Here is a 115,343-nt window from a genome sequence, read left to right on the forward strand (position 1 = left end):
GACCTGGTTATCGATGGCTCAGTTCGCGGCAAAATCGCGAAGCTGGCCGAAGCATTGAAATCTTGAGTTTGAAGGGGCAGCAGAGCTATGCAGCAACTCAATCCTTCCGAAATAAGTGAAATCATCAAGGGACGTATCGAGAAACTCGACGTCTCTTCCCAAGCCCGTAACGAAGGCACTGTCGTCAGCGTGTCTGACGGTATCGTGCGCATTCACGGTCTCGCCGACGTCATGTACGGCGAAATGATCGAGTTCCCGGGCGGCGTCTACGGTATGGCACTGAACCTGGAGCAAGACTCCGTTGGTGCCGTTGTGCTGGGTGCTTATACCACCCTCGCCGAAGGCATGAGCGCCAAGTGCACTGGCCGCATCCTGGAAGTTCCGGTTGGTCCGGAATTGCTGGGCCGCGTTGTCGACGCACTGGGCAACCCGATCGATGGCAAAGGCCCGATCAACGCTCAAGCCACCGACGCAGTCGAGAAAGTCGCACCTGGCGTGATCTGGCGTAAGTCGGTCGACCAGCCGGTGCAGACCGGTTACAAGTCGGTCGATGCCATGATCCCGGTAGGCCGTGGCCAGCGTGAGCTGATCATCGGTGACCGTCAGATCGGTAAGACTGCTCTGGCAGTCGACGCCATCATCAACCAGAAGAAGAGCGGCATCTTCTGCGTTTACGTAGCCATCGGTCAGAAGCAATCGACCATCGCCAACGTGGTTCGCAAACTGGAAGAGTCCGGCGCCCTGGCCAACACCATCGTGGTGGCTGCTTCGGCTTCCGAATCCGCTGCGCTGCAGTTCCTGGCTCCTTACGCCGGCTGCACCATGGGCGAATACTTCCGTGACCGCGGTGAAGATGCCCTGATCGTATACGACGACCTCTCCAAGCAGGCCGTTGCTTACCGTCAGATCTCCCTGCTGCTACGCCGTCCGCCAGGCCGTGAAGCCTACCCGGGCGACGTGTTCTATCTCCACAGCCGTCTGCTGGAGCGTGCATCGCGCGTTTCCGAAGAGTATGTCGAGAAGTTCACCAATGGCGCCGTGACTGGCAAGACCGGTTCCCTGACCGCTCTGCCGATCATCGAAACCCAGGCTGGCGACGTTTCCGCGTTCGTTCCGACCAACGTGATTTCGATCACCGACGGTCAGATCTTCCTGGAATCGGCCATGTTCAACTCGGGTATCCGTCCGGCCGTCAACGCCGGTATTTCGGTATCCCGTGTGGGTGGTGCTGCACAGACCAAGATCATCAAGAAGCTCTCCGGTGGTATCCGTACCGCTCTGGCTCAGTACCGTGAACTGGCGGCATTCGCCCAGTTCGCTTCTGACCTGGACGAAGCCACCCGCAAGCAGCTTGAGCATGGTCAGCGCGTTACCGAGCTGATGAAGCAGAAGCAATACGCTCCGATGTCCATCGCGGACATGGCGCTGTCGCTGTATGCCGCAGAGCGTGGTTTCCTGACCGACATCGAAGTCGCCAAGATCATCAGCTTCGAGCAGGCTCTGATCGCCTTCTTCAACCGTGATCACGCCGACTTGATGGCGAAGATCAACGAGAAGGGTGACTTCAATGACGACATCGATGGCCAGCTGAAAGCCGGTATCGAGAAGTTCAAAGCCACCCAAACCTGGTAAGCCGCAGCGGGCGCCCAACGGCGCCCGCCTGCTAACCCGATAGGTGTGAAATGGCAGGCGCAAAAGAGATTCGCAGCAAGATTGCGAGCATCAAAAGCACGCAGAAGATCACCAGCGCCATGGAAAAGGTGGCGGTCAGCAAGATGCGCAAGGCACAACAGCGCATGGCAGCTAGCCGTCCCTACGCGGAGCGTATCCGCCAGGTAATTGGTCATTTGGCCAACGCCAACCCGGAATACCGTCATCCCTTCATGATCGAGCGCGAAGTAAAGCGTGTCGGTTACGTGGTGGTGAGTTCGGACCGTGGTCTGTGCGGTGGCTTGAATACCAACCTGTTCAAGGCCCTGGTCAAGGACATGTCGGCAAACCGCGAGCGCGGCGTGGAGATCGATCTCTGCGTGGTTGGTAGCAAGGGTGCGGCATTCTTCCGCAACTTTGGTGGCAACGTCGTCGCTGCGATCAGCCACCTCGGCGAAGAGCCGTCGATCAATGATCTGATCGGCAGCGTCAAGGTGATGCTCGATGCTTACCTGGAAGGGCGCATCGACCGTTTGTCCGTGGTTTCCAACAAGTTCATCAATACCATGACCCAGAAGCCGACCGTGGAGCAGTTGATTCCACTGGTGGCCGATTCGGATCAGGAGCTGAAGCACCACTGGGATTACCTGTACGAACCCGACGCCAAGCAGTTGCTTGACGGGCTGATGGTCCGCTACGTGGAGTCGCAGGTGTACCAGGCAGTGGTCGAGAACAACGCAGCCGAACAGGCCGCGCGGATGATTGCGATGAAGAATGCCACCGACAACGCTGGCGATATCATCAAAGACCTGCAGTTGGTTTACAACAAGGCACGTCAGGCAGCGATCACCCAGGAAATTTCGGAAATCGTCGGCGGCGCTGCCGCGGTTTAACGGTTCAACTGTCTAGAACGGTTGGACAAGTCAGAGGAATCAAAGATGAGTAGCGGACGTATCGTTCAAATCATCGGCGCCGTCATCGACGTGGAATTCCCGCGTGACAAGGTGCCGAGTGTTTATGAAGCGCTGAAAGTAGTCGGCGCCGAAACCACTCTGGAAGTTCAGCAGCAGCTGGGCGACGGCGTGGTGCGTACCATTGCGATGGGTTCGACCGAAGGCCTGAAACGTGGCCTGGACGTCGACAGCACTGGCGCAGGCATCCAGGTACCGGTCGGGGTGAAAACCCTGGGCCGCATCATGGACGTACTGGGCAACCCGATCGACGAAGCTGGCCCGATTGGCGAAGAAGAGCGTTGGGGCATTCACCGTCCTGCGCCGACCTACGCCGAGCAAGCTGGCTCCAACGAGCTGCTGGAAACCGGCATCAAGGTTATCGACCTGGTTTGCCCGTTCGCCAAGGGCGGTAAAGTAGGTCTGTTCGGTGGTGCCGGTGTCGGCAAGACCGTGAACATGATGGAACTGATCCGTAACATCGCCATCGAGCACAGCGGTTATTCCGTGTTCGCCGGTGTGGGTGAGCGTACTCGTGAGGGTAACGACTTCTACCACGAGATGAAGGACTCCAACGTTCTCGACAAGGTAGCCCTAGTCTACGGTCAGATGAACGAGCCACCAGGCAACCGTCTGCGCGTAGCACTGACCGGCCTGACCATGGCCGAGAAGTTCCGTGACGAAGGCCGTGATGTTCTGTTCTTCGTGGACAACATCTACCGCTACACCCTGGCCGGTACCGAAGTATCCGCACTGCTCGGCCGTATGCCGTCCGCAGTGGGTTATCAGCCGACCCTGGCCGAAGAAATGGGCGTTCTGCAAGAGCGCATCACGTCGACCAAGACCGGTTCGATCACCTCGATCCAGGCCGTATACGTACCTGCGGACGACCTGACCGACCCGAGCCCGGCGACCACCTTCGCCCACTTGGATGCCACCGTCGTACTGTCCCGTGACATCGCTTCCTTGGGTATCTACCCAGCGGTCGATCCACTCGACTCGACTTCGCGCCAGCTGGATCCGAACGTGATCGGCCAGGAGCACTACGACACCGCTCGCGGCGTTCAGTACGTGCTGCAGCGTTACAAAGAGCTGAAGGACATCATCGCGATCCTCGGCATGGACGAACTGTCGGAAGAAGACAAGCAGCTGGTATCTCGTGCTCGTAAGATCCAGCGCTTCCTGTCCCAGCCGTTCTTCGTGGCCGAAGTCTTCACCGGTTCGCCAGGCAAGTACGTTTCCCTGAAGGACACCATCGCTGGTTTCAGCGGCATCCTCAAAGGTGATTACGATCACCTGCCGGAGCAGGCGTTCTACATGGTCGGCGGCATCGAAGAAGCCATCGAGAAAGCGAAAAAACTGTAATCACCCGTGCGCCTGGCAACGGGCGCTTACGTGAGGCTAGATATGGCTATGACAGTCCATTGCGACATCGTCAGCGCAGAAGGCGAGATCTTCTCCGGTCTGGTCGAAATGGTGATCGCCCACGGCAACCTGGGTGATCTGGGGATTTCCCCGGGCCACGCACCGCTGATCACCGACCTTAAGCCGGGCCCGATTCGTCTGGTCAAGCAGGGTGGCGAAACCGAGGTGTTCTACATCTCGGGTGGCTTCCTCGAAGTGCAGCCGAGCATGGTCAAGGTACTTGCCGATACCGTGCAACGTGCTGCCGACCTGGACGAAGCCTCTGCTCAGGAAGCCGTCAAGGCTGCCGAGAAAGCGTTGAGCGAGCAGGGTGCCGAGTTCGACTACGGTTCTGCCGCTACGCGTCTGGCCGAGGCCGCAGCCCAGCTGCGCACCGTCCAGCAACTGCGCAAGAAGTTCGGCGGTAGCTGATACCTGCGGGCTTCATCGTTGCTTGGTAAAAGGGTAGCCTTGGCTACCCTTTTGCTTTTCTGCCGTTTTCATTTCGCTGCCGACCCGTGCTGCTGCGATTGCCAAGGAACCGCTCCCCATGTCCCTCGATATCGTCATTCTCGCCGCCGGCCAAGGCACCCGCATGCGTTCCGCTCTGCCCAAGGTGCTGCACCCGGTGGCCGACAAGCCAATGCTCGGTCACGTCGTCGACACCGCCCGCAGCCTGCAGCCACAGAGCATTCAGGTGGTGATCGGGCATGGCGCCGAGAAGGTCCGCGAGCGGTTGGCGGCAGACGACCTGAATTTCGTCATCCAGGCCGAGCAGCTCGGCACCGGCCACGCGGTGGCTCAGGCGCTGCCGCAGCTCAGTGCCGAAACCGTACTGATTCTCTACGGTGACGTGCCGCTGATCGAGACTGCGACCCTGCAGCGCCTGCTGGCTCTGGTTCATGACGACCAGTTGGGTCTGCTCACCGTCGAGCTGGCCGATCCGACCGGTTACGGGCGCATCGTGCGGGATGATCAGGGGGTGGTGCAGGCCATCGTCGAGCACAAGGATGCCAGCGAAGCGCAGCGGCAGATCCGCGAGGGCAATACCGGCATTCTCGCCGTGCCGGGCAAGCGTCTGGCCGATTGGCTGGGGCGGCTGTCGAACAGCAATGCCCAGGGCGAGTACTACCTGACCGACGTGATCGCCATGGCAGTGGCCGACGGCCTGGTGGTGGCCACCGAACGTGCAGCCGATGAAATGGAAGTGCTGGGTGCCAACGACCGCATCCAGCTGTCGCAGCTGGAGTGTCATTACCAGCAGCGCAACGCCCGCCGGCTTATGGCGCAGGGCGTCACCCTGCGTGACCCGCATCGTTTCGATGTGCGCGGTGATGTCACCGTGGGCCGTGATGTGACCATCGACATCAACGTGATCCTCGAAGGGCGGGTGATCATCGAAGACGATGTACAGATTGGCCCCAACTGCGTAATCAAGGACAGCACCCTTCGCAAGGGCGCCATCGTCAAGGCCAACAGCCACCTGGAAGGTGCCGAAGTCGGCGAGGGTGCGGATTGCGGCCCGTTCGCCCGTCTGCGTCCCGGCAGCGTGCTGGGTGCCAAGGCCCATGTGGGTAACTTCGTGGAGCTGAAGAATGCGGTGCTGGGCGAGGGCGTGAAGGCGGGTCACCTGACGTACCTGGGTGACACTGTCATCGGCGCGCGCACCAACATTGGCGCTGGCACCATCACCGTCAACTACGACGGTGCCAACAAGCACCAGACGGTGATCGGTGAGGATGTATTTATCGGCTCTAACAACTCGCTGATAGCACCTGTTGATATCGGTGCGGGTTCCAACACGGCTGCGGGCTCGACCATTACCAATGACGTGCCACCTAAAAACCTGGCCGTTGCCCGTGGCCGCCAGCGCAATATCGAAGGCTGGCAGCGCCCAGTCAAGAAGTAGGAGCCTGCGTTGAGCGGAGCGATACCCAGGAAATGGCCGCTGTGGATGAGGTTGTGGATAACCTCTGTATAGGTGCCTCGCGTAATCGCGCTACCTAGGAGTCAATGCATGTTCGGTGTAACGGATTACAGTGCTTTCGTGGCGGCCTTCATCGTTCTGCTGGCGATTCCCGGCCCTGGGAACCTGGCGCTTATCTTATCCACAGGCAAGGGCGGGATTCGCGGCGGTCTGGCATCGACGCTGGGCATCATCCTCGGCGATCAGGTTCTGATGTGGCTGGCTGTGGCCGGTGTGGCTGCTTTGCTCAAGGCTTATCCCGCTGCCTTCCATCTGGTGCAGTGGCTGGGCGCGGCTTATCTGATCTGGCTGGGCGCGCGGATGGTGCTGGCCAAGCCAGGCGCTGCGCCAACCCTGGATATAAAACCGCGCCAGTACCTGCGGCAGACCTTGCTGATTACTCTGTTCAATCCCAAGGCCATCGTCTTCTACATGGCCTTCTTTCCGCTGTTCATCGACCCGCAGCGCCATCAGGGCATGCTCACCTTCGGCTTTTTGGCCGTGACCATTGCGGTGCTGACCTTTCTTTACGGGCTGATAGTGGTGCTCTGCAGCCATTTGCTGGCAGAGCGCATGCGCGCCAACCCTCGCATTGGCAGAGGCCTCGAAAAGCTGGCCGGGCTGTTTCTGATCGGTTTTGGGGTCAAGCTGACCCTCAATTGAAAAGCTGGAGAAGTCCTGGAAAGCTGGAGTTGTGGATAACTTTATTGGCGAATTTGCTTGCCCGGTAACTTGACTCCAAAGCTTCGTTAGGTTTTGATTCGATCCATTATCTTTCGAATCGAAACTTAAGCATGTCGAAGCGCAACACACCGCAGCGCCGCCACACCATTCTTGCCTTGCTTGCCGAGCAGGGTGAGGTGAGCGTGGACGCGTTGGCCAAGCGCTTCGCGACTTCCGAAGTGACCATCCGCAAGGATCTCGCTGCTCTGGAAACCAATGGCCTGTTGCTACGCCGCTATGGCGGTGCGGTGCCGTTGCCCCAGGAACTGATCGTCGAGAGCAGTCAGCCGATTTCCCGCTACAAGCAGGCCATCGCCCGTGCCGGCGTGGCGCGGATTCGCGAGCATGCGCGGATCATCATCGACAGCGGCACCACCACGGCGGCGATGATTCCCGAACTGGGTCACAAGTCTGGCCTGGTAGTGATGACCAATTCGCTGAGCGTGGCCAACGCCTTGAGCGACATCGAGCACGAGCCGGTGCTGCTGATGACCGGCGGAACCTGGGATCCGCACTCGGACTCCTTTCAGGGGCAGGTCGCCGAGCAGGTGCTGCGCTCCTATGATTTCGATCAGCTGTTCATCGGCGCCGACGGCATCGACCTGCAGCGCGGTACTACTACCTTCAATGAATTGCTGGGCCTTTCACGGGTGATGGCCGAGGTGGCCCGTGAAGTGATCGTGATGGTCGAGAGCGACAAGATCGGCCGCCGCATCCCCAATCTCGAGCTGCCCTGGAGCAGCGTGCACACCCTGATTACCGATGAGCGCCTCGCTGATGAGGCGCGTGAACAACTCTTGGCCCGCGGGATCCAGTTGATCTGCGCGGTAGCTGACGCTTCCTGAGGAGAACGCTATGTGTGGCATCGTAGGCGGCATTGCCGAACGTAACATCACCGCTGTGCTGGTCGAGGGCCTCAAGCGCCTCGAGTACCGTGGCTACGACAGCGCCGGTGTGGCGCTGGTCGATGATCTAGGTGCATTGCAGCGTCGTCGTCGCGTCGGCAAGGTCAGCGAACTGGAAAGCGCGCTGAGCAGCGAGCCGCTGCCGGGTCGCCTGGGGATCGCCCACACCCGTTGGGCCACCCATGGCGTGCCGACCGAGAACAATGCTCACCCACACTTCTCCGGTGATCAGCTGGCCGTGGTGCACAACGGCATCATCGAAAACCACGGCCCGCTGCGCGAGCGCCTGCAGAGCCTGGGTTATACCTTCAGTTCCGATACCGATACCGAAGTCATCGTGCACCTGCTCGATCACACCCTGAAAACGCAGAGCGACCTCGCTGACGCTCTGAAGGCGGTGGTCAAGCAGCTCCAGGGTGCTTACGGTCTGGCCGTGATCAGCGCCGCTTGCCCTGATCGTCTGCTCGCCGCCCGCAGTGGCAGCCCGCTGGTGGTAGGTTTGGGCCTGGGTGAGAATTTCCTCGCCTCCGACCAGCTCGCCCTGCGTCAGGTCACTGACCGTTTCATGTACCTGGAAGAAGGCGATATCGCAGAGATCCAGCGCGACAGCGTGCAGGTCTGGGATACCAACGGTAATGTCGTTCAGCGGGAAGTGGTGCAGTACCACGAAGGCGCCGATGCGGCCGACAAGGGTGCGTTCCGCCACTTCATGCTCAAGGAAATCCACGAACAGCCCACCGTCGTGCAGCGTACGCTGGAAGGCCGCCTAGGCAGCGATCATGTACTGGTGCAGGCTTTCGGCCCTCAGGCTGCCGAGCTGTTCGCCAAGGTGCGCAACGTGCAGATCGTCGCCTGCGGCACCAGCTACCACGCCGGCATGGTTGCCCGTTACTGGCTCGAAGGGCTGGCAGGCATTCCCTGCCAGGTCGAAGTGGCCAGCGAGTTCCGCTATCGCCGCGTAGCTGTGCAGCCGGACACCCTGTTCGTCAGCATCTCTCAGTCCGGCGAGACGGCCGACACTCTGGCCGCCCTGCGCAACGCCAAGGCCGACGGCGGCTACCTGGCCAGCCTGGCCATCTGCAACGTCGGAATCAGCTCGTTGGTGCGTGAGTCCGACCTGACCCTGCTGACCCACGCCGGCCCCGAGATCGGTGTCGCTTCGACCAAGGCTTTCACCACTCAACTGGTCGGCCTGATGCTCCTGACCCTGGCTCTCGGCCAGGTCAAAGGTACCCTGGAAGCCGGTGTGGCTGCCGAACTCGTCGAAGAGCTGCGTCGCCTGCCGGCCCGCCTGGACGAAGCGCTGGCCATGGACAAGATCATCGAGAAGGTTTCCGAGCTGTTCGCCGAGAAGCATCACACCCTGTTCCTGGGCCGCGGCGCTCAGTACCCGGTGGCGATGGAAGGTGCGCTCAAACTCAAGGAGATCTCCTATATCCACGCCGAAGCCTATCCGGCCGGTGAACTGAAACACGGCCCGCTGGCCCTGGTGGATGCGGATATGCCGGTGGTGACCGTCGCGCCGAACAACGAGCTGCTCGACAAGCTCAAGTCCAACCTGCAGGTGGTACGCGCCCGTGGTGGCGAGCTGCTGGTGTTCGCCGATGAGCAGGCCGGCATGAGCAATGGCGAAGGCACCCACGTGGTGAACATGCCGCACATCCACGATGCCCTGGCGCCGATCCTCTACACCCTGCCGTTGCAGCTGCTGTCCTACCACGTGGCCGTGCTGCGCGGCACCGACGTCGACCAGCCGCGCAACCTCGCAAAATCGGTAACGGTTGAGTAACGGAAAATGTGCAGGCATATCGCGTAGCCTTGCAGATCTTTTTAGCTGGATCGGTCGTTAAGGAGTCGAGCATTGAGTCACAAGAGCAAAGCGATTCTCTGGGCCAGCATGGGGTTAAGCCTGTTGCTGTTGGTAGTCACGCTTCGTTTGTTCTCTGTCTGGGCGACGACGCTTCCGCTGGATGTGCCGGTACGGCTCGACCAGGACAGTACCCTGGAGTTTCCGGTCAAGGTTCGAACCCTCGAGTTCGATACCCTGGCTGTGGTGTTTTCTACCGGTGAGCTGCCGCTGTATACGGTGCGCAAGCTGTCTGGCGGACCGATCTGGGAAAATGAGCAGTGGGTCGAGTACCCACCAGCGCCGATGACGGTGTCCTGGAAGCTGCTGACTCCGGCAGGTGAGCGGGTGTCCGAAGGGCAGGGAGACGTAGGGCAAGAGTTAACTAGCTATGGCAGTGACGAGATTACTCGTGCCGTAGCGCGCATTCCCATGGAGCCTGGGGACTATCGCCTTCAGGTGAACGTGCTGACACCCGATGCACGCTTTGCTGAAGTAGCCACGCGGCTGGTGGTGGTGGCGCAAGGCAAGGGGCAAACCTGGCAATCGGGCGTTGCCTGGTGGGGCGCGATAATCTCGGGCGTGCTGCTGATTCCGCTGATGGTCATCTGTGGATTGTTGACCCTGCATCACTACACGCGCTGGCGTTACGGAGCACCTGCGGCGGATTGACTGGTGAGCCAGCAGCTTTCAGCGGAAGGGATGAGCGCGAGCCCTGGAAGCGTATGCGTGGTGCCAGCCCGAAATGCCAAAGGGGCTCCGATACAACGAGTGCTCCGCAATGGAGCACTCATTTGTGAATGTCAGCTGACAGTAAGTGATGTTCCTCAGGACGCAGCGTCAACACGCGTACACCATCACCGGTAACCGCTACGGTGTGTTCGAACTGCGCCGACAGCTGGCCATCACGGGTTACGACGGTCCAGCCATCGCGTTCGGTACGCACCCCAGGCTGGCCTTGGTTGATCATCGGTTCGATGGTGAAAACCATGCCTTCGCGCAGGGTCAGGCCGGTTTTTGCTTTGCCCCAGTGCAGCACCTCCGGCGGCTCGTGCATTTCCTTGCCGATGCCATGGCCGCAATACTCGCGAACCACCGAATAGCCATGGGCACGGGCGTGTCTTTCGATGGCGTGACCGATATCGCCCAGGCGGCCGCCCGGGCGCACGGCTTGGATGCCTTTCCACATTGCTTCATAGGTAACTGCGGCAAGCTGCCGGGCCTGTGGAGAAACCTCGCCGATCAGGTAGGTTTTGCTGGAGTCGGCGATGTAGCCGTTCTTCTCCAGGGTGATATCGAAGTTCACCAGGTCACCGCTTTGTAGAGTCTCGCCGGCACTGGGTACGCCGTGACACACCACCTCGTTGCGTGAGGCGTTCAGCGCATAGGCATAACCGTACTGCCCCTTGCTGGCAGGGCGGGCCTGGAGCTGCTGGACGATAAAGTTATCCACAAGGTCGTTGACCTGCAGGGTCGACATGCCCAGCAGACTGAGGCTATCCAAATGGCTGAATACGGATGCCAGCAGCCTGCCGGATTCCGCCATGAGGGCGATCTCTTCCGGCTTCTTGATCATACCGCTGCTTCCACATGGCGCGGGGGCACTACACCGGCAGCGCGCATCTCTGCGGCGATCACTTCGTTGAAACTCAGCGTCGGGTTCATCTCGCACAGCATGCCGATGCGGATCCAGAAGCCGGCCTGGGCGTTGATCGAGCGGCACGACACGCTGCTCGCCTTACGAATCTGGTCGTGCAGCTCATCTTCGATATTGACGATGCCCATGGGTGCTCCCGATATACGAAACGTATATGGATCATATATCAGCGCTCGAATCTCTGCCATTGCCGTGCTACCGGACGGATCGCGCGCTGGGCCGTATTTCCTGACTCTACCCGTCGGCTGATCTACGTCAGTGGTTGTAATAAGAACGATTCGCGAATAATGTGCGCGGTCGCCAGCATATCCACGCTGTTGTTTGCGCTTGTCGGCCTCGGAGGGCGTCCATGTCGCTACCTGAAACGGATTCCATCGTTCCGCTCGATGTTCTCTACGGCACGCACCACGGCTGGCTAAGTGGCTGGCTGCGGCGTTCGCTCGGCTGTTCGCAGCAGGCGGCGGATCTGGCTCAGGACACCTTCGTGCGGCTGCTGACGCGTGGCAAGCCGATCAGTGATCGCGCCCCGCGCGCCTTGCTGGTTCGTATCGCCCGTGGCCTGGTGATCGACCATTGGCGACGTGATGCGCTGGAGCGTGCCTACCTCGACGCATTGGCACATTTGCCCGAAGCCAGTCACCCGTCGCCGGAAGTACGCCACGAAGCACTAGAGTGCCTGGAGCGAATCGCCGCCTTGCTCGACGGCCTCAAGTCCGCCATACGTGAGGCCTTCCTGCTCTATCAGCTCAGCGGCCTGACCCATCAACAGATTGCCGAGCAACTGGGCATTTCCAGCCGTACCGTCGAGCGGCACGTGGCAAGCGCTTTGTTGCACTGTTACCGCGGCTGCTTCGAGGCAGCGTTGTGAGCGTAGCCGCCGAGCGTTTACCTGAGGCCATCGTATGCGCGGCCATCGAATGGCAGATGCGTCTGCGCGATCACGCTGGTGGCGAGGTGCATGAGCAACTGCAGGAATGGTTGGGGCGCGATGCGCGTCATCGACTGGCTTGGCAGCGCCTGCAGCAGATGGGTGGGCTGTTCCAGGCAAGCCAGCTGCCGGATGCCGCGCACACCATCCCCTTATTGCGCCGTGCCGAAGCCGACCTGGGCCGGCGACGCACGCTGAAGTTACTTGGTTTCGGCCTGGTGGCGGGCGGTGCCACGCTGTTGGTGACGCAGACCTCGCCCATCTGGCGGGCCGACTTCGCCACTGCGACGGGTGAGCGTCGGCGCATCAGCCTGGGCGCGGCTGCCGAGGTGGTGCTCAACACCGGCAGCGCTCTGGACGTAGAGGGGCAGGAGTTGATCCTGCGCGCTGGCGAGGCGCTGGTGGAGGGCGCGGACTGGCAAGCCCGCTGCCGTTTCGCCACCTGCCAGGGCCGCGATGCCAGCGTGCTGCTGCGCGAGCGTGACGATTACAGCGAGATTCGGGTGCAGCGCGGCGAAGTGCTGGTGTCCACCGCAACCGGCCAGTTGCGGCTGCGGGGCGGCGAGGGAGTCGGTGTTTCTGCGACCGGCACGACCACCCTCGGTCAAGGGCCTATCGACCCCTTTGCCTGGGCACGCGGTCTGCTGGTGGTCAGAGACATTCGCCTGGCCGACTTCCTGGGCGAAGCGGGGCGCTATCGAAAGGGGTGGCTGGGCTGCGATGCCGCCGTGGCCGATCTACATCTTTCCGGAGTTTTCCGCCTGGACGAGCCGGAAGTGATGTTGCGCAACATCACCCACCTGCTGCCGGTGAGGATCGTCGAGCGTACGCGCTGGTGGGTACGGGTGATGCCGGTGGCCTGAGGCCGACCGCGAGTGGCTGTTTGAAGGCGTAAGCGGACGGTGGATGCAGAGCTTTCTTTTTGTAGGAGGGGCTTTAGCCGCGAGCTCTTTGCTCTTCAATAGAGCTCGCGGCTAAAGCCCCTCCCACGAGATCGCGACCGTCCGCTTCCGACTTACAACCATAAATGAAACCCCGATTTTTAAATCGAATGTCGGACTTTTCCGGTTCGTCCGGTTAGAGGGAATCACTCTCTCAATGGATACCGTCATGCGTTCTGCCAGCCCCCTGCCGTTTCAGCCTCAGCCTCGTACATTGTCGGGTGCCATCTGCCTGGCGCTGGCCTTGCTCGGCGGCACGGCGAGCCTCACGGTGCAGGCTGCCTTGCCAGTTGCCGCTGCCGTCGCGCCGAGCATTGCGGCCGGGCCGCTGGAGCAGGCGTTGAGTGCGTTTGCCGAGCGCGCGGGCATCACCCTGTCGTATTCCCCTGATGTGGTTCGCGGTTTGAGTAGCCCGGGCCTTTCCGGTGGCGGCTCGCTGGAGGAAGGGCTGGCGACGCTACTCAGCGGCAGCGGCCTAGTGGCCCGCAAGACCACATCGGGTTACGTGGTTCTGCCAGGCAAGGCCGAAGCCAGTGTGCAGCTCGACGCCACCAGCATCCAGGCAGCGGCAACACAGAGTGCCTTCGAACCGGCGGGTGGTTATTTCGCCAACAACGCCAGCAGTGCGACCAAGAGCGACCGGCCGATCCTGGAAACCGCCCAGAGCATCAGCGTAGTGACGGCCGAGCAGATCGCCGATCGCAAGGTCAACCGGGTCGAGGATGCGGTCGCCTATACGGCGGGCGTGCGAGTTGGCGGCTCGGGCCTGGATCCGCGGTTCGACACCATCAACGTTCGTGGTTTCGAGACCACCCAGTCCGCGGATTTTCTGGATGGTCTGCGTCAGGCTGGCAGTGGTTGGTTAGCCTTGCCTTCTATCGAGGCCTACAGCCTGGAGCGCATCGAGGTGCTCAAAGGCCCGGCATCCGTGCTTTACGGACAGATAAGCCCCGGTGGTATGGTCAATCGGGTGAGCAAGCGGCCGAGCCTGTTGGCGAAAAACCAGGTCGAGGTGCAGGCCGGCAGCTACAACCACCGGCAGGGCCAGTTCGACATCGGCGGCAAGCTGGATGAAGAGGGCGACGTGCTGTTCCGCACTGTGGGCGTCTATCGTGATGCCGAGTATTCCATCGAGCAGATGGACAACAACACGCGCCTGCTGGCACCTTCGCTGAGCTGGCAGATCGACCCGGATACCAGCCTGACGCTGCTGGCCCAGTATCAGGAACGGCAGACGGCTGCGTCGCCGATGCTCTATCAGGATGGTGGCCGTCTTACCAACATCTGGCAGGGCGACGAGTATTTCGACAAGCTCGAGCAGCGCAAGTGGTCGATCGGCTACGAGTTCGAGCACGCTTTCAACGAGACCTTCAGCCTGCAGCAGAACCTGCGTTACGGTCAGTTGGATACCACCAACCAGTATCTGGATGTTGGGCCGGTTAGCGTCGACAACATTCTTCCTCGCAGCACCGCAGGTAGCTACGAGGATATGTCCACGTTATCCACAGATACTCGCCTGGTGAGCCGTTTCGCCACCGGCAATCTGCAGCACACCGTGGTTAGCGGGGTGGACTACGCCTGGCTCGACACGGCCCTGGTGTATGCCACGGGTGCTGCTCCGTCGCTTGATCTCGATGCGCCTGACTACCATCAGCCGATCTCTGACCCGGACAACATTCTGGTTGATAGGGACGGCCTTGAGCACCGTGCAGGCATGTACCTGCAGGATCAGATCGAGCTCGATCGCTGGCGCCTGTCCGCTGGGCTACGTCGTGACTGGGTGCATGCGCGCTCCAATGGCGACCAGTTCGGCGTAGACGTCAACAGCAAGACCAGCAATTCGGCTACTACCGGATCGCTAGGTGCGCTCTATCTGTTCGACAACGGCCTTGCCCCTTACGCCAGCTATGCGACCTCGTTCCTGCCGCAGAGTGGTTCCGACTCCGTTGGCAAACTGTTCGAGCCGAGCGAGGGCGAACAGTACGAGATTGGCCTCAAGTATCAGCCGCCGGGCAGCAGCACCCTGCTCACGGCCTCGTTGTACCACCTGACACAAACCAACGTGGTGACGCGGGATCCGGCAAACAGCAGCTTCCAGGTTCAGACTGGCGAGCAGGTTTCTCGCGGTCTGGAACTGGAAGCGGTCTCAGACCTGAGCGATAACCTGAGAATGACCTCGAGCTACAGCTTCAACGACGCCGAAGTCACCAAGGACAGTGACTATCAGGGCAAGGCGCCGAAGAACGTGCCGCGTCACATGGCATCACTCTGGCTGGATTACCGTCTGCCGTTCGGACTCGGCGTGTCGGGCGGTGCGCGTTATACCGGCAGCACCTACGGCAACGGCGACAACACCCTGAAGAACGAGGCCTACACCTTGATCGATGCCGGTGTGCACTACGACTTCGGCGGCGGCCTGGACGGTGTGCGCCTCGCTCTGAATGCCCGCAACCTCACTGATAAGCGCTATATCAATTGCCAGGACAGCAATTGCTACCGCGGCGAAGCGCGCAGCGTGGTCACCAGCCTGAGCTACAACTGGTGATCGCAGCAGGCTGGTGGCGTGCGTTGCTGAGCGCGGTTCTGCTGTGCAGCCTGGCGGTCGCCCAGGCCGAGCCGGTGGCGCTGGACGGTACCGAGCAATGGACGATGAAAAGCGCCCAAGGGCGCGAGTACCGCATCATGATCAGCCTGCCGGAGGGCGACGTGCCCCACACCGGCGGCTACCCGGTGATTTACCTGCTCGACGGCAATGCCTACTTTCCGGCCTTCCATGCCGCCAAGCGTGCCCAGGAGCGGCTGCGTGGTTCGATTCTGGTGGCCATCGGTTACCCGAGCGACACGCCCCTGGACTTCGAGCGCCGCGCGTTCGACCTGTCGCCGCCGCAACCCGCCGAGCGCAATACACCGGCGCAGGGTGGGCAGGATCTGTTCCTCGACTTCATCGAGAAACGCCTGATGCCCAGGGTCGCCGAGCGCTTCAAGGTCGATCAGGATCAGCGCAGCCTGGTCGGCCATTCCTTTGGCGGGATGTTTGGCATCTATACGCTGTTCACCCGGCCCGCGTTGTTCCAGCACGTGGTAGCGATCAGCCCGAGTCTGTGGTGGCGTGATCGCTACCTGCTGGAGCATGAGCAGGCTTTCTTCAGACGAGCCCACGCTGGTCAGCTGGATCTTATCCACAGCAGCCTGACGCTGTTGATAGGTGATCGTGAGGCGCCTCAGGGGATTCAGGATGCCCGCGCCCTGCAGCAGCGCCTGCAAGGTCTGTCGCAGTACGGGCTGCGTAGCGATTTCCATGTAGAGGCAGGCGAGGATCACACGTCGATAGTGTTTCGGGTGGCTTCGCGGGTGCTGGATGAGTTGATCAGCACGCGGCGCTATTGAGCCATGTGGTCTCGATAGCTTTGCGAATATAGATCGAAAACTATACAAAGCTTTGAAAGTCCCGTTATATATGGGCTACAGAATCTTATCCACAGATAGTTAAAGAGCTTGTTCAGAGTAGATGTGTATAACTGCTCCGAGCTGGTCAGATTCTGTACAGATATCTGAACGCCATAGTATGTGCGGCCTTTGGCCGAGAGCTACCAGGTTATCCACAGATTAAGTCACGGTAATTGTGAACATCGCTCTGCCTGTCGATAACTTCGCCGTGGCCAGACACGCGCTGCAACCACTCGTCATCCAATCGTCATGTTAGTGACATAGCGTCCCTGCGCATCAGGAAGAAAGCAGGAGCACCGTGATGCATGACGATCAATTGACTGACCTTGAACGTTTGACCCTTTCCCGACGCCGTTTCATCGGCGCAGGCGCGCTGACTGGCGCCGCATTGTTTCTCGGTGGTGGTCTGCTAGGCCGTAGCGTGTTGGCCGACTCGATCAGTGCAACGGTCGGCAGCCCGCTGCTCGGCTTCAACAACATTGCTGCGTCCGCGGCCGATACCATCACCTTGCCGCCCGGTTATTCGTTCAGCACATTGATCAGTTGGGGCCAGCCGCTGCATGCCAGTGGCCCGGCGTTCAAGGGCGATGGCAGCAACACTGCAGCCGAACAGCTGCAGCAGTTCGGTGACAACACCGATGGCATGAGTTTCTTTCCCTGGCCGGGCGACGCGGATCGCGCGTTGATGGCCATCAACAATGAATACGTGAATTACCGCTACCTGCTGGCTCACGGCGGTTTGCCGAAATCCACCGAGGACGTGCGCAAGGCGCAGAATGCCGAGGGCGTGACGGTGATCGAAGTGCGTCGCGGTGCCAGTGGCTGGGCGTTCGTTCAGGGCTCGCCTTACAACCGCCGGGTGCATGGCAACCTGCCGATGGACGTCAGCGGCCCGGCACGTGGCCACGAGCTGCTCAAGACCGCCGCCGACCCGGCTGGCATCGAGGTTCTCGGTACCTTCCAGAACTGTTCCAGCGGCCAGACCCCCTGGGGCACCTACCTGACCTGTGAAGAGAACTTCAGCGACTGCTTCGGCAGCAGCGATGCAGGCCTGCAGTTCACTGCCGATCAGAAGCGCTTCAGCGTGCTGCATGCCAGCGCGGAAAACGAATGGCACCACTTCGATCCGCGTTTCGATGTGGCGAAGACGCCCAACGAGTTGAACCGCCATGGCTGGATCGTCGAAATCGATCCGTTCGACCCGCAAGCCAAACCGATCAAGCGCACGGCCCTTGGCCGTTTCAAGCATGAGAACGCTGCCCTGACCACCACCCGCGATGGTCGCGTGGTGGTCTACATGGGCGACGATGAGCGCGGTGAGTTCATCTACAAATTCATCACCCGTGATCGCCTCGATCGCGGCAATGCCAAGGCCAATCGTCATCTGCTCGACCATGGCACGCTGTATGTGGCGCGTTTCGACGAAGGTAACGGCAATGCCGATCATCCCAAAGGTCGTGGCCGCTGGATCGAGCTGACGGCGGGCAAGAACGGCCTAAGCGCCGAGAAGGGCTTCGCCAGCCAGGCCGACGTGGTGATTCGTGCACGTCAGGCGGGTACTCAGGTCGGCGCCACGCGGATGGATCGCCCGGAGTGGATCACCGTCAGCCCGCAGGACGGCCAGGTCTACTGCACCCTGACCAACAACAGCAAGCGTGGCGAGGAGGGTCAGCCGGTCGGCGGACCGAACCCGCGAGCCAACAACCTTTACGGGCAGATCCTGCGCTGGCGCGAGCACGGTGACGATGCGGCCGCGGCGGATTTCGAATGGGATCTGTTCGTGGTCGCCGGCAACCCCGTTGTGCATGCCGGCACGGCTCAGGCTGGTAGCCATGCGATCAATGCCGACAACATGTTCAATAGCCCGGATGGTATCGGCTTTGACGGCGGCGGTCGCCTGTGGATCCAGACTGACGGCAAGTACAGCAACAAGGGTGACTACTCCGGCATGGGCAACAACCAGATGCTTTGTGCCGACCCCAAAACCGGCGAGATCCGCCGTTTCATGGTTGGCCCGGTGGGCTGCGAGGTGACAGGGCTGGCCTTTTCGCCGGACTACAAAACCATGTTCGTGGGCATTCAGCATCCCGGTGAAGAGGGCGGCTCGACCTTCCCGGATCATCGCCCCGGTGTCTATCCACGCTCCTCGGTGATGGTCATCAGCCGTGACGATGGCGGCGTGATCGGCGCCTGACGTTGTTTAGAGGGTCACCGTCGTGGCGCCGCGTATCACCACATTTCCGCCTTCCTCCGGGAGGCTGGGAATACTGATACCGAGCAACCTCAGGGTAGGCACGATGGCCCTCTGATCGCTGGCGCCCTCGTGGTTGTAGAGGCGTTGCAGGCACACGTGCAGCACGTAGCGTGGTGCGCTGGGATCGCGGGCATCGAGGGCGATATTGCCATAGGAGGGGTGGCCATTCTGGCCGGGCAGGCTGGTCCAGCTGAAACCGGCGGCATCCTGCTCCGGTGGTGGGCAGTTGCCACCCAGCCAGCTGTCCGGCAGCCAGCTGCGTTCCACCACACGGGTGACTTCCCGGCTGAGCAACTGGGTGTAGGCGGCGTTGCCGGGGTCGACCTGCAGGGTGGCGCGGGCGGCATCGGCGCTGACCTGCTTGAAGGTCAGCATCAGCAGCATGGGAATGCTGTAGGCGATGATCCCGTAGACCACCACGAAAAACACGCCGAACAGCATGGCGAATTCGATGGCCACGGCGCCTTGCTGGGTTTTTCGTTTGCTGCGTTTCACATCACACCTCACTGAACCAGGCGCGGGATGCCGCAGCTGATGCTGTGGACTTTGATTTCGCTTTTGCCGAGTTCCAGGCCAAGGCTGGTTAGCAGACTGCTGACCGCGCTGCCCACGGAGTTGAGCAGTGGTTTTATCAGATCGAGCACAGGATTCAGGATGGTGAGTAGCAAGGGCTGGGAGTTACTGCTCAGGCCGAGCGCGGTGGCGAGGCCCGTCAGGACGCTGTTCAGGAGCCCTCCCTGAGCTTTTGTCTGCAAAGAGATAATCAGTTCATCGCGACAGCGAGTCTTGTTGGTGGCGCAGTTGATAAGACTCAATTTACTGTGCCACTCATCGGGCATCGTCGTATCCAGTAAAAGCAGCACGGGTCTGGGCCAGCTAAGCCCATCCGCTTTCATGGCCGCTCGAATGGCATCCTTGCTGCTGTAAGCCGCGAGGTATTTATCCGCGATCTGAGCAGCCTGGGCGGCGGTAAAGCCTGGAGAGCCGTCCGACCCCTTTGGCACCCCGAGCCCTATCATTCTGGTGACCTGTGAAAGCAGGTTGGCGATCGAGTCGCCAATCTTCAACTGATTGACTTGGGTTATATCGGACTCGTCCACGGCTAGCGTCACCTCATCTCGAACAGGATTGGTGCCGGTGCCAATCAGTGGCACTGCAGCCTTGCCCTTGATCAGGTCGGTGTTCAGCAGCCTGAGAATGCTGGCGTCCTCTAGGTTTGATTCGGTGCAACTGGCGCGGGTCGACCATAGCGTGCCGCTGGGCATATTGCCGATACAGATATTGCCGACCGTGGACTCGACTTCGATGGTCGCCTCCGGCTCTGCCAGAGAGCAGTTGATATCCGTCACTTCGCCCCTGGCACTCACCAAGTCGAGGATGATAGGTAGCTTGATCGAGGTGCCCAATATATTGAGCAGCGAGCTCGCTAGAGGAACACCCGTGCTGTCGATATTGATGTGCACGCGAGTCTGTGCGTTGAATGCTGTCGTTCCTAGAGGGCCGATACCGATGGCCGGGGGTTCTACTACGCCAAGCTCCACCTTCACCAGCCCGAGAAGATTCAGTTGATCCACCAGCAAACCGCGCCCCTGAACGGCAGTCATCAGGCCTGTGGATAACACGTCACCAAGCGCGAGTTTGGCATCCAATGCTGACCCGACGGCCCGGCCCGGCCCGGTGACGAGCTTCAACAGTCCGGGACGTTCATCGGTCGCCAGCAGATTGACCGTGGCGTCCTTCAACGTAGAGTTGGCCAGCTCGCTACCAAGCGCTCTGATATCAGCAGCCAACGCCTCGTTATGAGTCACCAGCTTTGCAGATACATCGATCAGCTTTTGAATGCCGACCGCATTGACTTTGGTACCCACTAATTCTGCCAATCCCTCTGGCGTAAGCGCTTTTAATTGATTGATGCCAACCTCCACCCCAAGCGCTTTTAGTAATTCGCCCGGTGTCACCTGAGCATTCGCAAGGCCTTCGGAGTCGAGTAGCGTCAGGCTGCTTATGTCTGCCCCGGCGGCTTTCAGTAGCCTTGGCAGCGCTCCGTTGGCATTGAGGTCGAGCAATTGGGCGCCGACGCTGAATACCGTCAGCGGATCGCTGTCTTTCTCGGCCACCGCTACGGCTTGCAGGTTCACGGTGGAGTTGCCGGGAAGGCCGAACAGACCACCGGTACGGACGATGATGCTGGCAGGCACCTGGCTGCTGGTGACGACCCTGACGGCTCTGCCACCGGCATCGATTGTCGGTACCCGCAGGCCGTCGATGATCGCGATGCTCGCGCAGGACGATGTCAGCCCATCTACAAAGCCGTAGGACGCGGCGTTTTCGAGGGCATAGAGATGGGCCTTGGCGGTATCGAGAGCGCAGTTACCCGACTCAAGCCGGGAGATGGATTCCAGGGCTGCGGTATCGGCGAGCTTCTGTAGCTTGCGCTGTTCCAGATACAGGCGGCCGCTATCCACCACCAGGGCGAGAAACAGGATAGCCATGACCAGGGTCGCGGCGCTGAGGATGCTGAAAGCACCACGCTGGCGCTGCAGATCGGATCGAATGCGCCTCATGCTCAGCTCCCCGACCCTGCGTTGTACAAGCGGATGGTCGCTTCGCCGCGTATCTCGCTGGGCAGCTGTGGAACCTTCCAGCCGAAGATGGAGAACGGCGGCATGATGCTTTCAGGGTTGCCGTGGCGTACGCACACGCTCCACACAGTGCCGGTTTTCAGGAAGCCGTCGTAGCCGTTGCAGGTTTGCGTCCAGGCCTCCGGCAGCCAGGAATTACGCATTGTCTGCAACACCCGCTGCTGATGTAGGGCGAGTTGTTCCGGCGTGGGCGCGCGGGTATCGGGCGAGTGGATGGCATCTCGCAAGGCTTCGGTGGCCAACTCCTGGTAGGTGGCGCCAAGCAGGAAAGGAATGCTGTAACCCACCAGGCCGTAGAAAATCAGAAAGAAAATGATGAAGGCGATGGAAAACTCGACGGCGACGGCACCGCGCTGCTTGTGAGCCGAAGGTATTTCTGAAGAGTGAGGCACTTCCCTGATCCTCGCGCCGTTGCAGTCGCTCAATGCGGCGGACATACAGCGGGTATAACCCGAGCTGCTGGTTCCGCTGGGCACAGGTCACCTGTACATGAAGTCGGCGGGGAGATGATGCCGATGACACACAGAGGGCTTGCCAGTAGATATGTAATAGCAAGCAGATATGCACGGCGCCATAGCACTTTGTGACTAACACCAAGCACCCTCACCCGCCGTGCGAATGTTGGCCAGGCCCTCAGTAAAGCTGCGCTTTTAGCAGCGGCCTGAGCAGGTAGTTGAGCACCGTGCGCTTGCCGCTGAGGATATCTACCTCGGCCACCATGCCCGGAATTATCGGCAGGATTTCATCGCGACGCTTGAGCTGGCTGCCGTCGGTCTTGATCAGCACTTCGTAGTAGAACTCTTTGCCCTGTGCCGTTTCCTCGGCAATGGTGTCGGCGCTGATTTGTTCAAGGGTGCCGTTCAGGTAGCCGTAGATGCTGTAGTCATAGGCGGTGATCTTCACCTTGGTGGGCATGCCGGGCACCAGGAAGGCCACGTCGCGGGGTTTGATCCGCGCTTCGATTAGCAATCGATCCTCCACGGGGATCACTTCCATGATCGGCTCGCCAGGCTGGATCACCCCACCTCGGGTGTTGATCAGCACGGTGTTCACCCGGCCGCGCACCGGTGAAAGGATCTCGGTACGGCGTAGTTGATCTTCCCGCTGTTGGACGATGGGCTCCAGGGCACTGAGTTCGGCCTTCTTGCTCTGCCGCTCGGTGTAAGCATCCTGAAAGTAGCTGCTGCGCAGCTCGGTGAGTTTGCCGTTGAGCGTGGCGATCTCCTGGCTCAGCTTGAGCGCTTCCATCTGGCTCACGGCACGTTTGGCCACCAGCGGCTCGACCAGGTTCAGCTGCTGCTGCGAGAGGCGTATCTGCCGGTTGATGGCGCTGACGCCATCCTGCAGTTTGTCGCGCCGCGACTTGAACAGTTCCTGCTCGGAGCGGGCCAGGGGGCTCGCGGGGTCGATATCCTCGGGGAACGCGATGCGATCCTTGCCCAGCACTTCGGCATCCAGGCGTGCGATGGTGGCACGCATGGCCGCCGACTGATTGGCCGACTCCTGGAACGAGGTACGAAAGCGCGTTTCGTCCAGCCGCACCAACGGTTGCCCGACTTCCACCAGATCGCCTTCGCCGACCAGCAGGCGATCGAGAATGCCGCCCTCCAGGCTCTGGATCTTCTGAATACGGGTGAACGGCACCACGCGGCCATCGCCGCGCGTTACTTCATCGAGCTCGGCCCAGGTAGCCCACGCGATGGCCAGCAATACGGTAGCCAGAATCGTCCACAGCAGGGGCCGGAACAGCGGGTGGGTGGCACTCAGCAACGGGTCTTCGAGCTGTCGGCGCAGGCGATCATTGGATGGCATGGTTGCCTCCTCGGTTTTCCGCTGGCGCGTTCACCACGTTGTCCTGCACCACCTGATCCAGAGCGCCATCCATGATCACTCGGCCCTGACGCATCACCACCGCGCGCTCCACCAGCGAGAGCATGACCTTCTTGTGGGTGACCAGAATCAGGGTACGTCCGGTTATCCACTGCTGCAGGTACTCGACCACCTGCTTTTCGCTGGTCTGGTCGAACGAGGATGTCGGTTCGTCGAGCAGTACGATGGGCGGATCCTGCACCAGCACGCGCACCAGCCCGACCGCCTGACGCTGGCCGCCGGACAGGCTGGCATTGCCCTGGATGGGCATGTCCAACCCCAGCGGGTGGCTGCGCACCCAGGCGCCCAGGCCGACGCCGTCGAGGGCTTCGAACAGCTCCTCGTCACTGACCGCGGCACCCTCCAGATTGAGGTTGTCGCGCAGCGTGCCGTAGAACAGGGCGATGTCTTGAGGCAGGTAACCGATATGCCGGCGGCGATCCGCGGGGTCGATCTGAGTCAGGCTGATGTCGTCGACCATCACCCGCCCGGAGCTCGGATCGAGCAGCCCGGCAAGCAGGCGCAACAGGGTGGATTTGCCGGCACCATTGCCGCCCAGCAGGGCGATGCGCTCACCGGCGCGAATGCTCAGGGCGTTGACGTCGACGATAGGCGGGGCGTCATCATGGCTGAGGCGCAGCTGCTCGAGTCGATAATCGCCTGCCAGGTTTTCCTTGCGTACGAAGCGCTGGCCGGCGGGCCGTTCCACCGGTCCGGTCATCAGTTGGTCGAGGCCTTCGAGGGCGACCTTGGTGTGCTGCCAGCGGCCGAGAATGCCGGCGATCTGTGACAGCGGCGCAATGGTTCGCGCGGAAAGAATCGAGCAGGCCACCAGAGCACCCATGCTCAGGTAGCCATCGCTGATGCGGTACACGCCGAACACCACCACGCCGACATAGCAGAGCTGTTGCACTGTGCTCACCCCGTAGCTAAGCGCCGAGGTCAGGCTCTGGGTCTTCATTGCGCTGCCGGCGAGCTGCGCCGTGAGGGTTTCCCACAGGTGCATGCAGCGGCCTTCGGCGCGGCTGGCCTTGACTGTTTCCAGGTGCTCGATGGATTCCAGCAGGATGCCGTTCTTCACCGCGCCCTCGCGCAGATTCTGCCGGGACAGACGCGCCAGGCGACCCTGGGCGAGCAGCCCGGGCAACACCATCAGCACCGCCGCGACCGCAGGCACCCAGACCACATGGCCACCGATCAGGGCGATGATCAGCAGGAAGATGAGCACGAAGGGCAGATCGCTGATCACCGCCGCGCTCGACGAGGTGAAGAACTCGCGCACCGATTCGAATTCGCGAATCTGCGTGCTGAAGGCACCGACCGAGGCGGGCTTGGCGCCCAGTCGGGTATTGAGCACCCGATCGAACAGCAACGATGACAATTGCAGATCCAGGCGTTTGCCCAAGGTCGTCAGCAGGTGCGCGCGCAGCCCGCGCAACAGACTTTCCAGGACGATGGCCAGGGCCACGCCACTGGCCAGTACCCACAGGGTGTCGAAGGCAGCGTTGGGCACCACGCGGTCATAGACCTGCATGGCGAACAGCGCGGCGGCAATCGCCAGCAGGTTGGCGATAAAGGCCGCTACGGCGACCTCGATATAGGAGCGACGCAGACGCTTGAGCGCGCTGTAGAACCAATGTTCGTGAGTCGGGCTAGCGAACTCTTCTGCGCGGCCATCGGGGCGATAGCGGCATTTGGCGAACACCGCCATGCCGCTGTAGATACTCTGCAGGTCGGCGATGGCCAGGCGTTGTACGCCACCATCGCTATGGGGCACGAGAATTTCGGCGTGCTCGTCGTGCTGGCTGACCAGCACCACACAGCGTCCGTCTTCGAGCAGCAGCAAGGCGGGCAGCAGGTAATCGTCGATCCGCTTGAGTGGCTCCTCGGCGACCCGCGCGACGATATCCGCACGGCGCAGAGCGCGGGCGACCATGCGCAGGGGCAGGCGGCCCTGCTCCAGGGCGATGCCATCGGCCAGTTCGGCGCCTGTCACCGGTCTGCCGAGCTGGCGGCAGAGCAACACCAGACCCTGGCGCAGTGGATCCTGATCGCCTCCCTTGCCCGCTGTTGCCAGGTTGTCAGGATCCATTCAGGCCATTCTCCAACAGGGGGCCGAGCAGACCGATCTGCGCGGCGGCACGGTACTCGAGGCGCAAGCGTTCGACCTGCAGCACGATCAACTGGCGCTCAGCCTCGAAGCGTTCACGTTGTACGGTAAGCAGGTCGATCACATCGCGGCGACCGACCTCGAACTGTTCACGGTAAAGACCGCCTACCTGTTCCGAGTCCCTCACCTGCACGGCGAGGGCATGTTCGCGCCAGAGCAGGGAGTCGCCGATATCGAACAGGCTCTGTAATTGGCGGCGAATGTCGCGCAGGATGGCGTCCTGACCCCAGCTGGCCGACTCCAGGCGTTGCGCGGCGGCAGTGGGGCGCTGGAAGTTGGAAAGCCCTTGGATGGTGTCCATGCGCAGGCGCAGGTTGACCATCGAATCGTTCTGCAGGCGCCCGCCGATTTCCCGGCGCGTCGCCGAAGCCTCCAGATTCAGTTGTGGCAGCAGCGCTGCCTTGGTGCCGCGCAACTCGGCCTCGGCCAGGCTGGTATCTTCCACGGCGCGCTGATAAAGCGGCGAGCTGCTGATGATGCGTGGCAGGTCTCGTGTCGCCAGGTAGCGCTGCATGGAGGGCGGACGGGGCTCGGCAAGACCCTCCGGTGGTGCTCCGACCAGCAGGTTGAACTGGTTGCCGGCATCGAGCCGTGCGCCTTTTTCCAGTGCCAACTGCTCCTGAGCGCGGGAGATTTCCAGGCCGGCACGATCCTGTTCGCTGCGATCCGAATAGCCATCTGCACCTCGCGCCTCGGTCATTGCCCGGATGTCGTCGAGCATACGGATATGGCGGCGTACAGCGTCGATGCGGCGGTCTGCGACCAGCACATCCAGGTAGGTTTCGACGATATCCAGGGCGGCGTCTTCACGGGTCACCTCGGCGGTGGCCGAGAGTTGGCGCTGCGTTGCCTTGGCGGTGTCGACCTGGCTTTCCACACGGCCCCAGTCGTAGAGCATCTGCGAGACGGTGACGTCGTAGACGGTCTCGCCCAGGTTGAATTCCTGGGGGCCGCCAGAGAGCGACAGCGATGGGTGGTAGCCACCCCTGGCTATCTTCACCTCGGTTTCGGCGCGCGAGACTTCAGACAGCGCTGCACGCACTTGCGGGTGAATGGCCAGCCCGTTGCGTACCGCCTGATCGACCGGCATGGCCGCCGCCGAGGCGGGCAAACACAGGGCGAAGGCGACGCGCATGACCCAGTGACAACAACGTGTATCCATACTGCGCAACGGCTTCCCTATCAACTGACCACGACCTGTACCGTATTTTCTTCCACCAACAGCGTGGTGCTTCCGTAGGTATAGACGTCGTAGGTGATGCCGTCGATCTGCTGCGCCCCGGTTTTCAGCGCGCTGGCCGTGAGGTTGAGCACATCATTGCTTTCGCCGGTGATCTGCAGGGTGTTTCTCGAGTCGGTCATGGCGTCGACGGCTGCAGCGGTGAGGGTCAGCGTGCTGCCTGAATCACCGGTACCGAGATCGATGCGCTCGATATTGCTGAAAGTGCCGATTCCCGCGGCCCCATAGTTGATGTCGATCCCGCCATCGAAAACCACCGTGTCGAACCCGGTTCCGCCATCGACGCTGCCGAAGTTGGTGGCCTTGATCTGGATGGTGTCGTTGCCTGCGCCTGCATCCACGCGGTCGCCCGAGCCGACATTGAGGATCAGGTCATTGCCGGCGCCGGCGAAGATCCGCTCGCCTGCGATGGTCGCGTTGCCGGAAAGTATGTCGTCTGCGGCCGTGCCATCGACCCGCACGTTGCCGATGGTCAGGCCGAGTAGGCCCAGCGGGTCGAGGTCGACGGTATACACGCCGCTCGTCTTGCCGGCGGAGGTTGCGGTGATGCGCAGTGCAAGATCGCCGCCGAGGTTGAGGATGTTGGTGAGCGACAAGCCTAGCTGGCTGAGCACGGTGGGGCTGAGCAGGTTGACCGAGAAATTGCCATTGGCATCGGCTGCCAGCGGGGCGATGCCGATATAGCCAAGCGGCGTGAGCACTTCGACGGCCAGTGCGGCACCGGCCACGGTCTTGCCGCTGATGCCCAGCCGGGCGGCTGGAAGATTGAGCAGATTGAGATTGGCGTCCACGGCCAGGTTGCCTAGGGTGATGGGTTGCTGCTGCAAGCTGGTACCCAGGCCCAGTGTCGCGACGTTGCTCTGGTTGCCCGCCTGATCCTTGGCGGATACCGAAACCTGAGCGCTGAGCAGCTGATCGTAGCTCAGGCCGATATTCAGCCCGGTAAGCAGATTCAACGAGGCCAGGCCCGCGTTGTTTGCGGTGACCGTGGCGGTGGCCACCGTGCCGCCCAGGTCGATGCGTATCGTCAGTTCACTGTTCGGCTCACCGGAAATGGTCAGCAGGTTCCCGACCAGACCGAGTACCGGAGAGGAGGGCGGGATGGTGTCGACGGTGAAATTCGCCGCCTGGGAGCTGGCGCCATTGTTGATATGCGCCGTCACCGAAGCCGCCCCTTGGGGGAAGCTGCCGGTGGGTGGCACTACCGACACGACGGCGCTGCCAGCCAGGGCCTCGGCAGCGGTCACGCTATGGGTCTGGTTGAACTGGTAACCACCGGTGCCGGTGTAGGTGACGGTGACCACGTCACCGGCGCGTACGCCTGTGGCCAGGCCAACGCGTACCTGAATACCGTCCGCTGCCTCGGCAGCATTGATGTAGGTATCGGCCGCCTCGGGAACGCTGATGGTCGGCGCCGACAGGTTGGGCGCGTTGGTGTTCGCGGATACGCTGACGTTGCCCGCAGCATCGATGGACGTCACGCCGATCGGCTGGCCGGCCACCAGTGCCGGGATCAGTACCGCGGCGAACGTACCCGCTGCGGTCGCCGTCACCGTGATTGGATTGGCGACGTTGCCGTTAACCACGATACGCACCTGGCTGTTGGCTTCGGCATTGCCGGTCAGCAGCGTGCCATCTGCAGTGACGAACAGGTTGCTCGGCGCGCTCGGTGCCTGGCTGTCGATGTTGGTAGTCGCCGCCGTACTGGTATTACCGGCAGCATCCTTGGCGACCACAGTGACCGCGGTGTTATGGGCCAGCGGGGTACCTGGGGTGAAGCTCCAGGCACCACTGGCATTGGCAGTGGTTTGGCCAATCGCTGCGCCGCCAGGGCCCGTAATGATTACCGTGCTGCCAGCCTCGGCGGTGCCGGTCAGCACAGTGCCGTTGCTGATTGAAATGCTCGGCGTGTTGGGGGCCACCTTGTCGATGGTGGTGCTGACCGGGAGGCTGGTGTTGCCCGCGGCATCCTGAGCCACGGCATTGACCGCAGTGCCATTGGCCAAGGTGGGCGGTGAAGAAAGCGTCCAGACGCCATTGGTGCCAGTGACCACTGTGCCGATCAGGGTGCCGTTGACGCCCGTCAGGGTCACCGTGCTACCCGCCTCGGCTGTGCCCGTGAGTAGCGTGCCATTGCTCGGCTGAATGGTCGGGGCAACCGGCGCCACGGCGTCGATGGTGGTACTGACCGGGCCGCTGTTATTACCAGCGGCATCTCTGGCAATCGCCGTTACCACCACGCCATTGGCCAGGGCGGGGCTTGGCGAGAATGCCCAGGCGCCGTTGCTATCTGCGGTGGCGATGCCGATCTGCACGCCGCCCGTGCCGGTGAGGATTACCGTACTGCCCGCTTCGGCGCTACCGCTCAGTTGGGTGCCGTTACTTGCCACGATGGTCGGCGGATTGGGGGCGATATTGTCGATGGTAGTGGTTGCCGATGGGCTGATGTTGCTGGCCGCATCCCGGGCGACCACGGTTACCACCGTGCCATTGGCGAGCGGGGTACCGGGATTGAGGCTCCAGCTGCCGCTGGCATTGGCGGTAGTGGTGCCGATCTGCACGCCGCCCGTGCCGGTGAGAATCACCGTGCTACCCGCTTCGGCCGTGCCGGTCAGCAGGGTGCCGTTGCTGGCTTGGATGGTTGGCACTGCGGGTGGCACGCTGTCGATCACGATGATGGCCGGCGCACTGACATTGTTGGTGGCGTCAGTGGCCGTGACGCTGACCGAAGTGCCGTCTGCGAGTGTCGGTAAAAACGTCGATGACCATGCACCTGTGATCGGGTCGGCCGTCACCTGAACGTCTGGCTGACCGGCAACGCGGATGGTGACTGTACTGCCCGGTTCAGCGATACCGCTGATCAGGCTGCCGTTGCTGGGTGCTACGACTGGCAGGTCAGGGCCGGAGTCGTCCACCGTCACGGTGGCCGGGCCACTCGTGTTACCGGCGGCATCCACGGCGATGGCGGTGACCAGTGTGTTGTCTGACAGTGCAGGGGTCGAAGTGAAGTGCCAGTTGCCGTTGGCATCGGCGGTGACCTGGGCGATTTGTAGACCCCCGACGCTCAACCACACGGTGCTGCCTGCCTCTGCAGTGCCGCTCAAGTCGGCACCATTGCTGGCGGCGATGAAGGGAGGAGGCGGTGGTACGGAGTCGACTCTGGTACTGGCCGAGGCACCGAGGTTGCCTGCCGCATCGCGGGACTCCACGCTGACCAGTGCGCCATTGGGCTGTGTCGTAGGCGGGACGAAGCTCCAGGTACCACTGGCACCCACTATCAGCGTGGTCAGGGTGTTGCCATCGACCTTGAGGGTCAGGGTACTACCAGCCTCCGCGGTGCCCTGCAGCAATGCGCCATTGGTGGCGGCGATGGTTGGTGTTGCTGGGGCAATGGCGTCGATGATGATGCTGGCAGACGCTCCCGTATTGCCAGCCGCATCCCGTGCGCTGATGCTGATCAAGGCGCCGTGCTGCAGGGGTGGTTGTGGGCTGAAGTTCCAGTCTCCACCAGGCCCCGCCGTGGCCTGGCCGATGATGACCCCGCCGGGGCCGGTGAGGATCACCGTACTGCCAGCCTCGGCGCTACCGGTCAGCGATATACCGTTGCTCGGCTGAACGGTCGGGGCAATCGGCGCCACGGTATCGATCACCAGATTCGCCGATGGGCTGGTGTTGCCTGCCGCATCGCGAGCCGCCACGGTGACCTGGGTATTGTTGGTAAGCGCCACGGGTGGAACGAACGACCAGTTGCCTGCGCCATCGACAATGGCCTGACCAATGGCGGCACCGCCGGCCCCAGTGATGATTACCGTGGTACCTACCTCTGCAGTACCGCTCAGGATCACGCCGTTACTGGGGTTGATGCCCGGGGTGGCAGGAGCCAGCGCATCGACTATGGCCTCGGCCACAAGGCTGACATTGCCTGCTGCATCGGTCGCCGTGGCGCTGATCTGGGTGGTGTTGCCCAGGGGCGGTGTTGCGGTAAACGTCCAGCTGCCATTGGCATCGACCTCGGCGGTGCCGATGCTGCTGCCGTTCACCTGGATGTTCACGGTGCTACCGGCTTCGGCGGTTCCGCTGATGATCTGGCCGTTGGTTGGGTTGATCAGCGGTGCCGATGGCGCGACGCTGTCGATCAGGGTGCTGGCCGGCGCGCTCTCATTACCCAGGGCATCTCGAGCCACAACTGTAACCAGGCTGCCATTGGCCAATGCCTGGGCCGGCGCGAAGCTCCAATCGCCATTGGCGTCGACGTTAACGCTGACGCTCGGGATAACACCTGCACCCGTTATGATCACCGTGCTGCCGATTTCGGCGGTACCGCTCAGTAAGGTGCCGTTGCTCGGGTTCACGGTCGGATGATCCGGCACCTGCGAATCGATGACGGTACTCGCCGATGGGCTGGTATTACCCGCCGCATCGCGTGATACCACCGTGACCGGGGTGCCGTCGGCTAATGCGTTAGTGGGCGTGAAACTCCAGATACCCCCCGCGTTTGCCGTGGTTTGGCCGATGGGGCTTGCGCCTGCACCGGTGATGATCACCGTGCTGCCTGCTTCCGCGGTGCCACTGAGTTCGATGCCATTGCTTGGCGAAATCGTCGGTGCAACCGGAGCGACGGTATCGATGGTGGTGCTGACTGCGGCGCTGGTGTTGCCAAGTGCATCACGAGCGACGGCACTGATCACTGCACCATTGGGCAGTGCGGGGGAGGGTATGAGCGTCCAGGTACCCTCAGCCGTGGCGGTCACCTGACCGATGATGCGACCGCTGGCATCCGTGACCACCACCGTGCTGCCTGCGTCGGCGCTACCGCCCAGCTGCACGCCATTGCTGTCGTTGATTGTCGGCGTTGCTGGCGCCAGTGCATCGATGGCGGTCGCTGCCTGGCCGCTGGTATTGCCAGCGGCATCGCGAGCCACTGCCGTAACCACGGTGCCGTTGGCCAACGCGGTATCCGGTGTGAACGTCCAGTTGCCATTGGCATCAGCAATAGCCTGGCCGATGCTGACCCCACCTGAGCCTGTGAGAATCACCGTGGCCCCAGCTTCGGCAGTGCCGCTCAGTTGCGCGCCGTTGCTGGCGTTGATGGTCGGGGTATTTGGAGCGACGCTGTCGACCACGGTGGTAGCTGGCGTACTGCTGATACCCCCCACATTGATCGTGGCGTTTACGGTGGTGCCGTCCGCGAGTGGAGTCGTTGGTGTAAACACCCAATTGCCCTGGCCATCGACCAGCGCCTGGCCGATAGGCGTACCTGCTGCGTCAGTGAGCAGTACGGTGGTGCCCGGTAGGGCGGTGCCGCTCAATTCGTTGCCATCACTCGGCGCTATGCTCGGGCGTGGTGGCAAGGTGGCGTCGACCCGCACCGTCGAGGCGGTGCTTTGATTACCGACGGCATCGGTGGCGATAACCGTCAGCAGCGCCCCATTGGGCAATGCGCTAGCGGGCGTGATCGACCAGTTTCCGTTAGCGTCAGCCTGAAGGGTTTGGCTGAACCCATTGGGCCCGGAGACGGTGACGAAACTATTGGCCTCCGCCGTACCGTTGATCTGTACCCCATTACTGGGGTTCACCACAGGCGCATTGGGTGCCTGGGCGTCGATGGTGATGCTGGCCCCCGGGCTGGTATTGCCGACGCTATCGCGCGCCACCACTGAAACCTGGGTTTGATGGGCCAACTGCCCGTTGATGGGGTAACTCCAGGTGCCGCTGTTATCGACCTGCACGGTCACTGGGGCGGCATTGCCGATGCTCAGCAGCACTGTGCTGCCTGGATCCGCTGTGCCGGTTAGAAAGCCTGAGCCACTGCTGGCAGTGATAGTGGGTACGCCAGGTGCAATGGCGTCGATGACCGTCGTTGCGGGCTGGCTGGTGTTACCGGCGTTATCGCGCGCGACCACAGTGACCTGCGTGCCATCAAGCAGCGGATTTTGCGCTGTGAATGTCCAGTTGCCGTTGGCGTCTGCCGTGGTCTGGCCGATCGCAACGCTGCCAGGGCCGGTGAGAATGACGGTGCTGCCGGCCTCGGCAGTACCGCTCAGGAGGCTGCCGTTGCTGGGTTGAATGACCGGGGTGTTGGGCGCCTGGGCATCAATGGTGATGCTGATGGGCGTGCTCTGGTTGCCGGTAGCATCCCGTGCGGTGATGCTGACAGGGGTGCCGTGGGTGAGTGCATTCGGTGGGGTGAAACTCCAGGTGCCGTCTGCGGCGACTACGGCCTGACCGATGACGGTGCCGCCGGCGCTAATGATCAGAGTGCTGCCGACCTCACCGACGCCGCTGAGTTGTGTGCCATTGCTGGGCACGATGGTCGGTGAACTTGGCGGCAGATTATCGATGGTGACGCTACTGGTTGGGCTGGTGTTGCCCGCCGCATCGCGTGCCACCACGCTGACCTGGGTGCCGTTGGCCAGTGCAATGGCTGGTATGAAGGCCCAGTTACCGTTTGCGTCAGCTGTGACTTGGCCTATGGCGGCACCGCCAAGTTCGGTCAGAATCACGGTACTTCCCGGTTCGGCGCTGCCGCCGAGTTCGCTGCCATTGCTCAAGGCAACGGTAGGTGCCGCGGGGGCGGCACTATCTATCGTCAGTGATGCCGCCGGGCTGGCGTTACCGCTGGCATCCGTGGCAATGGCTCGAACCTGCGCGGAGTTGGGTATCGGCGGGGTAAGGGTGATGCTCCAGGTACCATTTGCACCGACCGCTGTTTCGGCTATCAGGTTGCCGGCCAGATCCCTGATGGTCAGGGTGCTGCCAGGCTCTGCGCTGCCGCTCAATACGCGGCCGTTACTTGGATCGAGAAGCGGAGCGGCAGGCGCGCTTGCGTCGACGATCACGCTTGCCGCCGGGCTGGTATTACCGGCGTCATCGCGGGCGACCACGCTGATTTGCGCATTGTCGGCCAGTACGGGAGACGGAGTCAGCGTCCAGTTGCCGTCCGCATCGGCTGTAGTTCGGCCAATGATCCGTCCACTGGCATCGCTGACGATCAGCGTACTGCCCGCTTCTGCGGTTCCGTTCAACAGTGTGCCGTTGCTGGGCAACAGAGTAGGCGTCTGCGGTGCGACGCCATCGGTGGTGGTAGTGGCTGCCGCGCTCTGGTTACCCGTCGCATCACGTGCGACCACGCTCACCAAAGTGCCGTTGGCCAGTGCTGTGCCCGGTTGGAATGTCCAGATGCCCTGATCGTTGGCAGTGGCCTGGCCAATGCTGGCGCCGCCAGGGCCGGTCAGGATCAGCGTGCTACCCGCTTCGGCAGTGCCGGTCAGCAGGCTGCCGTTGCTCGGTTGTACAGTCGGTATGGCCGGGGCGATGCTGTCCACCACCGTGATGGCCGGAGCACTGCTTACGCCATTGACGCTGACGGTAGCGCTGACGCTGGTGCCGTTGGCCAGTGGCGCACCTGGAGTGAAACTCCAGGCGCCATTCGCATCGGCGCTGGTCTGGCCGATGGCGACGCCACCCGCACCGGTCAACACCACGAGGGCGCCGGCTGCAGCGGTACCGCTGAGCTCGCTGCCGTTGCTCGGCACGATGGTCGGGCGTGCTGGCAGCGTGGTGTCGATCGTCGTTGCGCTGGTGGTGCTCTGATTACCCGCCGCATCGGTCGTAGTAACGACCACCGAGGTGCCATTGGGCAGCGGGCTGGACGGGGTAACCGCCCAGTTGCCATTGGCATCGGTTGTGGTGGTCTGGTCAGGGCGGCCCGGCGTGGTGACGGTCACGGTGCTATCGGGCTCGGCGGTTCCGCTCAGTATGTTGCCGTTGCTGGGATGCACCACGGGCGCTGCTGGCGGTTGGCTGTCGACACCGCCGGTAACCGGCACGCTGCTATTGCCGCTGGGATCCTGCGCCACAACCGTGACAGGCGTGCCATTTGCGATAGGCGGCGTTGGGACGTAGCTCCAGTTTCCGTCGCTACCCACATTGACCTGAATCGGGGGCGTGTTGCCGATGGTGACGATGACCGTACCGCCAGCTTCTGCTGTGCCGCTCAACTCGTTGCCGCGAGTCGGGTTGAGGGTCGGAGCCTGGGGTGACTCGGCATCGACAACACCTGTGGCTGGTGCGCTGGTATTGCCGGCAGCATCACGTGCGCTGACGCTGATAGGCGTGTCATGGCCTAGCGGCTGAGCAGGAGTGATGCTCCAGATACCGTTGGCATTTGCAGTCGTCTGCCCGATGACTACGCCACCTGGGCCCGTGACGATTACCGTGCTGCCTGCTTCGGCCACGCCACTGACGGTATTGCCATCGCTTGGACTGAGTGTCGGCAGGGGTGGCGGGATGCGGTCGATGACCACGCTGGAGGGCGTGCTGGTATTGCCCACGGCATCGCGTGCCGTTACCTCGATGTTGGCACCATTACCTAAAGGCGTGGTTGGTATGAAGCTCCAGTTACCATCCGCATCGGCAGTGGTCTGGCCGATCAGTTGGCCATTGCTGTAGATCAGGATTATCTTGGCGCTCGCTTCGGCCGTGCCCGTCAGCAACTCACCATTGCTGGGCTGCACCACCGGTGCTTCGGGCGGCGCCGCATCGATGGTGATGGTGGTGCCGGCACTGCTGCCTTGAGGGTTCTGTGCGATGGCATTGATGACGGTGCCATTGGCCAGAGGCGATGCTGGAGTAACCGACCAGGCTCCGCTGCCATCGGCTGTGGCTTGGCCGATAAGTCCGCCATTGGCGTCTCTGACGAAGATCATGCTTCCCGCGTCAGCCGTACCCGAAATGACCGTACCGTTACTCGCGCTGATGATCGGCGCATTGGGTAGTGCGCTGTCGACGGTTACCGAATCGACAGGGCCGGTATTACCCGCGGCATCGCGGGCCACTGCGCTGACCACCACGCCATTGGCGACCGGTGGGCTGGCGGTGAAGCTCCAGTTGCCGTTGGCATCCACCAGGGTCTGGCCGATGACGGTGCCGCCGGCGCTCAGTATCAACGTACTGCCGGCCTCGGCAGTGCCGCTGAAGACGATACCGTTGCTGTTGCCGATGTCCGGCGCCAATGGTGCTGCTGCGTCGATGGTCAACGCGGCGACCGGGCTGCTGTTGCCAGCACGATCCGTAGCGATGATGTTGACTACGGTGCCGTCTGCCAGTGCCGGGTTAGGGCTGTAGCTCCAGAGCCCGTTGGCATCTGCGGTTACCGTCACCGGTGGGTTGTTGCCAATGGTTAGCGTGACGGTGCTATTGGCTTCCGCCGTGCCGCTCAGCAAGGTGCCATTGCTGGCTTCTACGGTGGGCGCTTCAGGAGGGTTGCGATCGATCACGATACGGATGATCGGTGAGCGAATGCCCTGCACGTTGGTCGCCGACATGTCGACTAGGGCGCCGTCGGCCCAGGGAGTATTTGGAGTGAACGTCCAATTACCGTTGGCATCGGTAATGGCTTCTCCGATCAGCGAGCCATCGGGGTTGGTGATCAGCACCGTCGAGCCGGGTGGCGCGGTGCCGGTCAGCTGATCACCGTTGCTTGGATCGACCGTGGGTGCATCGGGTGACAGCACGTTCGGTGCGATGATGGTCGCCGTCTGGCCTTGGTTGCCAGCGCCATCGATGACCCACACTGCAATCGTTTCCCCCGCCACCAGCGGTGGGCTCAGCGTGAAAGTGAAGCGCCCGTCTGGGCCGGCGATGGTGAAAGCGTCGGCGATACCATCACCGTCCAGATCGATCTCGACGCGCGCGCCCGGTTCTGCGAGCCCGGTCAGCACGTCGCCTTCGGGAGACACCTGCAGCTCACTGGCCTGATCCGGCGCCGTGCTGTCAGGTGCAGCGACCTGCGCTGCCGGACTGGTATTGCCGGCTGCATCCACGACCACCACGCTGACGGCTTCGCCGTTGGTCAGCGGCGGTACGAGTGACACCACGAAGCGGCCGTCGTTATCCACCGTCGCGGTGTAGTCGGCGACGCCATCTCCGTTTACATCCACCTGCACGGTCGTTCCCGCTACAGCGCTGCCGGTAAGCAGGCGGCCATCTGCGCTGATCTGCAGGTTTGTTGCGGCGGGAGGCGCCGCTAGGTTGCCACCACCGCCGCCGTTATTGCTGCTGCTTCCCCTGCTATTGATCTCATCGGCCACGACCACGCCACCGGCAATCGCCACGCCGCCAATGATCGCGGCGGTGCCCAGGCCCAGGGTGCCCCCGGTGGTGGCTGCAGCAGATGTCAGCGAGGTGAATCCGGAAAGGGTGGTTTCCGATGCATAGGACGCCGCGAGAATGCCGTCGGATGCGGCTTGCGAAAGGTCTACCGCGATCAGCTGTTCTTCTTCACCCACCAGGAACAGCTGGCTTGGCTGTTCGACTGGCGAATAGAAATTGCTGATCCGCAGCACTTCCCCATCCTGCATCTGCAGGACCAGATCCATGCCCTCACGGCTGTAACTGGCAACTGATTCTGGGGAGATATTCAGTGCGACGTTACTGCGCTGACTCAGCGGTAGCGTATTGCTGACAGTGCGTTCGGTTGCTTGAGCGACTTGCTGGTCAATAGGGGCGACCTTAGCCTGTACTGCCATGAAGATTTCTCCCAATCCTTAACTTTCGACTTTCATCGAATTCCTGATTTCACTCCGGGAGTACCCGTAATTCAGCTGCATCAGATGAAAACGACCGCTATGTAAAACTAGCGTCCGAATCCTAAGCGTGTAGGGGGAGATGATATTTTTTTGGAATAGCGTTCTAGTATTTTTAGAGCCGAGAGCTATTTAATACGAATGAATTAATGCCAGTTTTTCATAAAGGAATTTTTAAGGCTTTGTTTTTATTATTTATTTTCAAAGTCTTTATTTTTTGTTTTTTTAGTTGATAAGCGAATATGCAGATTTCTTTTGAAAAAAATTATTCCTCAGCTATGCCGCTGAAACCACAGCGCTTATATAAGGTTCAATTCTTCTGGTCGGCTATTAACTTGAGCGGCGCAGTATTATGGTCAAAGGCTTACACGATAAATCGTCATTCGGCATTGCAACTACCTATCTCAGTTGTAATTGCATGCCGATAACTGGCTGTCGCGGATTATTCGATCCACTCGCGGCCATGACGCTCCAATAAGTGTTGCAGTTGTTCCGGGCCATTACTGCCTGCTGCATAAGGGCGTGGGCGCTGATAATGTTGATCCCAGCCCTTGATGATTGGATCGATCCACTGCCACGCAGCCTCAACCTCGTCGCGGCGCATGAACAGCGTCGAGTCGCCTTCGATGACATCCAGCAATAGGCGCTCGTAAGCATCCCAGCGGCGCTGCTTGTTGAAGGCATCGGCCAGATTCAGGTCAAGCTCGACCGGTTTCAGACGCATCCCCTTACCCGGCTCCTTGGCCATCAATTGCAGGCTGATACGCTCTTCAGGCTGCAGGCGGATAAGCAGCTGGTTGGCTTCGCCGTTACCGAACAACTGGTGAGGCACCGGCTTGAACTGGATAAGGATTTCCGAGGTCTTGCGCGCCAGCCGCTTGCCGGTGCGAAGATAGAAAGGCACGCCGGCCCAGCGCCAGTTGTTGATCTCGGCCTGCACGGCAACGAAGGTTTCGGTATCGCTGTCGTTGTCGACGTTCTTCTCGAAGTAATAGGCGGGCACTTCCTGGCCGCCGATCATGCCGGCGGCGTACTGGCCGCGCACGGTCTTGTCACGCACGTCGAGGCCAGTGATGGGCTTCAGCGCTTCGAGAATCTTCACCTTCTCATTGCGCACCGACTCGGCGTCGAAGCGCACCGGCGCTTCCATGGCCACCAGGCAAAGCAACTGCAGCAGATGGTTCTGAACCATGTCGCGCATGGCGCCGGCCTGGTCGTAATAGGCGCCGCGGTTTTCCACACCCAGGGTCTCGCAGACGCTGATCTGCACGTGGTCGATGTGCCCAGCACGCCACACCGGCTCGAACAGAGCGTTGGCGAAACGCAGCGCCATCAGGTTCTGCACGGTTTCCTTGCCCAGGTAGTGGTCGATGCGGAACACCTGGGATTCATCGAAAACCGCACCGATCCCGGTATTGATCTCCAGAGCCGATTGCAGTGAATGGCCGATGGGTTTTTCCAACACGATGCGCGCGCGGGAGCCTGCCAGACCGGCAACCTTGAGGTGCGAGGCGATGTCTTCGAACAGATTGGGCGCGGTGGCCAGGTAGTAGACCCTCACCCGTTCCCGGTCATTGCCCAGGTACTTGGCCAGGCGGCCGAAGTCGGCGCTCTGCGAGGCGTCCATGGTGAAGTAGTCGAGACGCTCGGCGAAAGCGCGCCAGGTTTCATCATCGAAGTCAGCGCGTGCCACCTGTACGCGACAGTGGCGCTCGGCAAGCGTTTGGTAAGCCGCACGGGTGTGGTTGCTACGAGCCAGGGCGAGGATGCGGGTATCGCGATTCAGGCGACCGTCGCGATGCAGGTAATAAAGCGCAGGCAGCAGCTTGTGCAGGGCCAGATCGCCCGTGCCGCCAAACACCAGCATGTCACAGGAATTGCTCAGCATGGGGAACTCCGATTCGGTTTGTCCGTGCGAGGGCGTCAGGCTTGTAGTATAACTACAAGAACACTACAGCCCGGCGCACTTGGATCATAACCGAGTCACGACAGCTCCAAAGCCCAGCCGGCGTATCCATCACCAATCATCGAGTCCCTGCCAGTGAATTTGTTGCAGCACATCGCCCAGTCACGCCACCTTCTGCGTAAGTCGGAACTGAAGGTAGCCGATCATGTACTACTCGATCCTACGGCGGTAATGCACAGTTCCATGGCTGAGTTGGCGCATTCTGTGGGTATCAGCGAACCGACCATCGTGCGCTTCTGTCGAGCCATCGGTTGCAGCGGTTTTCAGGATCTCAAACTCAAGTTGGCACAGAGCCTGGCCGCCGGCGCAAGCTTTGGTCAGTTCGCCATTCATGAAGACGATTCGGTCGCAGACTTCAGCATGAAGATCTTCGATACCACGCTGCATACCCTGATCGAGGTGCGCGAGAATCTCGATGCGGTGGCACTGGAGAAGGCCATCGGCCTTTGCTCCCAGGCGCAGCGCATCGAGTTCTACGGTTTTGGCGCGTCCGGTGCCGTGGCGGCCGATGCCCAGCACAAGTTCTTCCGCCTGCTGCTCAATGCGGCGGCGTACTCCGACCCACACATGCAGGCGATGTCGGCGATTACCCTCAAACCGTCGGACGTTGCGGTATGCATCTCCCAGTCCGGGCGCTCCAAGGATCTGCTGACCACTGCCAACGTGGTACGTGAGGCCGGTGCTTCGCTGATCGCCCTGTGCCCAGGGCAGACGCCGCTGGCGGATCTGGCCACGGTCAACCTGGCCATCGACGTGCAGGAAGACACGGAGATCTATACGCCGCTGGCCTCGCGCATCGCCCACCTGGTGGTGATCGACGTGCTAGCCATGGGCGTGGCCATGGCCCGTGGCCCGAGCCTGGTCAACCACCTCAAGAGCGTCAAGCGCAGCCTGCGCAGTCTGCGGCTGTCGGCGAAGTCGATAAAGAATCACGAAGAAGGCGCCTGAGTTCACCTCAGCGTCACCGCATTGCCCTCAAACTGTCATGGCGTTCGCTGAAGCTGGTCTCCCGTTATTCAACCTGGAGACCTGCCATGGCTCGCCATGTGGATGAAGCGCAACAGCATGAACAGAGTGTGGTGAAAGCCCGGCGCAAACTGCTCGACGAGCAGCGCATGCGCTACCGCCGCGCCATCGAGGCGTATGGCGAGAACCGTCGGCTGCAGTCCGAGATCGCCAGTTTCCACGACCCGTTCTCCATCGAATCCCATCGGCTGCACTGAGTAAGCTCAGCGCAATACATCCCGGGCGACGAGGCTCCTATAATGGTGCTTTTGCCCACCGCCAGGGATGTGCCATGCGTCGTCATCTGCTTGTTCTGCTGCTCCTGCTCTTTCCGCTGTTCGCCGTCGCGCAGAATGCGCAGCCGAAGGTCGGCCTGGTGCTGTCCGGTGGTGCCGCCCGCGGGTTGGCGCATATCGGCGTGCTCAAGGCGCTGGAGGAGCAGGGCGTGCAGATCGATGCCATCGCTGGCACCAGCATGGGCGCGGTGATCGGCGGCTTGTATGCGTCGGGTTACAGCATCGCTGAACTGGAGGAGGTGACGCTGACCATGGATTGGCGGCAGGTGCTCTCCGACGACCCGCCCCGCACCGATATGCCGTTCCGCCGCAAGCAGGATGACCGCGACTTCCTTATCAAGCAGCGCCTGAGCTTCCGTGACGACGGTAGCCTTGGCCTGCCGCTGGGCGTCATCCAGGGTCAGAACCTGGCGCTGCTGCTCGAGCGCCTGCTGGTGCGCAGCAGCGACGTGCGCGATTTCGACCGCTTGCCCATTCCCTTCCGTGCCGTGGCCACCGATATTGCCAACGACCAGAAGGTGGTCTTTCGCAGCGGTCACCTGCCCCAGGTGATCCGCGCGAGCATGTCGATCCCGGCGGTATTTGCGCCGGTCGAGCTGGATGGTCGCCTGCTGGTCGATGGCGGCATGGTCGACAACATTCCGGTGGACGTGGCCCGTGACATGGGCGTGGATCGGGTCATCGTGGTGGATATCGGCACCCCGCTGAAACCGCGTAAGGAACTGCTCACTGTGGTCGACGTGCTCAACCAGTCGATCACCATGATGACGCGGCGCAATTCCGAAGCGCAACTGGCGACGCTGCAGGCCACCGACGTTCTGGTGCAGCCGAACATGTCGCCCTTCGGCGTGACCGACTTCGGCCGCGGTGAGGAAATGATCGAAGCCGGCTACCAGGCCGCCAAGGCGCTGCAGCCGCGCCTGACAGCGCTGGTGCGACGCAGCGGCGGCAACCCGGCTCTTACGTTGGCGCGCAGTGCCGAGCAACGCACCCCGGTGATCAACGCGATCCAGGTGGATAACGACTCCAAGGTCGGCGACGAGGTGATCCGCAACTACATCCGCCAGCCTCTCGGCGAGCCCTTGGACATGGCCGGGCTGCAGCGTGATATGGGCACGCTGTACGGTCTCGATTACTTCGAGCGGGTGCAGTACCGGGTGGTCAGCCACGAGGGTGAAAACACCCTGGTGATCGATGCGCGTGAGAAACGCACCGGCACCGATTACCTGCGCCTGGGCCTGAATCTCTCCGACGACTTCAATGGCGACAGCGTCTTCAATCTCGGCGCCAGCTTCCGCAAGAACGGCATCAACCGGCTTGGTGCCGAGTGGCTGACGCGGGTGCAACTGGGCGATCGCCAGGAGCTCTACAGCGAGTTCTACCAACCGCTGGACGTGGGCTCGCGCTGGTTCGTCGCGCCGAACGTGTATGGCGAGGCGTGGAACGTCGACGCCGTGCTCGACAATGACCCGATCGCCGAATACCGGGTGCAGCGCTACGGCTACGGGCTCAATGTGGGCCGGCAGATCGCCAACAACGGCGAGATCCGTTTCGGTATCGGCCAGGCCTGGGGCGACGCGGAGGTACGTATCGGCGAGCGTGACCAGCCAGAGTTCAGCTTCACCGAGGGGTACTACGAAATGAAGTACTCCTTCGACACCCTCGACAACGTCGACTTCCCCCACGAAGGCGAAGAAATCGGCCTGCACCTGCGCCAGTACGATGCCAGCCTCGGTGCCGACGACCGCTATCGGCAATGGGAGTTGAAACTCGACAAGGCCTTCAGCCAGGGGCCACACAGCCTGTTGCTCGGCGGCCGCTACGGGCGCACGCTGGACGATGCCGAGATCGTCACCTCAAGCTTCCAGCTAGGTGGCGCCCGGCAGTTGTCCGGCTTTCGTCAGGATGCCCTGGCAGGGCAGAACATCAGCCTGGCGCGGGCGGTGTACTACCGGCGCATGACGCCGCGCTCGTTCCTGCCGCTGGACTTCCCGATCTACCTCGGTGCCTCCCTGGAGCGCGGTCGAGTGTGGAACAACGACAATGCTTTCGACAGCGGCTACATCAATGCGGCAAGCGTTTTCCTCGGCTATGAAACGCCGCTGGGGCCGCTCAACTTCAGCTACGGGCTCAATGACCAGAACGAAAAGGCGCTGTATCTGAATCTGGGCAGCAGCTTCTGATTCCGCCTAGAGTCGCTGCAACAGCGCCTGCAGGGCCAGCTCCGGTTCCTGGCTCCACAGGCCATAGCTCAGTGGCATGATTTCCAGGCCTGCGCGAGCCAGAACACGGTAGCGCTCGAGCTCGAGGAAGCCCTCGCCTTCGCCCGGAAAGCCGATCAGGTCGATGGCAAGGCACTTGTCGCCTCGCTGGCAGAATACGTCGAGAAGCAGGCCGGCCAGGGGGTAACGCGTCCAGGTGGAGACGCCTTGTGCCTGCAGCGCCGTGCACAGGGCGCGCTCGAAGTCGTCCTGGTCGGGCTGGCCGTGCGGCGCCATCGTCTGATCGGCGAGGCTTTCCAGATAGCGGCGCAGCAGGTGTTCGCTCGGCAACTGACGCTCGTCGCCGCTGAACAGCAGAACCTGGCGCTCCCGGGCACGGGTGATGGCGACGTTGAACATGTCCTGGCGGTTCAGATAGGCCGCGGCCTGGCTGGAGCTGGCATCAATGGCGAAGCTGATGATCATCAGGTCGCGTTCCTCGCCCTGGAAACCGTATGGCGTATCCACCAGCAGGCGAAAGTCGCGAAGGCGCTGCAGGTCGAGGCCGGCGATACGCTGACGGATCGCTTCGACCTGATCGCGAAAGGGTGACAGTACGCCAATCCCCGGTTTGACCGGGCTGTCGGCGTAGCGGCCTATGTGCTCGTCGATCAGTTGCAGCACACGCTGCACTTCCTGTTCGTTGACGCCGTTGTGCCCGCGCTCGCCAGGCAGGCGCTGCAGTTTCAGGCTGTCGCAGTGACTCAGCCCCGGACGCTCCTTCATCACCCGCAGGCGGTTGTCGTAGAAGCGCTGGTTGCTGAAGCGGATCAGTGCCGGGCGACTGCGAAAGTGTTCGTCGAGAAAGGTCAGCGCGGCCTGCTCGGGGAGGTGCAGGCCAACCAGATCCAGCACACTGTTGTCACGGTAGCTCCAGCGCTCGCGCTGGTCGACCGGCAGCCCGCAGCGCTGCAGCAGTTGCGTTTCACGACTGCGCGAGAGGAACGACAGGTGACGCAATTGCTTGGCGTCCCCGGTGATCACCGCTCGACGGCAGCGCTGGAAGGCTGGCAGCGCCGAGGCGATATCGCACTGGGTGGCTTCGTCCATGACCATCACGTCGAACAGGCCGGCCTTCAGGGGCAGCAGGCGGTGCAATTCATCCAGCGTCACCACCCAGATCGGGAAGGCAGCCAGCAGCCGCTGTGGGTCGATGTCCTCGAACAGCGCCAGCTGGCGTTGCGACTGGCGTGCGCGAATCGCCTGGTTGTACTGCACGAACAGTTGTCGATCTGCTGCCAGCAGCCGCTGCAGGCGCGAGGTGCGACGGGTATTGAGGTAATCGCGGCTGAGGCGCTCGCGGCGCTGCTGGCATTCGCGCAGTTCATCGAGCAGTACCCAGGGGCGTACGCTGCCACGCACGCGCCGGCGCACCCAGGGCAACAGCAGGTGGCGACGCCAGAACCCCAGGGCGCCGCGATCGGCACGCAGAATCAGCCGGCTCCAGCGCAGCGCCTGGTCACCGCGTTTGCCGAGCGCCGCTACCAGACGGCGTTCTTCGTCGATCAGGCGCCGCAGCGCCTGCTCCTGCTGGTGTTCCGCGTCCTGAGCGATTGGCGTCAGCTCACCCTGCAACAGGCTGCTGAGACGCTCGCGCAGGTTCTGCTGGAGGCTGCGGCCATCGCCCTCGAGTACCGCATCACGGAGGCCGAAGTCTTCACGCAGCTTCTGCCCGATGACCCGCACCGCCTGTTCGCTGCGGCTGACCAGCAATACCGTTTCACCGTGCAGGTAACGATCCAGTGCCAGCGCTGCCAGGGTGTAACTCTTGCCGGTTCCGGGTGGGCCGGATACCTGGCTCAGCGGATAGCGAGCCGCGTTGGCCAGGGCCTGGCTCTGCGCGTTGCTGAGCTGGGCCGGCAAGGCGTAAGGGCTGCTGGCGCCCTGGGTTGCAATGGGCACCGGCGCACCGAGCAGTTGGCGCAGCGGCGCAGACCAGTCCTTGCCATCCTGCAATTGTTGCAATTCGTGGACGATGCCACGGCTGCCGCTGCCGCGCGGTACCAGCGCGACCATGGCCGCCGAGCGCAGTGACAGGCTGCGACGGCGCAGCGCCTTGTCCACGGCCTGCTGATCCTCCAGAGCTGGAAAACCACTGGCGGTGAGCACATCGGCAACCCGCGTACGACGGCTGACCCAGCCCAGCAGATCGCCGAGCATGTGAGCATCGATTGGCGCATCGGCCATTGGCAGGTCATCGAGTGAGACGCTGTCGTCGGCCAGCAACTGGCGCAGCAGCCGCCAGTTCGCCAGGGGCTGCGCGGTATCGATGGTCAGCAGGTGAGCATCGCCTTCGCTGCCGTTGCTCAAGGTCGCCTCGTAGTACACCAGCGGCGCGCAGAACGCGGTGGCCGGCCCTGCTTCGCTGCTCAGCCGACCGCATACCGGCAGCACGCCATAGACCAGTTGCAGCTCGCGCTGATAAAGCTGCTGTTGACGCTCCAGCTCGGCCCCGATACCTGGCGGCAGTGCCAGTAGCGGCAGGGCGCCGCTGGCCAGCTCTTCGCGGCCGTCCAGCCAGGCACGGCGCTCGGCGGGCAGAGCGACCAGATTGTCGAGGTTCAGGTCACGGCTATCGGCCAGGTAGGCGCTGCGATAGAAGGTCAGCAGTTGGGCGATCCGTACGTCGTGTTCCTGCATCGTGTTTTCGTCGCGGCCTGTAAGGTCAGGCGGCGACTCTACCGTCGTGGGCGCGCTGGTGTCACCGGTGTGCATACAGGCGCTGTAACCCGCTGTTATGTAAATTCGGCAAGTGATAGGGAAATTGCCGGAGAAATCCGTTAAAACGTCTGATCCTGAGCGGATCTGCCTATGCCGCCGGCTCCCCGCTCCCTGACTGTGAAGAAACGGCATGCCCCTGTCCCGAACATCGTTGCTCGTGGTTTCCGTCGTGCTGCTGGGCGCCCTGACTTGGTGGTGGCTGCGCCCGACCACGGCGCTTATCGATCAGACTCCTGGCGCAGTGCCGGTGGTCGTCCATGAAGTGACCCCGGCCGACATCCCGGTGTTGCTGAGAACGCTGGGCCGTGTGCGGGCGCTGAACAGCGTGGAAATTCGCGCGCAGATCGATGCCACCCTGGTCGAACTGCCCGTTGCCGAAGGGCAGCAGGTACGCAAGGGCGAGCTACTGGCGCGCCTCGACGACCGCAGCCTGCGTGCCGCCTTGCAGCAAGCAGAGGCCGAACGTGGCGTGACCCGCGCGGAGCTGGATATCGCCCGTCTCGATCTGCAGCGCTACCAGAATCTGGTTCGCGAGCGTGCATCGCCCGCCCAGACCCTGGATCAACAGAAAGCCCTGGTAGCACGCCTGCAGGCCACCCTGGCGACCCGCGAAGCGGCGGTGACGGCCGCTCAGGTGCAGCTTTCCTATACACGTATCCAATCGCCCATTGATGGCCGCTTGGGCATCCGCAATGTGGATGTCGGCAGCCTGCTCAGGGCCAACGACACCGCCAGCCTGTTCTCGGTGGTGCAGACCAACCCCATCGATATCGAGGCGACCCTGCCCCAGCGGCGCCTTCCCGAGCTGCAGCGCTTGCTCGCGGCCGCCGAGAAAACCCCGGTGCAGGCGTTCCGTGAGGATGGCGGCACGCTGCTCGGCACCGGGCAACTGGCGCTGATCGACAACCGCGTTGCGCTGGATACCGGCACCCTGCGCTTCAAGGCGCGTTTCGATAACGCCAGCGAGCAGCTATGGCCGGATCAGTCGGTGGTGGTCACCCTGCAGACCGATCTGCTTGCCCAGGCCCTGTCGGTACCGCTGGAAGCGATTCGTCAGCGCACCGAGGGCACCTTCGTGTGGCGTTTAGAAGGCGACAAGGCGCAGCCGGCGGCAGTGAAGGTGCTGCACGAAGATGAACAGCGCGCGGTGGTCGAAGGGCTGGCGGCAGGTGATCGGATCGTCACCGATGGCCAGTCGCGGCTGCGCCCGGGCGTCACCGTCAGGAGCATCGAGCCGGTGCCCGTCGCGCCCGGAGAGGCATCTTGATGCAGCCGCGCGGGTTCTACGCGCTGTGCATCGCTCATCCTATCGGCATGATTCTGTTGTCCCTGGCGCTGATTCTCGGCGGCATCATCGCCTTCGTGCGCCTGCCCCTGGCGCCGCTGCCGGAGGTGGATGCGCCGACCATCGAGATCTCCGCACAGATGCCCGGTGCCAGCGCCGAAACCATGGCTTCCTCGGTCGCCACGCCACTGGAAGTGCAGCTCAGCGCTATCCCTGGCGTCGACGACATGACCTCGACCAGCTCGCTGGGCCGGGTCGAGCTGATCCTGCAGTTCAATCTAGACAAAGACATCGACGCCGCTGCCCAGGAAGTCCAGGCCGCGATCAACGCCGCTTCGTCACGCCTGCCAAGCCAGCTGCCGGAGTTGCCGGTGTGGCGCAAGATCAACCCGGCGGATACGCCGATCCTGATCCTTTCGGTCAGCTCCGATACGCTCTCGCCCTACGAAGTCAGCGATCTGGCCGAGTCGTCCATCGCCCGCCAACTGAGCCAGATCGAAGGCGTCGGGATGATCCGCCTCAACGGCCTGCAGCGCCCGGCGATCCGCATCCAGGCGCGGCCCGAGCGACTGGTGGCGGCCGGCGTCACCCTGGCCGACATTCGTGCTGCGGTGCAGCGCGCCAGCGGTAATCGGCCTACGGGGGCGCTGGTCGGCGAGCATCGGCTGTCGACCTTGGACAGCAATGGCCAACTGTTCGAAGCCAATGATTACGCCGAGCTGATCGTCGCCTACCGCAACGGCGCTGCGGTGCGCCTGGGTGATGTAGCGAGCGTGGTAGCCGGCGCGGAAAACGCCTATACCCAGGCCTCGCCAGACGGTAAACCGGGAGTCGCGGTGGTCATCCGCCGACAGCCGGGGGCCAATATCGTCGCCACCGCCGATGCGGTGACGGCTGCGCTACCGGAGCTGACTGCCGGCCTGCCGGCCGATCTCGAGGTCAAGGTGCTCAACGATCGCACCCGCACCATCCGGGCCTCGCTGCACGAGGCCGAGCTGACCCTGCTGATCGCCGTGGCGCTGGTGATCGGCATCATGGCGCTGTTCCTGCGGCAGTGGTCGGCGACCCTGGTGGTGTTCGCCGTGCTGGCCACCTCGGTGATCGGTTCCTGCGCTGCCATGCTGGCGTTCGGGCTGTCGCTCAACAACCTGACGCTGGTGGCGATCATCGTCGCCGTGGGTTTCATCGTCGATGACGCCATCGTCGTCGTGGAGAATATCCACAGGCATCTGGAGCGCGGCGTCGGCCGGGTGCAGGCGGCGCTCGATGGCGTACGCGAGATCGGTTTCACGGTGATTTCCATCAGCCTGTCGCTGGTGGCGGTGTTCATTCCGCTGTTCTTCATGAGTGGCTACGTGGGTCGGCTGTTTCGCGAGTTCGCCCTGGCGGCTACCTCGGCGATCATGATTTCCGTGGTCATCTGCCTGACCCTGGCGCCCGCCCTGGCCGCGCTGTGCATGCGCCCGCTGGCCAACCATGGCGGCCCGGGGCCGACCATGCGCCGCGTGCTCGGCGGTTACGAGCGCGTACTGGTCTGGGCGCTGGATCATCCACGCAGCATCCTGACGGTGTTCTTCGCCTGCATCGCCATCAGCGTGGGAGGCTTCGCGCTGATGCCCAAGGGCTTCTTTCCGCTGCAGGACACCGGCTTCATGAACGGCACCGTGCAGGCCTCGGCGGACATTTCCTACGAGGCGATGCGCGCCAAGAACCGGCAACTGGTGGACATCCTGCGCAACGATCCCGACATCGTCGCCTTCAATACCGATATCGGTAACGACGGCAGCTATAGCGTCGGCGGCCTCGCCGTGGTGCTCAGCGACCCGGATGATCGCGACGTCAGCGTCGAGCAGATCATCGACCGGCTGCGCCCGCAGTTCGCCGCGATCCCCGATCTGCGCGTGACCCTGCGCGCCGCCCAGGACATCAACCTTGGCTCGCGCGCCTCGCGGGCTCAGTATCAATACGTATTGCGCAGCCGCTCGCTGGAAGAGCTGGCCACCTGGACGCCACGCCTCACCGAAAGGCTGCAGGATCACTCGCTGTTTCGCGACGTCAACAACGACCTGCAGTTCGACGCCTCGGTAACCCCCGTGCAGATCGACCGTGAGGCAGCCTCGCGCTATGGCTTCTCGGCCGCCGATGTCGATGAGGCGCTTTATGACGCCTTCGGCCAGCGCCGAATCAACGAGATTCAGACCGCTTCCAACCAGTATCAGGTGGTGCTGGAGCTGAGCAGCAGCCAGCGCCAGCGGGTGCAGAGCCTGGAGCTTTTCCAGCTGCGTTCGCCGGCAACCGGGCAGTTGGTGCCACTGAGCACCTTCGTGCGGATATTGCCGGCCAAGCCGGCGCCGGTGAGCATCAACCACAGCGGCATGCTGCCGTCGGCCAACCTGTCGTTCAACCTGGCGCCCGGCGTGGCCTTGGGCGACGCGGTCGCGGTGTTGCGTCAGATCGAGCAGGACATCGGCATGCCGGCCAGCATCGGCGGGCGCTTTAGCGGTGCTGCCCAGGCGTTTCAGCAGACCCTGGCCTCGCAGCCCTGGCTGATCCTCGCGGCGCTGGTCGCGGTGTACATCATTCTCGGCGTGCTCTATGAAAGCCTGGTGCACCCGCTGACCATCCTGTCGACCATTCCTTCGGCGGGCATCGGCGCCTTGCTGCTGCTCTGGTTGTGGGGCCTGGATTTTTCCATCATGGCGCTGATCGGCCTGATTCTGCTGATCGGCATCGTCAAGAAGAACGGCATCCTGCTGGTCGATTTCGCGCTGCAGGCCCAGCGCCAGGGCATGGCGCCGCGAGAGGCGATTCACCAGGCCTGCATGACGCGCTTCCGGCCCATCCTGATGACCACCCTGGCCGCGATGTTCGGGGCGGTGCCGCTGATGCTGGCATTCGGCACCGGCGCCGAGCTGCGTGAACCGCTGGGCGTTGCCGTAGTCGGTGGCCTGCTGTTCAGCCAGATACTGACCCTGCTGACCACGCCCGTGGTCTACCTGATGATGGATCGCCACCTGGCCAGGCGACGTGAGCCGGTTGTCCAACACCAGGAGCTCGCGCCATGAGGCCGCTGCTGCTGGTCTTCGTCTGTCTGTCACTCGTAGCTTGCAGCAGCCGTGAGCCGTTGCCGCCTGCGCCCTTGCCGGCAGAGGCAGTGGCAGCTCTGCCGCAAGCCTGGTGGCAGAGCCTGCAGGATCCTGCCCTCGATCAACTCGTGGAGCTGGCGCTGCACGACAACCTGGATCTGGCCACCGCAACACAGCGCATCCGCGAGCAGCGTGCGCTACGTCGTCAGGCTACCGGCAATCGTTATCCGAACCTGAGCATTACCGGCAGCCACGAGAAGGGTCGTAGCGCTAGCGATGGCCACGACGAGGACTATTTCTATGCTCTCGACCTGAGCTGGGAGGCTGATCTGTTCGGTCGCCTGAGCGCTCTTGAGCGCGCCGCCGATGCCAATCTACAGGCGGCGGACGCCGACTATCAGGCGCTGCGCGTCAGCCTGATCGCCGAGGTGGCAGGTACTTATCTGAACCATCGCCTGGCCCAGCGTGAGGTAGAGATCGCTGGGCGTGCCGCCGACAGCCAGGCGCAGATCGCCAGGATCACCCGCATACGCTTCGATCAGGGCACTGCCAGTGGCTTCGATGTCGAGCGTCTCAATACCCAGCTTGCCGTCACGCGGGCTGCAATTCCTGAAGCGCGGCAGCGCGCGGAAGCGGCGCGTTACTCGCTGGCTTATCTGCTCAACGCCGAGCAACCGCGCATTGACGCCCTGCTGGCCGAGCAGGCCACCCCGCTGGCGCCCCGTGACGAGCGCCTGCTGCCATTGCTGGAGCTGCCGGCGAGCAGCCTGCGTGCCCGCGCTGACGTGCGCGCCGCCGAGCTACGATTGCTGGCTGCCGACAGTAGCCTGGATGCCGCCAAGGCACTGCGTTATCCACAGCTGACCCTTGGCGCACTGGTGGGTTTCGAGCAGGGTATTGGCGTGCCGGCCTGGACGCTCAGCGGACAGGCCCTGCAACCGCTGTTCGACTTCGGCCGTATTCGCGGCGGTATCGAAGCTGGCGACGCGCTGCGCGAGCAGGCCTGGCTGGGCTATCAGGCGAGCCTGATTCAGGCACTGCGAGAAACCCGCAGTGCGATCAGCGCCTATGTTCAGGGGCTCGACCGTCAGCGCCTGTTGGACACGGCCAGCCGTTCCGCGGCCAACGCCACGGCTTTGGCGCAACGGCAGTACGACGCCGGTACTGTGTCCCTTATCGAAGTGCTGGATGCCGAACGCACCCAGTTCGACACAGAGCTCGAACAGCAGCGCGCCTTCACTGATGTAGCGCTACGATGGGTGGAGATCTACCGCACGCTAGGGCTGGCACCCGCGCAGCCGGCAGGTTCGTCAGGCGAGCCTGCACAGACTCCGAATTGAGCGAGCTGTGTCATTGAGAGGGTGTGGGAACGATAGGGGTGGTCACGGCTAGCAAAGCTTAAAGGTGAACACCTTTCTGTGACACTCAGGAATTGACCGCCTGGGAGATCGGAAAACGCTGATTGAGCACTTCGATCAAGCGCTCCTGGTAGATGGGTTTAGGTAGGAAGTCGACCACCTGCAGAGGTAAAAGCCCAATTACGTCGTTCATATCCGCATGACCGGACATGACGATAATCGGCAAGGTCGCATGCTTGGGGTTGGCGCGCAGATTCTGGATAAGACGCAGCCCACTTTCGTCGGGCATGCGCAGATCAGTGATCACCAGTGCGATGGCAGGCCAGGTATCCAGGCATAACATCGCACCACTGACACTATTGGCGCAGTGACAATGGAAACCTTCACCCTCGAGCAACTCGCCAAGTTCTTCAAGGGCTTCGGTTTCATCATCTACCAGCAAGATATGTTGGCGCATAAATTACCTGCGGCGAAGCCGATAACATATTACATTTACATGTGTGGAGTGCCGCGCTTAGGTTTTAGGTAGTTTGCCACCTATAAGAGTGAATAGCGCATTGATGTCAGTTCCAAGTGTTGTTGCCCCGGCGACGATAACAACTCCAATCAATCCAGCAATAACCGAATATTCGATAGCCGACGCGCCGTCTTCTTTGGCGAAGAACTCGCGGATTTTTTCGCGAAGGATAATGAGTGTGAACATGTTCGTACTTCCTCTGTAGCCATGCAGGCAGGGACGCCTGTAGATGGGGCTTGCAAGGGGAAGTGTAGAAACGGTGTGCGGCAGTTCGCAAACTCACCTTGGTATTATATAGAAAGTATTAATCACAACTATAAGCGCTAATAAATTCAATGCTTAAGGCATTAGTTATGAAGGGCTATTGTGTAAGCGTCAGCGCTCTGACTACTATGCAGCGACGAACGGCATGAATTATTGATGGCTGGATTCGCGATAAGTTTCCGGAAAATCTTATTAAAGTGAAAAGCCGCGTTGCCGATACTCAACACGGTTCCATTTACCCGCCTATCGTTATTCAGCATGAACATCGCGTTGTGCCGAGGTCTTGCAGTTCTATGGCTACAAGGAGTGTGCTGTCATGAATAGCCGATTGACGCTGGTGCTGGCTGGCGTGCTGCTGGTGGGTGCCGTGGTCACGGGGTATTGGGGGCTGAGCCTGAGCCGAGAACCCGTGCAATCGGCATCGGCACCCGTGGCGCCTGCTGCTACCCCGGCAGGGCAGGTGAGCAGCGAACTACAGGCTCAGGTAGACGAGCAGCAACGCACCAGCGTGGTGGTGCTCGCTCGTGATGTACAGGCGCTGACTCCCATCACGCGTGACGATCTCGCCGTGGAGCGCCTGCGCATCGCCCCGCCGGGAAGTTTCGCCAAGCCGGAGGAGTTGCTGGGTCGTACGCTCTGGCGACACACCACGGCCGGTACGGTTGTGAATCAGGCGACGTTCGAGATGGGCGGCCCGCTGGCACGGATGATTCGTCCTGAGGAGCGGGCCATTGCCGTCGCAGTGGATGAAGTCATTGGCGGCGGCGGGCACCTGAGCCCCGGTGATTATGTGGACGTGCTGCTGTATCTGCGCCAGGACGAAAACAATCGTGATCAGACCGCTCAGGTGCTGATCCCAGCACTGCGGCTGCTGAGCGTAGGTGGCGCCCTGGGGGCGACCAATCAGGGAGAGGCGGCGCAATTGCCCGCGGATGCGGAGGAAGAGCGCCGTCGACGTCGTTCACCTACCACCGCCGTTCTGGCCGTTCCCGACGTTCTGCTGACGCGCTTCATGCTGGCCACTCAGGTCGGCAGTCTGCGCCTGGCCGTGCGCAGCGCGGACGAAAAACTGCTGGCAGGTTACTACGCGGGTGACGAGCCGAAGGCCGCTATCGCCGAGGCGCAACGGCAACTGTTCCAGTTCGAGAAGCTGGCGTTACGTGGCGCTGCGCCTCAACCGCAGCCGGGCGTGGTGGTACAGCAGGTGTCCACGCCTGCCAGCATTCCGGTGTATCGCGGCAATGATGCCTCTCGGCAAACTCCCTGACCGGCAAGGATTCCAGCCATGAACGATGCCAACCGTAGTCCGCGCCGCTCGCGCCTGGTGTTATGCCTGGTGGGAGCGTTGTTGGGCCTGCCATCCGGGGTGTTCGCTTCCTGCGCAGGCCTCGAGCCGGTGCCGGCGGTAATGGAGGTGACACAGGGCATGCAGCGCGAGCTGCGCTTTCCGGTACCGATCACGCGCCTGGCCATTGCCGATCCGGAGGTCGCCGATGTGAGCCTCAATACCAATGAGAGCTTCCTATTGCTGGGCAAGCGTGGCGGCACCACCAGCCTGATGGTATGGACGCGCTGCGACCTCGAGCCCAGGCAGAGCATGGTCGTTGTGCAGGGCGCCGCTACCGCTGCGCTCGCCGAGCCGGCGGTGCTTTACGGTGAGGACATCGTGCCGAGCCAGGTGCAGACCGATATCCGCTTTGTCGAGGTTAGGCGCAGCAAGCTGCGTGAAGTGGGGATGCGTGTATTTGGTACGGCCTCAAACAACTTCCAGATTGGCGTTCCTAGTCCTGTGCCCTTAGATGGTTTCAATATTATCTGGGGCGGTGGCAGCAGCAAGTTTCTGTTGAGGCTGGATGCGTTAGAAGAGAGTGGCTTTGCTTACACCCTGGCTCGCCCCAGCCTGGTTTCTCTCAGTGGTCAGAGCGCGAGCTTTCTCGCCGGTGGCGAATTTCCCATACCGGTACCCAGCAGCGGCAGCGATTCGCTGTCCATCGAGTACAAGGAGTTCGGCGTGCGTCTGACGCTCACGCCAACCGTGGTCGGGCGCAACCGTATCAGCCTCAAGGTCGCCCCCGAGGTCAGCGAATTAGACTTCACCGCCGGCATCACCATCGCCGGTACGCAGGTGCCTGCGCTGAACGTGCGGCGCACCGATACCAGCGTTTCCCTGGCCGATGGCGAGAGCTTCATCATCAGCGGTCTGATCTCGACCAACAGCTCCTCGACTGTGGATAAGTTGCCTTTTCTCGGCGACGTGCCCGTGCTCGGCGCGTTCTTTCGTTCCTCGCGAATCGAACGCGAGGAGCGTGAATTGCTGATGGTGGTCACCCCGCGTCTCGTGCAGCCGCTGGCGGCCAATGCCCAGCTACCGGAATTGCCGGGTGAGCAGTTCCGTAACTACGACCCGGGTGTGTTCCGGCAACTGTTCCTCGAGAACGGCGACTTTCATCGGGCTGACGGCTTGTCGCGTTAGGGAGTACGCATGGAACAGATTTTTCTCGCACAAACCCGCCGCAAGCAGGATCTCGAATGGTTGCAGGCCGCTTTGGCTGGCCAGGGGCAGGTACTCAACGTCGGCGAGACGCTCGATGAGGTGCTCGGGCTGATGGACATGACCGGCAGCTGCCTGGTGTTCGTCGGCCTCAGTCGCGAAGGGCAAACGGCCCAAAGCGCGTTGATCGAATCGTTGCTCGATGTACGGCCGATGGTCGTGGTGGTGGCCCTGGGCGATGGCCTGGATAACCAACTGGTGCTCAACGCCATGCGCGCCGGTGCCCGTGATTTCATCGCCTATGGTTCACGCAGCAGCGAGGTGTTGGGGCTGGTTCGCCGTCTGACGCAGCGCCTGCCGCAATTGCCGCCGTCCCGTGACCAGGGCGAACTGACGTTGTTGTGCGGCCTACAACCGGATGCCGATGCCGCACTGCTGGCCGTGCACCTGGCGCTACAGGTTCAGGCCCGCGGTCAGCGCACGCTGTTCGTCGACCTTGGGGTGCCGAGAGGAGAGAGCCTGGAGCTGTTCGGGCTGGAGTCGTCGTTCTGCTTTGGCGATGCGTTGCGCAATATCCGCCGTCTCGATTCGAACCTGATCGAAAGCGCCTTCGCCCGGCACCCCGACGGCCTGCGCGTGTTGCCCCATGGGCCGGATGACGATGCCCTCGAACGCTTCAGTCTTGGCGAGCTGTTTCTGCTGCTGGGCAGTTTGCGTCAGCATTTTCAGCACGTGGTGGTGAATCTCTGCGGTCAGCCTGACTGCGATGGTCTGCGCTCCTTCGCTACTCACGCTCAGCGACTGTTCTGGTGCGTCGATCAGAGCGTGCCCAACTGCCGCCGTAACCTGGCTCTGTTGGCGCTCTGGCGTGGCAAGGGCATCAAGCTCGACCATGCACGGCTGCTGGTCGACCGCTACCAACCGAGCGTGGCACCTGGCCTGCAGGAGTTGAGCAGAACCTTTGCGTTGCCCCTCGAGGCTGGCCTGCCGCTGAGCCCGGTCACTCGCCTCAAGGCCAAGAATCAGGGCGTGCCACTGTACGAGTTCGCCCCGCGTGATGGCCTCACGCAGGGGCTGCTGGCGCTCGCTAACGGCGTGGTCGAGCGCAAGCAGGGTGGCTCCGGTCGCTGGTGGCAACGCTTGCTGAGGGTCGGCTCATGACGATTGGTCCGTTCGGTGGCGATGGTGCGCGCGTCGGTGTGCAGGATCTCAAGCCGGTGTTGCACCGTTACCTGATCGATGCTCTGGAAGAGAAGGGCGAAAATCTGCTCGAAGGGACTCGTACCTCGTTGGCGAGCTTCGTCAGCGAGCAGGTCAGTGACTATGTCAGCCGTCGGCAGATCGCCATCTCCCGCTATGAGGTGGATCGTCTCGCCGAGGAGCTGGTGGACGAACTGACCGGTTTCGGCCCGCTGGAGATTCTTCTCAAGGACGAAGGTGTGACCGAGATTCTGGTCAACGGGCCGCACCGGGTATTCATCGAGCGCGGCGGGGTGCTGCAGCTCAGTGACCTGCGTTTCATCGACGATCAGCACGTGCTGCGGGTCATCCAGCGCATTCTGGCCCCGGTGGGGCGGCGGCTCGATGAATCCTCGCCGATGGTCGATGCGCGCATGCCAGATGGCAGCCGCATCAACGCGATCATCCCGCCGGTGGCCCTGGACGGCCCCTGCATCTCGGTGCGCAAGTTTCGCAAGGACATGCTGCGCAGCGCCGACCTGCTGGCCAGCAACTCGCTGGATCAGGCCATGCTCAGTTGCCTGGAACTGATGGTCAGGCGCCGCTGCAACATCATGGTCAGTGGCGGTACCGGAACCGGCAAGACCACCCTGCTGAACATGCTGAGCCAGATGATCGACCCGCGCGAACGTATCGTCACCATCGAAGACACCGCCGAGCTGGGGCTCAATCACGATCACGTGGTGCGTCTGGAAACCCGGCCACCGAATGCCGAAGGTTATGGCGAAGTGGGCGCCCGTGAGCTGGTGCGTAACGCCCTGCGTATGCGCCCGGATCGCATCGTGCTCGGCGAGGTTCGCGGCGTCGAGGTGCTCGACGTGCTGACCGCGATGAACACCGGTCACGACGGCTCCATGAGTACCGTGCACGCCAACAATGCCCAGGATGCCCTGCTGCGTCTGGAAACCCTGGTGGGCTTCTCTGGCGCCACGATGGCCGAGCGCACGCTGCGGCAGATGATCTGCGCAGCGCTGGATGTGGTGATTCAACTGACCCGTCTACCGGATGGTCGTCGCTGCATCAGTGAGGTGGTCGAGGTGCTCGGCCTGCGCGAGGATCAGTACGTCACTAACACCCTGTTCCGACTCGATCGCAGTGGCGCCGGCACCTTCTGCCGCGATGCGCCGAACCCGGCTGGCCACAAGATGCGCCGCGACTGAGCGGGGGCGTCCCAGGCGCCAAGGAGACCTTGAATGAACGCATCAATGCTGCTGGGGGTGATCTGCCTGATCTTGCTCGGGGCGGGCCTGCTGATGCTGCGCAGAAGCCGTGAGCAGGCCGCTTCCGAGCAGGTGATCCAGCGCTTGCTGATGGATCAGCCGGAGCCTCTGGGGGTGGTGTCCATCGGGCATGTGGATAAGTTGTTTCTGCGTGCCGGTTTTAGCAAGCCACGCAAGGGCCTCGGCCTGTGGCTGTTCATCTGGTTGCTTGGCGCCTTGATGGGGTTGATTGTCGGCCATTGGCTGGGCCTGCTGGTCATGTTGTTGCTACCACTGGTGCTCGGGCACCTGTTCATTGCATTGCGTTATCGCCGCCGAGTACAGCGCATGATCGAGCAACTGCCGATCTTTCTTGACCACGTGATTCGCAGCCTTAAGTCCGGGCGCGCGCTTGGCGACGCGCTGATGCTGGCCATGGAGACCGCGCCCGAACCCCTGCGCGAGGCGATGGCCCGTACCCGCCGTAACGTGCAGCGCGGCATGGGCTTGGGCGATGCCCTGCAGGATTTCGCCGATCTCTACGAGCGTGATGAATTCCAGGTACTGGCACTTGGGGTCAGGGTCAATCAACGTTATGGCGGTAACAGCACCGAGCTGCTGAACAACCTGATCCGGCTGATCCGCGAGCGCGAGCAGAGCGCTCGCAAACTGCGCGCGCTGACCGGCGAAACGCGCATCAGCGCCTATGTGATGGGCGGCTTGCCGCTGGCGCTGGCCTGCTACATCTTTGTCACCAACCCGCAATTCATGCTGGGCATGTGGCAGGAGTCCACGGGGCGCATGGTGCTGCTGTTGGCATTCGTGCTGCAGGCCCTTGGCAGCTTTTCGCTTTGGCGCATGCTGAGGAGCCTGTGATGGGTGGTCTTCTGCTGCTCAGTGCGTTGCTGCAGTTGCTGCTCGCACTACTGTTCATCTACCTGGCCTATGGCGATCTGCGTGCCCGGCGGCAATTCAGCCAGCGCATGGGCAGCGTATCGCGGGTTTCCGGTGGTGGCATGATGCGCGGCATCGGCGGCAGCTCGCTGGGCCGGCGTACCCTGAGCATGGATAGCGAAACGGTGCAGTTGCTCAATCGCCTGGGCTGGCGCAAACGCAGTCAGCAATCGATGTTCTCGGCCATCCAGTTGGGCACGCCGATCGTATTGCTGATGTTGGTGGTGATCGTCCAGCTACTCTTGAACAAGGCGCCGCAACCGATCTGGCTGGCGCCGGTGTTCGCGCTCGGTATCGGTTACCTGATTCCCAAGCGCTGGCTGGCCATGGCGGCCAGGCGTCGACAGGAGCGGCTGGCTGAAGAGGTGACGACGTTCATTCCCTTGCTGCGCATCCTGTTCGATGTCGGCATGACCGTGGAGCAGGGGTTGCGGGTGCTCGCCAAGGAGTCCGAGGGCATCCTTCCGAACCTCAGTGCAGAGCTGCGCCAGGTGCTGGCGCGGGTCGATGCGGGGCTTGAATTGGGCCGTGAATTACGTGACATGGCGGCCCTGCTGGAAGTCTACGAGGTCACCGATTGCGTAGTGATCCTCGAACAGCTTATCGTCCAGGGCGGCGGAGCCATGGCCTCGTTGCTGCGGCTCAAGGAGCTGATCGATGATCGGCATCATACGGCTCTCGAAGAAAGAGTTTCCAAATTGTCCGGGAAGATGTCCGTGGTCATGATGATCTTCCTGTTCCCGGCATTGTTGATCGTATTGGCGGGGCCCGGATTTATCGCGATCGTCGGGGCTCTGGGGGAGTTGAGATGAAGCGTGTAGTGAGCGTGGTAGGGGTGGTGGGACTGTTGGCTGGTTGCGCGAGCAGCCCGGCCCAGTCCCCCTGGTTGATGAGCAGGGGCGCAGCGACCCCGATGACCTGTGCACCGTTGTCCCAGGATCAGGAACTGGCCCTCAATCTTGCGCAGAAAACCGCCGATGAAGGGCGTCTACACGCTGCATTGGCCAATCTGGAGCGCCTGCCCAGCGGCCTGCCCCAGGCGAATTTGTACAAGGCGCGCATTCTGCGCTCGCTGAACCGCCCGGAAGCCCAGGAGCTTTACACCAGCCTGCTCGGTACCTGCCTCAAGGCTCAGGGTGAACACGGCCTGGGCCAGCTCGCCAGCGCTCAGGGCCGTTACGAGGAAGCACTGACTCATCTGCGCCTGGCGGCCAATCTCGATCCGACCAGCGATACCATCCGCAACGACCTGGGCGTGGTGTACATGAACCTCGGTCGTATGGATGAAGCGCGCTTCGAACTGCTGACCGCACTGGAACTAAACGAAACGGAGAAGCAGCCGGCATTGAACCTGATGACCCTGCTGATCTTCCAGGGCAACTTGCCGCAGGCCAGCGCACTGGCCGAACGCATGGGTTTTTCCGCTAATGAGTTCCGCACAGCCGAACAGCGTGCCCAGACATTGCGCAGCCAGATCGGTGTGGCGGGTGCCGCTGCGCCGCAGCCCGGCGCTCCGACACCAGCCCCGCGTGCTCAGCAGAGTTCGCCTGCTGCTGCGACTCCGGCGCCGAAGCCAGCCGATACGCGGCCAGCTCCGTTGCAGCCGGCGGTTGCCCCTGTCGTTGCCGCACCTGTTGCGAAGCCAGCCGAGAAGTCAGTAGCGCCACAATTGGTTGCTCAGCCCGCGGTGGCTCGTGCGGCAGAGGGCCCGGCGCTCCCCGCTGCGCCGCGCGCTCCAGCCGTTCCGGCGCCGCAGCTATCCAATTTCCGTCCGGCTCCGGTGGTACCGCTTTCCGTTGCCAGCGCCGTGAGGTCGCCAGCAGCTCCAGCGCCAGCCGTTGCTCCCGTGGTCGTGGCCAGAGCGCCAGCCGCAGAGCCGGCACCTGCCGTTACGCGTACCGTCTTGGCTAGCGCAGCGCCGATTCCGGCGCCGCCGCGCCAGGTGGCCGCTGCTCCGGCGGTGGTCAGCCAGCCGACGGCGCCTGCGGTAGCCGCCGCCCCTGCGCCGGCCGCTGCTCCTGTGATCGTGGCCCAGGCGCCTGCCGTCGCGCCGACACCTGTCGCTACGCGTGCAGCCGTGGCTAGTGCAGCACCGACCCCAGCGGCGACGCCCCAGGTTGGCGCTGCTCCGGTGGTGGTCAGCCAACCGGCTGCGCCTGCAGTGGCTGCCGAGCCGGTGGAGGTCGTCGCTTCCGCGCCGGCTTCCACACCTGCCAATCAGGTGCGGGCAAAGATCGAGATGCGTCCAGGCCGTCTGATCGTGCCTGACGACGGGGGCTTCATCCGCGTCGAGCCTGTTAGCGAGCTACAGGGCGACACAGTGGCCAATCAGCGCTGATCGGACACCCACCAGCCACGGCGCAACTGCGCGAGAGGGAGAGCACCATGAAGGGGATGATCGTTGGCGTTGCGCTGCTGGCATGCCTGCCGCTGGTTAGCCAGGCTGCTGGCGAGGGAGGGGCGGGTGGCTTGGTTGGCAGTGAGGTAGAGACGCAGACAGCCCACTGGTTGCGGCTGCAGCGAGAAGGGCGCCTGGCGTCTTCCCATCCTCAGACATCGACACCCGCCGAGCGAGAGTTGGCCTTGCAGCGCTGGCTGGAGAGCCATAAGCACCCTATCCCGGAGTTCTTCGAGCAGGATGTAGGGGGGGAATTTGGTGAAGAATAAAACATTGGCTGAATAGTGTATCAATGTCGTTGTACGGACTTGTTGTCGGTGTGAAAGAGTCGTCAAAACTGCGGCGTCTGTATAAATTTCAAGAGAAACTCTATACAAAACGCTTACAAAGTTTACCCATGGGAAGGATAGGACAGCGCCAGTTGTGTGCGGTTGTGCACGCGCGTCAGTCTCAATATCTGGGAGACATAAAGTTTTACGGTGTTTTCGGTAATGCCCAATTCGCAGGAGATCTGGTAATTAGTCATCCCTTTGGCGATCAATTGCGCGACCGCCAACTGCCTTCTCGATAGTTTGTCGAAAGGCTCGGGAATAACATCCGCCGCCACAGTCATTTGCGCGACGTTCTTTATTGGCGTTGGCAATAGGTCGCTGTGCATCTCGTGCAGCGATGCAGCCAGATCCTGAATGCGCTGACGAATCTGCTGTTCCTTGATTCGTTGCTCGACGCGCTCATGCAAGCGCTTCACGCTGGCCCCCAGCTCTTCCAGATCCACTGGTTTCTGGTAGTAGTCGGAAACCCCGGCGCGCAAGGCCAGGATGACGTCCTGCTTGTCGGTACTGCCGGTAAAGATAGCCGTTTCGTAGAGCCGCCCAGTGCGTGTAATACGGGCCAGCTCACCCACCAGTTGAACCCCGGTCAACCCGGGCATGTGCATATCGCTGAGCACGATACCGATATGTTCATCCTGCTGGAACGCCTGTAATGCATCCTCTGCACAATGGCACGCCGTAACACCATAACCGAGTTGCTCGAGAAACTCCGCGAGCTCCTCGACAATGGCCGGTTCGTCGTCGACTATCATTATCCGTAAGGGATAGGAGCTTTCCATGCAAAGACTCTATAGGGAGACGGATGATTGATATTAGAAAATTAGGATAGCTATGCCCTAAGTTATAGTCAAAGCTGTGCAGTCGAGCCCGCTGTGATTAACAGCGGTTATCAGTTTTTTGCTATAGGGCTGGTCGATATTTTTCATTATGCTCGCTGCAAGTTGTCGATCATATGGCACCGTTTATTTGGCTATAAACCACAATGCTGTAAGTACAAATCCCAAGCATAGAAAAGGTGCATAGGGTGGTGCTTTGCCGTTGGTCGTTCTTAGCGCGACCAGGCGTCTTGGAAGTGCCAGGCGGATATCAGGCCAGATGCGCACCAGCGTGACCCAGATGATCAGCACGAGGGCGGCTCCGATAACGCTGAACAGTACATGTGCGGCATCGCTGGCGGCACCCAGAGCCACGAGCATTTTCACGTCTGCAGCGCCCATTTGCCGACTCAGGTAGCCGGGCAGCGACAGCAGGCACGCGATACCGATAGCCAGCACTACCGCTGGCGGGCTGGCACCGGTCAGGCTGCTGCCTGACCACAGCAGGTAGGCCAGGGCGACGCAGAGACCGCCCAGGGTCAGCAGGTTGGCGATCTTGCGGTGTTGAGCGTCCTGAAACGCGCAGGCGCCAAGCCAGCAGAGCAATACGATATAGGCCATGGATGCGATGGGTGTCCGGGTTCAGTAGGGGCGAGGTAGCCCGATCACATCGACGGATATTTCGATCCGTCTGCGGCGCTAATCATGGTAGGTGGGCCGGACAATGCAAGTATTCAAGGATTGGTTCAAGCGTGACCCCGAAGCGCAGGCGGCGCCGGAGGCGACTGTTGCACCCGCAGCGGTTTCCGCCAACAGTCCGTGTCTGAATCTTTCCATCGATGCCCTCGGGCGCGTATTCGAGGTCTCCGGCAGTCTCTCGTACCGCCTGCCAATCGCGGTTTCCCAAGTGCTGCCGCTGGAGCAGTTGCTACACGGTCAGAGTCGCTATCTGGTGACGGATCTGGCGGCTTTCGTGCAACAGATGCTCGATCTTTCCTTCGTCACCCGTGACGGCAGCATTCTGCATACCCGCGGCTGGCTCAAGGCTGAAGTGCAGGGCTGGTCGCTGCAGGCCTTCGAGATCGGCGACTTTCTGGCCCGCTTGCAAGCCTGCGAACAGCGTCTGCAGGTGTTCTCGCAAATCAGCGCTGTGGCGCAGAGCATACGGGGTGCCGACCGGGTCGAATTTCCCCGCCATGCCCACGAGTGGCTGGGCGCGATGGCTCAGGCCTTGCGGCTGGCCTGCACGGCGCTGGCCCTGCCGGACGCGCAGCGGGGCGGCTGGCAGATCGTCGGGCATTACCGCGACGCGCTGACGCCGGTGTTCTGGGAAGACGGTCAGCACCTGCCCCGCGAGTTGCAGCAGTACGCTGGCGACCAGCCCGTACAGTGGTTGCGAGGTGGAGTGGATGTCACCGAATGGCACGCCGCTGATTCTGTCTGGCTGGTGCCCTACGCTGATCATCAGGGAATCCGTGCCTGGCTGCTGTGCTCGCCTTACATCGCCCACCAGAGCATGCCCGAGCTTAATACCCGTGATTGGCTGGATCTGTTTTCCAATGTCGCCGCGCCCCTGTTGCAACGCCTCGATGAGCAGAGCCGGCGGGTGCACGTCGAGCGTGTAGATATCCTGCAGAATCTGCTCGGCACCGGCTGGTGGGAATACATGCCGCGCAGTGGGGCGTTTCTGCTGGCCCCCAGCCTGATGCAGCGCTTCGGCTTCGATCCGCGCCAGGCGGTGACCCTGGCTGACTGGCTGGAGCTGCTCAGCCCGGCCGACCGCGACGAATTCCGCATCCGCCTGGGCGATGCCGAGATGAGCGGTCGTGCCTTCGAACAGGTGGTGCGTCTGCGTGACGCCGCCGAGGAGCTGTGCTGGTTCCGCATCCACACGCGGATCCTCAATGCCAACGGCCAGCGGCGCATCGTCGGCGCGGTGCTGGACATCAACGACATGAAGCTCAAGGAGGTCGAAGCCGATGCGGCGACCACGCGCCTGAAGAGCCTGGTCGCCAGCGCGCCGGCGCTGATCTACGTGAATCGCTATGAAGAGGGCGCCTTCGTGCCGGTGTTCTGCAGTGATAGCAGCAGCGCCCTGCTGGGCTGGACACTGGAGGATTTCGTGCAGCGCAGCATGGCCGACTTCATCCACCCCGATGACCGTGACATTTATTTCGCCCACACCCGCACGCTGCTCAGCCAGGGCGCCGCCAGTTGTCGCTACCGGCTGATCGACCGCGAGGGGCATTACCACTGGCTGCAAGACGAAGCCAAGCTGCTGCGTGATGAGCGCGGTATTCCCGTGGAGGCGGTCGGCCTGTGCCTGGACGTGACCGAGGCCGCCCAGGCCGCCGAGCGGATTCGCGAGAGCGAGGAGCGCTATCGCATCCTGGTGGAAGACTCGCCGGCGATCATCTGCCGCTATCGGCCTGATCTCACGCTGGTCTACGCCAACCGACCGTTGGCGCAGTATCTGGGCATTCGTCAGGAAAACCTGCCGGGTACCAGCCTGGCGACCTATCTGTCGGCCCAGGAGCTGACCCAGTTTCGCGAGCGCCATCGCCAACTGACGCCCGCCGAGCCGGTCTCCACCGCACTGGTGCGCATGGACCTGCCGGGGCGCGAACATATCTGGTGGGTTCTGGCCGAGCGTGCGGTGTTCGACGAGCACGGCAAGCTGCTCGAAGTGCAGGCCGTCGGGCGTGACGACACAGAATTACAGAAGGCCCGGCAGATGCTCAACCAGAGCGCCAAGATGGCGGTGCTAGGCGAGATGGCCACGGGGCTGGCCCACGAGATCAACCAGCCGCTGAACGTCATGCGCATCGCCCTGACCAATACCTTGAAGGGTGTGGAAAACGGTTCGGCCAACCCCGATTACCTGAAGAACAAACTGGGGCGTATCGAGCAGCAGATCACCCGGGCGGCGAAGATCGTCAACCACATGCGCATCTTCGGGCGGCGCTCCGAGGTCGAGGACGATCTGTTCAGCCCTGACGAGGCCATCGAGGGCGCCCTGACGCTGATCCGCGAAGGCGAGCTCGCCCGCGATATCGACCTGACCCTCGACCTCTGCGGTTCTCCCCAGGTGCGTGGGCATGCCGACCAGCTCGAGCAGGTGATCATCAATCTGCTGGTCAACGCCAAGGATGCGCTGCTCAGCGCGCGGGAAAAGCAGCCCGAACTGGAGCCGCGTATCCACCTGCACAGCTCGCTCAGCGAGAATAAGGTGGTCGTGCAGGTTCAGGACAATGCGGGCGGTATCGACCCGCTGCTGCTGGATCGCGTGTTCGATCCGTTCTTCACCACCAAACCAGTGGGCAAGGGCACCGGGCTGGGGCTGTCGGTCAGCTACGGGCTGGTCAACCAGATGGGTGGCAAGCTCAGCGTGAGCAACCAGGAGGGTGGTGCTTGCTTCCGTATCGAGCTGCCGGTGGTCGCCCCCTGACATGAGCGACTGGGTAGATACCTTGTACCGCTGTTGCGACGGTGTGCTGGGTGGCGATCAGACGCTGATCGAGCAACTGCGCGACGCGGGCTTCGACTGCCGTGAGGGCTGCTGGAGTTTCCATCTGCCGGCGCTGCATGCCTGGTTGGGCGAACAAGTGGTCATCCAAAGCGCGCTCGATTATCCGATCTTTCTGCAGCGCCTGTACGCCAGCGATCTCAACGGGCGTCTCGCCCAGCGGGGCGCGCAGATCGTCATTGCCGACAATCACGGCAAGGTCAGCGAGAGTCTGTATCGTCTGCAGCGCCTGCCCTGAACAGGTGGCGATGGCTCTCGTGGTACAGCGCCGAATTGGCGAAGTCCTCGGCGCCCAGCACCCTGCCAACCAGAATCAGCGCAGTGCGACGAAAGCCTTTGGCGCTGACCTTCTCTTCGATATCGGCGAGTGTGCCGAGCACCCAGTCCTGGTCCGGCCAGCTGGCGCGATGCACCACCGCGATCGGGCAACTGGCGCCATAGTGCGGCAGCAGCTCGCCGACGATCTTCGCCAGGTGTTGCACGCCCAGGTGGATGGCCATGGTCGCGCCGTGCCGAGCCAGATCGTGCAGCTGCTCGCCTTCGGGCATCGGTGATTTGCTGGCATAGCGGGTGAGGATCACCGTCTGCGAAACATCCGGCAGCGTCAGCTCGCTTTCCAGCAGCGCGGCGCAGGCTGCCGTAGCCGTGACCCCAGGGATGATCTCGAAGGGGATGTCGAGTGCGCGCAGGTGACGAATCTGCTCACCGATGGCGCCGTACAGCGATGGGTCTCCCGAATGTACCCGTGCCACGTCCTCGCTGCGTGCATGGGCGGCGTGCAGCAGGGCGACGATTTCATCGAGATGCAATTCGGCGGTGTTCACCACCAGGCTGGCCTGATGGCCGTCGAGCAGTGCTTCCGGCACCAGGGAGCCGGCGTAGAGAATCACCGGGCAGGAGCGAATCAGGCGCTGGCCCTTCACGGTGATCAGCTCGGGGTCGCCGGGGCCGGCGCCGATGAAATAGACGGTCATGAGATTCCTGGGTTGCAAGCGGTAAATGGTGGAAGACTGGCTGCGGCTGTAGGAGCCGCGACCCCGCAGCGAATGGCTTGAACGACTCCGTTTTGCGGCGCGGCTGCAATTTTTCGCGCCGAGGTCGACGCACCTACAGTAGCGGCGTTTCTAAGGTTCGATGTCTGCGACAGCCAGTGTGGCGTTGGCGCTCTTGCACTTGGTTATCCACAGGCGAGCAGGTCGATTGCTCAAGTGTTCGGCCAAGGCCAACGCGCTGGCTTCTGCAACGCTCTGGCTGCCGGTAACGTGCAGGGCGATAGCCGAGGTCTGGCTCAGGCGCTCATGGTAACCCGTCAGCGCATCCGCGGGCATGAAGCTGATGGGCAGGCCCAGATGCTCGGCCAACTGCAGTAAACCGGGCTCGTCAGCCTTGTGTTCGCTGCTGGCCAGGGCTGTCAGCTTGGCAGTGCTCGAGCCATGCTCGGCCAGCGTATCGTCGAGCAATGCCAGCAGCTCGCTCAGCGAACACCCGCGCCGGCAACCCAGGCCGGCGACGAGGGTAGGGCGCTCGTTCATTCTGCGTGTCGAGTGCGGCCATGGAACCAGGCGGCAGCCAGCCCCAGGGCAGCCCAGAACGCAGCGTTGGTGAGCAGCGAGGCAAGGATGAATTCGTGCTCCAGCGCTTCGGGTGCCAGGCTTTCGTGCACCTCAGGCTGCGGTGCGCCAATCACATGGGGCAGCGCCAGAATCACCAGGCCCAGTATGCGCAGCACCCAGTTACCGCCAAATGCCAGCAGCGCCAGGCCTGCGGCGGTCGAAGCAGCGGTGCCGATCCACCAGTACTGGCGCAGCAGCAGCTCGGCTGCGGCGGTACCCGGCAGCTCCGGCGGCAAGCCGCTTGAGGGCGCGAGCACGAAGGTGGCGAAGCCAGCCAGGCCCCAGAGCAGGCCCTGCCAGGTCTTCTCGGGGGCGCGCAGGGTGAACAGGCCGGCGAGCATCAGCGCAAAGCCAACGCCTACCACCAGATTGCTCAAGCCTGTGGATAACAGCCGTTGCCAGCCATCTTCCGGTGCCCAGGCTTCACCGTCATGACTGTGACCGCCAGCGGCGGCATGATCGTGAGCGGCGCTGGAGGTGTCATGACTGTGTTCGAGAGTGGCCGCGGGTTCGGCGACTTCGAACGTCTCGGCATGCAGGATCAGTGGGGTTACCCACAGGCTCTGCAACAAGGTCAGCACGATGGCGGCGAGCAGGCCGGCGAAGCCGGCAGTCTGGGCGATGCGCTTGATCATCATGGCGTCCTCAGTGGCACGGAAACGCGGCGCTATGCCGGGTATCGTGGGCGGCGTTATGCAGGGCTTCTACGTGGGAAAAGCCTGCGAAGAAGATCAGCACGGCGCCCAGAACGCAGCTGCCAACGGCGAGCAAGATACGTTGCGACAAGGGACGCGCAGAGGCGGTGGAATTCGAAAGGACGCTGCTGGACATGATCGTAGACCTCAGGGGTAAACGGCACAGCAGGACACGGCGAGACTGCCCGCACAGGCGGGCGATAGTCGGCGCGTGCCCGCCCACCGCGGGTTGCCAAACAGAGGATTCAGGCCGGTCTCCGGGCTCACGATGATCACTGGGCAGTGATAAGGATCGGCCTTCCCATGCTCTCGCACAGTGGCCAAAACGATCCTGACATTCGCTTACCGTTGCGGGGGCAGCGCCGGACTCGAACCGGCTTCCCGTTTCACCTCACGCACGGCGGCGTGAGACACCTGAAACAACCGCGCAAGAACACCACGAAGCGCCAAGTGCGTCAACATGTTACAGGTCACCCCGTGATTGACCGTATCGCAGGCTCTGCGTAGCCTTGCGTTTTTCGAGGTTCTCCACTCGTGTGGAGCTAAGAGGGAACACGGCAAGCCGTGGCTGCCCCCGCAACTGTAAGCAGCGAGCGCATCGCCAACCGCCACTGGGAAACCGGGAAGGCCGGCTACGCGCCATGACCTGTGAGCCAGGAGACCTGCCTCGATAATGCTTTCGACAACCGGGCGGGGTGATCCGGTGGTGTTTGTGCGACAGCCCCGGCTGGCGCCTGCCATCTCATTGCCCGCTCGCCGTTTCTCCAGACGCCAGGGGCCTCCATGAAAACGCTCGCCAAACTTCCCGTCACCATCGTCACCGGCTTTCTCGGTGCCGGTAAGACCACCTTGCTGCGGCACATGCTGGAAAACGCCGAAGGCCGCCGTATTGCCGTGATCGTCAACGAGTTCGGCGAGCTGGGTATCGATGGTGAGATCCTCAAGCAATGCTCCATCGGCTGCACCGAGGAAGAAGCCAACGGCCGTGTCTTCGAACTGGCTAATGGCTGCCTGTGCTGCACCGTGCAGGAAGAGTTCTTCCCGGTGATGCGCGAGCTGGTGGCGCGTCGCGGCGACCTCGACCACATCCTGATCGAAACCAGCGGTCTGGCCTTGCCCAAGCCGTTGGTTCAAGCCTTCAACTGGCCGGAAATTCGCAACGCCTGCACCGTCGATGCGGTGATCACCGTGGTCGACAGCCCGGCGGTGGCTGCCGGCACCTTCGCGGCCTTCCCCGATCAGGTCGACGCGCAGCGCAAGCTCGATCCCAACCTCGATCATGAGTCGCCCCTGCACGAATTGTTCGCCGACCAACTGGCGAGCGCCGATTTGGTGATCCTCAACAAGGCCGATCTGCTCGATGCCGAGGCGCTGGCAGCGGTGCGCGCTGAAGTTGGCGAAGAGCTGCCGCCAGCGGTCAAGGTGGTCGAAGCCCATGGCGGTTCGCTGCCGCTCAATGTGCTGCTGGGCCTGAACAGCGAGACAGAGCTGCACATCGAGGGTCGCAAGACTCACCACGACAATGAAGACGAAGACCACGATCACGACGAGTTCGACTCGTTCCACGTGGAACTACCGGAAGCCGATGAGGCCCGCCTGCTGGCTGCACTGAAGGACGTCGTGGGTAAACACGGCATCCTGCGCATCAAGGGTTTCGTCGCCGTGCCGAACAAACCCATGCGTCTGCTCCTGCAGGGTGTCGGCCTGCGTTTCGACAAGCATTTCGATCGTGCCTGGAAGGCCGATGAAGCGCGGGTTACCCGCCTAATCGTAATCGGCCAGGAGCTCGACCACACGGCCATCGCGGCTGAGCTGAAAGCGGCTCTGGTATAACCATGATCGTCCGCAAGCGGGCTCCTACACGAACCGTAGGAGCGCGCTTGCGGACGATGCTTTAGGCGAGAATATGCACCTCCTGCGCACCCAGCCCGGCCAGTCGCTGCCGGCCGATAGTATCGCCGACCTTGGCCAGACCCCCGCCGAGCTGGTGGTGCTGTGCACCGGTGATTCGCACCTGTCGCTGCTGGCCGAGGTCGCCCGTCATCTGCCCGAGGATTACCCCAGCCTGCGTCTGGCCAGCCCGGCACAGCTGAGCAACAACGCCTCGGTGGACTTCTACGTCGAGCAGGTGCTCAGGCATGCCAAGGTCATCATGATTTCCGTGCATGGCGGCGTCAGCTACTGGCGCTACGGCATCCAGCGGCTGGTGGAGCTGGCGGGGCAGGGCAAGACACTGATTCTGGTGCCGGGCTGTGATAACCCCGACCCCGAGCTCACTGCGCTGGGCAACGTGACCGCCGAAGATGCCGAGCGGCTCTGGCAGTACCTGCGCCAGGGCGGTGTGGATAACGCGCGGCAGTTCTTCAACTGCATCGCCGACCGCTATATGGGCCGTGACTATGGCTGGCAGCCTCCCCGAGCGCTGCCGCGGGTTGGCCTGTATCACCCACGCGTGGGCAATGCGTCGCTGCAGGATTGGCGTGCCAGCTGGCAGCCGGACGCACCCGTTGCCGCGCTGCTGTTCTACCGCACCCATGTGCAGGCAGCCAACACCGCTTTCGTCGACACCTTCTGCCAGCGGCTGCAGGCTCAGGGCCTCAATCCGTTGCCCATCGCCGTGGCCAGCCTCAAGGAGGCGACCTGCCTGGCGCAGGTCGAGGATTGGCTGGACGAAGCCGGCGTGAGCGTGATCCTCAACACCACCGGTTTCGCCCAATCCAACCCGGAGTCGCCCCAGGCAAGGCCGTTCCGTCGCGACGTGCCGGTGCTGCAGGCGCTTTGTGCGCTGGACAGCGAAGAACAGTGGCAAGGCAACGCTCAGGGTCTCGGCCCCCGCGACCTGGCCATGCATATCGCGCTGCCGGAACTGGACGGCCGACTGATCACCCGGCCGATCAGTTTCAAGGGCCTTGCCTGGCGCAGCGAGCGCAGCCAGAGCGATGTGGTCTGCTACCGCGCGCACCTGCCGGGCATGGATTTCGTCGCCGAACTGGCGCGGCGTTGGTGCGAACTGCAGCGCACGCCTGCAGCGCAAAAGCGCGTCGCCCTGGTGCTGGCCAACTACCCGACCCGCGACGGTCGCATCGGCAACGGTGTCGGCCTGGACACCCCGGCGGCGGCGCTGAATATTCTCCAGGCCTTGCAGCAGCAGGGTTACCCGGTCGATGCGTTGCCGGACAGCGGCACCGCGCTGATCCACCAGTTGCTCGGTGGCGTCACCAACGATCTCGACAACCTCGACCTGCGGCCCTGCGCGCAGAGCCTGGCGCTGGACGACTACCAGCGATTCTTTGCCGCCCTGCCCGAGGCTAATCGCCAGGCGGTGCTGGAGCGCTGGGGCACACCGGAAAACGATCCGATGTTCCGCGATGGCCGGCTGATGATCGCCGGCCTGCGTTTCGGTCTGACCTTCGTCGGCATCCAGCCGGCGCGGGGTTATCAGGTGGATGCGGCGGCGGTCTACCACGACCCGGATCTGGCGCCACCCCACGGTTACCTGGCCTTCTATTGCTGGATGCGCCATCTATACCAGGCCAACGCGGTGATCCATGTCGGCAAGCACGGCAACCTGGAATGGCTACCCGGCAAGAGCGTCGGCCTGTCCGAAAGCTGCTGGCCGACGGCAATCCTCGGCGCCCTGCCGAACATTTACCCCTTCATCGTCAATGATCCCGGTGAAGGCGCCCAGGCCAAGCGCCGTACCCAGGCGGTGATAATCGACCACCTGATGCCGCCGCTGACCCGTGCCGAGAGCTACGGCCCGCTGCGTGATCTGGAGCGGCTGGCTGACGAGTATTACGACGCCAGCCAGCTCGACCTGCGCCGCGCCAGTGAGCTGCGTGGCGAGATTCTGCAGAAGGTGCGCGAGGCCAGTCTGGATCGTGAACTGGGCCTGCAGCTCAATGACGACCCGGCCAGCTGGTTGCCGCAACTCGACGCCTACCTGTGCGACCTCAAGGAATCGCAGATTCGCGATGGCCTGCATGTGTTCGGCGAATCGCCGAGCGGCACGTTGCGCCGCGACACGCTGCTCGCTTTGCTGCGCATTCCTCGCGGCGATGGCCAGGGCGGCAACGCCAGCCTGCTGCGAGCCCTGGCCCATGATCTGGCCCTCGATTTCGATCCGCTCGATTGCGATATGGCCGCGCCATGGAGCGGGCCGCGTCCGGCAATATTGGTGAGCCTGAGTGATGAGCCGTGGCGCACTATGGGCGATACCCGGGAGCGACTGGAGCTGCTGGGATTACGACTGATTGAGGGAGCGGATTTCGAATCCGTTGGATCAAGCAGCGCCGCAGTGCTGCACAGCCTGCGCAGCCATATCGCGCCGTTGCTGGACGCCTGTGGCGATGCCGAGATGCACGGCCTGCTCTATGCCCTTGATGGTCGCTTCGTGCCCTCCGGCCCCAGCGGCGCACCCAGCCGAGGGCGGCTCGATGTACTGCCGACCGGGCGCAATTTCTATTCCGTGGACGTGCGCAATCTGCCTACGCCCACGGCCTGGCGCCTTGGCGTGCAGGCTGCCGACCGCCTGCTGGAACGTCACTTGCAGGATGAAGGCGACCATCTGCGCCAGCTCGGCCTGTCCGTGTGGGGCACCGCGACCATGCGCACCGGCGGCGACGATATCGCCCAGGCCATGGCCCTGATGGGCGTACGCCCGGTGTGGCAGGCCGGTAGCGGGCGGGTCGAGCGCTTCGACGTGCTGCCCCTCGAGCAGCTCGGTCGCCCGCGTGTCGACGTGACCTTGCGGGTGTCCGGGTTCTTCCGCGATGCCTTCGCCAACCTGATCCGCCTGTTCGACGACGCCGTGCAGGCGGTCGCCGATCTGGACGAGTCGCCGGACATGAACCCGCTGTCCGCGCGCGTCTGGCAGGAAGCCCTGGCGCTGCAGGATGGCGGGCTGGACGAACTCGAAGCGCGGCGCCAGGCCGGCTGGCGGATCTTCGGCTCCAAGCCCGGCGCCTATGGGGCCGGCGTGCAGAACGCCATCGAGGAGCGCCTCTGGGAAAGCCGCGCGGATCTTGCCGAGGTCTACCTGAACTGGGGCGGCTACGCCTACGGCAAAGGCAGCGAAGGTACGCCGGCGCGTGGCCAGTTCGCCGAGCGCCTGGAGCATCTGCAGGCGGTGCTGCACAACCAGGACAACCGCGAACACGACATCCTCGACTCCAACGACTATTACCAGTTTCAGGGCGGCATGCTGGCGGCGGTGGAAACCCTGCGTGGCGCCAAGGTGGCCAGCTACCACGGCGACAACAGTCAGCCCGATACGCCGCGCATCCGTACCCTCAAGCAGGAATTGGCCCGGGTGGTGCGCGCCCGTGCGGCCAACCCGAAGTGGATCGAGGGCATGAAGCGCCACGGCTACAAAGGTGCCTTCGAGCTGGCCGCAACCATCGACTACCTGTTCGCCTTCGACGCCACCAGCGAGCTGGTCGATGACCATCAGTACGCCCTGCTCACCGACGCCTACCTGATGGACAGAGACACCCGCGACTTCATCCAGCAGCACAACCCCGGCGCCCTGCAGGACATCATCGAGCGCCTGCTCGAAGCCCAGCAGCGCGGCATGTGGCAGGAGCCGGGCGACTATCGCGAAGCCCTGGAAAACCTGCTGCTCGACAGCGAAGAAAGCTGAGGTCTGTTGGCGCGTTGGCCGAAAGTGGCGGAAGCGGTCATCTGCTGCGGGGTTCGATCTGATCGTTCCTCACGCTCCGCGTGGGAATGCCTGCAGGGACGCTCTGCGTCCGATGTCGAGGCCTGGCGGGCGCAGAGCGCCCTGGATTGGGCTCCCACGCTGGAGCGTGGGAGCCATCATCAATCTCGTGGGAGGGGCTTTAGCCGCGAGCTCTTTACGCCTAGCTAGGCAAAATCGAGGCTAAAGCCTCTCCCACAAAAGCTCTTCCCACCGTCCGCTTCCGCCTTGAAGCTGCCTTCAGCGCTTTTTCGGTTTTTACAAGTCGCCTCGGTTGCCCTGGCCTGACCTTGGGTTTAGCCTACCCGTCCATTTCCCTCCGGAGTTTCGTCCAATGCGCCAGTAATGCCGTCGTGTCCGCACGACCTGTGATTGTCCGCCGCGGCCTTGTGCCTCGCGTTTTCACGGCATTGCCTGGAGTCATCCATGACGAACTCGTCTGTTATCGCGCTCGAGCGCGTGTCCTTTGATTTTTCCAACGGTCGGCCTCTGTTCGATGAGCTGAGCGAAACCTTCGATGCCCGGCATACCGGACTGGTGGGGCGCAACGGCGCTGGCAAGAGCGTGCTCGGCCGCCTGCTCGCGGGGCTGTTGCAGCCGACCGGCGGGCGTATCCTGCGGCAGGCTCAGGTTGCCTATCTGCCTCAGGAAATCGAAGTGCCTGAGGGTGCTCGGGTGGTCGACCTGACGGGCTTCGCTGCACCTTACGATGCGCTGTGCCGGGTGACTGACGGGCGCATGGGCGAAGACGATATCGAGTCGCTCGAAGGCCGCTGGGATATCGCCGAGCGCCTTCAAATCGCATTGCGTGAGCAGGGCCTTGACCATCTCTCGCTGCAAACCCCGGCTGCCATGCTCAGCGGCGGTGAGCGCACGCGGGTTGCGCTGCTCGGCGTGTTTCTCTGTGGCGCGGATATGCTGATCCTCGATGAGCCGAGCAATCATCTCGACCGCCGCAGCCGCCAGCACCTTTATCGACGCTTGCAGCAGTGGCCGGGTGGCTTGCTGGTGATCAGCCATGATCGCGAACTGCTCGAAGGCATGCAGCGCATCGTCGAGCTGGCGCCAGGCGGGTTGCGCGCCTACGGGGGCAATTACAGTGTCTATCGAGACTGTTTATTGCGCGAGCGCCAGGCCGCCCAGCGTACGTTGGAGCATGCCCGTACCGAGCGCAAACGGGGTGAGCGTGCCTTGCAGGCGCAGCAGCAACGTCAGCAACGGCGTACCGCCAGCGGGGCGCGTGAGGCGCGGGACAGCAACCAGGCGCAGATCCTCCTGGGTCAGCAGAAGAGCCGCAGCGAGGCCAACGCCGGGCGGCTGCAGCAGCGCCTGCAGGAGGCCCGTAGCGGACTCGAGGGAGCGGTGAGCGAAGCTGCGACGCGGGTCGACGAGAACCTGAAAATTCAGCTGCATGGCGGTGCTGCAACCCTGCCCGAGGGCAAGCGGGTGCTGAGTCTGCGTGGCGTGCAGGCGCCGTTCTCGGGCGCCACCCTGCCGGATATCGAACTGTTCGGCCCCCGTCGGCTCGCCATCACCGGGCCCAACGGTTGTGGCAAATCGAGCCTGCTGGCGATGCTCGCGGGGCGGCTTTCAGCCGTTGCGGGCGAGTGTCGGGTCGAGGTGCCTCTGGCCTATCTGGATCAACAGCTGTCCTGCCTGCAGGCGGCGCAGAGTGCGCTCGATCACCTGCGACACTGCAATCCTGAACTGCCCGAAGCCGTTGCCCGCACCCGTCTGATGCACCTGGGGCTCGATGCCCATCGGGCGCTGCTGCGCAGCGCACGGCTGAGTGGTGGTGAACGCCTCAAACTGGCGCTTGCCGGGGTGATCGATAGCGAGCCGGCAGCGCCCCTGCTAGTGCTCGACGAGCCCGATAACCATATCGATCTCGACTCGCTGCTGGCCGTCGAAGCCATGCTGCGCGAATACTGCGGGGCACTGGTCGTGGTGTCTCACGACACCGTGTTCATCGAGGCGTTGGCGATCACCGACCGCCTGCAGTGGACGACGCAGGGCTGGGAGTATCAAAGGGTCTGATCGATGAGCCGTCATTCGCTCGAGTCGAGCGCAGCGGCACCCGTGAGGCGTGCCCCCGGTATCGCTTCACTCAACGCCAGGCTACGGGGTCAAACCAGGTGGCGCATGCGCACGGCAGCGTCGATCAACATCCGTTCGGCACCGGTCCAGCCGAGGCAGCCGTCGGTGATCGACACGCCATAGCGCAACTCGCCGCCAAGGCTCTGGGCACCGTCGTACAGGTGGCTTTCGATCATCACCGCACGCAGGGCGCCGTCGCCTGCCAGGCGCTGGTCGAGCACGCTGCGCAGTACGTCGGGCTGGCGCAGCGGGTTCTTGCCGCTGTTGGCGTGGCTGCAGTCGACCATGATCCGCGGGGCGATGCCCTGGCGCTCCAGCTCGGCGCGGGCGGTGGCGACGCTGGCGGCGTCGTAGTTCGGCCCAGCGTGGCCGCCGCGTAGCACCAGGTGAGTGTCCGGGTTGCCGTGGGTCTGCACCAGCGCTGGCCGGCCGTGGCCATCGACGCCGAAGTGCTGATGGGCATGGGCCGCCGAGCGCATGGCGTCGCAGGCGATGCCGAGGCTGCCGTCGGTGCCGTTCTTGAAGCCCACCGGCATCTCCAGACCGCTTACCAGTTCACGATGCACCTGGGATTCACTGGTGCGTGCGCCAATTGCCGCCCAGCCGAGCAGGTCGTCGAAGTAGCCGGCCACCAGCGGCTGGAGGATTTCGCTGGCCAGTGGCAGGCCAAGCTCGAGCATGCGCAGCATCAGTTGTCGCGAGCGGCGCAGGCCTTCGGTCATGTCGCCGCTGCCATCCAGCGCCGGATCGTAGACCAGGCCCTTCCAGCCCACCGTGGTACGCGGCTTTTCGACGTAGGCGCGCATCACCAGCAGCAAGCGATCACCCACTCGCTGGCTGAGGGCGGCCAGGCGCTCGGCGTATTCGAGTACGGCGGCGTCGTCGTGCAGGGAGCAGGGGCCGACCACCACCAGCAGACGCGGGTCGTGACCATCGAGAATGGCGCGGATCGAGTGGCGCTGTTGCTGCACCTGGCGCGCGAGCGCGGCGGAGAGTGGCAGCTCTTCGCGCAACTGGGTGGCGCTGGGCAAGGGCGAGGTCTGGCGGCGGGTCTTGGTGTCGACCAGGTGCAGATCGGCGGATTTGGCGGTGGAGCGGGAATTGACGGCTACGGACATGGTGGTTTCCTCGGCCGGCGCGGACGTTACCGCGCGCGGCGCACTATCTGGCTCGATGGGATGTTCGATTGAGTGGATGAGCAGCGCGGCTGCCGGTAAATCGCCAGTTGTAGCGGTAATAGGTTTGGTAGGTGCTGCAGTTGATATAGGCGGTCATGGTGAAATCCTCTGTGAAAAATCGATGTACCGGAAAAAACAAAACCCCCGGTCGGGAGGCCGACCGGGGGTTTCGAGAAACTGTCTGGTGGCGACCCTGAGTTGCTAGGGCGCCTGTGGGGTATCAGGCGCGCCTGTGGCTAAACCAATACCCATAAAAATACGCAGCCGCCGCGACCACGGATGCCTGGGCACGCGCGATCTCGATGCAGGCTGCATCGAGGCGGGTGCTGTTCAGGATCGGGGATGTGGACATGAAGGGCTCCGTTGAATGGGCTCGACGTTAATTCATCGCGGTGGTCGATTGCAAGCGCCGTTGGTTGAGCGCGGGCAATGCACGGCGGGTGGCCACGGTCAGCGGCTCGGGCAGACTGTCCAGCGCGAACCAGCCGATATCGCCGTGTTTTTCGGGCTCCACGTTGCGTACCTCACCCTCGAAGGCATCGGCCAGATAGACCGGCGCCAACCAGTGTTCGCCGCGCTGCGCATCGATCTGATCGACCACGCAGAGCAACTCCAGTGACGTCAGGCGGATGGCGAGTTCTTCCTCGATCTCGCGGCGCACCGCCTGCTCGACCGGCTCCAGCCAGTCCACCTTGCCGCCGGGCAACCCCCAGCAGCCGGCTTCCGGCTCACGCAGGCGGCGCACCAGCAGCAGGCGCCCGTCCCGCACGATGGCCGCCCCACAACCCAGGCGTGGTTGCTCGCTCATCAGGTTTCCTGCCTGCCGATCCATTTGCCCACCTGCGGTGCTTCATAGCCGTCGATCGCTTTCAACAACGCGTCGATATCCTGCTCGACGATCAGCATCTCGCGGTGCGGCGCCTTGACGAAGGCTTCGTCGACCATGTGATCGAGAAACCCGGCGAGGCGGTCGTAGTAGCCGTTGATGTTGAGCAGCGCACAGGGTTTCTGGTGGTGGCCCAGTTGTGCCCAGGTCCACACCTCGAATAGTTCTTCGAGGGTGCCGACGCCCCCCGGCAGGGCGATGAAACCATCGGACAATTCGGCCATCAGCGCCTTGCGCTGGTGCATGGAGTCGACGATTCGCAGGTCATCGAGGCCGGTGTGGGCCACTTCCTTTTCCCACAGCGAACGCGGGATCACGCCGATCACCTCGCCACCGGCCTCAAGCGCCGCGTCGGCCACGGCGCCCATCAGGCCGACGGACGCGCCGCCATACACCAGGCCGATGCCGGCTTTGGCGAGCGTTTGGCCGAGGCGGGTAGCCGCCTCGATATAGACGGGATTGGTGCCCGCATTGGAACCGCAGAAAATGCACAGGCGCATCTGAGTCTCCCTGGATAAATCGCACGCGACAGCATCGCGAAACCGCCGACCATAGCAGAACAGCGGGGTGGGATTCGACCGCCCGCTGCTACAATGGCGGCTTTGCTCAGCCGGATTGCGCCATGACCGATAACGCCCACTTCCCCCTTGCCGCCGTGGTCGGTGCCGACTCGCTGAAGTTGGCGCTGTGCCTGGTGGCGGTCGATCCGGCAATCGGAGGGGTGCTGATCGAAGGCCCGCGGGGCATGGCCAAATCGACCCTGGCCCGCGGCCTGGCCGAGCTGCTGGAGAGCGGCGTGTTCGTCACCCTGCCGCTGGGCGCCAGCGAGGAGCGCATCGTCGGTACGCTCGATCTGGACGCTGCCCTTGGCGAAAGCCGCGCGCAGTTCTCGCCCGGCCTGCTGAGCAAGGCCGATGGTGGGGTGCTGTATGTCGATGAGGTCAATCTGCTGCCCGATCATCTGGTCGATCTGCTGCTCGATGCGGCAGCCAGTGGCGTCAATCATGTCGAGCGTGACGGTATCTCTCATCGCCACAGTGCGCGCTTCATTCTGATCGGCACCATGAACGCCGAAGAGGGCGAGCTGCGCCCGCAACTGCTCGACCGCTTCGGCCTCAACCTGGCGCTGGACGGCCAGCCGCAACCGGGGGCGCGGGCCGACATCGTCCGCCGCCGCTTGGCCTTCGATGCCGATCCCCAGGCGTTCATCGCCCAGTGGGCCGAGCAGCAGGCGGCACTGGCCGAGCGTTGCGAGCAGGCGCGTGCTCAGGTAGCGCGCATTGCACTCGACGATCAGGCGCTGGAGGCGATCACCGGGCGCTGTTTCGAGGCAGGTGTCGATGGCTTGCGCGCCGACCTGGTCTGGCTGCGCGCGGCCCGTGCCCATGCGGCCTGGCGTGGCGCGACTGGTATCGAGCCTGTGGATATCGATGCGGTTGAGGACTTCGTGCTGCGCCATCGCCGTCGGCACACCCCGCCCCGGCAGCAGGCTCAGCCGCCGGCCAGCCCTCCCGCCCAGGCGCCGAGCGAGCAGCCAACAGCGGGCGAAGGCCAGTGGGGCGAGCTGCCGCCGCAAGCGCAAACTACCGGCGAGCGCCGTGAACCGCCGCGCTGGGCAAAAAAGCCCTGAGCATCCCCCCGCGCGCCAGAGCGGGGATGGATGCGAAGCCGGCTCCCGGCAAACAGGCACATGGCCGCAGCGGCGCCAGGCAACGCGGCGCGAGCGGCGCTATCGACTGGCTCGCCACCTTGTTGCAAGGCAAGCCAAAGCGCCGTGCGGATTTACAGCGCCAGCCCCGAAGTAGCGCACCCGCGCAGCTGTGGCTGATCGTCGTCGATGCCTCGGCCTCGACCCGTCGCCACGGTGCGCTGAGCAAGGCCAAGGGATTGCTTGCCGAGCTGTTCGAACGGGCCTACCGCGAGCGAGCGCGGATCGCCGTGGTCGACGCCCAGGGCGCGCGACCTCAATGGCATTGGCAGGGTCAGAAAGCGTCCGGCGCCCTGCAGCAGTGGTTGGCGGAGCTCGGTGCTGGCGGCGGCAGCCCGTTGATCCCGGCATTGCAGGAAGCCCATGGTTGGCTGCAGCGGCGTCAGCGCCTCAAGCCGGGCGAGGCGCAACGCCTGCTGGTGGTCACCGACGGGCGTTTGCGCGAATGGCCAGCGCTGCCGCCCAGCCCCTGTCCGGCGACACTGGTGGATATCGAATGCGCGCCGATCCGTCTGGGCCGTGCCGTGCAACTGGCAGATGAGCTCGGCGCCGAGTACCGACATATCGACGCGCTGAGCCCTGTGGCACGGCGCTGATCGCCTGGTGCGCCATGGCTCTTCAGTGGTTGCGCTTTCGTTTCGACAACTGATCAGCAAACTGGAGATTTTTCTGTTCTGCAGCGGATGGCCAAGGGCCATGTTCGCGTAGAATGGCAGGCTTCTTCCTGCCTGAGCCTGCGCCAGCATGCACACCCTCGATCAATTGCGTGCCGGCCAGCTTCATGGCATTACCCGGCTCGACCTGTGCGCCTCCCTGGAGCAGTTTCCCGAGGAAATCTTCGCGCTGGCCGACAGCCTCGAAGTGCTCAATCTGAGTGGCAACCGGCTGAGCGATCTGCCCCACGACCTGCACCGGCTGCATCGTCTGCAGGTGCTGTTCTGCTCCAACAATCGTTTCGAACACGTGCCGGAGTCAGTTGGGCGCTGCCTGTCGCTGCGCATGGTCGGCTTCAAATCCAACCGTATCCGTGAGCTGTCCGCCAAGGCGCTACCTCCGCACCTGCGCTGGCTGATCCTGACCGACAACTGCCTGGAGAGTTTGCCTGAAGCCCTCGGCGACTGCGTCGAGCTGCAGAAGCTGATGCTCGCCGGCAATCGCCTGAGTGCATTGCCCGCCAGCCTGGCGCGCCTGGAGAAGCTGGAGCTGCTGCGCATCGCCGCCAATCGATTGCCCGGCTTGCCGGATGCGCTGCTGGATCTGCCACGTCTGGCCTGGCTGGCCTACGCCGGTAATCCTTTCGACAGCAGTGCCGCATTCGAGTCCCTGGCACCCGAGGTGCCGTGGCACGAGCTACAGGTGGGCGAGGTGCTGGGTCAGGGTGCGTCAGGGATCATCCATCATGCCCGCTGGCAGCGGCCGGATGGATCGTTCGAAGCCGTTGCGCTCAAGCTGTTCAAAGGCCAGATGACCAGCGACGGTACCCCCGACAGCGAAATGCGCGCCTGCCTCGCCGCCGGACGCCACCCGAACCTGATCGACGTGCTCGGGCGCCTCGTTGCGGCACCCGAGGGCGAGCAGGGGCTGCTACTGGGCCTCGTCGATCCGCGATTCAGCACCCTGGCCGGGCCGCCGAGCCTGGAGAGCTGCAGCCGTGATATCTATCCGTCGGGTTGGCGGGTGCCTTTCGCTCAGGCCTTGCGAGTGGTCAGCGGCATCGCCTCGGCGCTGCGTCACCTGCATGCACAGGGCATCTCCCACGGCGACCTCTACGGCCACAACATCCTGCTCGATGAGGCTGGCGAGGTACTGCTCGGTGACTTCGGTGCCGCGGCGTTCCAGCCCCCGGCGGCCCCCTTGCAACACGCAGCCGTGCAGCGCATCGAGGTGCGCGCCTTTGGCATTCTGCTCGAAGAGTTGCTCACCCGCAGCGAAGTGCCCGCGCTCTACGCGGCGCTGCTGGAAGAGCTGGTGATGCGTTGCCAGCAGCCGCAGGTCAGTGCCCGACCCGACTTCATCGAAATCGATACGACGCTGGCGCGTCTGTTGGCCATGCAATCGGGCAACCGCGATGAGTCGAGCGCTGGCGTCGAGACGGATCTGCTGCCGATCTGATTTCACCCGGTCATTCGGTGTAGCGCAGCACCAGCAGCTCGCGGTTCTCGATACTGTCCGCGAACAGTGCCCGAACCTGCGCCCCGTTGTCCTCGCGGGCATACAGGCGGCTCAGCAGATCGAGCAGGCTGGCGGTCTGCGCCTGATCCAGGGCCCGTGAGCGACGAAAGGCGATGAGGCTAGCGCCGATGCCGAACAGGGCATAGCCGTAGTGGTTTTCCAGATGCTCGGCCAGGCGGAAATTCTCCTGAGGCGACAGGTCGCTGGAAAAGTAGCCATTGGCGAAGCCGTAGATGGCCTCGCAGGCGCGCTGTACGGGAATCCGCAGCAGATAGCATTCATCATCGAGCACCGAGACCAGGTCGGTATTGGCAGCTACCAGGTCGGCGAGGCTGTCGTCATCCACACGCAAATCCTTGGCGAACAGGTCGTCGAAGGAGGTTTCCTGCATCGTGCGTTCAAACGCCAGGCGACGAATGTGCAGGCGCTGTTGCAGCGACAGGTCGTCCCGTGGATAGCCATCTTCCAGCCAGCTCGCGGCGATCCCCGCCCCCTGCAGCCAGTCGCCGCTGTCCAGATCATGGCGGTTGCTCGCATGCATCGCGGTGTAGAGCGCTTGGCCCAGATCATCCAGGGTGAACAGGTGGCGATGCCCGTCGGGCACATCGTCATAGGCGCTCAGCAGCTCTTCCAGCGAGGCCGGCTGGTGCAGCCGGAAGCATTGGCCGAGCAGGCGGCCGTCCGGTTCATGTACGGGATCGAGTCGCATGGGGGCACCCATTGGAACGAGGAGGGGCTCCATCATAGCGTCCCCTTGCCGCCCGGCGCCCGCTCAGTGCCTGGCTTGCGAGGGTGGAAACCCGTACTGGCGCTTGAAGGCGGCGCTGAAACTGCTCAGGTGTTCATAACCGGCCAGGCTGGCGGCCTCTTCGATCGACAGTGATTGCTGACAGATGGCGTGATAAGCCTGCTCCAGACGGCGTTTGCGCAGATAAGCGGCGATGGTGATGCCGTTGCGGCTACGGAAGGCGTTCTGTAGATCGACCGGGTTGGTGCCGAGCTGGCGTGCCATCTCGGCGATGCTGAGGTCGTTCGCTTCGCCACTGTCGAGCCAATCCCTGAGGCGCAGCAGGCAGCGTTCGAGGTGGCTGCCGAGGCGTCTCTCCGGCGGCGCATCGATACCGCGCAGGATGTCGCAGGCCAGGTCGAGAGCGAAGCTCTCCCGTTGCAGGCGCTGCAGCAGCGGCGGCAAGCCGGCGTCACGTTCGAGCAACTGGTGGGCACGCTGCAAGATATCCACAGACGGTTGCCAGAGCAGGCTTTGCCAGTGGCTACGGCTGAAACGCAGCAGGTTGTCACTGCGTAACTGGCTGCCGAGGGCGAAGTGCTGCAGCCAGTCGGGGCTGATGCTCAGGCACACTTTGGTTTCCTGACGTTCGCTTTGCCAGTGGCGCTGGAACTGGTCGGCAGCTGTCAGGTTGACCAGCATGGCGCGCTGGCCGCCAGGGCGGGCGTCGAAGTGCAGGCGCTGGCGCGGCAGGCTGACCTCGGCCTCGCCGCCGAGCAGGAAGGCTGCAGTGATCCCCGGTGCCAGGCGGTTGTCGCTGCTGGCGTCGACCAGGTCGCGGCTCTGGCTGAAGTACAGCACCAGGCCATCGCTCAGTACCTGCACCTGTTGCTCGCCATCGAGCACCGGCTGCTCGCCCGGTAGCTCGCGCTGGAAATGCAGGTTACCGCCCAGAGTATGGGCGACGTCGCTGAGCTGGCCGCAGGTGAAGACCGTCATGGCGGGCTCCGATGGAAGTTTGCTTGTGGCTAAGTTTTCCTTGTTTTCACCTAAGCGGGCAAGCTTGTTCGGAATTATTCTCATGTGCAATGTATTTGCAGCCTGCCGGGCTGCATCAGGATCGCTCAGAGGAATACTGCGGCAATGGGTTTGTTCATTACAGAAACGGCCGTGGTCGAGGCCGTCTTCGCAGACGACGTCAGCCTCGACGACATTCGCGATTGGTTGGCGCATATCGAGCGCCTGATCGCTCGTCGACAGCCGTTCTACTTCATCTCCAGCACCCAGGTCGGTGCCAGTCTGGCCGAGGGTTATCGCGCCGTGCAGGGCGCCTGGTACAAGCGGCACAAGGCGAATTTCCAGACCCGCTGCCGTGGCCTGGTGCGTATCGCCGCTGACGCCGAAGAGCGCCAGCGCCTGGATACGCCAGCGCTGCACGCCGCCTGGGGCGTGCCTTATTTCGTGACCCTGGAGCGTGAGCAGGGTTTTCAGTGGATCGCCGAGCGCATGGTGAGCGATGCAACAGTCCAATGACTTCACGCCGGTAACGCGGCTGAGCCTGGCGGTCATCGTCGTGCTCTACCTGGCTCACGCGTTACCGCTGTACTTCTTCAATGTGGCGCTGCCAGCCATCCTGCGCAGCCAGGGCGTCGATCTGCGCTGGATCGGCATGCTTGCCCTGCTGTACATCCCCTGGGCCTTCAAGTTTCTCTGGGCACCGCTGGTCGACCGCTACTACCTGCATGCACTCGGCCGGCGCCGCACCTGGCTGTGGCTGACCCAGGCAGCCCTGGTGGCCGGCCTGCTGGCCCTGGCGGTGAGCGGGCTCGAGCACGGCCTGTTGCTGTTCGTGCTGATCGGCCTGTGGATATCTACCTTCGCCGCGACTCAGGACATCGCCATCGATGGCTATACGGTCGAGTCGCTGGCAGCCGAGGAGCACCGCCTGGGCAGCATGGCGCAGAGCATGGGCGTGGCGCTGGGCAGCATGCTCGGTGGTGCCGGCGTGCTCTGGCTGTATCAGGCCGCTGGCTGGCAGACCGCGTTGCTGACACTCGCAGCGATGGCCGCACTGCCCATGCTGGTGGTGGCGCGCGTCGAAGAGCGTCACTCGCCGGCCGCCGAGCGACCGAGCTTCATCCACACGTTGCGCCGCCCGGAAATGCGCTGGGCGCTGTTGCTGATCCTGCTCTACCGGGCGGTCGAGGCGCCGGCCATGGCCATGCTCACGCCGCTGCTGGTGGACCAGCAGTGGTCGCTGGCGCAGATCGGTGTGCTGATGTCGGTGGCCGGTGCCAGCATCGGCCTGTTGGCGGCGGTGCTGACCGCCAGGGCGCTGAAGAACCAGGCGCCCGAGGTGTTGCTGATTCGTGCCGGCTGGTGGCGCAGCGGCATCTACCTGCTGCTCGCCGCGTTGCTGGCCAGCGGCCTGGCTGCCACCTCGACGCCCTGGCTCGGCCTGGTGGTGCTGGCCACTCTGGCACTGCGCTACATGGCGATGACCAGCCTCTATGCACTGTTCATGCGCCTGTGTTCGCGCCAGCAGGCCGGTACCGACTTCACCGTGCTGGTGTGCTTCGAGTTGCTGGTGTTCTTCATCGGCGGCTCGCTGTCCGGGTTCCTGGCCAAGGGGCTGGGCTACGAAACCTATTACCTGCTGCTGGGGGGCCTGTCGGTGCTCAGCGTGCTGGTCTGCAAACCGCTCATCAAAAAACTCTCTTCCGGCTTCGCTTCGTAACTTATCCACAGGGGAACATCATGCGGCATCTTTCGGCATCCATGCAGGTCACGCTTTTGAGTCTGGCGGTCAGTGCCCAGGTGTTCGCGCAGAGTGGCGAGCGCACGGGAGCCGGCGGCAGCCAGGTTCAGGAGCTGGGGCCGATGGTGGTGACCGCCACGCGTTCGGCCAAGAGCATCGCCGAGATCGCCGGTACGGTGTACGGCATCGAGCGTGAGCAGATCGCCGAGCAGGCAGCCGCCGGCCGTTCCACTGCGGATATCCTCGGTCAGTTGGTGCCGTCGTTGGCGCCGAGCAGCGGCACCACCAGCAACTACGGCATGACCATGCGTGGGCGTACCGTGCAGGTGATGATCGACGGCGTGCCGCTGACCGGCTCGCGTGACGGTTCGCGTCAGCTCAACAGCATCAGCCCGGCGATGATCGAGCGTGTCGAAGTGATCTCCGGTGCCACCAGCATCTACGGCGCGGGCGCCACCGGTGGCCTGATCAACATCATCACCCGCAACGCCGACGACGAAACCAGCGACTTCAGCAGCCGTATCGGCCTGCGCACCCCGGGTCGCGCCGCCCGTGACGCCATGGCCTACGAGGCTTCGCAGACCGCCGCCTTCCACCAGGGCGCGGTTAGCGGCTTCGCCGGCTTGAGCTACACCAAGCAGGGCGAGATCCGCGATGCCGATGGCGAGCGCGTCGGCCCGGAAATCGCCCAGACCGACCGCCAGGACACCACCAGTTTCGACTTCAATGGGCGCCTGACCTGGCACCTGGACGACGACCAGCAACTGAGTGGCGGCGTGCGCTATTACAACGACGAGCAGGACAGTGATTACGGCCCGGACTACGGCCCCAATCTATCTGCCTTGCTGGTGCCCAACTATCAGCCCAGCCATGAAGCGGTGGACGGCCTGCAGCTCGACGACCAGCCGCGCACCCGCCATTACGGCGCCAACCTGCAGTACCTCAACCGCGACCTGCTTGGCGGCCAGCAACTGACGGCCGAGGTCTACTACCGCAAGGAGAAATCGCGCTGGTTCCCGTTCGCCAGTCGCGCGGCGAATACCGCGTTGCCTGGCGGCGTGGCCAATGTGGTGCTGCAATCGAGCACCGATATCGACGTGTGGGGTCTGCGCACCGCGCTGCAGAAGGGCTTCACCCTGGCCGGCCGCGACCTGCAACTGACCTACGGCCTCGATCACGAGCGTGAGCAGGACCGTCAGGACGGTCAGTTCTACGACTTCAACCGCTTCTTCGCCAGCAATGGCCTGAATTACCGGGACACCTATCGCTCGTCCATGGGCCCAGATGTCGAGGTGAGCAAGACCGGCCTGTTCCTGCAGGGCGACTACCAGCTGACCGAGCGCCTGAGCCTGCAGGCCGGGGTGCGCCGCGAAACCATCCGCAACCAGGTGGACGATTCCATACCCTACGGCGAGGCGGTCACCGCTGCCAGCGTGGCTGGCTACCAGGCTCGTACCCTCGAGGGTGGCAACGTACGCCACAGCGAAACCCTGTTCAACCTCGGCGCCGTGTATGCGCTGACCGATGCCCAGCAGGTGTTCGCCAACTTCTCCCAGGGCTTCAGCCTGCCCGACACCCAGCGCATGCTGCGTGACGTGCCCGCCAACTTCGTGATCGATAGCAGTAGCATCGACTCGATCAAGGTGAACAACTACGAGCTGGGCTGGCGCATTGGCGAAGCCGGCGGCGTGAATGCCGGAGTGACCGCGTTCTACAACACTTCCGACAAGGTGGTGCAGTTCAACCGGGATTTCAGCGTTTCGGTGGCCGATACCGACGAGCGTGTGTGGGGCGCCGAGGGCAACCTGCAGGTGCCCATCACCGAGCGCTGGATCCTGGGCGGCACCTTGGCCTACACCCGTGGCCAGTACAAGGACGCTGCCGGCGACTGGCGTGAACTGAACGCCTTCCGCGTCTCGCCGCTCAAGGCCACTCTCTACAGTGACTGGCGCTTCGCTGACGGCTACGGCGTACGTCTGCAGACGCTTACCGTGGGGGGCAGCGACCGTGCCTACGACGATGCCCAGGCAGCCGCGATCAGCCCGACCATTCGCGCCACGCCGGCGACCAAGATCCAGGGCTACACCGTGGTCGACCTGATCGCCCACGCGCCCTGGCTTGGCGGCGAGGTCGGCTTCGGCGTCTACAACCTGGCCGATCGCGACTACAAGACCGTTTACGGCCAGCAGGCGGCGGCTACCTACGGCGCCATCTCCAGCCTGCCGGCGCAGGGCCGTACCTTCGGCCTCAGCTACTCGGTGGTGTACTGATCGCTCAGGGCTGGTAGTCCAGCGAGCGCTTCGACGACTCCGGCAGCGACAGGCCGCCTACCAGAGCCAGCAGGGCGATGGCGATCAGGTAAAAGGCCGGCGACATGCGGTTGCCGGTCACCTCGATCAGCCAGGTAGCGACCAGCGGTGCGGTGCCGCCGAAGATCGTGTAGGCCAGGTTGTAGGTGAACGCCGAGGCGGTGTAGCGCACGCGGGTAGGGAATTGCTCGGAGAGCAATACGGCGGTCACCACGCCGCAGATCACCGCGCCGACCGCCAGCAGCATGGCGCCGATGGCCGAAGCCAGCAGGGTGCCCGAGGCGGCCAGGGTGAAGGCCGGATAGACCGCGACGATCAGTGCAACCCCCGCGGTGAGGATGGTACGGCGGCGGCCCACGCGATCCGAATAGCGGCCCACGAACGGGCACAGCAAGGCGGCGAACAGCAGCGCCATCAGGCTGGCGAGCAATGCCGTCGGCCGCGCCGCGCCGCCGACCACCTGCATGTAGGTGGTCAGGTAGGTGGTGAACATGTAGAACGACAGCGCCGTGGCGGAGATGAACGCCGACAGGCACAGCACGGTGGCGCCGTGCTCGCGCAAGGTTTCGCGCAGTGGTGAGTGCTCCGGGTGCGCTTGCGCGGCGAGGGCCTGGAAGGCCGGCGATTCGTCCAGACGCAGGCGCATGTACAAACCGACCAGGCCCAGCGGTGCGGCGATCAGGAAGGGCACGCGCCAGCCCCAGGCCTGCATCTGCGTTTCGTCCAGCCACAGGCCCAAGCCGAACACCAGGCCCGCCGCACAGGCGAAGGCCGCGAAGGTGGAGACGGGTACGAAGCTGCCATAACGGGCCTTTTGTTCGGTCGGCGCGTGCTCCATGACGAAGGCGCAGGCGCCCGCGTATTCGCCGCCCGCAGAGAAGCCCTGCAGGCAGCGCGCCAGGGCCAGCAGCAGCGGCGCGAGCAGGCCGATGCTGGCATAGGTGGGCAGCAGGCCGATCAGGGTGGTGGCGCCGGCCATCAGCAGCACGGTGATCGACAGCACGCGCTTGCGGCCTATGCGGTCACCCAGAATGCCGAACACGATGCCGCCCAGCGGGCGCAGTGCGAAGGACACGGCGAACACCGCGAAGGTCTGTAGCAGCGCCAGGGCCGGGTCGCCCTGTGGAAAGAACAGCGCGGCGATGGTGACGGCCAGGAAGCCATAGACGGCGAAGTCGAACCATTCGACGAAGTTGCCGATGGCCGACGCGGCGATCACCTTGCGCAGAACGCCGAGATCGACGTGTGTCGCCTGTTGTGGATAAGTGGTCACGCTCATGGCTGCCTCCGCGCAGTTGCTCCAACATGCGAACGCGCCTGGCCCGGGCCTTGGCGTCCATCTGTGGATAACTTACGTGGCTCGGTAGCCGTGGCGGGATTCGAGTGCGACCTGGGGGTAGTCGTGAGCGACAGGGGTTTCGCGCAAGCGTCTTGAGGCGGTCAAATCATTGCGCTCCCGGCGCGATCGCTGGTGGATAAGCTTCGCGTTATCCACCCTACGAGCTAATGCGCATCGCACGTTCGTGGGAGCGGGCCATGCCCGCGATTTCGCGCGCATGGACTCCGCCCGCTCCCACAGTAGATCCGTGCAAATGTCCTCTGCCGTAGCCCGGTTCGAGCGCGGCGGCACCCGGGTACAACGCCAATCCACCGTCCACAAAAAAGCCGACCCTGAGGTCGGCTTTCTCTTTACAGCGCAGAGCTGGCCGGCGCCGTAGCGCCGAGCCGTTTCTTACAGCGCGTCGCGGCTGCTGGCGCCGTCAACCAGACGGGCTATGCCCAGCGGGTTGGCGTTCTTCAGTGCGTCGGGCAGCAGCGCGTCCGGGCAGTTCTGGTAGCAGACCGGGCGCAGGAAGCGATCGATGGCCAGGGTGCCGACCGACGTACCGCGAGCGTCGGAAGTCGCCGGGTACGGGCCGCCGTGAACCATGGAGTCGCAGACTTCCACACCAGTCGGGTAGCCATTGAACAGCACACGCCCGACTTTTTGCTCGAGCAGCGCGAACAGCTCTTCGCTACCGGCCAGATCGCCCGGCTCGGTGAGCAGGGTGGCGGTCAGCTGACCATGCAGGCCGTTGATGGCTTTCAGCAGCTCAGCCTTATCAGCCACTTCGACGACGATGGTGGTCGGGCCGAAGACTTCTTCCTGCAGCAGTTCATCGCCGTTCAGCAGCAGGCTGACGTCGGCTTTGAACAGTTGCGGACGAGCCTGGTTGCCTTCTTGCTTGGCACCGGTCAGGTGTGTGATGCCGGAATGCGCATTCAGTGCTTCCAGGCCTTTCACGTAGCTCTTCAGGGTGCCGGCGTTGAGCATGGTTTGTGGCTGCTGCTCGGCCATCTTGGCGGTGAAGCTTTCCAGGAAGGCGCTGAACTCAGGCGAACGAACACCGATCACCAGGCCCGGATTGGTGCAGAACTGACCGCAGCCCATGACCACCGAACCCGCCAGCTCGCCAGCGATTTTCTCGCCACGGGCCTTGATGGCTTCCGGCAGCAGGATGACCGGGTTGATGCTGCTCATCTCGGCGAATACCGGGATCGGCTGCGGGCGCGCTGCAGCCATGTCGCACAGGGCGCGACCGCCTTTCAGCGAGCCGGTGAAGCCGACCGCCAGGATGGCCGGGTGCTTGACCAGGGTCTCACCGACGCCACTGCCGTAGATCATGTTGAACACGCCTTTCGGCATGCCGGTTTTGTCAGCGGCGCGCAGCAGGGCTTCGCCGACGAACGCAGCAGTAGCCATGTGGCCGCTGTGTGCTTTGAATACGACCGGGCAACCAGCGGCTAGCGCAGAAGCGGTGTCACCGCCAGCGGTGGAGAAGGCCAGCGGGAAGTTGCTGGCGCCGAACACGGCAACCGGGCCGAGGCCGATGCGGTACTGACGCAGATCTGGACGCGGCAGCGGCTGACGATCTGGCAAGGCACGGTCGATACGCGCGCCGTAGAAATCGCCACGACGCAACACTTTGGCGAACAGGCGCATCTGGCCGCTGGTACGGCCACGCTCGCCTTGAATACGGGCGGTAGGCAGTGCGGTTTCGCGGCAGACGGTGGCGACGAATTCGTCACCCAGGGCATCTAGCTCGTCGGCGATGGCGTCGAGGAAATCGGCGCGCTTGGCGGCAGGCAAGGCGCGGTAAGCAGGGTAGGCAGCAGCAGCGGCTTTGGCAGCGGCATCGACTTCTTCAGGGGTGGCCTGGATGAAGTCGTAGGAAAGGGCTTCGCCAGTGGTGGCGTCGTGGCTTTTATGGACGACGGAGCCGGCTGCGCTGTACGCGCCGCCGATGATGTTGTGGCCGATAGTCGCGGGCATTGTTAGCTCCTGTTGTTGACGGATGAACATGTACGAAAAGGCTTTGATTGTACGATGTCTGATAAGTTGCGCAAGTCTGCAGTTACCCAGCCCTCGCGCGAGGGCTGGGTAACTGCGATCAGAACAGCTGCTTCGGCAGCCAGGTGGCGATACCAGGCATGGCGAGAATCAGCAGGAACAGCAATAGCTGAATGGCGATGAAGGGTAGTACACCCCGGTACATCACACCGTAGCTGTAATCGGACGGGGCGATGGACTTGAGGTAGAACACCGAGGGGGCCAGGGGCGGCGTCAGATAACAGGTTTGTACCACCACCATGAACATTACCGCGAACCATACCGGGTCGATGCCGGCGGCCTTCACCAGTGGGGTGAAGATCGGTACGAAGATCAGTACCAGGGAAATCCAGTCCAGCACCATGCCGGCGAAGAACACCATGGCCATGAGGATGAAGATCAGCATGTAAGGGCTGAAATTCATCTCTTCCATGAACTCAGCGATCATCCATCCGCCCCCGCCAGCCGCGAAGATGGCAGTGAACATGATGCCGCCGGCCACGATCAGCATGATCATCGAGGTGATCTTGATGGTCGAGACCAGGGCCTCGATCAAGCGCTGGATGCTCAGTTCGCGGAACCAGATCGCCAGAACCGCTGCACCAAAGGCACCCACCGCAGCCGACTCGGTGGGCGAGGCAATTCCCGCAAGCATCGAACCCAGCACCGCGGCGATCAGCAGCAGCGGTGGAATCAGGGCGCGGAGTGTGATCTTCAGTTTCTCGCCCAGCGGTGTGGCTTTCATCTCTGGCACGGCAGGCGCCAACGAGGGTTTAAGCCAGCAGAGGATGATGATGTAGAGCAGGAACATGCCCAGCATCAACAGCCCGGGGAACAGCGTGGCGGCGAACAATTGGCCGATCGACAGCTGCGCCATCGACGCATACACGACGACGATCACCGAGGGCGGAATGATCGCACCCAGCGAGCCGCCGCCGCAGATGGTGCCGGAGATCAGCGCGCGGTCGTACTTGTATTTGGACATGGCCGGAATGGCCATCATGCCCACCACGATCTCCACTGCACCAACCACGCCGGAGCTGGCGGCGAAGATACCGCACATCAGCATCGAGGAAACCGCCAGGCCGCCGGAAAAACCGCCTAGCCATAACTGCATCGCACTGAACAGGCGTTGTGCCAGGCCGGTGCGTTCGAGGATCGCGCCCATCAGCACGAACAGCGGAATCGCCGACAGGGCGAAGTTGGTCGAGGCCTGCAGCAGCGAGCCGTACATCTGCTGGAGGATGTTGTCGCCGAACAGGAACATGCCGAACAGACACGACACACTGATCAGCGAGAAGGACACGGGGATACCGAGGAATATCAACAGAAACAGCAGGGCGAACATCAGTAGGGGTATGTATTCCATCATCGGTCAATGTTCCTTGTTGCCGGGCTGCTTGCGGTTGCCGATGAACAGCGCGGCATCGACGATGAGCTGATAGGTCAGGCCCGCCAGGCCTAATGCGAGCGCCAGGTAGAACGGCCACATGAGCGGCGCCCAGGCACTGACGTGCTCGACTTCGCCGTTGACAAAGGCATGCCAGGCGCGGCGTCCGGCGACATAGGTCAGGCCGCCGATGATCGGTGTCAGCACCAGCAGATAGAAGCCCGCGTTGAACCAACGCTGTACCGCTGGCGGCATTCGTGAGGACAGGAAGTCGACACGGACGTGGGTTTCCTCCTTGAGTGCGTAGGCGCAGCCGAGCAGGAAGATGCAGCCATTGAGCATGTAGGAAACATCGAAGGCCCAAAGCGTCGGGCTATTGAGGGCATAACGCGAGAACACTTCGTAGATCATCGCCAGCACCATGATCAGTGCCATGCTGGCGGCTATGCCAAGCAGCGCTTGGGCTGGCCAGTTGTACCATCTGTTTTTCATAACGCCTCCGTACCTGGCCGGCGACCCGAGGGTCGCCGGCCCAGTCGATTAATGTCTGTAGAGGTAGGAGGAGTTTTCCGACCAGCGCTGCATGTAGTCGCTGTAGTCCTTGAAGATGGCCTTGGCGTCGATGTCGTCGGCTTTGCGCGCTTCCAGCTTGTCGGTGATCAGTTTGTTGCCACGCTGGGCCAGGTCATCGGTGATGCTCTTGTCCAGCTCGATGATCTCGATGCCGGCCTTGCGATAGGTCTGCATGGCCTTCATGTCGCTGTCGAGGAAGTGGAAGTAGCTTTGCATCGTGGTCAGCTTGGCTGCCTCTTCCAGTTTGGTGCGGGTCTTCTCGTCGATGGCGTTCCAGTTCTCCTCGGTCATGAAGAATTCCCAGACGAAGGATGGCTGGTGCACGCCAGGAGTGAGCAGGTAAGGCGCCACTTCATGGAAGCCTTCGGTCAGGTTGGCACCTGGCGTTGCCCACTCGACGGCGTCTACGCCCTTGCGTTGCAGCAGGGTGTAGATCTCGCCCGGCGGCACTACGGTGGGTGATGCGCCGACCTGCTGAATCACTTCGGCCCAGGCACCGGCGGTACGGAATTTCAGGCCTTTGAAGTCTTCGAGTTTCTCGATCTTCTTGTTGGAGTGGGCCAGCACTTCGGTGCTGCCGACGCCGACCACCAGGCTGTGTAGGCCCATGTTCTTGCGGCGAAACTCCTGCAGGTACTTCAGGCCGTTGCCTTCGTACAGCCAGGTGAGGGTCTCTTCGCCGGACATGCCGCCCGGGTAGCCGGCGAACACATTGTTCAGCGGGTCTTGATTGACCAGGTAGGTCGGTGTGGAGTGGCCTGCCTTGAGTACGCCGTTCTGTACCGATTCGTAGACCTGGAACGGCGGCACGATAACGCCCGCGCCAATCGGACGAATCTTCACCTCGCCATCGGTGAGCAGGGCGGCGTTGCTGGCGAAGCGTTTGAGGAAGTTGTCGAAGAAGAAACTGCCTTCCGGCACTGACGTCGGCACCGAGTAGGTGTAGCTGGCCGCCTGGGTCGTGGCGCAGCAAAGCGCCAGGCCGAGAGCGGCAAAAAGCTGAGTGGTCTTGTTGATCATCCTGTTCCCCTTGGTCTTTATGTGTTTGCCAGGTGCGCGGCGTGCGCATCTATCAGGCAAGGCAGATGAGGCCAAAGAAGCGGGAGGGGTGGTCTCCCGCATCCATGCAGCTGTAGCGGTTGTTACAGGCCGACATCCGGCAGATGCGGACGGTTGGCCAGCGCGTTGGCCATGATGGCTTCGACGTGGGCACGGTCTTCGCCGTGTAGTGGCAAACGGGTCAGTTCACCGCTGCGGCCGGCGACGGCTTCGCACAGCGTGATGCACTGCACCCGCTCGGCCGGATGCGCTGGAAGCACCCGGCCGACGTACAGCGATCAGGCAGCGTTGTTTTCGGCCGACCAGTTGGCGTACCACTGGCGGAACAGCGTGTATTGCGTCTCGGCGTAGTTACGCTGTGCGTCGCTGAGGGCATCGGTTTCGTAGAAGTGCAGGGCGTATTCCTGGTCGCCCCCCAGCACCATCAGGTGTTTGTAGTAGAGAACCAGGTCGGTGCCTTCGTCGAAGGACGACAGCACGTTCAGCGCCTCGGACAGCTCCAGAGCGCGGCGGCGGGCAACGGCGTCGCCCTTGGAGGCCCTCTTGCTCAGCTCGACCAGTTGCAGCACCTCGCGCGGCAGGGCGTTGCCGATACCGGTGATGGCGCCAGTCGCACCGCAATTCACGAAGCCGTGCACCACCTGGGTATCGACGCCGGCCATGAGAATCACGTCTTCATCCTGCGAGGTGATGTGCTCGGCGGCGTAGCGCATGTCAGCGGCACCGCCGAATTCCTTGAAGCCGATCAGGTTGGCGTATTTGCGGCGCAGCTTGAAGAACAGTTCGGCGCGGGTCGCGAAGCCGTAGTACGGGCTGTTGTAGATCACCGCCGGAAGCTCTGGCGCTGCTTCGAGAATGGCGGCGAAGTGCGCTTCCTGGGCGGCTGGCGAAGCGCCACGGGACAAGACGCGCGGGATGACCATCAGGCCGTGGGCGCCAACTTTGGCGGCGTGGGCAGCATGGGAAACCGCTTCGCGGCTGTTCACCGCACCAGTGCCGACGATGGTCGGGATGCCGGCAGCGACCAGGCGCGCCACCCCTTCCTGGCGTTGGGCCTCGGTGAGCAACGGCCAGTCGCCCATGGAGCCGCAGTAGACCACGGCGCTCATGCCTGCTTCGATCAGCGCGTGGGCTTTTCGCACCAGGGCATCGAAGTCCGGCTTGCGGTCGGCTGTGCACGGGGTCATCAGGGCGGGGATGGTGCCGGTGAAGATGTTGCTGCTCATGGTGTTGCCTCCGGGGCAGAGTAAAAGTATTTCGTATACGAAAACAAATGGCCGTAATGACCCATCTATTTTCCGTTGTTGGGCGTTATGCCCGGGTCAGGTCGCCGGCGAACCGGCGGGTTTCAAATTTTCAATACCTGTGCGGCGAGTCGTAGGGTGGATCGGGGCGCGTAGCCGATGCCTCACTTACGCGGCCCGACCCACCCACCGCTCTGCTCAATCAATTACCTATTACAGCTTCAGCTCCACCGGCCAGGTGTCCGACAGGCGATAGCCCGTTGGCCAGGGATCGCTCGGGTCGAGCAGGTGCTGGTGAGTGCCGGTGATCCACGCCCGGCCGGATAGGCAGGGGTAGATCGCCGGGCGACCTGCCACGTCGGTCAGCGAGTCGATGCGGCAGTGAAATTCGGAACCGATGATCGAACGGCCGATGAAGCGTTCGCCCACCGCCAGTTGACCTTTGGCGTGCAGCACTGCCATGCGCGCCGAGCAGCCGGTGCCGCAGGGCGAGCGGTCAATCTTGCCGGGGCGGATGACCACCGCATTGGCGCCCGTGGCGATGCCGTTCTCGTGAACCACCGGAGCGGCGATCTGGCAGAAGGAAATATGGCTCCAGTCCGGGTTCAGCGGATGCTGGAAACCGAGCTGCTCGTTGGCGGCTTTGGTGATGCGCAGGCCCACGGCGACCAGATCGGCTGCCTCATCGGCTTGGATGGCGAAACCCAGGTGACGCGCATCGGCGATTACGAAGCTGTCACCGCCGTAGGCGGTATCGACCTGCAGCGACCCCAGGCCTTCGACCTCGATCCAGGCGTCGAGCTTGTCGGCGAAGGACGGTACGTTCTTCACCTCGACCCGCTCGGCCTTGCCGTCGCGACAGTCGGCGATCACTTCCACCAGGCCGCCGGGTGCTTCCAGGGTCAGGAAGGTTTGCGGCTCGGTCATCGGCAGGATGCCGCTGTCGAGCAGCACGGTGGCTACGCACAGCGAGTTGGAGCCGGACATCGGCGGCACATCGGCCGGCTCCATGATGATCCAGCCCATCTGCGCCTTGGGGTTCTTCGCCGGCACCAGCAGGTTGACGTGGCGGAACACGCCACCGCGCGGTTCGTTGAGCACGAAGTTACGCAGGAAATCGTCCTGTTCGATCCAGCGCGACTGCTGCCACAGGGTATCGCCAGGTGGTGGCGCGACGCCGCCGACGATGACGTCGCCGACTTCTCCTTCGGCATGGCAGCTGACCACATGAATGACTTTGCTGGAGCGCACGGGGCAGCCCTCTTAATGAACTTATGTGTGGGCCGTAGGATGGGTGGAACCCATCGACGATTGATGGGTTTCACCCATCCTACGGCTCGTTTGCGGTGCCGGCGGCAAAGTCGCTCTTAATGAACCGACTTGAGGAAGTCGGCGGTTTCCGGTTTTTGCGGATTACCGAGCACCTGCTCGGGCGCGCCGATCTCGTGCACCAGGCCGTTGCGGAAGAAAGCCACGCGGTCGGACACGTCTCGGGCGAAGCGAATCTCGTGGGTCACCAGCACCATGGTCATGCCGTCTTCGGCGAGCATGCGCATGGTGTCGAGCACTTCACCGACCAGCTGCGGGTCGAGGGCGCTGGTGGCCTCGTCGAACAGCATGTAGTCGGGGCTCATGGCCAGGGCGCGAGCGATCGCCATGCGCTGTTGCTGGCCGCCGGACAGCTTGCCGGGAAACACCTTGAGCTTCTCGCCCAGGCCCACATGGGTCAGTTGCTGCACGGCGATGGCCTCGGCTTCCTGCTTGCTCAGGCCGAGTACCTTGCGCGGCGCCAGCATGACGTTTTCCAGCACCGTCAGGTGCGGGAAGGCATTCCACTGCTGGAACACGATGCCGATCTTCTGCCGCAGCTTGTTGATGTCGGTGCCCGGCGCGTGCACTTCGGTGCCGTCGACGCGGATGCTGCCGCTCTTGATCGACTCCAGGCCATTGATGCACATCAGCAGGGTCGATTTACCGGAGCCGGAGCCGCCGATGATCGACACCACTTCACCCTTGTTCACGGTCAGGCTGACGCCCTTGATCACTTCGAGCTCGCCGAAGGATTTGTATACGTTGTCGATCTCAATCATTTTCCTGCCACCTTCTTTCCAGACGGGCGCCAAGGCGGGCGACCACCAGGCTCATGACGTAGTAGATGAGGCCGGCGATGCACAGCACCAGCAGCGGCTCTTGAATGCGTGTGACGATGGTTTGCGAGGCGCGCAGCAGCTCGACGATGCCGATCCACATGACCAGCGCGGTGTCCTTCATCACGCTGAGCACCAGGTTCAGCCAGCCAGGGAAGGCCACCCGCGTGGCCATCGGCAGAACGATGTAGCGCAGGTCCTGCAGATAACTCAGACCCAGGGAGCGGCTGGCGCGGCGCAAGGTGAATGGCACCGACAGCACACCGGCCCGCACGATCTCGGTGAAGTAGGCGGCGGCGTAAATGCCCAGCACGATGCAGCCCACCGCGAAGGCGCTGATATCGATGCCGGCGATACTCTTGAACGAGTTGAACAGCACGAACTGGATGAGCAGTGGCACGCTGCGAAACATGTCGAGTACCCAGGCCAGCGGCAGGGTGGCGCGGGGCAGCAGGGCACGCAGCAGGCCGGACAGCAGGCCGGCGAAGGAGCCCAGCAGGATGGCCCAGAAGGTCAGCTGCAGGGTGACCCAGGCACCGTCGAGCAGGTAGAGGAAATCGTTCCAAGTGAAGCTGGTATCGAACATGTGGGTGCTTCCTCAGTAACGGAACAGGCGCCAGGCCAGCAGCCGGGCAACCGCTACGATCGCCTTGGCGATCAGGTAATACAGCACCGCCGCGATGGCGAAGAACTCGAAGGTGCGGAAGGTCTTGACGTTGTAGTCCTGGGTGACGCCGGTGAGGTCGTTGTTGAGGCCGACGATCACCCCCAGCGACGTCATCAGCACGGCCCAGACCATCTGGTTGGTCAGCGGGTAGAAGACGATGCGCAGCAGCTGCGGCACGACGATCATCCGGTAGGCCTGAAAGGCGCTCATGCCCAGCGAACGCGCGGCACGCACCTGGGTGTCGGGCACGGCCTTGAGACCACCGCGGAAGTTTTCCGCCAGGTAACCGGCGTTGTTGAAGGTGATGCCGGCCAGCAGCGCGACCCAGGAGCTGACGTGCCAGCCCATCGAGCCCAGACCGAAGTACAGGATGTAGATCTGGAACAGCGACGGCGTGTTGCGCGCGATGGATACCCAGCCATTGGCGAAGCCACGGGCCACGGGGTTCTTCAGCTCACGCATCACCGTCAGGGCGAGGGCGATGAGTACGCCGAAGATCATCGACAGGGCGGCCGTTTCGAAGGTCACCCAGGCGCCGGCGAGCATGTCGGGCAGAGCCTTGAATGCCTGGCGCCAATGGAAGGTGTAATCAAACATGCGTGGGGTTCTCCACAGGGGAAGCCGGTTGCAGCCAGCGCGGCAGACGGCCGCTGGCCTGGCCCGAACAGGCGGCGTCGACGCACTCGGCCAAGCTGGCGAAGTGCACCGAACGGCCGACCAGCCCGGGCGCGTAATGGGCGTATTTGCCCGAGTTGGTCATCAGGGTGCGGCAACGGGTCGGCACCACCGGCTCGCCGAGCATGCACCAGCAGGTGTCGGTCACCAGCGTCGCACCGAAGGCTTCCAGCACGCTCAGGTAGCCGGCCGCGCGAGCCTGTTCGAGAATCGCTCGACCGCAGGTGATCACCAGGCTTACCTGAGCACTCTTGCTGCGGCCCGTGCACAGGTGCGCGAGGTGGGCGAATTCGCTGAGCGAGAAGTGCGGATTACCGAGCGCAATCAGGCCTACCTCGGCTTCATCAGCGCTGTTGAGTTCGTCCCAGCTGCGCCGCAGATCGGTGAGGGTGACCGGCTCGGTGGGCGTCGATTCGGCGCTGTGGATAACGTTCTCCGGGTGCCTGGCTTCCGGCGTCACCCCGGCGATATGGAACAGTGGTGCTGCCGAACTGGTGGCGAAGGCGGCGCCAAAGGCCTTGAGATCGTCCAGGCTCGGCTGGGCCTTCTCAAGGCCGTGTACCAGCGCAATGCCGCTGCCGCAGAGCAGGCCGACGTGGTAGCCGAGAAGCGGGTAGAAGGCATCATCCAGCTCGGCGAGCTCTGGCAGCTCGATCTGCAGGCTGGCCATGCGGTGCTCGTCGAGGTGACAGCCGACCCTGGGCGCGCGGCCGGTGAGGGCGATGCAGATATCCAGGTAATCGGGATATTTGAGGGTACGTGCCCCGAGCACGCTGTTGGCGTAGACCACCGCATTGGACTCGGCCCAGACGATCTGCTCGCCCTCGGCCGGCGCGCTGTCCAGCAGGTAGGGCGCACAGGTGAAACTGAGCTGGGCGCCCATGGCCATGTAGGCATCGCCGAGTGCACTGGCCGGTTCGCCGAATGCGGCATCGATGCCCAGTGCACGCCAGCGGCGTTGATCCACGGAAATCGAGTTGAGGGTGGTCGGTACTCGCACCTTGGCTCCCCAGGCCACCAGTTGCTCGGCGAAGCGCAGGCTGGCCGGGCCGGTGTAGATGCAGCCGTCGATATGCGCCTGGGTGACATCCAGCAGTTCGCTGGCGCCCTGCAGCTCTGCCATGCGCAGCACCAGCTGCATGGCCACCTGTGCAGCCTTGCCCTGGCTACCGTCGAGCAGGGCACGGTCGCTTTCGCTCAATTGCAGGGCGCTGGCGAACAGCGGCTGCTGATGTATTGAAGCCACACCTGTCGGCCGGGCGTCGGCCGGGCGCTGTGGATAAAGCTGCAGCCGCTCACCGTCGAGGCGGGCGTAAGCCTGGCCACGCAAGCGGGTGAAGGCTTCGTGACCGATGCACAGCACGGCAATGGAACGCTGGAACAGCAGTTCAGCCACCCACACGCCCAGTGTGAGGATCTCGTCTGCCTCGGCGAGCACCAGGGCGCTAGGCGCGTGGTCGCCGCTGAGCAGCTCCATCATCACACTGCTGCCGGTGCAGGAGCCGCGGCCGCTAGGAATCGCCAGCACGCGGCCCGCCAGGTTCTGGCCACTGAGCGGGTGATGACGGTCGATCACCTCGCCCGTGAACGGGTCGACGCCGCCCCAGAAACTCAGGCCCATCTCGGCGAACAGCAACTCACCCTCGGCACACCCGGCGACCAGGCTGCGGCCCTGAATGGCGCAGGCTGGCAGGTGGGTCGAGGCATGGTCAGCGACTGTTGGCATCGATGGCTCCAGGCGTGAATAAAAAGCCCGGCGCCATGGGGCGCGCGAGCATGAAATCGTGGGTGTTGCTGGTCGGGTGGGTCAGGCCACGCGGGTTAGGCGCTGCGCCTCAACCCACCCTAGGAATGGCCGTTGATCAGTAGTACACGCCCGGCACGGTCAGGTTGGCCGGTTTGATTTCGTCGCCGACCCACTTCTTCCACAGCTCGTCGTAACGGCCGCTGCGTACCTGCTGGTTGACGAACAGGTTGAGGTAGTTGATCAGGCCGTACTCGTCACGCTTGGCTGCGAGGGACACGTAGTCGACGACGTAGGGCGCATCACCGACCACTTTCAGACCTTTGTACTTGCCGGACTTGAGGGTGGCAGCGGCTACGGTGTTGGTGACCACGGTGGCGGCGATGTGGCCCTGAGCGACAGCGAGGATGGTGTCGTTCTGCGACTGATAGGCGCGGAAGCTGCCGTCGCCCCAGGCTTTCACGTCCTTCTCCAGGGCGATAGCTTCGTAGGTGCCGCTGGTGTTACCCACGGCCTTGCCCTTGAGGTCTTCGTATTTGCTGATTCCGGTGTCGTCGCGGGTCAGCACGACCATCTGGAAGGCGAAGTAAGGCACGGTCAGGCCTACGGTCTTGGCGCGCTCCAGGGTGTCAGAGGTGGAGGCGACGATCACGTCGGCACGGCCGGAAACCAGCGCAGGGATACGATCCGGGAACGGTGTTTCCACCACTTCGGCATCGACGCCGAGCACTTTCGCCAGATCGTTGCAGTAGTCGACGTCGAAGCCGATCGGCTGGTTCTTGTCGTCACGCGAGCCCATGGGCGGGAAATCCAAGGTGACTGCGCAGCGCAGCTTGCCGGATTCGATGATCGAGTCGAGTTTGTCGGCGTGTGCGGTGCCGATCAGGGTGGTGCTAAGTACTGCGCTGAGGGCTACGGCAAAAGCGGGGTTTTTCATAGGAGCCTCGAAACTGTGCAGACAATCGTTATAGGAAATTTCGTATACGATATTTCATATGCAACGGCTGTGCCTGTTCTGACGCTTTCTGTGCAAGCCCCTATGGATGGTGGGTTGAGCGGGAATAAGGGGGAAACCAGCGGTTATTACGGGAAGCGGGATGTTACAGATGGGAGCAATGCTGCCTCACCGGCGCCCCATTTCGGAACACTAGTCGGTATCAGCCATTATGCGAATCGCGAAACTGGCTGGGTGTCAGCCCGGTCAGCGCCCTGAACTGGCGGCTGAAGGCACTGTGATCGGTGTAACCGCAGCGCAGGGCGATCTCGGTGATCGGCAGATCCTGCAGCAGCAGGCGGCTGGCCTCGCCGAGGCGCGCCTTGTGGATCATCTGCCGCGGGGTGAGCTGGAAGATGCGTTTGCAGTGGCGCTCCAGTTGCGCCACCGACAGCCCGGCCAGTTCGGTGAGCTCGGCCAGGCTGATCGGCCGGGCGAAGTGCTCGCGGATATGCGCGTCCACCGCCGCCAGCTTCGGATAGGCCGGGTGGCTCGATTGCGGTAGTTGCACGTCCCGGGAAATACCGGCCACCCCGATGATCTCACCTGCAGGGTTGCGCAACGCCAGTTTATGGGTCAGGCACCAGACGGGCTGATTGCCGTAATAGAGGTGCAACTCCAGCTGATCGGCAAGATGGCTGCCGTCCGTGAGTACCCGCCGATCCTGCGCCGTGTAGGAGGGCCCGAAGTTGGCCGGGAACACCTGCTCGGCAGTCATCCCGAGCAGCTTGGCCTTGCTCTTGAAGCCCAGCCGCTGCGTCAGTGTCTGGTTGACCAACGCGTAGCGCGCTTGCGTGTCCTTGATGAAAAACACCACCTCGGGCATGGCATCGAGCAACGGCTCGATCTGCCGGAGGCTGGCGATCAACGCAGGTAAGTCTTGATGTAGAGCGGCGGGCAGCAGAGTTTGCATGGCGAGTGGTGGCTGATCAGAAGGCGCTGAGCCTAGCGCGTCGGATTGACGCAGGAAAATGTACCGTTTGGTTAATTTACGGGTGCGACTCGTTCCGTTTCGGTGCACACTGGCACGCATACCAATTATTACAAACAGTATCGGCGACTATCCTTAGGGGTAGCGGCGTCGATGCTGTGTCTCTGTGTTCGTGAAAAACAGGATAAAACGATGAATGATGGTAAAGGTGCCCCGCGCGGCACACGTGCACTATTGCTGATCGTCGGCGTGTTGATCGCCTTGGTCGGCCTTGTCTTGCTCGGCGGCGGTGCATATCTGGCCAGCCTCGGCGGCAGTTGGTACTTCCTGCTCATGGGCCTGGCCGTGCTGGCCAGCGGCGCGCTGATCGCCGCTCGCAAACCTTCGGGCGCCTGGCTGTTCGCCCTGGCGCTGCTCGGTACCGTGATTTGGGCACTGGTCGATGTCGGCCTGGTGTTCTGGCCACTGTTCTCACGCCTGTTCACCTTTGGTGTGATCGCCCTGGTCGTCGCGCTGATCTACCCGACCCTGAAGAAGGCAGCCGGTGATCGCGGCGGGCGTGGTGGCTATGCGCTGGCCGCCGTGCTGGCGGTGGCGCTGATCGCCAGCTTCAGCGGCACCTTCGTGGCTCACCCCAGCGTGGCGGCGAGCGGTGACGGCCCGGCCGTGCAGCCGGTCGATCCGACCCAGGCCCAGAAGAACTGGGAGCATTACGGCAATACCGCTGGCGGTAGCCGTTTCGCTGCGCTGGATCAGATCACCCGCGCCAACGTGAAGGATCTGCAGGTCGCCTGGACGTATCACACCGGCGACGTGGCGGAGAGCAACGGCAACGGTGCCGAAGATCAGCTCACTCCGCTGCAGGTGGGTGACAAGGTGTTCATCTGCACCCCACACAACAACATCATCGCCCTCGATGCCGATACCGGCAGCGAGCTGTGGCGCAACGACATCAACGCCCAGGCTTCGGTCTGGCAGCGTTGCCGTGGCCTGGCCTACTTCGACGCCGATGCGCCACTGCAGCAGCCTGATGCTGCGGGTGCCGTCGCGGTGCCGACCGTGGCCATCGCCGAAGGCGCCAACTGCCGTCGTCGTCTGCTGACCAACACCATCGACGCCCGCCTGATCGCGGTAGATGCCGACACCGGCGCACTTTGCGAAGGCTTCGGCGAGAATGGCCAGGTCGACCTCAAGGCCGGTCTGGGCGCTGCGCCGGATCCGCATTACCAACTCACCTCGCCGCCGCTGTTGGCCGGTACCACCGTCGTGGTGGGTGGGCGCGTGGCCGACAACGTGCAGACCGATATGCCTGGCGGCGTGATCCGTGGTTTCGATGTGGTCACTGGCGCCATGCGCTGGGCGTTCGATCCGGGTAACCCGGAAGATCGTCAGGCTCCGTCCGATGACCAGACCTACGTGCGCAGCACGCCGAACTCGTGGGCGCCGATGTCCTACGATCCGGCGATGAATACCGTGTTTCTGCCCATGGGCAGCCCGTCCACCGACCTTTACGGTGCCGAGCGTACCGAGCTTAACCACAAGTATGGCGCCTCGATCCTCGCCCTGGACGCCACCACTGGTGCGGAAAAGTGGGTCTACCAGACCGTGCACAACGACCTCTGGGACTTCGACCTGCCGATGCAGCCCAGCCTGATCGATTTCCCCAAGGCCGACGGCAGCAAGGTGCCAGCCGTGGTGATTGGCACCAAGGCCGGGCAGATCTTCGTGCTCGACCGTGCTACCGGCCAACCGCTGACTGAAGTCGTTGACGTAACGGTCAAGGCGGCGGACATCAAAGGTGAGCAGTACGTACTCAAGCAGCCGCTGTCGGTGGGTATGCCGCAGATCGGTGCGCAGACGCTGACCGAGTCGGACATGTGGGGCGCCACGCCGTTCGACCAGATGCTGTGCCGCATCAACTTCAAGCAGATGCGTTACGAGGGCCTCTACACTGCACCGGGCACCGATGTGTCGCTGAGCTTCCCAGGCTCCCTGGGCGGGATGAACTGGGGTGGCCTGTCCACCGACCCGGTCAATGACTACATCTTCGTCAACGACATGCGTCTTGGCCTGTGGGTGCAGATGATCCCGGCGGAGAACCGCGGTGAGGCCTCGTCGGGCGGTGAAGCCATCAACACCGGCATGGGTGCGGTGCCGCTCAAGGGCACGCCTTATGCGGTCAACAAGAACCGCTTCCTGTCGCTGGCTGGCATTCCTTGCCAGGCGCCGCCGTTCGGCACGCTGACTGCCATCGACATGAAGACCCAGAAGATCGCCTGGCAGGTGCCGGTCGGTACTGTGGAAGACACCGGTCCGCTGGGCATCAAGATGCGTCTGCCGATGCCGGTTGGCATGCCGACCCTGGGCGGCTCGCTGGCCACCCAGTCCGGCCTGGTGTTCTTCGCCGGTACCCAGGACTACTACCTGCGCGCCTTCGATAGCGGCACCGGCAAGGAAGTCTGGAAACAGCGCCTACCGGTGGGTAGCCAAGGTACGCCAATGACCTACGTGTCGCCGAAGACTGGCAAGCAGTTCATCGTGGTTACCGCTGGCGGCGCCCGTCAGTCGCCGGATCGCGGTGACTACGTGATCGCCTACGCGCTGCCGTAAGTTCGCCTGTACGGTAATCGAGGCCGCATCGCCCGAAAGGGGATGCGGCCTTTTTCATGCCTGCGATTCGGGTGGCTGAAAGCCTGAGGGATTCGCCTCAAAGCAGGGACACGCGAGTTATCCACATTGTGTAGGAGCCCGCTTGCGGGCGAGGCGGTGGTGGCCGATCAGTAAGTGCGCGTGATGGCTGCCAATCGCTGGCAAGGGCTAGGCGCCCCCCGCTCCTACGATAAGGCCCTGAGTTACCCACAAGACGCAGAGATGCGGCCCAGAGGAGATTCTCGGGGTATTTGGATAGGAAAGGGAGCTGGCCGTAGCCATGGGGAGGGAAACAAGGCTGAATGCCAGAAAGCAGAAAGGGGAGCCGAAGCTCCCCTAAATCTTATTCGAATCATCGTTCTTATTAGTGCTACCGGCCTTTTGTTCTTGTTTTAGCCGCGGCCCCCAAAGGGGGCCAAGAGCGAACGGATTTGTTTGGACGCTGATGTTGCCGTGATCCTGAGATCCAACCCGTCTGTCGCTGCCTTACAAAGCAGTTTTATTCTTCTCGACCCGGTTGCGGTACAAGCCCGATGGCGGTCCTCTCCAAAGAAATCAGTTAGCTGCGTCTCTGCGATTTTGTCTTTCTTATGCTAGAGCCGTTGTTTTGTTCTTGTTATCAGATGTGTCTTGTTATTTTTGTTGTGCGGAACATAGAGCATATCCTGTGCCAATTTTAGAATATCTATATTTTTCAATGATTTAGTGATTTATGGTTTTTGCGTAACGGTTTTCAGCTGCTGAAAGCGTTACCGCACTACTCGGTTTGTTACCGTTTGATGGAACACTGGAACACCTTTTTACAAATGAGATTCATTTCTATGGCTGGGCGCTCTGGGCCGCGCTTTCCAGTTGCATCAGGGTTTCGATTCGAGTCGGGCCGAAAGGTGGGCGGGGCGCCGCAGGCTGCCAATCGAACAGGTATTGGGTGGCCGCGCCGCAGATCCGGCCCTGGCAGGCACCCATTCCGCAGCGGGTCGCCAGCTTCGCTTCGCGCCAGTTGCTGTGCGCGGCTACGGCGGCGTAGGGCACGTCCTCGCAGCGGCATAGCAGGGTATCCGGCTCGGCCAGGTGTTTGAGTGCCGGGTCGAGGGCGAATCGCCTGTTCAACTCGTCGGCAAAGCGCTGCCAGCGCGCGCGTCCTTTCCACAAGTGTTGCGCAGCCTCACGGTTACCGGCTGCGGCATGGCCGGCGATGCTGCCCTCGACCAAAGCCAGCTCGCTGCCGCCGAAGCCGGTGCACTCGCCTGCGGCGTAGATACCGCTCACATCGGTGGCCTGCCAGGCATCCACCTTGATGGCGTTGTTACCCAGCGCACAGCCAAGGGCCTGCCCCAGTTGCACGTTGGCAATCAGGCCGAAGCCGCAGGCGAGGCGCTCGCACTCCAGCTCTTCGATCTTGCCGCCGCGCTGCAGGCGTACGCCTTCCAGGCGATCCTTGCCCAGTGCGGCGACGATCCGGGTACCAGGGCGGTAACCGCCGTCGAACAGGCTGAAGGACTGCAACAGCTTGTGCGGCCAGCGCGGCAGCTGCATGGCGAAGGCGGCGACTGCTCCTGCCGATACCTGCTCGGCGATGCGCAACACTTTGGCGCCGTTGTGCTTCGCTGTACCCGCGCTGGCCAGCAGCAGCGGGCCGCTGCCGGCGATCACGATGCGTTCATCGGCTACCGGCAGTCCGCCCTTGATCAGCGCCTGCAGGCCACCGGCACCGGTAACACCGGGCAATGTCCAACCGGGAAACGGCAGTAACAACTCGCGCGCGCCGGTACACAGGATCAGCTTGCGGTAGGCGATCACCCAGCCGCGCTCGGGATCTTCCACCAGCAGTGCATGGCTGCCGGATCGTGCCACCACGCGAGTGGCGGCGTGACGCTGGATATTGCGGTGCGCATCCACCGCATCGCGCAGGCGGCGGGCCTGTGCGGGGATGCTGGCCTGAGCGCCGTCCCGCCAGATTTGCCCACCGGGCAGCGGGTTATCGTCGAGCAGCACCACCTGCGTGCCATCGTTGGCGGCGGCCAGCGCTGCCGACAGGCCCGCCGGGCCGGCACCGATGATCAGTACTTCCGTCTGTTCGCTCATGGCCGCGTCTCCACGCGCATGCCATCGAGGCACAGAGTCTGGCAGGCCAGGCGGCGCAGGCCGTCGATGGTCACCCGGCATTCCTGGCAGACGCCCATGCCGCACAGTGGCGCACGGCGCTGGCCGCTGACCGAGGTGCGCGCGCTGCCATCACCGCCCAGCGCCAGGGCTGCGGCGACCGTGGTGCCTGGCGCTACGCTGAGCGGGCGGCCGTCGAGATGCAGGTCAGGCATGCGTGGGGTCTCCAGCTTGGCTCAGGTAACGTCGCGGCGAATAAGCCGCCGCAGGAATGGGCTCGGCCTCGTTGAACAGCAGTGCGGCCAGTAGATCGGCAGTACCCGGCGCAGCGGTAACACCCAGCCCTTCGTGGCCGACCGCCAGCCATAGACCGGGCTGCGCGGGGTGCTCGCCAATCAGCGGCATGCCGTCTGGCGTGGCAGCACGAAAGCCCGCCCAGGCGCGGATGCCATTGAGTTGCGCCAGGCCCGGCGCATAGCTCGCGGCATGCTTGAGCATGCGTGCCAGCAACCAGCCGTCGACTTCAGGATCAAGGGTATCGAACTGCCTGGAGGTACCAATGAACAGCTGGCCCGTCGGCCGCGGCTGAATGTTGCAGGCCACCGAGGCGCCGCTGGTGTTATGCACGCTGGTCAGGTAGCTCAGCTCGGTGATGGTGTGAGTGACCGGATGCGGGTAGCGATCGGTGATCAGCAGATGGCCTTTCTTCGGCGCGATGGGCAACTCCGGGCACAACTCCACGGCCTGGATGCCGTTGGCGAGCACCACGGCATCGGCGCTCAGCCAGCCGCCGTCTTCTAGGCGTACGCGGTTGCCGTCCAGCTCCATGACCTTGGCGCGGCGTTGTGTGATGCCTGGTACATCGAGCATCCAGCGAGCGGTGTTCGGTGCGTAGAGAATGCCGTCGTCGGGCAGACGCAGGGCGCCGTGCAGGCCATCGCGCAGGATTGGCTCCATCCCCTGCAGGGCGTGTCCGGGCACCATCTCGCAGCGAATTCCCTCGGCACGCAGGTTGACGCTCTTGGCTTCCGCCGCCGCCAATTCCTGCTCGTTGGCGGCCAGCCACAGCGTGCCGTTGTTACGGTAGGCGCAGTCGTCCGGCAACTGCGGGCCCAGCTCGCGCCAGCGGTGTACCGAGTAGCGGCTGATGTCGAGTTCGGCCTGGTTGTCATCGAGCACCAGCAAGTGCCCCATGCCGGCAGCGGTGGCACCGTGCAGACCGGCATCGATCACCAGCACTTGCTGGCCACGGCGGGCCAGTTCGCGGGCGCAGGCAGCGCCGATGATGCCGGCGCCGATGACGATCACATCAGCGACCCGCGTCGGATTCACGGGCGAATGCCCCAGGCGAACGGGTCGTCCTGTTCGAGCAGCAGGGTTGCCTCGGCGCTGATATTGGCGCGGCCGCGGATGGTCGGAATCACCTTGTCGTCCTGCCATTCGAACGAACCGTCGAACACGCTGCCGATCACGCTGGCCTGACGCCAGATCTCACCGGGTTGCAGCTTGCCATCGGCGGCCAGGCAGGCCAGCTTGGCGCTGGTGCCGGTGCCGCAGGGCGAGCGGTCGTAGGCCTTGCCGGGGCACAGCACGAAGTTCCTGCTGTCGGCTCGCAGCGAAGCTGCTGCGCTCGATGATGCTGCGTTGGGAGCTGGCGAAAAATGCTCATTTACAGCCAGTAAACTGCGCTTTTTCGCCAGTTCCCGCCTTGCCTCCTCTTCGCTCGCGACGCTTGGCTGCGAGCCTTCCTGCTGTTCATCTTCTGCAAACAGCTCGATATGGTCGATCAGGCCGCCGTCCTCGCCACGAACGCCCTGATCCTCGAGCGCTTTCTGTACCGCGTAGGTATACGCGGTGAGGGCTTCGACGTTGTCACCGGCGATGCGCTGGCCGTGGTCGGCGATCAGGAAGAACCAGTTGCCGCCCCAGGCGATATCGCCCTGCACCGAGCCGTAGCCTGGCACCTGCAGTTCGACGGCCTGGCGGTAACGGTAGGACGGCACGTTGCGCACACTGACCGAGCGATCTTCATGCAGGGTCGCCTCCACAGTGCCCACTGGCGTTTCGATCTTGTGCACGCCAGCGCCGATGCGGCCCATATGTGCCAGCGATACCACCAGGCCGATGGTGCCGTGCCCGCACATACCGAGGTAGCCAGTGTTGTTGAAGAAGATCACTCCGGCACAGGCGCTGGGGTCGACGGGCTCGCAGAGCAGGGCGCCAACCAGCACGTCATTGCCGCGCGGCTCGAGAATGCAGGCGGCGCGCCAGGCATCGTGCTCGCTGGCCAGCAGCTGTTTGCGCTCAGCCATGCTGCCCTTGCCGAGATCAGGAAAGCCGCTGACCACCAGCCGGGTCGGCTCGCCGCCGGTATGGGAGTCGATCACTTCGATGCGTTTCATGGGAGCTGTGCCTGTGTGCCGTTTGAGTGGCTACAGCGTGACGCGAGGCGTGCTGCCGCGGCTTGAAGGATTTGCGCGAGGACGATGACGAAATCGGCATAGTGCTCCAGGTCATCGCCTGGCAGACATTTGTTGCGCCTCGCCTAGGGTGAGCGACCGTAACAAGGCGCTAGCTGACGTTTGTTGTGGGGAGGTGAGCAGATCGCTCCTCACGCTCTGCATGCTGAACTTCAGCGAATAAAGTGCACCTTGCCCGTGTCGTCGCTGCCCATGTAGATCCCGTAGCTGCCGGTTTCGCGTTCGGCGATGTAGCGTTCGAGGATCTGGCGGATGGCCGGGTAGTAGATCTGCTCCCAGGGAATATCCTCGGGGGCGAAGAAGCGGCGGGCCAGGGTTTCGCTGCCGAAGTAGCCGGTGTCGTGCAGCAGCTGGGCGCGGAAGATCAGGTACACCTCGCTGATCGAGGGCACGCTGAAGATCGAATAGGGGCAGAGGATTTCGGCGACCACACCGGCTTCCTCGCGCACTTCACGCAGCGCCGCCTCTTCGGTGGTTTCGCCGTTCTCCATGAACCCTGCGGGCAGTGTCCAGGTACCGACGCGCGGCGCGATGGCGCGTTGGCAGAGCAGATAGCGGCCGTCCTGCTCGATGATACAGCCGGTGATGATCTTGGGGTTTTCGTAGTGGATATACCCGCAGCCGGCACATACCAGCCTCGAGTGGTCGTCGCCGGCCGGACGGCGCCGTTCCAGCGTCGCGCCGCCGCATTGCTGACAGAAGCGCGGGCTGGGCATGGGGGTCAGCGCCCGATACGCGGGTCTTTCAGACCGATGGGGGCAACGATGTCACGCGCCTTGGCACCTTCCTGTTTGGCTTCCAGGTATTCCAGGGCGACCTTGGCCGCGGCACGCACGTGATCGACCGACGCCTGATGAGCGGCCAGTGGATCGCCACTCTTGATCGCCTCGACCATGCGCTCCATTTCTTCGTTACTGGTGCTGCGGCGATTGGTCTGCGATACCGAGGTGGCGCGCAGATAGCTGATACGCGCCTGCAACTGACGCAGCTGGGTGGCGGCGATGTCGTTGCCCGAGCCTTCCATCAGCACGTTGTAGAACTCCTGCACCGACTCCAGCACCTCCGGCAGCTCGCCCTCTTCGAGGGTTTTGCGGTTGTTCTCCAGAGCGCGTTCCAGGGCGCGGATGTCCTTGGCGCGTGCGCGCAGGGTGAACAGCTGAACGATCATGCCTTCCAGTACACAGCGCAACTCGTAGAGATCGCAGGCGTCTTCCAGGGTGATGATCGCCACGCGCGGGCCCTTGGCGTCGGCGAACTCCACCAGGCCTTCGGACTCCAGATGGCGCAGCGCTTCGCGCACCGAGGTACGGCTGACCCCCAGCCGATCGCACAGATCGCGCTCCACCAGGCGGTCACCGGGCAGCAGCTGGAAGTTCATGATGGCGCTGCGCAGCTTGTCCAGAACGATCTCCCGCAGGGTCACGGGGTTGCGGTTGACCTTGAAGCTATCGTCGATCGGCTGGCGTTTCATGGTTAGGGCTCGAGTTATAGGTATGGGATCACTCAAACTATGCCTCGCCCTGCTGGGTCTCGGCATCCGCTTCGGCGAAAGCCTCACGGGCGATGCGGAAGCTGTCGACTGCGGCAGGCACGCCGCAGTAGATGCCGACCTGCAGCAGAATCTCGCGAATCTGCTCGCGGCTGAGGCCGTTGCGCAGGGCGCCGCGAATGTGCAGCTTCAGCTCGTGCGGGCGATTGAGCGCGGAAATCATGGCCAAGTTTATCATGCTGCGTTCCTGCATCGATAAGCCTTCACGGCCCCACACATGCCCCCAGCAGTATTCGGTGACCAGCTCCTGCAGCGGGCGGTTGAAGTCGTCGGCGTTCTCTATCGAGCGCTTCACGTAATCCTCGCCCAGTACCTGGGTACGAATCTGCAGCCCCTTCTCGTACTTGTCGTTGCTCATGCTGTCACCTCCGTTCAACGATCGCCGATCAGGCCGATCTGAGTTTCAGGTAATCATCGATGCCGCTGCAGGCGGTCTGCATGCCGCTAAGTGCAGTGGCCTGTGAAGAAGGCAGCGCAAAGGGCTGCAAATACCTTAGGTGAAAGCGGGTAGGGCGCCGAGTTTGCCGCGGTGATAGATCATCGGCACCGGGGCGACTTCAGGCAGAATCAGGTTCTTTACTGCGCCGACCATGATGGCGTGGTCACCGCCGTCATACTCACGCCACAGCTCGCACTCGATGATCGCGGCGGCGTTTTTCAGCAGTGGGTTGCCTTGCTCGCTTAGTGTCCATTCGATGCCCGCGGCCTTGTCCTTGCCCTTGCCGGCGAAGGCATAAGCTTCGGCCTGTTGCTCGGCGGACAGCAGGTGAATCGCGAAGCGCTTGCTGTCGCGCAGCAACGGGTAGGAGTCGGAGGCGTAGTTGGGGCAGAACAGCACCAGCGCCGGGTCGATCGACAGCGCGCTGAAGGCGCTGGCGGTGATGCCGACGATGCCGCCATCCGGGCCCAGGGTGGTGACGATGGTCACCCCCGAAGGGAAGGCGGCCATGACGGATTTGTACAGTCCGGGTTCGATCATTTGTACTTTCCTCGATGCGCTCAGCGCATCACGAACGGGTCGGGCATCGGCGCTTGCGACAGGTTGATCCACACCGTTTTCAGTTCGGTGTAGGCGAGTACCGAGTCGATGCCGCTTTCACGGCCGTAGCCGCTGTTCTTGAAGCCACCGATCGGCGCCATGGCCGATACGGCACGGTAGGTGTTGACCCATATGATGCCTGATCGCACGCCCTTGGCCAGGCGATGGGCGCGGCCCAGATCGCGGGTCCAGATGCCGGCAGCGAGGCCGAACTGCGAGTCGTTGGCCATGGCCAGCGCTTCGGCCTCGTCCTTGAAGCGGATCACCGAGGCCACCGGGCCGAAGACTTCTTCCTGCATGATGGTCATCGAATGGTCGTCGCATTCGAACAGGGTCGGCTCGTAATACCAGCCTTCGCCGTCGACCTGGGGGCGTTTGCCACCCAGGCGCAACGTCGCACCTTCGGCGACGGCAGTGGCGACCAGACGCTCGACCACGGCCAGTTGCTGAGCGGTGGCCATGGGGCCCATCTCGCTGGCATCGTCCTGCGGGTTGCCGATGCGGATGCGCTTGGCGCGCTCGACCAGGCGTTCGACGAATTCATCGTAGATGCTGTCCTGCACCAGCAGCCGCGACCCGGCCACGCAACTCTGCCCGGAGGCGGCGTAGATGCCGGCGACCACACCATTCACGGCGCTGTCGAGATCAGCGTCGGCGAAGATGATGTTCGGCGATTTGCCGCCCAGCTCCAGCGACAGCTTGGCGAAGTTCTCCGCACTGGCGCGCACCACATGGCGTGCGGTGGCGGCGCCGCCGGTGAAGGCGATCTTGCGTACCAGCGGGTGACTGGTCAGCGCCGCACCGGTGGTCGGCCCGTAGCCGGTTACCACGTTGACCACGCCGGCCGGAAAGCCCGCCTCCAGAGCCAGGCGAGCCAGTTCGAGGATGGTTGCCGAGGCATGCTCCGAGGGTTTGAGCACCATGGTGTTGCCCGCCGCCAGGGCTGGCGCGAGCTTGATGGCGGTCAGGTACAGCGGGCTGTTCCAGGGAATGATCCCGGCTACCACGCCAATCGGCTCGTGGGTGGTGTAGGCGAACATGTCCGGCTTGTCGAGGGGCAGGGTGCCGCCTTCGAGCTTGTCGGCCAGGCCTGCGGTGTAGTGGAAGAACTCCGGCAGATAGCCGACCTGGCCGCGGGTTTCGCGGATCAGCTTGCCGTTGTCACGGCTCTCCAGCTGGGCCAGGGCTTCCTTGTTCTCGGCGATCAGGTCGCCGAGACGACGCAGCAGTTTGCCCCGTGCAGTGGCGCTCAGGTTGCGCCAGACCGGGTTGTCGAACGCTGCCTGAGCGGCCTGCACAGCGCGCTCGACGTCTTCGCCGGCAGCATCCGGAAGCACTGCCCAGGCCTGAGCGCGCGCCGGGTCGAGGCTCTCGAAGGTCTTGCCGGACTGCGCGTCGACCCACTGGCCGTCAATGCACATCTGATAGCGTGCGAGTGTCATGCGACGATCCCCTTTGCAGTGTTCTGCAGCTGGCTGGCTTCTCTGAGGAATTCCAGCAGCATCTGGTTTACCAGGCGCGGCGATTCCACCGGCATCATATGCCGTTGTTCGGCCAGCACCACGGCCCTGGCGCCTGGGATGCACTGCGCCAGTTGTTCGGCCATCTGCGGTGTCGAGCCCGGATCGAGCTCACCGGTAGCGATCAGCGTCGGCACGCGGATATCAGCCAGATCGTCGGCGCGATACATGTCCTGAGTGGCGAACAGCGTATAGGTAGTCAGATAGCCCTGGGCATCGTTGCTGGCCAGGGTCTGGCGTATGGCGGCGATCTGTGCCGGGTTGGCAGCCTGGTACTCACGGCTGAACCAGCGCGACAGCGCGGCTTCGGCATTGGCGTCAGGGCCATGTTCGGCGGCCTGGGCCGTGCGCTCGATAACGCCTGCACGCTGTTCCAGGCTGCGGTTGAACACGCTGTTGAGTACCACCAGGGCGGCGATGCGCTGCGGGTAGTGCAGCGCGAAGGCGCGAGCGACTAAACCGCCCATGGAAAAGCCGATCACCGTGGCCTGCTGCTGACCGAGGTGATCGAGCAGTTCGCGCAACTGGTCGGCGTAACCGGCCAGGTCGGTGTCGATTGCCGGTCGCGGGCTATCGCCGTGGCCGAGCATGTCATAGACGATGACCTGGAAATGCTGGGCCAGGCCAACCACCTGGCCGCCCCACATGTCCTTGGTCAGGCCGACACCGTGGATCAACACCACGGGTTGGCCCTGGCCGATCACCCGGTAACTGGTGCCGGCGGGGGTACGTTCAGCGAGATGCCGAATCATGGCCTGCTCCCGATTACTGCGCCTTCTCGGCGGCCAGTTCTTCCAGATCGATGTAACGGTTACCGATGCGCGGGTGCAGGCGACCGCCATTGGCGGCACCCAGTACCACGACGATTTCGTCGGCACGCGGTGCATCTTCGATCTGCATTTCCAGAGTGATGTAGTGCGAGCGCAGGCCTTCATCGTCCTTGTGCATCATCGGAATCTGGATCGAAGTACCCGGGCCACCGCGCTTGTTGGTAAAGCTCAGGTAGCTCTTGGCCTTGACCGCTTCGCGGTAGTGATTGCCGAAGCGCAGGGTGTGGATAACGGCCGAGGCGTGCTCGATTTCACCATCGGCACCGACCACGGCAGCCTTGCCGTAGGCCTCGATCTTGTCGGCACCGCCGATGGCGGCGATCAGGCGCGCGACCATCAGTTCACCCAGCTCGGAGCAGTTGGCCTTGATCACTGGCTTGAGGTCTTCGACGAAGCCGTTGCCAACCCACGGGTTCTTGATCACGACGGCCAGACCGACCATGGTGACCGGCTTGTCGGTGGCCTTGCCGCCTTCGATCAGGGTTTCTTCTACATAGCTGACGATCTTGCGAATCTCGAAACTCATGGCAGCTCCTTTGGCTGGTTGGTGTTGAGTATTATGGTATACCAGAATACGCAATATGCAAGCATCTCTGAAAGTCAGGCACAGCGCCGCCTTGGCAGCAATCAGGGAGAGCGCTAGCTGGTTGAAAATGGTTGTTTTAGGCAGGGATGAATTGCAGATGCATGATGGTTCCCACGCTCCGCATGAGAACCCAGCCTGGGGCGCTCTGCGCCCCGACCGTTATCACTTCACTGGCGGTGAATCGGACGCGCAGCATCCTGCCGAGGCGTTCCCACGCGGAGCGTGAGGAACGATCAGCGTGCGGTCTTGATGGTTACCACTCTCCCAGTGTGCCTCAGCGCCAGTTGTGGCTGGCGCAGGCCACTGCGTCATGGGCATGCAGGCTTTCGGCATGGGTGACCTGGATATGCAAGCCGCTGACGCCTGACATTACCCGAACCGCCTCATGCAGGCGGCGGGCGGCGTCCTCGCAGAACATCAGATTCTGGCCGTTGGCCAGGGCGAAGGCCTGTTCGTCAGCGCGTTTGACAGCGGTCTGCACGGCGGTGCCCAGGGCAGCCTCCGAGCGCTCGAGCAGTTCGATGAAGGGCAGGGCGTCAGCATCGCTTTCCAGGCGAATCCGAATCTCTGCATCGCTGCGTTGGCTATGCGGTGTGGCGACGATGCCGGAATTGCTACCCAGCTAGGCATGCACCTGCTCGAACTCCGGCGTGCGCTCGGCGAAGTCGTCGCTGAAGCGCTGCTGGATCAGTTGCCGCGCCAGGGCCGCCGAGCAGGGGCAGGTCGAGGAGTAATTCACCTGCAAACCCAGCTCCAGATGAAAACCGCCCGGGTCGAGGTGCGAGCGGATGGTCAGTGGGTAGGCCTTGTAGCCGGACAGTGGGCTGACCAGTGCTGGCCGCTCGATCAGCCACTCACCGCGCAGATCCAGGTGTGCGCATAGCGACAGACCCTGGTGGCTGTCCAGAAAGCTTTGCAGCACCTGGCGCAACGAGGCGGGCGACAGCGGTTCGCGCTGCAAGTGGGCCAGCGCCAGATACAGGCGTGACATGTGGATGCCGCGTGTCTGGCCGTCGTCCAGGCTCACGCCGGCATCGACCCTTGCGCTGATGACCTGTTCC

Annotated in this window: 90 protein-coding genes, 2 pseudogenes and 2 riboswitches (2 of these 94 running past the window's edge); of the genes and pseudogenes, 41 read left to right on the plus strand and 51 right to left on the minus strand. The window is 63.0% G+C overall.

What is annotated here, in order from left to right:
• From ACZ3GY_RS19790 to ACZ3GY_RS19835, 10 genes are all read left to right on the plus strand, one after another.
• Nucleotides 1-66 carry the final stretch of a F0F1 ATP synthase subunit delta gene (locus tag ACZ3GY_RS19790; RefSeq protein WP_465911685.1) on the plus strand. Its footprint begins 471 nt before the window's first position, so only the last 66 of its 537 coding nucleotides appear in the window; its start codon lies off the left edge, out of view; its stop codon occupies nucleotides 64-66.
• A 21-nt stretch (nucleotides 67-87) separates the two neighbouring features.
• Nucleotides 88-1,632 carry a F0F1 ATP synthase subunit alpha gene (gene atpA / locus ACZ3GY_RS19795; protein ID WP_465911686.1) on the plus strand — a complete coding sequence of 515 codons (1,545 nt, stop codon included), beginning with the start codon at nucleotides 88-90 and terminating at the stop codon, nucleotides 1,630-1,632.
• Between the two features lie 50 nt (nucleotides 1,633-1,682).
• On the plus strand, nucleotides 1,683-2,543 hold the full coding sequence (atpG, locus tag ACZ3GY_RS19800) for a F0F1 ATP synthase subunit gamma (protein WP_465911687.1): 861 nt from the start codon (nucleotides 1,683-1,685) through the stop codon (nucleotides 2,541-2,543).
• 45 nt (nucleotides 2,544-2,588) lie between these two features.
• On the plus strand, nucleotides 2,589-3,965 hold the full coding sequence (gene atpD, locus ACZ3GY_RS19805) for a F0F1 ATP synthase subunit beta (RefSeq protein ID WP_131179397.1): 1,377 nt from the start codon (nucleotides 2,589-2,591) through the stop codon (nucleotides 3,963-3,965).
• A 42-nt stretch (nucleotides 3,966-4,007) separates the two neighbouring features.
• Nucleotides 4,008-4,436 carry a F0F1 ATP synthase subunit epsilon gene (locus tag ACZ3GY_RS19810; protein WP_042554474.1) on the plus strand — a complete coding sequence of 143 codons (429 nt, stop codon included), beginning with the start codon at nucleotides 4,008-4,010 and terminating at the stop codon, nucleotides 4,434-4,436.
• A gap of 118 nt (nucleotides 4,437-4,554) precedes the next feature.
• On the plus strand, nucleotides 4,555-5,913 hold the full coding sequence (gene glmU / locus ACZ3GY_RS19815; RefSeq protein WP_465911688.1) for a bifunctional UDP-N-acetylglucosamine diphosphorylase/glucosamine-1-phosphate N-acetyltransferase GlmU: 1,359 nt from the start codon (nucleotides 4,555-4,557) through the stop codon (nucleotides 5,911-5,913).
• A 108-nt stretch (nucleotides 5,914-6,021) separates the two neighbouring features.
• Nucleotides 6,022-6,633, plus strand: a complete 612-nt coding sequence (locus ACZ3GY_RS19820; protein WP_465911689.1) for a LysE family transporter — start codon at nucleotides 6,022-6,024, stop codon at nucleotides 6,631-6,633.
• Between the two features lie 131 nt (nucleotides 6,634-6,764).
• Nucleotides 6,765-7,538 (plus strand): DeoR/GlpR family DNA-binding transcription regulator, encoded by a 774-nt coding sequence (locus tag ACZ3GY_RS19825; protein WP_465911690.1) that lies wholly within the window; start codon nucleotides 6,765-6,767, stop codon nucleotides 7,536-7,538.
• A 10-nt stretch (nucleotides 7,539-7,548) separates the two neighbouring features.
• Nucleotides 7,549-9,387, plus strand: a complete 1,839-nt coding sequence (gene glmS / locus ACZ3GY_RS19830; protein ID WP_465911691.1) for a glutamine--fructose-6-phosphate transaminase (isomerizing) — start codon at nucleotides 7,549-7,551, stop codon at nucleotides 9,385-9,387.
• A gap of 72 nt (nucleotides 9,388-9,459) precedes the next feature.
• Nucleotides 9,460-10,116: a hypothetical protein gene (locus ACZ3GY_RS19835; protein ID WP_465911692.1), complete on the plus strand. Its 657-nt coding sequence runs from the start codon at nucleotides 9,460-9,462 to the stop codon at nucleotides 10,114-10,116.
• 118 nt (nucleotides 10,117-10,234) lie between these two features.
• Here ACZ3GY_RS19835 and map read toward each other — a convergent pair whose 3' ends face one another.
• Both map and ACZ3GY_RS19845 read right to left on the minus strand, forming a co-directional pair.
• A complete protein-coding gene (gene map, locus ACZ3GY_RS19840) occupies nucleotides 10,235-11,020 on the minus strand; it encodes a type I methionyl aminopeptidase (protein ID WP_465911693.1) in 786 nt (261 codons plus the stop codon).
• The gene (locus tag ACZ3GY_RS19845; protein WP_225836815.1) at nucleotides 11,017-11,229 is read right to left on the minus strand and encodes a ParD-like family protein; all 213 of its coding nucleotides are present in this window, start codon (nucleotides 11,227-11,229) and stop codon (nucleotides 11,017-11,019) included. Before ACZ3GY_RS19845 ends, map begins: the two co-directional genes overlap by 4 nt.
• A 221-nt stretch (nucleotides 11,230-11,450) precedes the next feature.
• Here ACZ3GY_RS19845 and ACZ3GY_RS19850 point away from each other — a divergent pair, with 221 nt between their 5' ends.
• From ACZ3GY_RS19850 to ACZ3GY_RS19870, 5 genes are all read left to right on the plus strand, one after another.
• Nucleotides 11,451-11,969, plus strand: coding sequence for a sigma-70 family RNA polymerase sigma factor (locus ACZ3GY_RS19850; protein ID WP_465911694.1), 519 nt, complete (start codon nucleotides 11,451-11,453; stop codon nucleotides 11,967-11,969).
• Nucleotides 11,966-12,892 carry a DUF4880 domain-containing protein gene (locus ACZ3GY_RS19855; protein ID WP_465911695.1) on the plus strand — a complete coding sequence of 309 codons (927 nt, stop codon included), beginning with the start codon at nucleotides 11,966-11,968 and terminating at the stop codon, nucleotides 12,890-12,892. Before ACZ3GY_RS19850 ends, ACZ3GY_RS19855 begins: the two co-directional genes overlap by 4 nt.
• A 247-nt stretch (nucleotides 12,893-13,139) precedes the next feature.
• Nucleotides 13,140-15,515 carry a TonB-dependent siderophore receptor gene (locus ACZ3GY_RS19860; protein ID WP_465911696.1) on the plus strand — a complete coding sequence of 792 codons (2,376 nt, stop codon included), beginning with the start codon at nucleotides 13,140-13,142 and terminating at the stop codon, nucleotides 15,513-15,515.
• On the plus strand, nucleotides 15,512-16,357 hold the full coding sequence (locus tag ACZ3GY_RS19865; protein ID WP_465911697.1) for an alpha/beta hydrolase: 846 nt from the start codon (nucleotides 15,512-15,514) through the stop codon (nucleotides 16,355-16,357). Before ACZ3GY_RS19860 ends, ACZ3GY_RS19865 begins: the two co-directional genes overlap by 4 nt.
• Nucleotides 16,358-16,718: 361 nt before the next feature.
• Nucleotides 16,719-18,611: a PhoX family protein gene (locus ACZ3GY_RS19870; protein WP_465911698.1), complete on the plus strand. Its 1,893-nt coding sequence runs from the start codon at nucleotides 16,719-16,721 to the stop codon at nucleotides 18,609-18,611.
• A 6-nt stretch (nucleotides 18,612-18,617) separates the two neighbouring features.
• On the opposite strand, the gene ACZ3GY_RS19875 is transcribed toward ACZ3GY_RS19870, so the two are convergent.
• From ACZ3GY_RS19875 to zwf, 8 genes are all read right to left on the minus strand, one after another.
• Nucleotides 18,618-19,166 carry a TadE/TadG family type IV pilus assembly protein gene (locus ACZ3GY_RS19875; RefSeq protein WP_225836860.1) on the minus strand — a complete coding sequence of 183 codons (549 nt, stop codon included), beginning with the start codon at nucleotides 19,164-19,166 and terminating at the stop codon, nucleotides 18,618-18,620.
• 8 nt (nucleotides 19,167-19,174) lie between these two features.
• The gene (locus ACZ3GY_RS19880; RefSeq protein ID WP_465911699.1) at nucleotides 19,175-21,235 is read right to left on the minus strand and encodes a pilus assembly protein TadG-related protein; all 2,061 of its coding nucleotides are present in this window, start codon (nucleotides 21,233-21,235) and stop codon (nucleotides 19,175-19,177) included.
• A 2-nt stretch (nucleotides 21,236-21,237) separates the two neighbouring features.
• Nucleotides 21,238-21,705 (minus strand): TadE/TadG family type IV pilus assembly protein, encoded by a 468-nt coding sequence (locus ACZ3GY_RS19885; protein WP_225836866.1) that lies wholly within the window; start codon nucleotides 21,703-21,705, stop codon nucleotides 21,238-21,240.
• Nucleotides 21,706-21,946: 241 nt separating this feature from the next.
• Nucleotides 21,947-23,125, minus strand: a complete 1,179-nt coding sequence (locus tag ACZ3GY_RS19890; protein ID WP_225836869.1) for a beta-barrel domain-containing protein — start codon at nucleotides 23,123-23,125, stop codon at nucleotides 21,947-21,949.
• Nucleotides 23,112-25,274, minus strand: coding sequence for a type I secretion system permease/ATPase (locus ACZ3GY_RS19895; RefSeq protein ID WP_465911700.1), 2,163 nt, complete (start codon nucleotides 25,272-25,274; stop codon nucleotides 23,112-23,114). The genes ACZ3GY_RS19890 and ACZ3GY_RS19895 overlap by 14 nt, the downstream gene beginning before the upstream one ends.
• A complete protein-coding gene (locus tag ACZ3GY_RS19900) occupies nucleotides 25,264-26,514 on the minus strand; it encodes a TolC family protein (RefSeq protein ID WP_465911701.1) in 1,251 nt (416 codons plus the stop codon). Before ACZ3GY_RS19900 ends, ACZ3GY_RS19895 begins: the two co-directional genes overlap by 11 nt.
• Nucleotides 26,515-26,534: 20 nt before the next feature.
• Nucleotides 26,535-37,121 carry an Ig-like domain-containing protein gene (locus tag ACZ3GY_RS19905; RefSeq protein WP_465911702.1) on the minus strand — a complete coding sequence of 3,529 codons (10,587 nt, stop codon included), beginning with the start codon at nucleotides 37,119-37,121 and terminating at the stop codon, nucleotides 26,535-26,537.
• 499 nt (nucleotides 37,122-37,620) lie between these two features.
• Nucleotides 37,621-39,066, minus strand: coding sequence for a glucose-6-phosphate dehydrogenase (gene zwf, locus ACZ3GY_RS19910; protein ID WP_465911703.1), 1,446 nt, complete (start codon nucleotides 39,064-39,066; stop codon nucleotides 37,621-37,623).
• Nucleotides 39,067-39,219: 153 nt separating this feature from the next.
• Here zwf and hexR point away from each other — a divergent pair, with 153 nt between their 5' ends.
• The 3 genes from hexR to ACZ3GY_RS19925 all read left to right on the plus strand — a co-directional run bounded on the left by hexR (nucleotide 39,220) and on the right by ACZ3GY_RS19925 (nucleotide 42,628).
• Nucleotides 39,220-40,092 (plus strand): transcriptional regulator HexR, encoded by an 873-nt coding sequence (gene hexR / locus ACZ3GY_RS19915; protein WP_463563009.1) that lies wholly within the window; start codon nucleotides 39,220-39,222, stop codon nucleotides 40,090-40,092.
• An 86-nt stretch (nucleotides 40,093-40,178) separates the two neighbouring features.
• On the plus strand, nucleotides 40,179-40,367 hold the full coding sequence (locus tag ACZ3GY_RS19920; protein WP_463563010.1) for a PA3496 family putative envelope integrity protein: 189 nt from the start codon (nucleotides 40,179-40,181) through the stop codon (nucleotides 40,365-40,367).
• A 74-nt stretch (nucleotides 40,368-40,441) separates the two neighbouring features.
• Nucleotides 40,442-42,628: a patatin-like phospholipase family protein gene (locus tag ACZ3GY_RS19925; RefSeq protein ID WP_465911704.1), complete on the plus strand. Its 2,187-nt coding sequence runs from the start codon at nucleotides 40,442-40,444 to the stop codon at nucleotides 42,626-42,628.
• A 6-nt stretch (nucleotides 42,629-42,634) separates the two neighbouring features.
• On the opposite strand, the gene ACZ3GY_RS19930 is transcribed toward ACZ3GY_RS19925, so the two are convergent.
• Nucleotides 42,635-45,346 (minus strand): DEAD/DEAH box helicase, encoded by a 2,712-nt coding sequence (locus ACZ3GY_RS19930; RefSeq protein ID WP_465911705.1) that lies wholly within the window; start codon nucleotides 45,344-45,346, stop codon nucleotides 42,635-42,637.
• A 211-nt stretch (nucleotides 45,347-45,557) separates the two neighbouring features.
• On the opposite strand from ACZ3GY_RS19930, the gene ACZ3GY_RS19935 reads away from it, so the two are divergent.
• Genes ACZ3GY_RS19935 through ACZ3GY_RS19945 form a run of 3 tightly spaced genes read left to right on the plus strand, consistent with a single transcriptional unit; the run spans nucleotide 45,558 to nucleotide 51,138 of the window.
• Nucleotides 45,558-46,694, plus strand: coding sequence for an efflux RND transporter periplasmic adaptor subunit (locus ACZ3GY_RS19935; protein WP_465911706.1), 1,137 nt, complete (start codon nucleotides 45,558-45,560; stop codon nucleotides 46,692-46,694).
• Nucleotides 46,694-49,777 carry an efflux RND transporter permease subunit gene (locus tag ACZ3GY_RS19940; protein WP_465911853.1) on the plus strand — a complete coding sequence of 1,028 codons (3,084 nt, stop codon included), beginning with the start codon at nucleotides 46,694-46,696 and terminating at the stop codon, nucleotides 49,775-49,777. Before ACZ3GY_RS19935 ends, ACZ3GY_RS19940 begins: the two co-directional genes overlap by 1 nt.
• The gene (locus ACZ3GY_RS19945; RefSeq protein WP_465911707.1) at nucleotides 49,774-51,138 is read left to right on the plus strand and encodes a TolC family protein; all 1,365 of its coding nucleotides are present in this window, start codon (nucleotides 49,774-49,776) and stop codon (nucleotides 51,136-51,138) included. The genes ACZ3GY_RS19940 and ACZ3GY_RS19945 overlap by 4 nt, the downstream gene beginning before the upstream one ends.
• Before the next feature lie 85 nt (nucleotides 51,139-51,223).
• Here the strand turns inward: ACZ3GY_RS19945 and ACZ3GY_RS19950 are convergent, their stop codons facing one another.
• Both ACZ3GY_RS19950 and ACZ3GY_RS19955 read right to left on the minus strand, forming a co-directional pair.
• Nucleotides 51,224-51,613, minus strand: coding sequence for a response regulator (locus ACZ3GY_RS19950; RefSeq protein WP_463563014.1), 390 nt, complete (start codon nucleotides 51,611-51,613; stop codon nucleotides 51,224-51,226).
• Nucleotides 51,614-51,670: 57 nt separating this feature from the next.
• Entirely contained in the window at nucleotides 51,671-51,859 is a 189-nt protein-coding gene (locus ACZ3GY_RS19955; RefSeq protein ID WP_465911708.1) for a Flp family type IVb pilin, read from the minus strand.
• A 394-nt stretch (nucleotides 51,860-52,253) separates the two neighbouring features.
• On the opposite strand from ACZ3GY_RS19955, the gene cpaB reads away from it, so the two are divergent.
• The 8 genes from cpaB to ACZ3GY_RS19995 are packed head-to-tail and all read left to right on the plus strand — an operon-like array spanning nucleotide 52,254 to nucleotide 60,487.
• Nucleotides 52,254-53,204 carry a Flp pilus assembly protein CpaB gene (gene cpaB, locus ACZ3GY_RS19960; protein WP_465911709.1) on the plus strand — a complete coding sequence of 317 codons (951 nt, stop codon included), beginning with the start codon at nucleotides 52,254-52,256 and terminating at the stop codon, nucleotides 53,202-53,204.
• A gap of 18 nt (nucleotides 53,205-53,222) precedes the next feature.
• Nucleotides 53,223-54,410: a type II and III secretion system protein family protein gene (locus ACZ3GY_RS19965; RefSeq protein WP_465911710.1), complete on the plus strand. Its 1,188-nt coding sequence runs from the start codon at nucleotides 53,223-53,225 to the stop codon at nucleotides 54,408-54,410.
• Between the two features lie 9 nt (nucleotides 54,411-54,419).
• Nucleotides 54,420-55,589 (plus strand): CpaE/TadZ family protein, encoded by a 1,170-nt coding sequence (locus ACZ3GY_RS19970; protein WP_225836893.1) that lies wholly within the window; start codon nucleotides 54,420-54,422, stop codon nucleotides 55,587-55,589.
• Nucleotides 55,586-56,827, plus strand: a complete 1,242-nt coding sequence (locus tag ACZ3GY_RS19975) for a TadA family conjugal transfer-associated ATPase (RefSeq protein ID WP_463563019.1) — start codon at nucleotides 55,586-55,588, stop codon at nucleotides 56,825-56,827. The genes ACZ3GY_RS19970 and ACZ3GY_RS19975 overlap by 4 nt, the downstream gene beginning before the upstream one ends.
• A 33-nt stretch (nucleotides 56,828-56,860) precedes the next feature.
• The gene (locus tag ACZ3GY_RS19980; protein ID WP_225836898.1) at nucleotides 56,861-57,742 is read left to right on the plus strand and encodes a type II secretion system F family protein; all 882 of its coding nucleotides are present in this window, start codon (nucleotides 56,861-56,863) and stop codon (nucleotides 57,740-57,742) included.
• Nucleotides 57,742-58,632, plus strand: a complete 891-nt coding sequence (locus ACZ3GY_RS19985) for a type II secretion system F family protein (protein WP_465911711.1) — start codon at nucleotides 57,742-57,744, stop codon at nucleotides 58,630-58,632. Before ACZ3GY_RS19980 ends, ACZ3GY_RS19985 begins: the two co-directional genes overlap by 1 nt.
• Nucleotides 58,629-60,158, plus strand: coding sequence for a tetratricopeptide repeat protein (locus ACZ3GY_RS19990; RefSeq protein ID WP_465911712.1), 1,530 nt, complete (start codon nucleotides 58,629-58,631; stop codon nucleotides 60,156-60,158). The genes ACZ3GY_RS19985 and ACZ3GY_RS19990 overlap by 4 nt, the downstream gene beginning before the upstream one ends.
• A gap of 47 nt (nucleotides 60,159-60,205) precedes the next feature.
• Complete coding sequence (locus ACZ3GY_RS19995) at nucleotides 60,206-60,487, plus strand: DUF3613 domain-containing protein (protein WP_465911713.1); 282 nt, start codon at nucleotides 60,206-60,208, stop codon at nucleotides 60,485-60,487.
• Nucleotides 60,488-60,609: 122 nt separating this feature from the next.
• Here ACZ3GY_RS19995 and ACZ3GY_RS20000 read toward each other — a convergent pair whose 3' ends face one another.
• Nucleotides 60,610-61,329 (minus strand): response regulator transcription factor, encoded by a 720-nt coding sequence (locus ACZ3GY_RS20000; RefSeq protein ID WP_463563023.1) that lies wholly within the window; start codon nucleotides 61,327-61,329, stop codon nucleotides 60,610-60,612.
• A 183-nt stretch (nucleotides 61,330-61,512) separates the two neighbouring features.
• Complete coding sequence (locus ACZ3GY_RS20005; RefSeq protein ID WP_465911714.1) at nucleotides 61,513-61,986, minus strand: prepilin peptidase; 474 nt, start codon at nucleotides 61,984-61,986, stop codon at nucleotides 61,513-61,515.
• A 103-nt stretch (nucleotides 61,987-62,089) separates the two neighbouring features.
• Here ACZ3GY_RS20005 and ACZ3GY_RS20010 point away from each other — a divergent pair, with 103 nt between their 5' ends.
• Nucleotides 62,090-64,813 carry a PAS domain-containing sensor histidine kinase gene (locus ACZ3GY_RS20010; RefSeq protein WP_465911715.1) on the plus strand — a complete coding sequence of 908 codons (2,724 nt, stop codon included), beginning with the start codon at nucleotides 62,090-62,092 and terminating at the stop codon, nucleotides 64,811-64,813.
• A 1-nt stretch (nucleotide 64,814) separates the two neighbouring features.
• Nucleotides 64,815-65,129 carry a hypothetical protein gene (locus tag ACZ3GY_RS20015; protein WP_465911716.1) on the plus strand — a complete coding sequence of 105 codons (315 nt, stop codon included), beginning with the start codon at nucleotides 64,815-64,817 and terminating at the stop codon, nucleotides 65,127-65,129.
• On the opposite strand, the gene cobM is transcribed toward ACZ3GY_RS20015, so the two are convergent.
• The 4 genes from cobM to ACZ3GY_RS20035 all read right to left on the minus strand — a co-directional run bounded on the left by cobM (nucleotide 65,092) and on the right by ACZ3GY_RS20035 (nucleotide 67,335).
• Complete coding sequence (cobM, locus tag ACZ3GY_RS20020) at nucleotides 65,092-65,865, minus strand: precorrin-4 C(11)-methyltransferase (RefSeq protein WP_465911717.1); 774 nt, start codon at nucleotides 65,863-65,865, stop codon at nucleotides 65,092-65,094. The genes ACZ3GY_RS20015 and cobM overlap by 38 nt on opposite strands.
• A 150-nt stretch (nucleotides 65,866-66,015) precedes the next feature.
• Nucleotides 66,016-66,423, minus strand: coding sequence for a cobalamin biosynthesis protein (locus ACZ3GY_RS20025; protein WP_465911718.1), 408 nt, complete (start codon nucleotides 66,421-66,423; stop codon nucleotides 66,016-66,018).
• Entirely contained in the window at nucleotides 66,420-67,139 is a 720-nt protein-coding gene (locus ACZ3GY_RS20030) for a CbtA family protein (RefSeq protein WP_465911854.1), read from the minus strand. The genes ACZ3GY_RS20025 and ACZ3GY_RS20030 overlap by 4 nt, the downstream gene beginning before the upstream one ends.
• 10 nt (nucleotides 67,140-67,149) lie before the next feature.
• Complete coding sequence (locus tag ACZ3GY_RS20035) at nucleotides 67,150-67,335, minus strand: CbtB domain-containing protein (protein WP_463563029.1); 186 nt, start codon at nucleotides 67,333-67,335, stop codon at nucleotides 67,150-67,152.
• 95 nt (nucleotides 67,336-67,430) lie between these two features.
• A riboswitch (cobalamin riboswitch) is annotated at nucleotides 67,431-67,632 on the minus strand.
• 71 nt (nucleotides 67,633-67,703) lie between these two features.
• Nucleotides 67,704-67,883: riboswitch (cobalamin riboswitch) on the plus strand.
• 99 nt (nucleotides 67,884-67,982) lie between these two features.
• On the opposite strand from ACZ3GY_RS20035, the gene cobW reads away from it, so the two are divergent.
• From cobW to ACZ3GY_RS20050, 3 genes are all read left to right on the plus strand, one after another.
• Nucleotides 67,983-69,032 (plus strand): cobalamin biosynthesis protein CobW, encoded by a 1,050-nt coding sequence (gene cobW, locus ACZ3GY_RS20040; RefSeq protein ID WP_465911719.1) that lies wholly within the window; start codon nucleotides 67,983-67,985, stop codon nucleotides 69,030-69,032.
• Between the two features lie 73 nt (nucleotides 69,033-69,105).
• Nucleotides 69,106-72,840: a cobaltochelatase subunit CobN gene (cobN, locus tag ACZ3GY_RS20045; protein WP_465911720.1), complete on the plus strand. Its 3,735-nt coding sequence runs from the start codon at nucleotides 69,106-69,108 to the stop codon at nucleotides 72,838-72,840.
• A 483-nt stretch (nucleotides 72,841-73,323) separates the two neighbouring features.
• Complete coding sequence (locus tag ACZ3GY_RS20050) at nucleotides 73,324-74,934, plus strand: ATP-binding cassette domain-containing protein (RefSeq protein WP_465911721.1); 1,611 nt, start codon at nucleotides 73,324-73,326, stop codon at nucleotides 74,932-74,934.
• Between the two features lie 89 nt (nucleotides 74,935-75,023).
• On the opposite strand, the gene ACZ3GY_RS20055 is transcribed toward ACZ3GY_RS20050, so the two are convergent.
• The 4 genes from ACZ3GY_RS20055 to ACZ3GY_RS20070 all read right to left on the minus strand — a co-directional run bounded on the left by ACZ3GY_RS20055 (nucleotide 75,024) and on the right by ACZ3GY_RS20070 (nucleotide 77,558).
• The gene (locus ACZ3GY_RS20055) at nucleotides 75,024-76,112 is read right to left on the minus strand and encodes a 3-deoxy-7-phosphoheptulonate synthase (RefSeq protein WP_465911722.1); all 1,089 of its coding nucleotides are present in this window, start codon (nucleotides 76,110-76,112) and stop codon (nucleotides 75,024-75,026) included.
• 280 nt (nucleotides 76,113-76,392) lie between these two features.
• Nucleotides 76,393-76,524, minus strand: coding sequence for a hypothetical protein (locus ACZ3GY_RS20060; RefSeq protein ID WP_465911723.1), 132 nt, complete (start codon nucleotides 76,522-76,524; stop codon nucleotides 76,393-76,395).
• A gap of 27 nt (nucleotides 76,525-76,551) precedes the next feature.
• Nucleotides 76,552-76,980, minus strand: coding sequence for an NUDIX hydrolase (locus ACZ3GY_RS20065; RefSeq protein ID WP_465911724.1), 429 nt, complete (start codon nucleotides 76,978-76,980; stop codon nucleotides 76,552-76,554).
• A complete protein-coding gene (locus ACZ3GY_RS20070) occupies nucleotides 76,980-77,558 on the minus strand; it encodes an LOG family protein (RefSeq protein WP_465911725.1) in 579 nt (192 codons plus the stop codon). Before ACZ3GY_RS20070 ends, ACZ3GY_RS20065 begins: the two co-directional genes overlap by 1 nt.
• Nucleotides 77,559-77,680: 122 nt before the next feature.
• On the opposite strand from ACZ3GY_RS20070, the gene ACZ3GY_RS20075 reads away from it, so the two are divergent.
• The 3 genes from ACZ3GY_RS20075 (at nucleotide 77,681) to ACZ3GY_RS20085 (ending at nucleotide 80,878) form a co-directional block, all read left to right on the plus strand.
• On the plus strand, nucleotides 77,681-78,688 hold the full coding sequence (locus ACZ3GY_RS20075; RefSeq protein WP_465911726.1) for a magnesium chelatase ATPase subunit I: 1,008 nt from the start codon (nucleotides 77,681-77,683) through the stop codon (nucleotides 78,686-78,688).
• Nucleotides 78,689-78,714: 26 nt separating this feature from the next.
• Nucleotides 78,715-79,362: a vWA domain-containing protein gene (locus tag ACZ3GY_RS20080; RefSeq protein ID WP_465911727.1), complete on the plus strand. Its 648-nt coding sequence runs from the start codon at nucleotides 78,715-78,717 to the stop codon at nucleotides 79,360-79,362.
• Between the two features lie 148 nt (nucleotides 79,363-79,510).
• Complete coding sequence (locus ACZ3GY_RS20085) at nucleotides 79,511-80,878, plus strand: leucine-rich repeat-containing protein kinase family protein (protein WP_465911728.1); 1,368 nt, start codon at nucleotides 79,511-79,513, stop codon at nucleotides 80,876-80,878.
• 10 nt (nucleotides 80,879-80,888) lie between these two features.
• On the opposite strand, the gene ACZ3GY_RS20090 is transcribed toward ACZ3GY_RS20085, so the two are convergent.
• On the minus strand, nucleotides 80,889-81,647 hold the full coding sequence (locus ACZ3GY_RS20090; RefSeq protein ID WP_465911729.1) for a hypothetical protein: 759 nt from the start codon (nucleotides 81,645-81,647) through the stop codon (nucleotides 80,889-80,891).
• A gap of 63 nt (nucleotides 81,648-81,710) precedes the next feature.
• Nucleotides 81,711-82,664 (minus strand): helix-turn-helix transcriptional regulator, encoded by a 954-nt coding sequence (locus ACZ3GY_RS20095; protein ID WP_465911730.1) that lies wholly within the window; start codon nucleotides 82,662-82,664, stop codon nucleotides 81,711-81,713.
• Between the two features lie 144 nt (nucleotides 82,665-82,808).
• Here ACZ3GY_RS20095 and ACZ3GY_RS20100 point away from each other — a divergent pair, with 144 nt between their 5' ends.
• Genes ACZ3GY_RS20100 through ACZ3GY_RS20110 form a run of 3 tightly spaced genes read left to right on the plus strand, consistent with a single transcriptional unit; the run spans nucleotide 82,809 to nucleotide 86,693 of the window.
• On the plus strand, nucleotides 82,809-83,198 hold the full coding sequence (locus tag ACZ3GY_RS20100) for a hypothetical protein (RefSeq protein WP_465911731.1): 390 nt from the start codon (nucleotides 82,809-82,811) through the stop codon (nucleotides 83,196-83,198).
• Nucleotides 83,182-84,402, plus strand: coding sequence for an MFS transporter (locus tag ACZ3GY_RS20105; protein ID WP_465911732.1), 1,221 nt, complete (start codon nucleotides 83,182-83,184; stop codon nucleotides 84,400-84,402). The genes ACZ3GY_RS20100 and ACZ3GY_RS20105 overlap by 17 nt, the downstream gene beginning before the upstream one ends.
• Nucleotides 84,403-84,422: 20 nt before the next feature.
• Entirely contained in the window at nucleotides 84,423-86,693 is a 2,271-nt protein-coding gene (locus tag ACZ3GY_RS20110; protein ID WP_465911733.1) for a TonB-dependent receptor, read from the plus strand.
• 4 nt (nucleotides 86,694-86,697) lie between these two features.
• On the opposite strand, the gene ACZ3GY_RS20115 is transcribed toward ACZ3GY_RS20110, so the two are convergent.
• The 14 genes and pseudogenes from ACZ3GY_RS20115 to ACZ3GY_RS20180 all read right to left on the minus strand — a co-directional run bounded on the left by ACZ3GY_RS20115 (nucleotide 86,698) and on the right by ACZ3GY_RS20180 (nucleotide 101,508).
• Nucleotides 86,698-88,011, minus strand: a complete 1,314-nt coding sequence (locus tag ACZ3GY_RS20115) for an MFS transporter (RefSeq protein ID WP_463563047.1) — start codon at nucleotides 88,009-88,011, stop codon at nucleotides 86,698-86,700.
• Between the two features lie 453 nt (nucleotides 88,012-88,464).
• Entirely contained in the window at nucleotides 88,465-90,045 is a 1,581-nt protein-coding gene (locus ACZ3GY_RS20120) for an aldehyde dehydrogenase (NADP(+)) (protein ID WP_465911734.1), read from the minus strand.
• Between the two features lie 118 nt (nucleotides 90,046-90,163).
• Nucleotides 90,164-91,474 carry a TRAP transporter large permease gene (locus ACZ3GY_RS20125; protein ID WP_465911735.1) on the minus strand — a complete coding sequence of 437 codons (1,311 nt, stop codon included), beginning with the start codon at nucleotides 91,472-91,474 and terminating at the stop codon, nucleotides 90,164-90,166.
• A gap of 3 nt (nucleotides 91,475-91,477) precedes the next feature.
• Complete coding sequence (locus ACZ3GY_RS20130) at nucleotides 91,478-91,984, minus strand: TRAP transporter small permease subunit (RefSeq protein ID WP_463563050.1); 507 nt, start codon at nucleotides 91,982-91,984, stop codon at nucleotides 91,478-91,480.
• Between the two features lie 48 nt (nucleotides 91,985-92,032).
• A complete protein-coding gene (dctP, locus tag ACZ3GY_RS20135) occupies nucleotides 92,033-93,085 on the minus strand; it encodes a TRAP transporter substrate-binding protein DctP (RefSeq protein ID WP_465911736.1) in 1,053 nt (350 codons plus the stop codon).
• Between the two features lie 122 nt (nucleotides 93,086-93,207).
• Nucleotides 93,208-93,366: pseudogene (locus ACZ3GY_RS20140) on the minus strand (dihydrodipicolinate synthase family protein); the annotation flags it as partial.
• A 36-nt stretch (nucleotides 93,367-93,402) separates the two neighbouring features.
• Nucleotides 93,403-94,350: a dihydrodipicolinate synthase family protein gene (locus ACZ3GY_RS20145; RefSeq protein ID WP_465911737.1), complete on the minus strand. Its 948-nt coding sequence runs from the start codon at nucleotides 94,348-94,350 to the stop codon at nucleotides 93,403-93,405.
• 231 nt (nucleotides 94,351-94,581) lie between these two features.
• Nucleotides 94,582-95,619 (minus strand): trans-3-hydroxy-L-proline dehydratase, encoded by a 1,038-nt coding sequence (locus ACZ3GY_RS20150; protein ID WP_465911738.1) that lies wholly within the window; start codon nucleotides 95,617-95,619, stop codon nucleotides 94,582-94,584.
• Between the two features lie 116 nt (nucleotides 95,620-95,735).
• The gene (locus ACZ3GY_RS20155; RefSeq protein ID WP_465911739.1) at nucleotides 95,736-96,458 is read right to left on the minus strand and encodes an amino acid ABC transporter ATP-binding protein; all 723 of its coding nucleotides are present in this window, start codon (nucleotides 96,456-96,458) and stop codon (nucleotides 95,736-95,738) included.
• Entirely contained in the window at nucleotides 96,451-97,101 is a 651-nt protein-coding gene (locus tag ACZ3GY_RS20160) for an amino acid ABC transporter permease (protein WP_465911740.1), read from the minus strand. Before ACZ3GY_RS20160 ends, ACZ3GY_RS20155 begins: the two co-directional genes overlap by 8 nt.
• Before the next feature lie 12 nt (nucleotides 97,102-97,113).
• Nucleotides 97,114-97,779: an amino acid ABC transporter permease gene (locus ACZ3GY_RS20165; protein ID WP_092371750.1), complete on the minus strand. Its 666-nt coding sequence runs from the start codon at nucleotides 97,777-97,779 to the stop codon at nucleotides 97,114-97,116.
• Nucleotides 97,772-99,583, minus strand: a complete 1,812-nt coding sequence (lhpI, locus tag ACZ3GY_RS20170) for a cis-3-hydroxy-L-proline dehydratase (protein WP_465911741.1) — start codon at nucleotides 99,581-99,583, stop codon at nucleotides 97,772-97,774. Before lhpI ends, ACZ3GY_RS20165 begins: the two co-directional genes overlap by 8 nt.
• Before the next feature lie 136 nt (nucleotides 99,584-99,719).
• Nucleotides 99,720-100,538 (minus strand): ABC transporter substrate-binding protein, encoded by an 819-nt coding sequence (locus ACZ3GY_RS20175; RefSeq protein WP_225836978.1) that lies wholly within the window; start codon nucleotides 100,536-100,538, stop codon nucleotides 99,720-99,722.
• Nucleotides 100,539-100,758: 220 nt separating this feature from the next.
• On the minus strand, nucleotides 100,759-101,508 hold the full coding sequence (locus tag ACZ3GY_RS20180) for an AraC family transcriptional regulator (protein WP_463563057.1): 750 nt from the start codon (nucleotides 101,506-101,508) through the stop codon (nucleotides 100,759-100,761).
• Nucleotides 101,509-101,718: 210 nt separating this feature from the next.
• On the opposite strand from ACZ3GY_RS20180, the gene ACZ3GY_RS20185 reads away from it, so the two are divergent.
• Nucleotides 101,719-104,136 (plus strand): glucose/quinate/shikimate family membrane-bound PQQ-dependent dehydrogenase, encoded by a 2,418-nt coding sequence (locus ACZ3GY_RS20185; protein WP_465911742.1) that lies wholly within the window; start codon nucleotides 101,719-101,721, stop codon nucleotides 104,134-104,136.
• Between the two features lie 858 nt (nucleotides 104,137-104,994).
• Here the strand turns inward: ACZ3GY_RS20185 and ACZ3GY_RS20190 are convergent.
• The 12 genes and pseudogenes from ACZ3GY_RS20190 to folE2 all read right to left on the minus strand — a co-directional run.
• Nucleotides 104,995-106,260 (minus strand): FAD-dependent oxidoreductase, encoded by a 1,266-nt coding sequence (locus ACZ3GY_RS20190; RefSeq protein ID WP_465911743.1) that lies wholly within the window; start codon nucleotides 106,258-106,260, stop codon nucleotides 104,995-104,997.
• Complete coding sequence (locus ACZ3GY_RS20195) at nucleotides 106,257-106,493, minus strand: (2Fe-2S)-binding protein (RefSeq protein ID WP_465911744.1); 237 nt, start codon at nucleotides 106,491-106,493, stop codon at nucleotides 106,257-106,259. Before ACZ3GY_RS20195 ends, ACZ3GY_RS20190 begins: the two co-directional genes overlap by 4 nt.
• The gene (locus ACZ3GY_RS20200) at nucleotides 106,486-107,610 is read right to left on the minus strand and encodes an NAD(P)/FAD-dependent oxidoreductase (RefSeq protein WP_465911745.1); all 1,125 of its coding nucleotides are present in this window, start codon (nucleotides 107,608-107,610) and stop codon (nucleotides 106,486-106,488) included. The genes ACZ3GY_RS20195 and ACZ3GY_RS20200 overlap by 8 nt, the downstream gene beginning before the upstream one ends.
• Nucleotides 107,607-108,680 (minus strand): proline racemase family protein, encoded by a 1,074-nt coding sequence (locus ACZ3GY_RS20205; RefSeq protein WP_465911746.1) that lies wholly within the window; start codon nucleotides 108,678-108,680, stop codon nucleotides 107,607-107,609. The genes ACZ3GY_RS20200 and ACZ3GY_RS20205 overlap by 4 nt, the downstream gene beginning before the upstream one ends.
• A 230-nt stretch (nucleotides 108,681-108,910) precedes the next feature.
• Nucleotides 108,911-109,474, minus strand: coding sequence for an NUDIX hydrolase (locus ACZ3GY_RS20210; RefSeq protein WP_463563063.1), 564 nt, complete (start codon nucleotides 109,472-109,474; stop codon nucleotides 108,911-108,913).
• 5 nt (nucleotides 109,475-109,479) lie between these two features.
• The gene (locus tag ACZ3GY_RS20215; protein ID WP_463563064.1) at nucleotides 109,480-110,229 is read right to left on the minus strand and encodes a GntR family transcriptional regulator; all 750 of its coding nucleotides are present in this window, start codon (nucleotides 110,227-110,229) and stop codon (nucleotides 109,480-109,482) included.
• 37 nt (nucleotides 110,230-110,266) lie between these two features.
• Nucleotides 110,267-110,665 (minus strand): carboxymuconolactone decarboxylase family protein, encoded by a 399-nt coding sequence (locus ACZ3GY_RS20220; RefSeq protein ID WP_463563065.1) that lies wholly within the window; start codon nucleotides 110,663-110,665, stop codon nucleotides 110,267-110,269.
• A 135-nt stretch (nucleotides 110,666-110,800) separates the two neighbouring features.
• The gene (locus tag ACZ3GY_RS20225; RefSeq protein ID WP_465911747.1) at nucleotides 110,801-111,286 is read right to left on the minus strand and encodes a flavin reductase family protein; all 486 of its coding nucleotides are present in this window, start codon (nucleotides 111,284-111,286) and stop codon (nucleotides 110,801-110,803) included.
• Nucleotides 111,287-111,306: 20 nt separating this feature from the next.
• Nucleotides 111,307-112,788, minus strand: coding sequence for an aldehyde dehydrogenase (locus tag ACZ3GY_RS20230; protein WP_465911748.1), 1,482 nt, complete (start codon nucleotides 112,786-112,788; stop codon nucleotides 111,307-111,309).
• A complete protein-coding gene (locus ACZ3GY_RS20235; protein WP_465911749.1) occupies nucleotides 112,785-113,618 on the minus strand; it encodes an alpha/beta fold hydrolase in 834 nt (277 codons plus the stop codon). The genes ACZ3GY_RS20230 and ACZ3GY_RS20235 overlap by 4 nt, the downstream gene beginning before the upstream one ends.
• Nucleotides 113,619-113,631: 13 nt before the next feature.
• Nucleotides 113,632-114,222, minus strand: coding sequence for an amino acid synthesis family protein (locus ACZ3GY_RS20240; RefSeq protein ID WP_225836545.1), 591 nt, complete (start codon nucleotides 114,220-114,222; stop codon nucleotides 113,632-113,634).
• Nucleotides 114,223-114,556: 334 nt separating this feature from the next.
• A pseudogene (gene folE2, locus ACZ3GY_RS20245) lies at nucleotides 114,557-115,343 on the minus strand (GTP cyclohydrolase FolE2) (it continues 110 nt past the right edge of the window).

The organism is Pseudomonas sp. PME37.24/006 (assembly GCF_055556635.1).

Excerpts from the sequence above, each read along its gene's own strand:
- atpA (WP_465911686.1), top strand. The coding sequence starts at position 88 with ATGCAGCAACTCAATCCTTCCGAAATAAGTGAAATCATCAAGGGACGT.
- atpG (WP_465911687.1), top strand. The coding sequence starts at position 1,683 with ATGGCAGGCGCAAAAGAGATTCGCAGCAAGATTGCGAGCATCAAAAGC.
- atpD (WP_131179397.1), top strand. The coding sequence starts at position 2,589 with ATGAGTAGCGGACGTATCGTTCAAATCATCGGCGCCGTCATCGACGTG.
- ACZ3GY_RS19810 (WP_042554474.1), top strand. The coding sequence starts at position 4,008 with ATGGCTATGACAGTCCATTGCGACATCGTCAGCGCAGAAGGCGAGATC.
- glmU (WP_465911688.1), top strand. The coding sequence starts at position 4,555 with ATGTCCCTCGATATCGTCATTCTCGCCGCCGGCCAAGGCACCCGCATG.
- ACZ3GY_RS19820 (WP_465911689.1), top strand. The coding sequence starts at position 6,022 with ATGTTCGGTGTAACGGATTACAGTGCTTTCGTGGCGGCCTTCATCGTT.
- ACZ3GY_RS19825 (WP_465911690.1), top strand. The coding sequence starts at position 6,765 with ATGTCGAAGCGCAACACACCGCAGCGCCGCCACACCATTCTTGCCTTG.
- glmS (WP_465911691.1), top strand. The coding sequence starts at position 7,549 with ATGTGTGGCATCGTAGGCGGCATTGCCGAACGTAACATCACCGCTGTG.
- map (WP_465911693.1), bottom strand. The coding sequence starts at position 11,020 with ATGATCAAGAAGCCGGAAGAGATCGCCCTCATGGCGGAATCCGGCAGG.
- ACZ3GY_RS19845 (WP_225836815.1), bottom strand. The coding sequence starts at position 11,229 with ATGGGCATCGTCAATATCGAAGATGAGCTGCACGACCAGATTCGTAAG.
- ACZ3GY_RS19850 (WP_465911694.1), top strand. The coding sequence starts at position 11,451 with ATGTCGCTACCTGAAACGGATTCCATCGTTCCGCTCGATGTTCTCTAC.
- ACZ3GY_RS19860 (WP_465911696.1), top strand. The coding sequence starts at position 13,140 with ATGCGTTCTGCCAGCCCCCTGCCGTTTCAGCCTCAGCCTCGTACATTG.
- ACZ3GY_RS19870 (WP_465911698.1), top strand. The coding sequence starts at position 16,719 with ATGCATGACGATCAATTGACTGACCTTGAACGTTTGACCCTTTCCCGA.
- ACZ3GY_RS19880 (WP_465911699.1), bottom strand. The coding sequence starts at position 21,235 with ATGAGGCGCATTCGATCCGATCTGCAGCGCCAGCGTGGTGCTTTCAGC.
- ACZ3GY_RS19890 (WP_225836869.1), bottom strand. The coding sequence starts at position 23,125 with ATGCCATCCAATGATCGCCTGCGCCGACAGCTCGAAGACCCGTTGCTG.
- ACZ3GY_RS19895 (WP_465911700.1), bottom strand. The coding sequence starts at position 25,274 with ATGGATCCTGACAACCTGGCAACAGCGGGCAAGGGAGGCGATCAGGAT.
- ACZ3GY_RS19900 (WP_465911701.1), bottom strand. The coding sequence starts at position 26,514 with ATGGATACACGTTGTTGTCACTGGGTCATGCGCGTCGCCTTCGCCCTG.
- ACZ3GY_RS19905 (WP_465911702.1), bottom strand. The coding sequence starts at position 37,121 with ATGGCAGTACAGGCTAAGGTCGCCCCTATTGACCAGCAAGTCGCTCAA.
- zwf (WP_465911703.1), bottom strand. The coding sequence starts at position 39,066 with ATGCTGAGCAATTCCTGTGACATGCTGGTGTTTGGCGGCACGGGCGAT.
- ACZ3GY_RS19920 (WP_463563010.1), top strand. The coding sequence starts at position 40,179 with ATGGCTCGCCATGTGGATGAAGCGCAACAGCATGAACAGAGTGTGGTG.
- ACZ3GY_RS19925 (WP_465911704.1), top strand. The coding sequence starts at position 40,442 with ATGCGTCGTCATCTGCTTGTTCTGCTGCTCCTGCTCTTTCCGCTGTTC.
- ACZ3GY_RS19930 (WP_465911705.1), bottom strand. The coding sequence starts at position 45,346 with ATGCAGGAACACGACGTACGGATCGCCCAACTGCTGACCTTCTATCGC.
- ACZ3GY_RS19935 (WP_465911706.1), top strand. The coding sequence starts at position 45,558 with ATGCCCCTGTCCCGAACATCGTTGCTCGTGGTTTCCGTCGTGCTGCTG.
- ACZ3GY_RS19940 (WP_465911853.1), top strand. The coding sequence starts at position 46,694 with ATGCAGCCGCGCGGGTTCTACGCGCTGTGCATCGCTCATCCTATCGGC.
- ACZ3GY_RS19945 (WP_465911707.1), top strand. The coding sequence starts at position 49,774 with ATGAGGCCGCTGCTGCTGGTCTTCGTCTGTCTGTCACTCGTAGCTTGC.
- ACZ3GY_RS19950 (WP_463563014.1), bottom strand. The coding sequence starts at position 51,613 with ATGCGCCAACATATCTTGCTGGTAGATGATGAAACCGAAGCCCTTGAA.
- ACZ3GY_RS19955 (WP_465911708.1), bottom strand. The coding sequence starts at position 51,859 with ATGTTCACACTCATTATCCTTCGCGAAAAAATCCGCGAGTTCTTCGCC.
- cpaB (WP_465911709.1), top strand. The coding sequence starts at position 52,254 with ATGAATAGCCGATTGACGCTGGTGCTGGCTGGCGTGCTGCTGGTGGGT.
- ACZ3GY_RS19965 (WP_465911710.1), top strand. The coding sequence starts at position 53,223 with ATGAACGATGCCAACCGTAGTCCGCGCCGCTCGCGCCTGGTGTTATGC.
- ACZ3GY_RS19970 (WP_225836893.1), top strand. The coding sequence starts at position 54,420 with ATGGAACAGATTTTTCTCGCACAAACCCGCCGCAAGCAGGATCTCGAA.
- ACZ3GY_RS19975 (WP_463563019.1), top strand. The coding sequence starts at position 55,586 with ATGACGATTGGTCCGTTCGGTGGCGATGGTGCGCGCGTCGGTGTGCAG.
- ACZ3GY_RS19980 (WP_225836898.1), top strand. The coding sequence starts at position 56,861 with ATGAACGCATCAATGCTGCTGGGGGTGATCTGCCTGATCTTGCTCGGG.
- ACZ3GY_RS19985 (WP_465911711.1), top strand. The coding sequence starts at position 57,742 with ATGGGTGGTCTTCTGCTGCTCAGTGCGTTGCTGCAGTTGCTGCTCGCA.
- ACZ3GY_RS19990 (WP_465911712.1), top strand. The coding sequence starts at position 58,629 with ATGAAGCGTGTAGTGAGCGTGGTAGGGGTGGTGGGACTGTTGGCTGGT.
- ACZ3GY_RS19995 (WP_465911713.1), top strand. The coding sequence starts at position 60,206 with ATGAAGGGGATGATCGTTGGCGTTGCGCTGCTGGCATGCCTGCCGCTG.
- ACZ3GY_RS20000 (WP_463563023.1), bottom strand. The coding sequence starts at position 61,329 with ATGGAAAGCTCCTATCCCTTACGGATAATGATAGTCGACGACGAACCG.
- ACZ3GY_RS20005 (WP_465911714.1), bottom strand. The coding sequence starts at position 61,986 with ATGGCCTATATCGTATTGCTCTGCTGGCTTGGCGCCTGCGCGTTTCAG.
- ACZ3GY_RS20010 (WP_465911715.1), top strand. The coding sequence starts at position 62,090 with ATGCAAGTATTCAAGGATTGGTTCAAGCGTGACCCCGAAGCGCAGGCG.
- ACZ3GY_RS20015 (WP_465911716.1), top strand. The coding sequence starts at position 64,815 with ATGAGCGACTGGGTAGATACCTTGTACCGCTGTTGCGACGGTGTGCTG.
- cobM (WP_465911717.1), bottom strand. The coding sequence starts at position 65,865 with ATGACCGTCTATTTCATCGGCGCCGGCCCCGGCGACCCCGAGCTGATC.
- ACZ3GY_RS20025 (WP_465911718.1), bottom strand. The coding sequence starts at position 66,423 with ATGAACGAGCGCCCTACCCTCGTCGCCGGCCTGGGTTGCCGGCGCGGG.
- ACZ3GY_RS20030 (WP_465911854.1), bottom strand. The coding sequence starts at position 67,139 with ATGATCAAGCGCATCGCCCAGACTGCCGGCTTCGCCGGCCTGCTCGCC.
- ACZ3GY_RS20035 (WP_463563029.1), bottom strand. The coding sequence starts at position 67,335 with ATGTCCAGCAGCGTCCTTTCGAATTCCACCGCCTCTGCGCGTCCCTTG.
- cobW (WP_465911719.1), top strand. The coding sequence starts at position 67,983 with ATGAAAACGCTCGCCAAACTTCCCGTCACCATCGTCACCGGCTTTCTC.
- cobN (WP_465911720.1), top strand. The coding sequence starts at position 69,106 with ATGCACCTCCTGCGCACCCAGCCCGGCCAGTCGCTGCCGGCCGATAGT.
- ACZ3GY_RS20050 (WP_465911721.1), top strand. The coding sequence starts at position 73,324 with ATGACGAACTCGTCTGTTATCGCGCTCGAGCGCGTGTCCTTTGATTTT.
- ACZ3GY_RS20055 (WP_465911722.1), bottom strand. The coding sequence starts at position 76,112 with ATGTCCGTAGCCGTCAATTCCCGCTCCACCGCCAAATCCGCCGATCTG.
- ACZ3GY_RS20060 (WP_465911723.1), bottom strand. The coding sequence starts at position 76,524 with ATGTCCACATCCCCGATCCTGAACAGCACCCGCCTCGATGCAGCCTGC.
- ACZ3GY_RS20065 (WP_465911724.1), bottom strand. The coding sequence starts at position 76,980 with ATGAGCGAGCAACCACGCCTGGGTTGTGGGGCGGCCATCGTGCGGGAC.
- ACZ3GY_RS20070 (WP_465911725.1), bottom strand. The coding sequence starts at position 77,558 with ATGCGCCTGTGCATTTTCTGCGGTTCCAATGCGGGCACCAATCCCGTC.
- ACZ3GY_RS20075 (WP_465911726.1), top strand. The coding sequence starts at position 77,681 with ATGACCGATAACGCCCACTTCCCCCTTGCCGCCGTGGTCGGTGCCGAC.
- ACZ3GY_RS20080 (WP_465911727.1), top strand. The coding sequence starts at position 78,715 with ATGGATGCGAAGCCGGCTCCCGGCAAACAGGCACATGGCCGCAGCGGC.
- ACZ3GY_RS20085 (WP_465911728.1), top strand. The coding sequence starts at position 79,511 with ATGCACACCCTCGATCAATTGCGTGCCGGCCAGCTTCATGGCATTACC.
- ACZ3GY_RS20090 (WP_465911729.1), bottom strand. The coding sequence starts at position 81,647 with ATGCGACTCGATCCCGTACATGAACCGGACGGCCGCCTGCTCGGCCAA.
- ACZ3GY_RS20095 (WP_465911730.1), bottom strand. The coding sequence starts at position 82,664 with ATGACGGTCTTCACCTGCGGCCAGCTCAGCGACGTCGCCCATACTCTG.
- ACZ3GY_RS20100 (WP_465911731.1), top strand. The coding sequence starts at position 82,809 with ATGGGTTTGTTCATTACAGAAACGGCCGTGGTCGAGGCCGTCTTCGCA.
- ACZ3GY_RS20105 (WP_465911732.1), top strand. The coding sequence starts at position 83,182 with ATGCAACAGTCCAATGACTTCACGCCGGTAACGCGGCTGAGCCTGGCG.
- ACZ3GY_RS20110 (WP_465911733.1), top strand. The coding sequence starts at position 84,423 with ATGCGGCATCTTTCGGCATCCATGCAGGTCACGCTTTTGAGTCTGGCG.
- ACZ3GY_RS20115 (WP_463563047.1), bottom strand. The coding sequence starts at position 88,011 with ATGAGCGTGACCACTTATCCACAACAGGCGACACACGTCGATCTCGGC.
- ACZ3GY_RS20120 (WP_465911734.1), bottom strand. The coding sequence starts at position 90,045 with ATGCCCGCGACTATCGGCCACAACATCATCGGCGGCGCGTACAGCGCA.
- ACZ3GY_RS20125 (WP_465911735.1), bottom strand. The coding sequence starts at position 91,474 with ATGATGGAATACATACCCCTACTGATGTTCGCCCTGCTGTTTCTGTTG.
- ACZ3GY_RS20130 (WP_463563050.1), bottom strand. The coding sequence starts at position 91,984 with ATGAAAAACAGATGGTACAACTGGCCAGCCCAAGCGCTGCTTGGCATA.
- dctP (WP_465911736.1), bottom strand. The coding sequence starts at position 93,085 with ATGATCAACAAGACCACTCAGCTTTTTGCCGCTCTCGGCCTGGCGCTT.
- ACZ3GY_RS20145 (WP_465911737.1), bottom strand. The coding sequence starts at position 94,350 with ATGAGCAGCAACATCTTCACCGGCACCATCCCCGCCCTGATGACCCCG.
- ACZ3GY_RS20155 (WP_465911739.1), bottom strand. The coding sequence starts at position 96,458 with ATGATTGAGATCGACAACGTATACAAATCCTTCGGCGAGCTCGAAGTG.
- ACZ3GY_RS20160 (WP_465911740.1), bottom strand. The coding sequence starts at position 97,101 with ATGTTCGATACCAGCTTCACTTGGAACGATTTCCTCTACCTGCTCGAC.
- ACZ3GY_RS20165 (WP_092371750.1), bottom strand. The coding sequence starts at position 97,779 with ATGTTTGATTACACCTTCCATTGGCGCCAGGCATTCAAGGCTCTGCCC.
- lhpI (WP_465911741.1), bottom strand. The coding sequence starts at position 99,583 with ATGCCAACAGTCGCTGACCATGCCTCGACCCACCTGCCAGCCTGCGCC.
- ACZ3GY_RS20175 (WP_225836978.1), bottom strand. The coding sequence starts at position 100,538 with ATGAAAAACCCCGCTTTTGCCGTAGCCCTCAGCGCAGTACTTAGCACC.
- ACZ3GY_RS20180 (WP_463563057.1), bottom strand. The coding sequence starts at position 101,508 with ATGCAAACTCTGCTGCCCGCCGCTCTACATCAAGACTTACCTGCGTTG.
- ACZ3GY_RS20185 (WP_465911742.1), top strand. The coding sequence starts at position 101,719 with ATGAATGATGGTAAAGGTGCCCCGCGCGGCACACGTGCACTATTGCTG.
- ACZ3GY_RS20190 (WP_465911743.1), bottom strand. The coding sequence starts at position 106,260 with ATGAGCGAACAGACGGAAGTACTGATCATCGGTGCCGGCCCGGCGGGC.
- ACZ3GY_RS20195 (WP_465911744.1), bottom strand. The coding sequence starts at position 106,493 with ATGCCTGACCTGCATCTCGACGGCCGCCCGCTCAGCGTAGCGCCAGGC.
- ACZ3GY_RS20205 (WP_465911746.1), bottom strand. The coding sequence starts at position 108,680 with ATGAAACGCATCGAAGTGATCGACTCCCATACCGGCGGCGAGCCGACC.
- ACZ3GY_RS20210 (WP_463563063.1), bottom strand. The coding sequence starts at position 109,474 with ATGCCCAGCCCGCGCTTCTGTCAGCAATGCGGCGGCGCGACGCTGGAA.
- ACZ3GY_RS20215 (WP_463563064.1), bottom strand. The coding sequence starts at position 110,229 with ATGAAACGCCAGCCGATCGACGATAGCTTCAAGGTCAACCGCAACCCC.
- ACZ3GY_RS20220 (WP_463563065.1), bottom strand. The coding sequence starts at position 110,665 with ATGAGCAACGACAAGTACGAGAAGGGGCTGCAGATTCGTACCCAGGTA.
- ACZ3GY_RS20225 (WP_465911747.1), bottom strand. The coding sequence starts at position 111,286 with ATGATCGAACCCGGACTGTACAAATCCGTCATGGCCGCCTTCCCTTCG.
- ACZ3GY_RS20230 (WP_465911748.1), bottom strand. The coding sequence starts at position 112,788 with ATGACACTCGCACGCTATCAGATGTGCATTGACGGCCAGTGGGTCGAC.
- ACZ3GY_RS20235 (WP_465911749.1), bottom strand. The coding sequence starts at position 113,618 with ATGATTCGGCATCTCGCTGAACGTACCCCCGCCGGCACCAGTTACCGG.
- ACZ3GY_RS20240 (WP_225836545.1), bottom strand. The coding sequence starts at position 114,222 with ATGAGTTTCGAGATTCGCAAGATCGTCAGCTATGTAGAAGAAACCCTG.